Origin of the sequence: Mycobacterium sp. E3251, from assembly GCF_001666835.1 — a bacterium.
GTDB lineage: Bacteria > Actinomycetota > Actinomycetes > Mycobacteriales > Mycobacteriaceae > Mycobacterium.
The window spans coordinates 1-102,392 of record NZ_LZJF01000197.1 but is presented as its reverse complement, the minus strand read 5'-3'; the positions used below and the strand labels follow the sequence as shown (position 1 = coordinate 102,392).

Here is a 102,392-nt window from a genome sequence, read left to right as displayed (position 1 = left end):
TTCCACGCTGCCCGCGTCATCATGTGGTTACGCGAGCGGCGGAACTCCTCATCGTCGGGAGCCGTGTGTGCCGCGGCAGTGACGAACGCGCCGTGGCGGTCCATGTAGTCGAAATACTCACCGACCCAACGGCGCACGGCATCAGGATCCGGTGACTGCATCGCCGCGGCACAGTCGGCGATCACCGCGAGCACATCGTGATACGCGGTCTTGCCGAGCACATTGAATATCTCGCGCTTGTCCTTGAAGTACGTGTAGAAACCCGCGCGTGAGATCCCGCACGCTTCGGTGATCGCGTTGATCGGCGTGCCCCGGAAGCCACGCTCCAGGAACAACCGCCTGCTGGCGTCGAGGATCGCCAAGCGTGTGCGTTCGCCACGACTCATGTCGAGCAGGTCCACGGCGCGGGCACCTTCGGAGACGGTCATGTTCGCAACTTACATGACAGTTGCGTCGGATACTAATTAATGCGCTTGAAAAGACAATACTCATCGTTCTGGGTAGAAACTTGACACTTTCGTCAAGTTGCGGAAAGCTCGGATACGAGCCCAACGAGAATGGAGGCGCGGCCCGATGACGCAGTTCACCGATGCACCGATCTTCGATGCCGACCAGCACATGTATGAGACGCCCGACGCACTGCTCAAGTACCTGCCGGAGCAGTACAAGTCGAAGGTGCAGTTCGTCCAGATCGGCAAGCACGCCCGGATTGCGATCCTGAACAAGATCACGGACTACATGCCCAACCCCACGTTTGAGCGGGTCGCCGCTCCCGGCGCGCACGAGAAGTTCTACTCCGGCCAGAACCCAGAGGGCTTGACAATGCGGGAAATGTCGGGGCGAGGCATCGACTGTCCGCCCGCAGCGCGCAACCCGGAGGACCGGATCGAAGAACTCGACCGCCAAGGCGTCGACGCGTGCCTGAATTACCCCACGCTGGCCAACCTGGTCGAGCATTCCTCGGCCGAGGATCCCGAGTTGACCGCGGCCATCATCCACGCCTTGAACCAGTGGATGCTCGAACACTGGGGCTTCACCCACGCCGACCGCATCTACTCCACGCCGGTCATCAACCTCGGCCTCGTCGACGAAGGGCGCCGCGAACTCGAGTTCATCCTCGACAACGGCGCCAAGGTCGCTCTGATCAAGCCTGCACCGGTCAAGGGTTACAAGGGTTGGCGCTCCCCCGCGCTGCCGGAGTTCGACCCGTTCTGGCGTGATGTCGAGTCCGCAGGCCTTCCTATCGTTCTGCATGCGAGCCAGCCGCCCTTGCAGGAGTACATCGAGAAGTGGGAGCCTGCCGACACCAGCAACGCCTTCGAGATGTCGGCGTTCAAGTGGACCGCGCTCGGCCACCGCGAGATCGCCGACATGCTGACCAGCTTGATCTGCCACGGCACGCTGTCCCGCTTCCCGAAGCTGCGCATCGCCAGCGTCGAGAACGGAAGTTCTTGGATCAAGCCACTTTTCGATGATTTGCAGTCCACGTATGGCAAGATGCCGCAGAACTTCCCAGAACACCCGCACGACGTGTTCCGCCGCAATATCTGGGTCAGCCCGTTCTGGGAGGGCTCGGTTGCAGACGTGGTCCAGACGGTGGGTTGGGACAAGGTGTTGTTCGGCTCGGACTGGCCACACCCCGAGGGCCTGGAGACGCCGCGCGGCTACTTCAAGTACGCCGAGGGCATGGACCGGCGACGCACGTATGACTTCATGGGAGACAACGCCCGTCGGTTCATGGGCCTGCCGATTGCCAATCCCGATCCCGATGCCGTCAAGCCGCCGGTGTTGGAGACCGCGAGCGCTTGACCCATCGGGCAGTGTCGTTCGCTGACGCCGAGTGTGAACTACTGCGAAATTCGGACAAGTCTTCGCAGTACGTTCACACTCGGCGCGGCCAAATTTGCTTGCTGGGAGAGTTAGTCCGCACGGCGCGATTGATCAGTCGCTGGCGGGCAGCGGTTTTGCCTCTTTGAGCGCCAGCGGGGTGTTGCCGACACTCAGTGCTCCAAGTCCAGACTTGGTCACCAGTACTTCGGCGCCGGCGTTGTCGACGTAGCGCTTGCCCATCGTGCTGCCACCGGCGAAAGCCGGGTCCAGGTCGGCGTGGGGTGACTTCTCGGCCTCGAGGGGCACCATCGGCTCTCCCCCGCACCGCAAGTCATCCAAACTGTCGGCGGACCGCACGACGATGACCTGCGTATCACATACCTGGCTCTGCAGCCGCGCCCCGTTCTTGATCATGTTCAACTCCTTGACTTTCGTTGCTCGCTAATGCAGTCCGGCCGTAGTTTGCAGAGTTTCAACGATTGCGCGGCGGAGCACCTTGCCCGTCACGGTTGTCGGCAAGTGATCGCGGAACACTATGCGGTCAGGGGTGCGTGAGCCCCGAAGTGTTTTGCGAACGAACTCGCGCAGTTCTTCGACCTCCGGCTCGGCGCCCGGCTCGGGTACCACGATCGCGACTATGATCTGCCCCCACTGCGGGTCGTCGACACCGACCACGACCACCTCGTGGACGTCGGGATGCTCGACAAGCACGTCCTCCACCTCCGCAGGGGCGATGTTCTCGCCACCGCGAATGATCGTGTCGTCGGCTCGGCCACCGATGAACAGGTAGCCGTCCTCATCGAGCATCGCGGTGTCCCTGGTGGGAAACCAGCCGTCGGCGTCGAGCACCGAACCGATTCCGGTGTATCGGCCTGATACCTGGGGCCCCCGCACGAACAGCTCACCCATCTGCCCGGGCGGGAGCACCACGCCGTTCTCGTCACGGATCTGGACCTCAATCCCTGGCACCGGCCTGCCGACCGAGCCCAGCCGTCGCGCCACGGACTCCTCGGTTGCGCCGTGCGCCGTGCGGTGGTCCTCCGGGGTGAGAACAGCGATGGTAGAGCTCGTTTCGGTGAGCCCGTACGCGTTGACGAGGCCCACGTGAGGCAGCTGTTCAATCGTCCTGCGGACCAAGGGTAGAGCCACTTTCGAGCCGCCGTACGCCAGAGTGCGCAGCGTTGGGAGATCAGTGGGGCTGGCCTCCAACGCGGTGATGATGCGGTCGAGCATCGTGGGCACCACCGTCGCTGTGGTCACGCGCTCGTCGCGGACCAATTGCGCCCACTCCCGCGGACCGAACTTGCACAGGTAGACGATCCGTCGGCCTGCATAGAGATTCGAGAGCGCCGCACCAACGCCTGCGACGTGATAGGGCGGCACGCACACCAGCGCCGCATCGTCGGCGTCGGCGGACCCGAATTCGACTGTCCCCGTGACGTAACCGGTCAGATTATTGTGCGTCAGCTCCACTGCCTTCGGCAGAGAAGTCGTCCCTGACGTGAACAACACGATGGCCACATCATCGGGTTCGGCGAACTCCTCGACCGGTTCGCCGGCACGAGCGGCTTCCGTGAACTCCTCGGACGTCATCACGCGCTTGCCCTTGCCTGCTACCAGTTCCACGTACTCGGGGTCCGCGACGACCAGCGGCGCAGGCAGGCGCTCGATCAACTGTTGCAAACCCTCCGCACTCAGACGGTAGTTCAATGGTGTGAACGGAATTGCGGCCCGCGCGGACGAGAAGATCAGCAACGGCAGCAGGACCCCGCCGGTGCCGACATAGGCCACGTGCTGAACACCGGAAGCGCAGATCACGCCGGCGCCCCCACTGGCAAGCTGGTTCAACTCCGACGTGGTGAGCCGTATGCCACGGTCGACCACGGCAAGGCGGTCGGGATCGCTGGAGACGGCCATCTCCAGCAGCAGTGCAACGCTCAATACCCTACCCTCCTTGAATCCGATATATAGTTATAGACTTAGTGTCTGCCGGAGTCCAACCAGCCACCCGCCGAAGGAGCACCATGAGCAGCACGCCAGACATCGCGATCATCGGCGTTGGGCTCCATCCATTCGGGCGTTACGAGGACCGATCCGCGCTGGAGATGGGTGCTGTCGCGATCGGACATGCGCTTCGCGATGCGGGTGTGGAGTGGTCGGATGTCGGCAGCCTGTACGCCGGCAGCCTCGAAGTCGCCAATCCCGAGGCGGTCACCGGACTGGTCGGAATGACCGGGTTGCCTGCGCGCGCGACCCTGAGCGGCTGTGCCACGGGCAACTCTCTGCTCACCCTGGCCGCGCGTGACGTCCAACTCGGCGAAGCCGAGATCGCCGTCGGTGTCGGTCTCGACAAACATCCGCGCGGCGCCTTCGGAGCCGATCCCGCCGTCGCCGGACTGCCGCAGTGGTACGGCGACCAAGGCATGTTCCTGACCACCCACTACTTCAGCACAAAGATCATGCGTTACATGCATGACCACGGCATCAGCGAACAGACCCTGGCACGCGTCTCTGCCAAGAATTTGGCGAACGGCGCGATTGCGCCGCATGCGTGGCGGCGGAAAGCCATGAGCCCGGAAGCGATACTGGCCTCGCCGGTCGTCAACGCTCCGCTGCGCCAATACATGTACTGCAATCCCAACGAGGGCGCAGCGGCCGTCGTGGTTTGCCGTGCCGACGTTGCCAAGCGCTACACCGACACTCCCATTTATCTACGTTCCACGGCGCTTCGCAGTCGTCGCGAAGGCGCCTACGAACTGCTGCGCACCTCGATCGAACTTCCTGTCGTGCCGGGCACCACCGCGGAAGCGGCGAAGGCCGCCTACGAACAGGCCGGCATCGGCCCGGAGGACATCGACGTCGCGCAGCTGCAGGACACCGACTCGGGCTCCGAGATCATTCACATGGCCGAAACCGGGCTCTGCAAGGACGGCGAGCAAGAGGCGCTGATGTACGACGGTGCCACAGAGATCGGTGGCCGCTTGCCGATCAACACCGACGGCGGTCTGCTGGCCAACGGAGAACCGGTGGGCGCCTCCGGGCTCCGGCAGGTATACGAACTGGTCCATCAGTTGCGGGGAACCGCCGGCGAGCGCCAGGTGCCCAACGATCCGCGCGTCGCGCTGGCTCAGCTCTACGGATCCCCGGGCACCGCCGCGGTCGCCATCCTGTCGAGATGAGCGCACCTGCGGACGATCGCGCGCGAGGAGCGAATCGGCAAAAGGCCGGGCAGTGACGGGTGACACCATCGCGGGGCTGCTCGACGAATGTGCGAGTGCCCGACCAAACCAGCCGTTGCTGCGGGAGGAATCGGGAGCGACGCTCACTGTCGCGGATGTGGCGTCGCTCTCCGCGGCGGGCACCCGCTGGCTCGCACGGGCGGGTGTCCGACCCGAGATGACGGTGGCGTGGCAATTACCGTCGTACACCTACGCGGCGGTCCTGATGCTCGCGCTGGCTCGAACCCAGGTGACGCAGGCGCCCGTCCTCCACCTGTATCGGCAGCGCGAGGTACGCGCCGCCCACGATGTCGCGAATGCCGACATCTTGGTCGTCGACGGAACGACCGCAGCCAACGCCCCGCCCGACGTTCCCGTCGTCAGGTTGCCCGACGACTTCCTCAATGTGCTGCGCGACATGCCCGAAGGTCTGGACCCCATGCTCGTCGGCACGCGCTCAGCCGACGACGCCAGGTGGATCTACTTCACCTCCGGCTCGACCGGCCGCCCCAAGGGCGTCACGCACACGGACACCACACTGTTGGCGTCGGCACGTGGCTTTGCAGCGCACCTCGGCCTTGGCGAGCACGAAAACGAAATCGGGACGATCGCGTTTCCGATAGCCCATGTCGGCGGAATCCTCTATGTCGCAGCCGGTTTGATCGGGGCGTTCTCGGCGCTCATGCTGCCCAAGGTCGATGCCGCCCAGCTCCCTGGCATCCTGGCGGCCCACCGGGTCACGGTGTCCGGTTCCAGCACCGCCTTCTATCAGATGCTGCTGTCGGAGCAGCTCGCATCCGGCAGCGACGAGCCTCTGATTCCGTCGCTGCGGATGTTGATCGGCGGCGGCGCGCCCTGCCCGCCCGAGCTGCACCGAAAGGTGCGGCGGCACATGGGGGTACCGATCCTGCACGCCTACGGCATGACCGAGGCGCCGATGATTTGCGTCAGCGAGGCCACCGATACCGAGGAGCAGCAGTCCAATACCTCCGGTCGGCCGATTCCCGGGGCCGACATTCGGATCGGCGGGACCGGTGAGATCGAGTTGCGCGGCGCCAATGTGACACCGGGCTATATCGATGCCGAGCAGTGGTCACGTGCGGTGACACCGGACGGCTGGTTCCGCACCGGCGACCGGGGCCACCTGCGCCCCGACGGACGTGTCGTGATCACCGGCCGAATCAAAGACCTGATTATCCGTAAGGGTGAGAACATCTCCCCCGACGAGATTGAAAACGAACTGCTTGCGCACCCGCTCATCGACGCGGTCGCGGTGGTGGGCCAGCCCGATGAACTGCGCGGGGAAGCGGTCTGCGCGGTCGTCCGACGCTCGCCCGGCCAACCCGACCTCACCCTCGACCAGCTGTGCGCCTTTCTGGACCAACGCGGCCTGATGAAACAGAAGTGGCCCGAGCGCCTGGTCATCGTCGACGAGTTTCCGCTCACAGGACTGGGCAAGATCGCGAAATCCGAGCTAGCCCAACAGATCGCAGGAGGAAGTCGATGACGGAGTTGGACGTCGACGAACGTCAACAGCTCGCGTATTCCGTTCGCTCCGCCTGTGAGCGACTGGCACCCGAAGACCGAGTACGCGCGGTGGCATACGACGGTGAAACCAACGAGCGCGGCATCGACACCGAATTGTGGAAGGTGCTCTGCAATCAGGTGGGCGTGACCGCGATCGCGCTGCCGGATCACCTCGGCGGTGCCGGCTTCGGCGCGAAGGCTTTGGGAGTGGTCGCCCACGAGTTGGGCCGGGCGCTGGCGCCCGTGCCGTTCCTCGCGTCGGCGGTACTCGCCACCGGACTGTTGATTGAACTGCGAGCACAAGATCCGAACTCAGAAGATCGACTGGCGGAGCTGGTTGAGGGTAACCGCACCGCTGCAGCGGTGCTCACCGGCGACGGCGGGCTGTGGCGGCGTGGCGCCGTCACTCTCAACGCCGAGCCCACCGCCAACGGCTGGAGCGTCACCGGGGTGGCGCGGCACGTGCTGAACGGCCATGCCGCAGATGATTTGGTGGTCGCCGCGATCGCCGACGGGCAACCTGCGTTGTTCGTCGTCGACGCCACCGCCTGCGGCGTCAGCGCCGAGCGCGAGCGCGTGCTCGACGGCACCCGTCCGATGGCGACGCTAGCCTTCACCGGCTCACCGGCGGTGCGACTGTCCTGCAGCGATCCCGTCGATGATGTCGTAGGGCGCGCGGTCGACCTCGCCATGGCGGTGCTGAGCGCCGAGCAGGTCGGTGCCTGCGAGCGCGTGCTCCAGATCTCGACCGAATACGCCCGCACACGTGTGCAATTCAATCGGCCGATCGGCAGCTTCCAGGCAATCAAACACAAGTGCGCGGACATGCTCATCGACCTCGAGTGGGCGCGCTCGGCTTCTCAGGCGGCGTTGCAGGCCGCGGACGGCGACATGCCGGGCGAGCTGGGCTGGCGTGCGAGCATGGCAAAAGCGGTGTGTTCGGAAGCCCTGCGCAGAATGGCGAACGCCAACGTGCAGATCCACGGCGGCATCGGCTTCACATGGGAGGACTCCGCACACCTGTTTGTCCGCCGGGCCTGCACCGATGAGGTGCTGTTCGGCCGGCCCGACGACCACTGGGACCGACTGGCCGTCGAAGCAAAGATTCTGTGACGGCGGGAGCGCGCCCGCCTACGCAGCCATGCCGAAATGCTCAGCGAAGCGGGTGAGGTAGGTTTCGGCCACCGTTGCCGAGGAGGCGTCGGCGTGGGCGAGGATGTGCGTCGCCCCTGCGCGGGTCATGGCGGAAACGTATTCGTCGAGTCCGGATACCGCAGCGGCATCGTCGAAATCGACCGAGGGAGCGGCGACCTGGATTTGAACGCTGTTCAGGTCGCGGCCGGATGCCGCGAGCATCTCTCGCAGTCTGTCGACCGCTCGTGAAAAGTCCTCCGCCCCGACGATAGCGGTGGTCCGGACCGACGACGCCATGGATGCCGGGGCGACCACCGCACTCCAGCCGCTGCCGTGCTCAACGACGCGTCGCAGGGTCGCGACGCTGTTGCCGCCGATCCACAGCGGTGGATGGGGCTTTTGGATCGGCACGTCGAGGTTCATTTCCCCGGTGGCGGCAAAATTCGATCCGGAGACCGGCTCTTCGGGGTGGGTCCAGATTCGTCGCAGCGCAGTCAGCGATTCGTCGAAGAGCCCGACTCGGGCGTCGAAGTCGACTCCCAGAGCAGCGAACTCGGAACGGAGATAACCGGCTCCCACGCCGGCGATCAACCGCCCACCGGACACGATGTCCAACGACGTAAGAGTTTTCGCGACCAGGTACGGATTCCGAAATGGCAACACATACAGGTGCGTCATCAACCGGATCGTGGTGGTGGCTGCCGCGAAAAAGGCCAAAGCGACGGCGGGCTCGAAGGTGTTATGGCCGCCGGCCCGTCGCCACTTCGCCGACGGTGCCGGATGGTCGGCCAGCGCTATCGCATCGAAGCCGAGCGCTTCGGCCTGACTGGCGATCACGCGCATGACCGTCGGGTCACGGAACTCGGGGCCTGCAGTCGGAACGTCACTCGGATATTCGAGGGTGAATTTGAGAGTCAATAGATCGATCCCGTCGCTCCGCCGTCGATGTGAAGGTTCATCCCGTTGAAGAACTCGGCTTTCGGGCTGGCGAGCATCGTGACGGCATAGGCGACGTCACTGACTTGGCCGATTCGATGGACGGTCTGCCCAGTACCTTTCAGCACATATTCCGCGGCGCGGTCCAGATCGTCACCCCAGCCGCGGCGCTCGGCGAAGATGCGTAAAAAGTCACGGAGCCCGCTGGTCATGATCATGCCCGGCATCACCGTGTTGACCGTTACACCGCTGCCGGCCAACGCCTTTGATAGGCCCATGGACATGTTGATCATCGCCGCCTTGGACGGTCCATAATCCGGCTGGCCCGACGTCGGGATGATTCCCGCAGCGGAGGCGATCTGGATGATCCTGCCCCAGCCCTTCTCCTTCATCGCCGGCGCCAGCGCGTGAACCAGATAGCCCGCCGAAAGCACGTTGCGCCGATAGGTGGCCCCCCACTCCGACACGGGCAGATCGAACCACGACTGCACTCCCGTCTCCGACGCTCCGCCGGCGTTGTTGACGAGGATGTCTATCCCGCCGAAGGCAGCGACTGCCATTCTCGCAACGTCCGCGGCGCCATCCTCGCTAGCCAAGTCGCCTACCGCGGCGGCGACTCGCGCGCCACTTTGTCGAATCTCGTTGGCAACCAGGTTTACTCGATCTGCGTTGCGGCCATGGATGACCACGGATACCCCCTCGGCGGCGAGCGCCGTAGCGATGCCCGCGCCGATTCCCGAACTGCTGCCAGTGACGAGGGCCCGTTTGCCCTCGAGGTCGAAGTTCACGACTAACCTCCGATTACAGTCCTGTGGCAGCGGTGCCACGGCCGACTCCACTGCCGACTCAGCGCACCCAACGACGTCAGCGGGTCGACCCGGGCACACAAAGGGAACATGCTGGCCAGACCCGCTTGCCGCATCGTCCGGCGAGCTACTACACTACCTCAGAAATAACTAAATGTTTTTCTGTTTTGCACGTCCCTCGAACCACAAGGAAGCACCGATGCCCCTGCAGCCCTGGATGCAGCTGATCTCCGTAGACGACCACTTGATCGAGCATCCCAAGGTCTGGAGCGACCGCCTGCCCCAGAAATACCTGGGAGCGGGACCCAAGATCATCGAGTGGGAGCGGCCCGACACCGGCCAGATGTGTCAGGTGTGGGAGTACGAAGGTCGCATCTACCCCTACATCGGACTCAACGCTGTGGCGGGCAAAAAGCCGGAGGAATACGGCATCGAACCGGTCCGCTACGACGACATGATTCCGGGCTGCTACGACCCCAAGGCGCGGGTGGCTGACATGGACATCGATGGCGTGCAGGCGATGACCTGTTTTCCGTCCTTCCCGCGGTTCGCGGGCGCGGTCTTCGCAGAGGGTGAGGACAAAGATCTCGCGCTGCTGTGCTCCCAGGCCTGGAACGACTTTCACATCGACGAGTGGGCGGCGACCGCGCCGGACCGGTTCGTGCCCGTCGCGATCCTGCCGTTCTGGGACCTCGACGCGAGCATCAAGGAACTCCACCGGATGGCCGCCAAGGGCGCCAAGTGCGTCAGTTTCCCCGACCTGCCGGATCGGCTCGGGCTGCCGTCGCTGCACAGCGATCACTGGGACCCACTGTGGTCGGCGTTCGAGGAGACCGACTTAGTGCTGGCGCAGCACTTCGGTTCCGGCGGCTTCCCCCCGCCGATCGCTTCGGACGCGCCGTTTGCGGTCTTCATCGTGCTGATGGGGACCATCAGCATGGGCGCGTTGACGGACTGGCTGTTCTCCCATGCGCTGCACAAGCATCCGAAGCTCAAGGTCGGGCTATCCGAGGGCGGCATCGGCTGGATCCCCTATATCCTTGAACGCTGCGACAGCGTGTGGCGCAAACACCGCCACTACCAGAACATCAACCAAGAGGTGCTGCCCAGCGATTTGTTCCGGCGCCACTTCCACGGCTGCTTCATCGAAGATGACTTCGGCGTGGAGTCGCGGCACAAGATCGGAATGGACAACATCACCTGGGAGTGCGACTACCCGCATTCGGACTCATTCTGGCCGCAGAGCCGGGAGCGCGCAGCCCAGGCGTTCAAGGATGTTCCCGACGACGAGGTGCACCAGATGGTGGAGCTCAACACGCGCAAGCTGTACAACTTTCCACGATCTGCATGACCGCCGACGGCGTCGAGCCGGTCGAACAGCTGCCGCTATCCGACTGGACCGACCAGGACCTGCTGACCAAGGACGAGGCACGAGAACGTCTCGTCGAGGAGATCGGCCGCACGCAGGTGCGGCTGAGCCAGCTCGACGCCGCCGACTCCGATGACGAGGCCGAGATCGCGCTGTTGACACGCCGCCTCAACGCAATGGAATCCATCAGGGATGAATACAGCACTCACCTCGACCAGCAGCGACCTGGCCACCCGGCGTGAACTCCATTCAGCCATAACCGAATTGCGATCAATAGCTGTTTCACCAGCACGTCGTCGTCCAGCGACGAGCCGTTGACGTCACAACCGAGAATGGAGCGTTGCCTGTGCCGCTGGCGATTACAGAAGACCATCGCGACCTTGCCGAGGTGGCGAGTGCCATGGTGTCCGGGCGCGGAGGTATCGCCTCCGCACGCCGGATCCTGCTCGACCCGGATGTCCCCGACCGTTGGTGGTCGACCGATCCCCTCTGGAAGGAGATCGTGTCGACCGGGTGGCTCGGAATGCACGTCGACGAGAAGTACGGCGGCCAGGGCTATGGCCTGCCCGAGCTGGCCATCGTGCTCGAACAGCTCGGCCGTGCCGCGCTCGGCGGCCCCTTCCTGCCGACGGCCGCGGCGTCATCGGTGATTGCCCAGTTCGGCACCGATGAACAGTGCGAGCGTTGGTTACCGGGGTTGGTGTCCGGCGATGTCATTGCCGGCATAACCTTCGCCGGCGATGCAATCGCGACCGGGTCGCGCATGTCGGTTGACGCCGTCCCTGCGCTCTCCGAGCCCGGAGCCGACCTGTATCTGGTGTGGGCCGGACAAGACGTGCTGATCGTTCCCGCGGGCGACGCTGTCGAGGCTCGACGCACCGACAGCATCGATCGGCTGATGAGACCCATTGCAGCTGTTGCGATGTCGTCGGCGCCGATAGCCGATACGCTCGTCGGAGCGGCGTTGCCGGCTATGAAGATCTTGCGTCTATTCGCGGCCGCCGAGGCCGCCGGTGGTCTTGCCGCGTGCACCGAAATGGCCACGGCCTACGCGGCCACCCGCGAGCAGTTCGGCAGGCCGATCGGGTCATTTCAAGCCGTAAAGCACCACTGCGCCAACATGCTCTTTGACACCGAACTGGCAACGGGTGTGGTCTGGGATGCGGCACGCGCCAACGGCAGTGAGGCTGATTTGGCGGCCGCAATGGCCGCGGGCCATGCGCTGCCGGCGTACCAACGAGTGTCATTGAAGACCATTCAGATACTCGGCGGCATCGGCTACACCTGGGAGCACGATGCCCACCTGTACGTCCGGCGCGCGACGGTGTTGCATGCATTCTTCGGCGATCAATCAGTGCTTCGTGACGCGGTGTACGACATGCAACGCGACGGGTTGCGCCGGCACAATTCCGTCGACCTGCCGCCCGAGGCCGCGCAATACCGGCAGTCAGCGGAGCAGTTTCGCGCCGACCTCGCCACGACGAAAGATCAAGACCGCCAGAAACTCTGGGCGCGAAGCGGCTATCTGCAGCCGCACTGGCCGAAGCCTTACGGTCGCGCCGCCGACTCCGCCGAACAGCTGGTGATCGAGGAGGTGCTCGCCGGGCTGGACAAGCCGAGCCTCGGCCTGGGCGAATGGGTGGTCCCGACCCTGCTGCAACACGGCACCCCCGAACAGATCGAGCGGTTGATGTGGCCGAGCCTTGAAGGCGAGGTGCGATGGTGCCAGCTGTTCAGTGAGCCCGGTGCAGGATCTGACGCTGCGGCGGTCTCTACCCGCGCCAAGCGGATTGACGGCGGCTGGCTGGTCACCGGGCAGAAGGTGTGGACCAGCGACGCAATGAACTGTCAGCGCGGCCTGGCCACCGTCCGGACTGACCCCGACGCGGCCAAACACAAAGGCATCACGGCGATGATCATCGATCTTGCCGCCCCCGGGGTGACCATTCGCCCGCTCACCGAGATCACCGGCGAGACACTGTTCAATGAAGTGTTCTTCGACGATGTTCTTGTCACCGACCGCGATGTCGTCGGAGCCGTCAACGCAGGCTGGGCGGTCGCCATGGCGACGCTGGGCAACGAGCGGGTTTCGATCGGAGGCGGTTCGGTCACGATGGAGGCCGAATCCTTACTCGATCTGATGAGACGTCATGGCGGAAATGATCGCGGACTTGCGCGTGAGGTCGGGGCCCTGCTCGTTGAGGCCTATGGCATCGCTGCGCTCAACATGCGCCAAGCCGCCCGCGCCGTGTTCGAATCGGGCCCGGGCGTTGAAGGCAACATCGTCAAAATCGTTGGCGCCGAACATGCTCAGCGCGTGGCCGAGCTAGCGCTGAGCATCGCCAGGACCGCTCTGCTCATCGGCGGCGCACCCGAGGTCACGCATGATTACCTGTTCAGCCGGTGCTTGACTATCGCCGGTGGGACATCGGAGATCATCAGAAACCTTGTTGCCGAGCGTCTTCTGGGACTGCCACGTGAGCCATCAACAAGGTAGAGCGAACGGCCGTGATTGACACAGTCCGCGAGGAGGCTTGAGAAGACCGTGACCGTCGAGCGACTACTGCCGACACCGGAAGCGCGCGACCTCATCGACCTGGTGCGGCAGGTGGCCGACAAAGCTCTTGATCCCATCGTCGATCACCATGAACGTGAACACACCTATCCCGAAGGGGTTTTCAAGACACTGGGCGACGCGGGGCTGCTGAGCCTGTCGCAACCCGACGATTGGGGCGGCGGCGGCCAACCGTTTGAGGTGTACCTCCAGGTGTTGGAAGAGTTGGCGGCACGCTGGGCGGCGGTGGCGGTGGCGGTCAGCGTGCACAGCCTCGCATGCCATCCGTTGCTGGCATTCGGTTCCGAAGACCAGCGGCGGCGGTGGCTCCCGGACATGCTCGGTGGCGCCACGATCGGCGCCTACAGCCTGTCCGAACCCGACGCGGGATCCGACGCCGCCGCCCTCCGGTGCCAAGCGGTGCGAACGGTCGACGGATACCAGATCACCGGCACCAAAGCGTGGATCACACATGGCGGTGTGGCCGACTTCTATACGCTGTTTGCGCGCACCGCTGAAGGGTCGCGCGGCATCAGTTGTTTCCTCGTACCGGGTGACGCGGCGGGGCTCACATTCGGTCCGCCCGAAGACAAGATGGGGCTCAACGGAGTGCCCACCACGTCGGCCTTCTACGACGCAGTCGAACTGGCCGTGGAGCGGCGAATCGGCGAGGAAGGCCAAGGCCTCTCCATCGCATTCAGCGCGCTCGACAGTGGACGGCTCGGCATCGCGGCGGTCGCCGTCGGCATCGCCCAAGCGGCGTTGGACGAGGCCGTGTCCTATGCGCGGCAGCGAACCGCGTTCGGCCGACGCATCATCGACCACCAGGGTCTCGGATTCGTCCTGGCGGATATGGCCGCCGCCGTTGACTCGGCGCGCGCGGCCTACCTCGACGCCGCGCGGCGACGCGACGCCGGCATGCCGTATTCGCGTAGTGCATCGGTCGCCAAGCTGGTGGCCACGGACGCCGCGATGAAGGTGACCACCGATGCCGTTCAGGTGCTCGGCGGCTATGGCTATACGCGTGATTACCGAGTCGAGCGGTACATGCGCGAAGCGAAGATCACGCAGATCTTCGAGGGCACCAACCAAATTCAGCGTTTGGTGATCAGCCGTCAGCTGAGCGCGGCCGCGGGCGGCTAGGACCGTCCGTCGTGCGGCCATATGAGCGAAGGAGAACCCAATGAGCGATCCCGTTCCCGCATCGACGGCCGAGCAGGCGACTCACCTGCACCGTGGCCGGACCTGGGATGAGCTTCCAGTGGGCTTGTCCTTCCGCACCGGCAGCCGCACGGTGACCGAAGCCGATTTCGTCCAGTTCGTCACCTGGGCCGGGTTCACCGAACCACTCTTCATGGACGCGTCAGATGTCCTCGAGAGCAACGGCCGTCGACTAGTACCGGCTGCCCTGACCTATAGCGTCGCGGAGGGATTGTTGATACAGACCCTGGCATTCGCCGGAACCGGGATCGCTTTCCTGGGGATGACTTTGACGGCGCGGCGGCCCGTGTACGTCGGCGACACGTTGCACGCTGTGGTCACCATCACCGAATCCCGTGCGACGAAAAAGCCCGACCGCGGCATGGTGGCAAGCACCGTCAGCGTCCGCAACCAACACGGCGAGGAAGTGCTCGAGTACACCCCCACACGGTTAGTCCGGGGTTGAACGCTCGATGACGGTGATGGCTCGCTCGGGGCAGGCGTCGGCCCCTCGGTGGGCCTGGTCGATGAACGCGGCAGCGACCTCCCCTTCGGGCGGGATGCAGTAGCCGGTGTCGTCGAGGTGGTAGACGTCTGGTCCAGCGGCCGCGCACAGCGCGTGACCGACGCAATGTGCGGCATCGAATTCGATGCGAATGGTCACTGCTCTCCTCCGGTGTCAATCTGTGGCCCCGGAGTGAAGGCGATGGGCAGTTCACGCATGGCCCAGACCTCACCGGCGTCTTCGAAACGCTTGGGTGTGCCGTCGAGGCGGTAATCCGGCAGTCTCTCGAGGACTTCGCTGAGCATCTCCTGGAACATCACGCGAGCCAGGTGAGATCCGAGGCAACGGTGTATTCCGACACCGAAAGCCATGTGTTTCTGGCTGTTCGCGCGGTCCAGGCGGATCGTATGGGGGTCTTCGAAGACGGCCGGGTCACGGTTGGCGGCCGCCCACATCAGGATTGCCCGGTCCCCCGCTTCCAGTTGGCTGCCGTGGAACTCCGCGTCACGTGACACGGTGCGTGCCAACCCCAAAGTTGGTGTGCAGTGCCGCAGAAACTCATCCGTCGCCGTCGTGATCCGGCCCGGGTCGTCGATCAACTGCTGTCTCAGCTCCGGGCGCTGGCTCAGTTCGAACAGCACGTTGCCGGTGAGCCCGCTGGTGGTGTCCATGCCGCCCAACATCATCAGCACCGTGTACATGAGGATCTGGGTGTCGTCCATGGGGACTCCATCGATCTGCCCGCCCAGAATGCGGCCAAAGACGTCGTCGCCAATGTCACCGCTCTCCCGACGCTCGGTCATGTTCTTGTAGATCTCACCGAACATCTCCATAACCGCAGCACCGGCCTTCTCCTCGTCGTGCGTGCGGTCGTGCACCATCGAATGCACCCAGTGCACCCATTGCAAATACTTTGATTCGTCGAAACCGAGCATGAGCAGAATCAGCTTGGCCGGCATAGGCGTCGTCAGTTCGCCGACGATATCGCAGTGTCCGCGCTCGATGAATCCGTTGACCATCTCTCTGGCCATCCGGCGAGCGCGCGACCGCAGCGCCTCGGCCTGTCCCGGCGAGAATGCCTTGACCGTAACCTGACGGAGCTTTTGCGTCAGTGGCGGATCCGATTCGATCGGAAGGATGGGGAACGGCGCACCGCTCGCGGGCACTCCCACCGAGGGATACGAGTTGAACAGATCATCGTCGCGCGCGGCCTCGAACACCGACTCGTAGTCGAGCAACGTCCAGAACCCGCCATGTTGCTCGGAATGTGCCACCGGGCAACGCGATCGCATTGCGGCCAGCGTTTCGTGCGCCGATTCCCGGAATTCCGGCGAGTGGTGGTCGAAATTCTCGGCAACCGAAGTCGTTGTTGGCATCGACACGAGTGCGTCCTCCTCGATGAGTCCTGCCGGTCTCCGCGGCGATTCGCGCGGGCTGGCGGAAAGCCGGTGCGATACCGACTGCGACTACACTTTTGAATACTCTGTAGTTCACTCAGCACACTAGCGAGTGATGTAGCCTACGGTCAACCTAAGGGTGAAAGCTTGGAGGGCGATGAACACGCTCGACTCGGCAGCGGGGACGGACAGGCACCGCGCCCCGGCATGGGGCGCGGACCTCCCCCTCACGGAAGACGACGCGCGAGAACGGCTCATCCAAGCGGCCGAAGCCTGTTTCGCTGAGCGCGGACCGAGCCGAACCAAGGTGACACACGTGGCGGCGAAGGCGGGCGTCCACCGCACGACCGTCTATTCGTATTTCCCCAACATGGACGCCATCCTCGCGGCGTGCTTCGTCAAGGCGACCAATCTCGTCGTCGAGGCCGCTGATCCCTATTTCGGCGAGGATGGTCCCTTCATCGACCGATTGATCAACGCAGTGATGGCCGGGCTTCGCGCAGCGCGGAGCAACCCGACCATGCTGTCGATGACAGCACCCCACGACTTGGCCCGAACACATCGCGCGGCGGAAAGGTCCGAGGCATGGCGCACGGGAATCGTCGAAGGGTTGGCTGCTCGATTCGCCAGCGCGGTGCCCGGTGAGGTGCGCACCGACATCTCGCCGTATCACATGGCTCACTGGATAGTTCGGATCGCGTTCAGTCTCATCGAGGATCCGGGTGGTGACGAGGTCGGCGGTGATGAGGGCCTACTGCGTGCGTTCCTCCCAGGCGCGATCGCACCACAGCCTCGCCCCAATCACACTCGCCGATCGCGCTAACCAGTCGCGGGTTCTAGAGAGGATGTGCCGTTCGGCATCAGTGAACCGTTGCGAGCGGTCGGTAAGGCCGGCGAACAGTTGCTGCGCCCAGTCGGCGGCTTCGACCAATTGGCCTATGCTCACGTCAGTGATGATCACCACGACCACTCCCCCTACGTCCCGGGACGGTCTACCGGCGCAGGCTGGCACGTAATCTGCTGCCGTCAAAGGTATTCCAGGCCTGCGGCCGTAATTCGATGATTGCCCGATCCTGCTTGGCAAGCAGGATTGCCATTTCCTCGGGCATCTCAGGGAAAGCGCGTTCACAAAACGCCGGGTAAAACCAGCTCCCGGTGCTGTCGTCGGTATGTACGACGGCCAGCGTGCGGGCGCTGGCCATCTGCTGGAGAGGCAATTCAGTACCCGCACTCGACAGGCAGACTGCGCTGTGCGGGTTAACTTTCAGCGCCTTTACCCGAGGCCGGTCGCGATACGAGGTCACCCAAAGCGCATCCTGTCTCCACAGGTATGTCTGCACCGCGGAAACCGGTCGGCCCTTGCCGTCAATCCAGCTGACGACACACTCGGTCTGGGCTTCCAGCAGTCGTGCGAATGCGTCTCCGGTCAGTCGCGCTTGCGAAAACTCATCCATGGCATCTCTTCCCCGCCGGCGTCACTAACCTGTTCGCTGGTCATCGCTGACGCCAGAACTGCTGCGCGACAACGTCGCTGCTGTGACGGCCGTGGAGTCGCTGGACATTCCTGCGGCGGGCTCGATGGACAGGCCGCTCAGTCGGGTGGTCATGAATCTCGCCAACGCAGATTCTCATTCTTCTTAGCCGGTTCCTACCCAACCGGATCTCACGCAGCGATGACCTCGCGCTCTGCGGTCTGCTGCGCTGAGATCGATCGCAACATAACGGCAACCAGGGCGACAATCCACACGCTGAACGCGACTAACGGAATCCAGAACGCGAATACCCCGTTCCAAGCAAGCGGTCCGTCATTGAAGAGCATGACCGCGCCCCCGGGAGTCGCCAGAACCAGATACCAGATGTTGAGGTATCCGAACCAGCGCGGAAACACGGGCGGGTTCTGCTGGTCGATAAACGCTGCGATTGCCAACACCGCCGCCTGCACGACCAATGTTCCAACGATGCCCACGAACATCAACCAGAAGACGTCATCGAGGGTCTGGGTGATCTCGACCGGCCGTTGTCCGGGACGGAACGTCGCCGTCGCGAGAATCATCATCGGGAAGATGAAACCCGGCACGACGACGACGCCGGAGAAAATCTGCGTGATGGACAGCACACCCCACTTGCCCTCCATCTGCCGCAGCCGCAGGCAGATCGCGGCAAGGAATGGCATGAACCACGCGACGAAGTACATACAGAATGCAAGCCCGATGCGGATGCGCAGCTTGTTCGCGACCAGTGTCGACGCGATGTGTTCAGCACTCGATGTCGGTGACAACGGTGGAATCAAACCTGCGATCAAACAGAAGAACAATCCGAAGGATGCCAGTGCCACGACTCCGCACCACACCGCCGCCCGTTGCAGTTTAAGGTCCATCTCCTCCGCCTGTCTTCTCGGATCGCTGCGCAATCGCCTTGCCCAAGCAACGCGCCGGTGGCTACACTACTAGAAATAACTAAATGTTTGTCGATTTTGGTTCAGGTCTCGGATGCTCCGATATCCGGGATCATCCTCCTCAACGCGATGGAATCGGTCCTTGACGAATACGGCATCTAACTCGACGTCAGCTGAGACGTCGAGGGGTCGCGGGGCGACCGAGGACGTCGCGGCGCTCCGGTCGCAGTTCCGTGCTTTCTTGGAGGGTGCGCCGAAACCGCCGGGACTTCGGAACTACGGCCCCACGCCGACCGCTGAGGACATCGAGCCCGGCCGCGCCTGGCACAAGTACCTCGCTCGGCACGGCTACGTGTGCTTGCATTGGCCGGTCGACTTCGGCGGTACCGATGCGTCGGTTGCCTATCAGGCGCTGTTCGCCGAGGAGTGCGCTCGCGCCGGGGTGCCTCGCCAGCTTGCGATCACCGCCATCGACCTAGTCGGACCGGTCCTTATCAAGTTCGGCTCCGAGCAGCAGCGATCGCGCTACCTCGAGCCCATCCGACTGGGAGACCATGTCTGGACACAGCTGTTCTCCGAGCCCGGTGCGGGGTCCGACCTGGCCGGTGTGCGGACCAAGGCGCAGAAGACCGCCTCGGGGTGGCGCATAGATGGGCAGAAGGTCTGGAGTTCGGCCGCGAATTCGGCGCAATTCGGTTTGCTGCTCGCCCGCACCGGACCGGATTCACATCGTGGGTTGAGCATGTTCATCGTTCCGATGGATGCTGCCGGCGTCTCGGTGCGGCCGCTTCGGCAGATGGACGGCGAGAGCAAGTTCAACGAGGTCTTCTTAGACGGTGTCGAGTTGAGCGAAGACAACTTGATCGGCGAGGAGGGCCAAGGGTGGACGATCGCCCTGGTCACGCTGGGCCGCGAGCGGCTGACGCTGGGTTCGAATGCCGTGGGGATGTTCAAGCTGCTCGACCGAATGATGCAGGCGGCACGTGACCGCGATCAGCTGAATCCCATTCTGGCCCAATCGATGACGAAGCTGTGGGCGCGAATGTGGCTGTTGCGGTTCACCTGGGAGCGCGCGATCGAGGAAGGGGATACGTCGTCGTCGGCCTTCTCTGTTCTCAAGCTGATGACGTCGGAGACCGACCGCGACCTCGGTGACCTCGCCACCGAAGTGCTCGGCACAGATGTCTGCGTCGACCCCTCCGACGACTCAGACGACGCTGAGTTGGTCCGCGCGATGTTGGTTGCGCGCGCACAGACGATTCTCGGCGGCACCAGCGAAATTCAGCGCAACATCCTCGGAGAGCGGATATTGGGTCTGCCAAAAGAGCCGCGGTGACTGTCGACCCAATACAGACGGAATTCTCTGCCGCACTGCGAAACAAGCTGCGCCCAGGCATGACCGTCGCGCTCGGCGACGGTGTGGGCGCGCCGCGGTGTACCGGCGACGGCGCTTCGGTGTGCGCCACGCTCAGCGCGGTGGCACGAGAGATCGGTGGGGTTCGACTTGTCGTCGGCTGGTTGCCCTCGCCCATGCAGGGGTTCGAGCCCGACGCCTTCGCCGAAGTCGTCGCGATTATGCCCGGCTGGGGCGTGCGGAACGTACTGGGTTCGCCGACAGCGCGTTTCGTCCCGACCCGGCTCAGTTCAGTTGTCTCGCTGATGAGAGGCGTGCTCCGCCCCGACATACTCATCACCCGCCTGGTGGACAGGGCGGGCCGCTTCCATTTCAGCACCGAGGTGTCCTGGCAACGCGAGATCGTCGACGCCGGTACGGCCGTTTTCGCCATCGCCGACACGGAAGCCCCGCTCGCCGACGCCGGCCCGCCCCTGGCCGCCGAGGCGATCGAGTTCATCGGCCATACCTCAGAGGGCCCCGTCGAGATGCCCAGCGTCTTTCCCGACGCGGTTCACGAAGCCCTGGCCGACGCGGTGCTGCGATTCGTACCCGAAGGCGCACGGTTGCAGTACGGCCCCGGCAAGCTGGGCACCGCGTTGCTCAACCGCACGCGACGGCCGCTCCACATCGACACCGGCCTGTTGACCGACGCCGTCGTGGACCTCGACTCTCGCGGACTGCTCATCAGAATGCCCAGTGCCACATACCTGTTCGGGACCCAAACGCTCTACCGCTGGGTCGACGGCAAGCCGATCCTGCACGGCATCGACTACACCCACGACCTCACCCGGCTGTCTCGAGGCATTCCGTTGGTCGCGGTCAACACCGCCCTCGAAATCGATCCGTTCGGTCAGATCAACGTCGAGGGAGTCGGGGAGAAAATCGTCGGCGGCATCGGTGGACATCCGGACTACTGCGCGGCGGCCAGCATGAGCCGGGGCGGCCTGTCCATCATCGCTGTTCCTTCCACGGTGAACGGCCACTCCCCTTTCGTCGAGCAGTTGAGCAGGCCGGCATCGACACCCGCGCACGACGTCGACCTCATCGTCACCGAATCGGGCCACGCGGACTTGCGTGGCGCCGACTGGAACCAGCGCAGGCGACTCATCGGTGCACTGTTCGAACGAAAGGACCACCAATGACTGAAGGAGCATTATCGGGGCGAGTCGTCCTGGTCACGGGCGGCGGACGCGGCATCGGACGCGGCCACTGCCTCGCGCTGGCCTCGCATGGCGCCGCGGTCGTTGTCAACGACCCGGGTGTCAGCCGCGACGGCTCCGCGGGTGACACGGGTCCCGCCGCCCAGGTCGTCGCCGAAATCGAAGCCGCCGGCGGCAAGGCGATAGCGCATACCGGGTCGGTGGCCTCGTGGAGCGACGTCGCCGACATGATCGCCGCAGCCGTTTCCACCTTCGGCACCCTGACCGGCGTGGTGAACAACGCAGGCATCGTGCGAGACGCGACGGTGGTCAACGCGACCGAGGACGACTGGGATGCGGTGATCGCCGTACACCTCAAGGGCACCTTCGCAGTCACCAAACACGCTTGCGAGTACTGGCGGGCGCAGTCCAAGGGGGGCCACCAGATCGACGCGCGGATCGTCAATACGGTGTCCGGCGCCGGTCTGTGGGGCAACGTCGGACAAAGTGCCTACGGTGCCGCCAAGGCCGCGATCGCGAATCTCACCGTCGTCACGGCGATGGAGGCGCGCCGGTACGGCGTTGCGGTGAACGCGATCTCGCCGCTGGCCGTTACCCGGATCAGCGAAGATTTTTTCAAGGGAGACCGGGCCGCCGACCCGGCACTGGACCCGGCGCGCAGTTCCGAGGTGGTGGCGTGGCTGCAGGGTCCGGAGTCGGGCTGGTTGACGGGCCAGATTCTGCGCATCAATGGCCACAAGCTCAGTCGCGTAGCAGGTTTCGCGGAGGCGCCTGGACGTTACGCCGCCAAAGACGGGACGTCGCTGGCATTCGACGAGATCGGCCAGGCGGTGAGTTGGCTGTACGGCACATCACCGCGCGGACTGGCCGGGCCGCTGCCGGCGACCTGAGGTAACACTCGTGGAGGAGCACTGCGCTGGTTGTGGATTCGACCAGGTGGCAGCACCCGCAGGCGAGATCGCCGCTGCACTGCCCGCAGTTGCCTCTGCCGTAGCCGAATCGATGCGACCGCTCGCCTCTGAGGCCACCTACCGTAGGCCGGCGCCAGATGTATGGGCGCCGGCGGCTTGAGCCGCAACAGCGACGCGACGGTTGCTCGACGTCGGGGCCGCGATGTTCGCGCAGAAGCCGGTATGGAGATGTTTTTGTCGAGGACATCGTCGGGCGCGCTGACGTGTCGAGAGCCTTTGCCTGCGCCAGAGGAAAACACAGACGGGCAGGACGACCGAGACGCGGTGTCCGAAGCTAGCGTGCGGCGTCTATCGTGCTACCGCCGTCAACCATGTAGGTCATACCGGTGATGTACTTCGAGTCATCGCAGGCAAGGAAGAGGGCGACCGGTGCAACGCTCTCCTCTGGCGGCGAGGGCATTCCCAAGGTGACGTTGGAAACCATCTTTGCCACACGCTCATCTTGCACTGCCTCCGCGAGCGCTTCTGTCAGAGTCGTCGGGCAGATGACGTTTACACGAATTCCGTCCGCTCCCCACTCCCGAGCGGCGGTGCGGCTCAGGGCCCGAATGGCCTCCTTGGCGGCAGAGTACGCCCCGTAACCCGCTGGCGATGAAATCCCTGCTGGCGAGCCAAAATTGATTACCACCCCGCGCCGTTCCTTCAGATGCCCATGACTCGCTTGCATGAAGTGCAGAGTAGCGATCGGGCCCGACGAAAATTGCATCTGCAGTTGATTATCGTCAATGTCTACTAGTGCGTTGGTAACACCGGTGGTGTGGTGTGCGTTATTGACGAGGATGTCGATCCCGCCGAATTGTGAGGCCGTGGAGTGCACCGCCGCATGCACCTGCGCCTTGTCGGTGACATCACATTGCAATCCGATCGCGGATCCTCCGCCTTGGGTGATGGTGTCGACGACCTCGTCCACCGTCGATCCCGTTCTGGAGACGACCGCTACCAACGCGCCCTCTCGCGCGAAGCGAAGGGCAATGCTGCGACCGATTCCGCGGCCCGCACCGGTTACCAGGGCCACCTTGCCAGACAACCGATCTGCCGGTTCACTCATTTCCATCTCCTCAAACATCTCTCTAACGGGCCAGTACCGGAACGAAGTTCGATTTATTCGAACCCGGAAGGGCGTGGGATGCCTACACGTCAGCCACGTTGCGCGACCAGTAACGCGGAACCCTCCGGGCACTCCGCAGCCGATCAAGTTATATCATTAACTAATTATCTATAACGTTAGACCTCCAGCTGGCCTCCCCTCTTCGCGGGGCCGTGGGTCCGGGCGATTGTTCTATACGGCATCGTGGATTTGACCGACATTTTCAACACATGTGTTGAAACTGCGGTATGCTCCACTGACAGTGAATGTTCCGGCGAAGGAGCGCATCGATGCAGAACTGGCCCACGATGCAACCCACAGGCTGGTTCCAGGTGGCGTGGAGCGCCGAGCTGGAACTCGGTGAAGTGAAGGCCCTGCACTACTTCGGCCGTGACCTCGTGGCCTTCCGGGCCCACAACGGGCAAGTGTGCGTGATGGATGCTCACTGTCGGCACCTCGGCGCCAACCTCGCTTTCGGCGGCTGCGTGGTCGAGGACGGCATTCAATGCCCTTTTCATGGCTGGGTGTGGAACGGCCAGGGTCGCAACGTCCGTATCCCCTACCAGGACCGTCCCAACAGAGGCCGACGGATCCGCTCCTATCCCGTGACCGAAGTTAACGAATCGATATACATCTGGCATGACACTGCTGGCCGAAATCCTTTGTGGCAGCTGCCCACCGGTTTCGAGATGCTGGGAGATCACGTCGCCTCGCGCAGCTACCACCCGCTCAATGCGGACTGCCGCACGCGATTCACCAACATCCACGTACATCCGCAGGTGATCGCCGAGAACGCGGTTGACCCGCACCACTTCCGATTTGTGCATCACACCCCAATCAGCCCAGTGGTGCTGCGCGAGTCCACCGATAGGTCGACCTGGTCGTCAAAGGTCGGGTTCGGCCGACGGTGGGTAGATGGTGTGGATCGTCGCGACGACACCCTCAACACGATCGAGATCTATTGGTCGGGCGTCGGGGTGAGTTTCAACGGAGAACACACTCGAGAGGGAATTCGGGTCATCTCCATCTGCGCTACGCCGGTCGACGAAGAGACCTCGGATATCTTCGCCGGCTACTGGATTGATGCCGAAAGTGCTGATTTCGCCGAGCGGCTCGCATTAGCCAAACGCGCGCTGCCCCAGGATATTCAGATCTGGGATCATCAGCAATATATGGATCCGCCGGCGCTCGCGACCAGTGAGGCGGCCGGCTTCAAGAAGCTTCGTGCGTGGTGTTCCAGCTTCTATCCTGAGCCCCAGGCTGCGGGGGACCGACTTGTCGGCCACAGCGTCTGGTAGCCCCGCAGGGCGCCGCAAGTCCGATCGCACGCGCGAGTCGATACTTGACGCCGCGCGGATAGCGTTTGCCCGCAAGGGGTTCTCAGCTGTCACCATTCGTGACATCACCAATCTGGCCCAGATCAACCGCGCCAGCTTCTACTACTACTTTCCCGACAAAACCGAACTGTTCATAGAGCTGGGTACGGCGACCTACCGCGAAGCTCTGCACGTCGTAAAGTCTTTCGGTGAGCTGGACCACCCGCCGACCCAGTCCGCCGTCCGAGGATGGGTGAACAGCTATTACTCCTATTTGGACCGCAACGGCGCCTTCGTCATCCGCTCTGCCGACGACGCACCCCAGGATGCGAAGTTCCGTTCGGCGGTAACTCGCGCCCACGGCCGAACGGCCGCGGCTCTCGGCGAGCGCATGGCCAAGCTGGCGGCCCGCCCGCCCGACGCCGAGCCCCCCGCGTTAGGGCTATCGGTGATGGCGATGCTCGACCGTAGCTGGTTGATGGTCCAACACAATGAGATTCCATCCGCGTCGCGAGACAGTGTCATCCTCGCGTTGTCTGAAATGATCACACGCCTACTGATCGGTTGATCGTCCGAGCAGCTACAGCCGGCCCGCAACCCGCAATTCTGGATGCACCCAGTCCGGTGATCGCTTCTCCTTGAAGGCGGTGAAACCTTCGCGAGCCTCGGGACCATCGAGGCTCACCTTCATCCCGATGCGATCGTAAAGGCCCATGTAGTTGTCGAGACTGGACTTGATGAGGGCACGCGCGTGTGGCGCGGTGCGGCAGCACTGGGCCAGAACTTCACGCGCGGCTGCCATCAGGTCGTCATGAGGGACCACCCGGGCGACCAGACCCCAGTCAACCGCCTCCTGGGCGGACAACACCCGGCCGGTGAACATCAGGTCTCGCGCGCGAACCGGTCCGATCACCCTGGCGAGCATCTGGCTGTAATAGGTGTCAGCAATTCCCCGGTACAGCTCCGGCACTCGGAAAGTCGCACGGTCGCTGACCACAGCCATGTCACTGCACAGGGCGATCTGGAGTCCGCCGCCCTGGGCGAGACCGTTCACGGCGGCGACGACGGGTTTGGCCGACTGGCGCAGACTGTCGAACGGCGTGACGTCCATGCCCATCGTCGCGGCGAAGTCCATCCAATTGTCCTCAGCGCCTTGGGCGAGATCGCCGCCAGGCGCGAATACATCGCCTGTGCCGGTGATCAGCAGCCCGGCCAGGTTGTCGTCGGAATTGACGCGCGAGATGGCGTAGCGAATACCGAAGTACATCGCGGGGGTCATCGCGTTGCGCGCCATGGGGCGGTCGAGCGTCAGGACGGCGAAGCCGCCTTCGCGTTCGAATCGCAGGAAGGGCGTGCCCAGCCAGTCACCGTCGGGCGGGCGGGGGCTCAGCTCGTTGGGCTCGGCGGACATATCACTCCTCGAAGGTTGAATGGCGCGGTCCGTCACTTGCTGAAGAACTTCAACGGGCGCTCGACGAACTCGAACACCACACCGTCGGGTGAGCGCAGAAACGCGATGAACAATCCGTCGATCTTGGTTCCCGGTAGCGGGCACCACACTGGATCACCCTTCCGCTCAACCGAATTCGGCATAGCCGCCAGCGCCTTCTCTACGCTCTCGACGCGGAGCGCGCAGCGGTAGAGTCCCTGGCGGTTGCCGCCCCACGGCACCGGCCCGCCAGTCGTCGCATCCGGGTGCTGGACCACCGTGACGGTGAACCGTTGTCCATCCTCCGGAAGCGCGAAGCGCGCGACGACGCATTCGACGGAATCGGCGGAGCCGCCGGGCGCCAACTGGTTGCCCGAAACCGCCACTGCTGTCGGCGCTTCGATTTCGATGAAACCGATCGCGGTCAGGAACTGCGCGGTGGCGAGGATGTCGATGGCCGCAATGCGGATCCCGGAAAACAGTGTGCCGGCCGAGGCGTCTAGATCGCTTGGGGCCTGCGCCAACTCGATGACGACACCGTCGGGGTCGAGCGCGAGCACCGATTTCGCGCCCGAGATGAGCCCCTCAACCGGCTCCCCGACCGGCACACCCGCCTCCCCCAAGGCCACGGCGGCATGGTCCAGATCCGCTACCCACATGAGCGCCGCGCGGATGCCCGGTCTGGTCGGTTCGGTTCGCTCATCGCGGGTCAGAGGCGGGGATTCATAGGCGATCGCCTCGAGCGCACAGCCGTTGCGACCTCCCCGGGTGTCGTAGAGAAAAGCAGTGGAACAGTAGGTTTCGTCGTCGATGCCGAGGATGGCACCGTTGGTCGGGACCGTCGGGTCGGTGCGCATCCTGGCCGACAGGCCCAGGACGCCCGAGTAGAGCCGCTCGGTCGCTTCCAGGGACTCACAGTTCAGGTTGACGTGCAGGAACCGGCGGGCCAGGTAATCGGATACCACTACAGAACAACCGATTTGACTTTGAGATCGATGATGTCATCCTCGCTGAATCCCAGTTCGGCCAGCAGTGCATCGGTGTGCTCACCGTGTCCCGGCGCGCCTCTCAATTCCAGTGGTGTCTCATCGAACTGCACAGGGCTACCCGCGAGGGCGAATTCATTGCCGTTGGCGTCGGTGGTGCGGGGCAGGTAGCCGTTGGCCAGCACCTGTGGGTCGTCGTGGATTTCGCGGGCGGTGCGCATCACGTCCCACACCCCGTCGAAGCCTTTGAACGCGCCCTCCCAGTGCGCCAGGTCATGCTGACCGATCGTCTTGCGCAGTTCGACGACGCACTCGGCACGATTTTGGAACCGCACCATGGCGTTGGCGAACCGCTCATCGGCGATCAAATCGGACCGCCCGAGACGCGTGCAGAAATCGGCCCAGAATCGATCCGCCTGCAGCAGCACGAAGGCGATATGGCGCCCGTCGCGCGTCTGGTAGATGCTGGCCACCGGGTTGGGCATCTCTGCCAACTGGAACTTCGGGATGTCCTGCCCAGTGATACCCGCGCCGACAATGTCGGGGCCCAGCTGCCAGATCGCCGAGCTGAGGAGGGACACGTCCACCACCGACGGTTCCCCCGTGCGTTCGCGTTTATACAGTGCTCCAACGATGCCCGAGGCGATGGCAAAGCCGCCGTACACGTCACCGAATGCGGGCCGCTGCACCGGCGGGTACGAACCGTCGCCGGCGGCGTAGGCCTCGCCAATCCCACCGCGTGCCCAATACGCGGCCAGGTCGAAACCGCCCTGCGTAGCGAGATCGCCCTTGGTTCCGTAGCCGTGGCCGCGGGCATAGACGATTTTCGGGTTGCGGGCGCGTACTTGCTCGACGTCGATGCCCATGCGCCGGCGCGAGTCCGGCAGCAGATTCGTCAAGAAAACGTCAGCGGTTTCAACGAGTTTCATCAACAGTTCGAGACCCGCGGGCGTCGACGAATCGAGGCCGATGCTGCGCTTCCCGCGGTTCGGCTGTTCGATGAAGTGATTGACGCCCCCCGCGCCCGTGACGATCCCGGAGCTGATCAGCCCGCGCTGCGGATCACCGGTCTCGGGATGCTCGACCTTGATAACGTCGGCGCCCCAGTCAGCGAGCACGGCACCCGCTGCCGGGACGAAGCTCCAAGCTGCGAGCTCGACAACGCGAACCCCACTGAGAATGTCGGTCATGCGATGGGATATCCGATCGTCTTGGTCTGCAGGTACTGTTCGAAGCCCTCGTGGCCGTTCTGGCGCCCGATGCCGCTCATCTTGTAGCCGCCGAACGGTGCGTCGGCACCGTAATACATGGCGCTGTTGATCATCAGCGAACCGGTCCGGATGCGGCGCGCGACGGCCATGGCCCGCTCGGTGGAGCCCATGATGGCGCCGGCCAGACCGTAGCGGGAGTCGTTCGCCAACTCGACGGCGGCGTCGTCACCACCCTCGTACGGCGTGATCGACAGCACCGGCCCGAAGACCTCCTCCTGGAAGATCGTGTGAGCCGGTTCGACGTCAGCAACGACCGTCGGCGCCACGAAGTAGCCGCGGTCCAGTCCCTCCGGTACGCCCCCACCGACTGTGACGCGACCACCTTCGCGCTTAGCGATTTCGATGTAGTCAAGCACTCGGCCCCGCTGCTTGGCCGAGACCAGCGGCCCGCAGAAGGTGTTCGGGTCCGACGGATCGCCGACGCTGAGCGCACCGAAAATGGCGGTGGCCACCTCGACGGCTTGCCCGTAGATCGAGCGCGGCACCAGCATGCGGGTGGCGAGCGCACACCCCTGGCCGGAATGCATCAGCGCGCCAATGCATCCAGGCAACGCCGTATCCAGATCGGCGTCGTCGAGCACCAGATACGCCGACTTCCCGCCGAGCTCGAGCATGTTGCGCTTCATCGTGTCCCCGGACAGGCGCTGGATGAGCTTGCCCACCGCCGTCGAACCGGTGAAGGACACCATGTCGATGCGCGGATCGGTGGCAAGTACCTGCGCGACGTTATTGTCAGACGCCGGAACGATGTTGACCACACCGGGCGGGATGTCGGTCTTCTCGGCGATGATCCGGCCCCACCGCAACGCGCTCCACGGCGTCTCGATCGCGGGCTTGAGCACCATGGTGTTTCCGGTCGCCAGAATCTGGCCCACCTTGTTGCTGATGATCTCGAACGGAAAATTCCACGGGGTGATGGCTCCGACCACCCCCATCGCCTCCTTGACAACGACGCGGTTGTACGGAACCCCCATCTTGGCGTCCTGGTCGAGCATCCGCTCCCAAGCGAATTTCGAGATGTATTCCGCCGGCCACTTCACCGCGTCGGCCGACGGCCACTCCAATTGCGCGATATAGGTCATCCCCACCGTCGACCCGACCTCGGCGATCAGTTCGGCGCGGATGTCCTCCTTCTCCTCCTGCAACGCATTGTGCAGCTGCAGCAGGCAATGCTTGCGGAACTCGTGGTCGGTCGACCAGTCGGTGGTGTCGAACGTGCGCCGCGCAGCGGCGATCGCCTGTTCCATGTCCTCGGCGCTCGCATCTGTACAGGTCCCGAGCACCTCCTCGGTCGCCGGGTTGACGTTGTCGACGGTCCTGCCCGTGGACGAATCCCGCAGCCTGCCGTCAATATAGAGACGAGTTTCAGGGTTGAACTGGACGGTTGTTGCGTCTACCGGCGATGCCGTCATTGGCACTCCTCCTGCTGGACTGTGGGCGCGGCCTAGTGTACCTGTTATAGATAACTGTTTAGCTGATTCGAGCGTAGGCCGGATCCCAATACTGGACAAGGGGTGCGCAGTGCTTGACGCCGTCGACGACACCGCGAGCAGGGTCGACTACGTTTCGCGGGTCGCGGCCTTCCGCCAGGATCTACGGCAGTATCTGCGCAATCTAGACTGCGCCGACGAATGGCGCGCCGCCGCGTCCACGACCGCCGAGGCCGGGCTCAAGCACGACGCGGCGGTGATGACACGGTTGCACGCCGACGGCTGGAACCGCTATGGCTGGCCCGAGGCGGCCGGCGGCTTGGGCGGCAACGAGATTCACCGTGCCGTCCTCTACGAGGAGCTTGCGAACGCGATGCTGCCCATCCCGGCGCAGGCGTGGACCTTGGAGGTGATGGGCCCGGCGATCCTGAAGTTCGCCCCTCACCTGGCTGGTGGGTACCTTCCCCGCTACCTCGACGGCACCGAATGGTGGGGACAGGGCTTTTCCGAGCCGGAGTCCGGCAGCGACCTGGCCTCGCTGCGCACCCGTGCAACCGAAGACGGCGCGGGCGGATTCGTCGTCAACGGCCAAAAAATCTGGACCAGTCAAGGTGGCACGGCCAAGCGGCTCTGCGTGCTCGTGCGCACCGGGTCGCCGGAGAGCAGGCACCGGGGCTTGACGATGATGCTGATCGACACGGACGCACCCGGCGTGACGGTGCGGCCGATCGCGTTGGCCAGCGGGCGGCGCGAGCTCGCCGAGGTGTTCTTCGACGACGTCCGGGTGCCACCGGAACGTCTGGTGGGCGAGGTCGGCGGCGGATGGGCCGTGACGATGTTCTTGATGCAGTACGAGCGCGGCATGTACGGCTATGCGGCGCTGAACAAGGTGCTCATGGAGTTGGGACGGCTGCGCGAGTACATGGTGACGCGCGGAGCGGCTTCGGCCGAGCGAGAGCGCTTCGCGCGCGTCTATGTCGACGTCATCACGGCGCAGGCCCGTGCCGCCACCACTGTGCGCAACCTGGCCGCCGGCGAGTCCGTTGGCCCCGAAAGCAGCATCGACAAGCTGCTCTGCAGCGAGGCCGAGCGCGCGGTCAACGACCTGATCCTCGACGTCGCGCGAGACCACATGATGGTCGGCACCGGGGGCGGTCCTGCCGAGCTCGACACCGCACGCGCGGAGTGGTGGTACTCGCGGGCCGCCACAATCATGGGCGGCACCGCCGAGGTTCAGCGCGGGATCATCGCCGACCACATTCTCGGGCTGCCGAAGGAAAGGCGCGCATCGTGACGATGCGCACGCGAGGGGCAGATCCAACCGACGAATCGTGGCCGATGATCGAAGAGGCGGTGTTCCGCCTGTTCGAGGAAGTCGCGGCCAAGCAAGACCATGTCGCCATCGGTCCACTGCTGGCCGAGCTCGGCTGGTCGGACATTGAATCCGAATACCCGGTGGACGCGTGTGCGTTGTTATTCCGGGCGCAGGGGCGAACCCTGGCCCTGACCGACGCGCTGGACCGCGTCATGCTGGCTGAACTGGCGTCGTTGGTGGATTCGCCGGTTGATGCCGTCGTGCTGCCCACGCTGTCCCACGGGTCCACGCCCAGTTCGACCGAGGGCCACGTCAAAGGCATCCTGCTCGGTCCGCCACGCGGCCGCGTCCTGGTTCCGATCTCTGGCGCCATGGGAACGGTCGCCGTCGCCGTCGTCGACGCCGGTCAGCTGCGGAGCGAACCCCTCGACACATTCGACGCAAGTGTGATCTGGTGTCGCGTCGAGGGGGTCGCCGACGGCGACCTCATCGACGCGTCAACGGAGTGGGGCCGCGCGATCGCGGCGGCGCACCGCTCGCTGGCCACCGAACTCGTGGCGTTGGCGGACCAGGCGCTGCACATCGCCGTCGAACACGTCAGCGTCCGCGTCCAGTTCGGTTCGCCGATCGGCTCGCTGCAGTCCCCGCGCCATGCCCTAGCGGCTGCCGCGGCCAAATTGGAGGGCGCGCGCGCACTTCTCGAGGACTCGTGGCGCTACGGCGGGGTGTTGTCGGCCCAAGCCGCGAAGGTGGCGGCGGGTCGGGCACACCGCGGCGTCGCCGACGCCGTCTTGCAGGTGTGCGGGGCGGTCGGGTTGACCGCCGAACACGACCTCCATCGATACGTAAAGCGAGGCTTTCAGATCGATGCGCTGTGCGGCTCCTACTCGCAGCTGGAGTCGCTGCTAGCCGACCGCCTGTTCGACACCTTTGCGCCCGGACGCGCACTTCCCGCGATCATCAACCTGGACTGAGGAATCATGCGCCGCAACATTTTCGACGAGGTACACGACGACTTCCGCGCCACCGCGCGGGAGTTCTTCGAGCGGGAGTGCGTTCCCAACGTGGAGAAGTGGGAACGCGACGGCAAGGTCAGCCGTGAAGCGTGGCTGGCCGCGGGCGAGCACGGTCTGATCGGTTGGGAGTTCGACGAGAAGTACGGCGGGCTTGGTGTCAAGGACTTCCGGTTCAACCAGATCATCTCCGAAGAGATGTTCATGACCGGCTCGGTCGGCATCGGCCTCGGCGTCCAAAACGACATCCTGATGCCTTATCTCAACAGCTTGACCACCGATGAACAGAAGGCGCGTTGGCTGCCGAAATTCATCTCCGGGGAGTACATCGGTTCGATTGCGATGTCCGAGCCGGCGGCGGGATCCGACTTGGCCGGCATCAAGACCACCGCCCGAGACGAGGGCGATCACTGGGTAGTCAACGGGCAGAAAACGTTCATCAGCAACGGGCTGCTGTCGAAGCTCGTGCTCGCGGCGGTGAAGACCGATCCGGCGGCGGGGCGCAAAGGCATCAGCCTGGTGATGATCGAAGACGGTATGGAGGGATTCACCCGCGGACGCAAACTCGACAAGATCGGGCAGTTCTCCGCGGACACCGCAGAGTTGTTCTTCGACAACGTCAGGGTTCCCAAGGAGAACCTCGTCGGGGAGCTGAACCGCGGCTTCTATCACCTGGTGTCCAATCTGCCCTTCGAGCGGGTCGGCGTGGCCTGCTATGCGTTACCCGCAGCCCGGCGAGCGCTCGATCTCACCAAGGCTTATGCACTGGAGCGCACGGCCTTCGGCCAGCCGATCGGTACATTCCAAGTCAACCGGCACTTCATCGCCGAGATGCAGGTGAAACTCGACGCTGCACAGACGTATCTCGACCAGTGCGTGCTTGCGGTCAACGAGGGCACCCTGTCCGACGCCGACGCGGCGGGCCTCAAATGGTGGACCTCCGAGGTGCAGTGGGAGATCCTCGACCGGTGCCTGCAGCTGCACGGCGGCTACGGCTACATCAACGAGTACGAGGTGGCTCGACTGTGGCGCGACTCGCGGGTGCAGCGACTTTATGCGGGCACCACCGAGATCATGAAGGATCTGATGGGCCGCGCGATGGGCTTTTGACGATGAGCTTGCTCACTGAGCGGGTGCGTTAGCGATTTGCGCAGGGCCGTTCGGCTAACCTACAAACAGTTAGTTGATTACGACTACGGTGGAGGGTCGATATGGAGGTCACCAGCCTTCGCGAGCCGAAGATGGCCGATCGCGTGGCCACCGTCCTGCGCAGGATGTTCATCCGCGGCGAGATCGCCGAAGGGACGATGCTGCCCCCCGAGTCAGAACTGATGGAGCGGTTCGGTGTGTCGCGGCCGACGCTGCGGGAGGCATTCCGCGTTCTCGAATCGGAATCGCTGATCGTCGTGCAGCGTGGCGTACGAGGTGGCGCCAAGGTCACCCGACCGCGACGCGAAACGCTTGCCCGTTATGCCGGAGTGATTCTCGAGTATGAAGGCGTGACGCTCAAAGACGTCTACGACGCGCGAATGGCTCTCGAGACGCCGATGGTCGTACGGCTGGCCAAAGAGCGCAACGCAAAGGTGATCGCGGAGTTGGAGCAGATCGTCGAAGCCGAGGAGCAGTTGAAACCGGGCAGCGATGCCGTGGTCCAACTGACGGACTTCCACGCCGCCATCGCACGGCTGTCGGGCAACAAGACCCTGCAGATCGTCAGCGACATGCTGCATCACATCGTCGAGAAGGCGAATCGCTCGCTGCAGCCCACCGAAGGTGCTCGCGCGGAACAGGCGGTCCGCCGGTCCGCGAAGACACACCGCATGGTGCTGGATCTGATCAAGGCGGGGGACGCCGAGAAGGCCGGCGAGCTGTGGAAAAAGCACCTACAGAAGGCGGAGGAATTCGTGCTGTCGGGTTCCGAATTATCCACTGTCGTCGACCTTCTCGAATGACAGATGTCAGCCGGGACACCGGCCACGACATCGAGACGCCGATTCATCTGCTCCGGCGGTTTGGGATCGAGGTATTGATCGCGGATCAGGAGTCCGCCGTCGTAGAGATGTCGATGCCGCTCGCGGGCATGCGCAATCCCTTCACCAACCTGCCGACCATCGGCCCACTCGGCGTGCTCATCGATGCCGTCAGCGGATTATCCAACCACTTCCGGCATCGCGACGCCGAGTGGACGGTGTCCACCGAATTGGCCATCGAGCTAAGCCCCGAAGGGAGCGAGCGGGCGACCGCAATCGGCGCCTCCCCCGTTGTCGCATCTGGGCGACCGCTGGGCCCTCGCGACAGCGGGTCAGCGCTTTCGGTGTGCACCCTGACTTGCGACGGCGTCGTCATCGGCGGGGGTACCGTGCGGTCGTACTACGTCACACCCGACGCCCTCGACCTGAGCGAGCCCGCCGAGACGGTGGCCAAGAATTTCAATACCTCCCTGGCGGAGCTGATGGCCGTGGAACCCATGCCGCCTGCCGACGCGGTGCACGTCCTGCGCCAGCACGTAGACCCGTTCCTCAACAACGCCGTTGGGGTCATCAACGGCGGAGTCGCCTCGGCGGGACTCGAATTGGCCGCGTCCGCGACGGTGAACACGGGTGGCGCGCCGATGCGAACCGCATCGGTCCGGGTGAACTTTCTGCGTCCCTTCTACGGCGGCGACCGGTCTCGCTACGAAGCGGCGCCGCTGCGCATCGGACGCGGCACTGCCGTCGCCGACGCGCGTGCGATCGGCGACGACGGCAAGCCCGCGGTGACGGCGCGCGTCACCGCCTACCGCTAGCAAGGGGCTACTTCTTGGATCGAGCGCGGAACGCGGCGACTCGCTCCTTGAACTCCGGCGTCGAGAACGACGTCAGTTCCTCGGCGAGCGCGTACTCCAGAACACCTTGAGCAGCCCGGGCCAGGTGCATGTTCAGCGCGACCTTCGACGACCGCAGAGCCTGCGGCGGCAGTGCGGCGAACCGCTCGCCGAGTGCCAGCGCCTCCTCGAGCACCGCGTCGTCGGGGACGACCTTGGTGACCAGATTCAGCTTCTCCGCGATCGGCGCGGTGATCCGATCACCAAGCAACACATACTCCTTGGCTTTCATCATGCCGATCAGCAAGGGCAACATGGCAGCACCGCCGTCCCCGGCAGTGAGCCCAACGGCCACGTGCGGGTCGGCCAAGTAGCTGTTCTCCCCCATCACCAGCAGGTCGGACAACAGGGCGATCGAGCAGCCCAGCCCCACCGCCGGCCCGTTGACCGCGGACACCAGGGGCTTCGGGAAGTTGATCACCTCGAGGAAGACGGTGCGGGCCTCGTGGATCTGAAATGCGCGCGCCACCTCGTCCTCGATGAGGCGGCCGAACATCACCATGTCCCCGCCGGCCGAGAACGCCTTACCGACACCGGTAGTCACGACCGCCTTGACGTCATCGTCGGCGTCGAGCACCTTCCAGATGGTGGCGAATGCGTGGTGCACCTCCTCGGTGACGGCGTTGAGCGCCTCCGGTCGGTTGATGCTCACCACGTGGACGTTGCCGCGCTTCTCCACCAACAGCCATGGGGCGAACTGCTCGTAGCCGGGGAGGGTGGCGATATCGGAAGTCGTCATGTGATGTCCCGTCAGTCTTTCTGGTTGGAAAGGATGGTCACCGCGGAGACCGCGGTTGGACCACCGATGTTGTGCGCCAAGGCAAACCGCGCGCCGTCGACTTGGTTCTCCGCCTGGCCGCGGAGCTGGTTAAACAGTTCATAGCACTGCGCCACGCCGGTGGCGCCCGGCGGGTGTCCCTTGGCCTTCAGGCCCCCGCTGGGGTTGATCGGGATCGAGCCGCCCACGTAGTTCTCGCGCGCTTCCACCAGCTTGTATGCCTCGAACCTGCTGGCGAAGCCGAGGTCCTCGTAGCTGATCAGTTCCACCCCGGTGAAGCAGTCGTGCACCTCGGCCACATCGATGTCACTCGGTGTCAGCCCCGCCATCCGCATGGCCGACTTGGCCGCCCGCACGGTCGGCGGAAACGTGGTCATGTCCTGCTTGTGCTGATGCATCACCCGATCCATCCCGATGCCGACCCCGCGCACCCAGACCGGGCGGTCCGTGTAGCGGTCGACTACGTCCTCGGCTGCCAAGATAACCGCAGCCGCTCCGTCGCTTTGCGGTGTGCAGTCGTAGAGGCCGAACGGTTCCACAACGATGGGTGCGGCGAGCGCCTTCTCAACGCTGATCTCGTAGCGCAGTTGCGCTTTGGGGTTCTTCAGCGCATGGAAGTGGTTTTTCACCGCGACCATGGCCATGTGTTCCTTGGTCGCCGGCGACTCGTGCAGGTAGCGGTTGACGTGCAACGCGAAGTTCGCAGGAGCCACCAGACCGAGGGGGTAATCCCAGGCGTTGTCGCGGGTCATCGCCGCCCAGTCCCAGAAGGTGGTGTTGGAAGCGGTCTCGCGCACCTTGTCCGCCCCCACCACCAGGACCACGTCGTAGAAGCCCGACGCGATAGCCATGGTGCCGTTGCGGATCGCGTCATTGCCTGTGGCACAGGCATTCTCGACGCGAGTAACGGGTATGTCGGTGAGGTCGAGGGTATCGGCGAGGATGCCCGACGGGAAGCCGTCGGTGGTCGACAGCTCTCCGAACCACGCCGCCTCGATCTCGGACTTCTCGATGCCCTTGTCGACGTTGCCGACGGCTTCGGCGTACGCCATCGGCACCAGGTCCTTGATGCCCAGTTCGAAATGTTCGGCGAACGGGGTCATTCCGGCACCCACGATGGCGACGTTCCTCATGCCAGAGCTCCTTCCTTGCCACGGCCGGGCCAGAACGCGTAGCCGTAATCGGGTATGCCTGCGCGGGTGGCGATTCGCCGCAACACCACCGCACCGGACTGCCCGATCGTCGCCTCGCCCGCGGGAACCCCGGTCACCTTCATCAGCACCCGAACCGGGCTGCCGTCGAGTTGCACGACGGCAAGCGAGTACGGGCCGGGGAGATCCGGTACCGGTATCCGAATGGTCGTGTGGGTGTAGACGGTGCCCGTTCGCGGCAACGGCTCCAGCCGGTATTCGGTGGCGAGGGCACCGGAGTTGTCGACGCGGACTCGGGGTGGAAACTGCGGCGCGGAATCGATACCGGGCCGCTCGTCGAATACGGCTGCCTCCCAACGAATCTTGGGCTCGAATGCACGGCTGTATGCCGGCAGCGAGATGGGAATGCCGACCCCCTCGGCGACCCGGCTGGCGGGAAGCTCGCGAGCGGGCGCCTCATCGCGGGCAACGCGCGGGCCGGTCGCGGTGCTGAGCTCCGCCACGCTCATCGTCGACTGTTCCGCCGCGAATACCAGGCCGTGCGTGCCGCTCTCGATCGCCTCGGCGATCACCCTGATGACCGCGGCGGCGGACACCCGAGGGTCCTCGACGGCCGTTTTCGTGTTTACATCACCGCCGAGTTGTGCGGCGGCAACGCCCGCCACCGCGGCCACCACGGGGCCACCGGTCAGCTCGAGCCGGCTCATGGTGCCCCGGATCCCGACCTCACGCTGCAGGCGCGGGTCGGCATAGGAATGACACTTGCCGTCGCCGCTCCGCGCCACCAGCGGCAGGCTCCTCGTCTGACGTCCGACCGCGGTCAACGTGGGTTCGCCGTCGCCGATCAACACGGCAGCCGCACCCACCGCCCCGCCGTTGTCGTCGGCCGCAATCACCAGCGTGCCGGGCGACGCCGTCAGGAGCTGGTCCAGGACGGCGGGCGCGCCGCCGAGCACCTCCGTGATCGGCGTGTCGGCCGGCAGGGACAGCGCAGCCAGCAGGACTGCGCCGTTGCCGCCTTCGATGAGCGGAAAGTCGCGGGAGACCAGGATTACGCGACGGGCAATAGCATCAGCGTCGGAAGCCCGGCCGGCCGCCACAGCCATGGTGAGCGCGTCCTCGTCGGGTCCTTTGACCCGCCGGTCGCCCTCGCACCACGGCGGCGCATAAGTGCCGATCGAGATGAAGTGGGTCATCGTGCCTCGCTCCTGCGCGACGGAGCCCGCCGCGGTCGTAGATCAAATGAGATATATAGTTATAGCATTCAACCCGAATACGTTCGCGGCCGCGGCCGAGAGGAGCCCCAAGACGGTGGACAGGTCTCGCACCCTCAACAACCGCGTACTGGTGGTGACCGGTGCAAGCCGTGGCATCGGCCGCGCAATAGCGGTGCGCGCCGCTGCCGACGGCGCAGCCGTTGCTCTACTGGCGAAGACCAACGCCCCGAACGCCAAACTGCCCGGCACCCTCGGCGAGTCGGCGGACGCCGTTCGCGAGGCAGGTGGCCGGCCACTGCCGGTGGTGTGTGACGTTCGCGATCCGGAGGCGGTTGTATCGGCCGTGGCAGAGGTGGCAGAGGCGTTCGGCGGCATCGACGCCGTGGTCAACAATGCCGGCGCACTGGATCTGCGCCCCACGTCCAAGTTGCCTCCCAAGAATTTCCGCCGTCTGCTGGAGATCAACGTCGAAGGGCCCTTCGCGGTAGTGCAAGCGGCGCTGCCATACCTGCTGCGGTCCGACAACGCGCACATCGTCAACGTCTCGCCTCCGGTGAATCTGGAGCCACGCTGGGTCGGCTCACACGTCGGCCACGCGGTGGGCAAGTACGCCGAAAGCCTGTTGACGCTGGGCTGGGCAGCGGAATTCGCGTCGGTACCCATCGCGGTGAATTCGCTGTGGCCCGCCGTAACTGTGGCCAGCACGGGGATGATCGTCGCGATGGGCGACGGAGTGCGCGCGCAAGCGCGAGACCCACGAATCATGGCCGACGCGCTGCACGCATTGATCACCCGGCCCGCCGATTGCACCGGCCACTTCTACACCGACGAGGAGGTGCTGCGCGAGGAAGGCATCGACGACTTCGCCGGCTATCGACTCGCCGCCCACGAGGATGACCTGACGCCGAACTTCTATCTGCCGTCCACGCCGGTACCGGCCTTATAGGTTGATCCGTGAGTCAATTCGACGCGCTACGCGCCAACGAAGCAGAACTCGCCGAGCTGCGTGCATCGGTACGGGGGTTCCTGCAGGCTGACCGGGCAGAATACGGCTGGGCGCCCGACGTCGACTCCTGGCTCGGACAGTGGGACGAGGGATTCAGCGCGCGCCTCGGCGCGGCCGGTCTTGTCGGGCTGATCATTCCCGAGAAGTACGGCGGACGGGGGTTGACGCACCTCCATCGCTACGTGGTGACCGAGGAATTGCTGGCGGCGGGCGCCCCGATCGCGGCGCACTGGGTCGCCGACCGACAGGTCGTTCCCGGCCTGTTGGCCTATGGCAGCGAGGAACAGTGCGAGCGGCTGCTGCCACGCATCGCTGCCGGAACCTTCTACTCCTCCATCGGCATGAGCGAACACGGCGCCGGCTCCGACCTCGCGGCCGTACGGACCAAGGCGACCAGAACCGACGGCGGCTGGCTGCTCACGGGTACCAAGGTCTGGACTAGTGGGGCACACCACGCCCATCAGGTTGTGGTGCTCGCCAGGACGAGTCCACCGGACCCGCAACGACGGCACGACGGCTTCAGTCAGTTCCTCGTTCCCTGCGACGCCAAAGGCGTGCGGATCGAACCGATCCTGCTGATGAACGGCGACCATCATTTCAACGAAGTCGCCTTCGAGGAGGTCTTCGTGCCGGACGGCGACGTGCTAGGCGAGGTCGGCCAAGGATGGCACCAGGTGACCGCTGAACTGTCCTTCGAGCGCAGCGGGCCCGAAAGGATCTTATCGACCGCACCGCTGATCATGGCGGCGATCCGGCTGTTGAGCAGCTCTGGCGACACCGATGACACCACCGCCGGGGTCGTCGGAAACCTTGTGGGACGGCTGATCTCGTTGCGACAGCTGTCGGTCTGGGTGGCACGCACGCTCAGTGAGAACAAGGACGCGGCGAATCAGGCGGCACTGGTCAAGGATCTCGGCACCCGGTTCGAGCAGGAATCGATCGACGTGATCAGCGACATGCTCGACCAGGTGGCACCGACACCGGGGCTGGCGGCGCTGGCGGCCACCGCTGCGCTGCACAGGCCCCTGTTCACCTTGCGCGGTGGCACCAACGAGGTGTTGCGCGGTGTTGTCGCACGCGGAATGGGGCTGCGGTGACGGCCTTTTCGAAGGGCGCGTTCGCGACCGACACCGCCGATGACGAACATGCCGAGCTGCGGCAGCTGGTCGACGATATCGGGCGGCGATCGTTCGATGCCCGGATCGGCCAGCGCAGAATTCCCGAGCAATTCGACGCGGAGTTGTGGCACAGCCTCGAGGACACGGGGCTGGCCCGGTTGACGAGCACCGCGGATCTGGGCGCGGGGCCGCGTGAGCTTGCCATTGCGCTCTCCGGCATCGCCCGGCACGCGGGCGCGGTCCCGTTGGCCGAAACCGACGCTCTGGCAGGCTGGCTCGGAAACCGGGCGGGCATCGAACTGCCGGAAGGACCACTCACCGTCGCAATCGCTGACGCGGACGCTTATGGGGGGCGCATCCTCGGGACGGCAAGTGACATTCCGTGGACGCGCGCATGCTCCGCCGTGCTGCTTCTCGCGCGAGGCCACGACGAAACACGCGTGGGCATCGTCGACATCGACCGCGCCCAGCTGGAGGAGAGCTACAACCTGGCCGGTGAGCCACGCGATCGACTGGCTTTCGACCTGGCCGCCGACGAGCTCGCCATCGTCGAACCGGCCGTCGCCACCGAGTTGTCGCTCCGCGGCTCATGGTGTCGCTGCGTACAGGTCGTCGGGGCGCTCGATGCGGCAGCAGCGATGTCGGTGACGCACACGAGGGAACGAATGCAATTCGGCCGGCCGCTGAGCAAGTTTCAGTCCGTCCAGCATGCTCTTGCCGCGATGGCCGGTGAGATCGAACGCGCTCGAGCCGCCGCCACGCTTGCCGTCGTGGCTGCCGCTGAATATGGGTTCGGTTGTCGCGAGACGGAGTTCGCGGTCGCCGTCGCACGGGTCGCTGTAGGTCGGGCTGTCCCACCGGTCACGACCATCGCCCACCAACTTCACGGTGCGATCGGCGTGACCGCCGAACATCCGTTGTCATCGGTAACACTGCGCGCGCAGAGCTGGAGCAACGATTACGGCACGACGTCCGGCTACGCGCGTCGGCTCGGACGAATGGCCCTGAGCGCCACCGATCCGTGGGACCTGGTAATCGGCAATGTGTGACCGGTGCAGTCAACTCAGAAGGAGTAACAGTGACAGTCGAGAAATTCAACGGTGCGTCCGCGATCGTCAGCGGAGGCGCGGGGGGCCTCGGTGAGGCCACCGTGCGGCGATTGCATGCCGAAGGCCTCGGCGTGGTGATCGCCGATCTGGCAACCGACAAGGGCAAGGCGCTCGCTGACGAGTTGGGCAGCCGCGCGGCTTTCGTGAGTACGGACGTGACGAGCGAAGACTCGGTCAGCGAAGCGATCGAACAGGCGAACCAACTCGGCCAGCTGCGGTATGCCGTCGTCGCACACGGTGGATTCGGCGTCGCGCAACGCATTGTGCAACGCGACGGCAGCCCGGCCGATTTTGCCGGCTTCACCAAAACCATCGATCTCTATCTCAACGGGACCTACAACGTCGCTCGGCTCGTCGCCGCTTCCGTCGCGGCCGCGGAGCCGCAAGCCGACGGCGAGCGAGGCGCGTTGGTCCTCACGGCGTCCATCGCCGGATACGAGGGCCAGATCGGTCAAACCGCTTACGCCGCAGCGAAAGCCGGTGTGATCGGATTGACGATCGCCGCTGCGCGCGACCTCAGCTCCGCTGCCATTCGGGTGAACACGATCGCCCCCGGGACGATGAAGACGCCGATCATGGAGTCGGTCGGAGAAGAGGCGATCGCGAAGTTCGCCGCGAACGTGCCCTTCCCCAAACGCCTCGGGGCTCCTGCCGAGTTCGCTGACGCTGCGGTCTTCCTGCTAACGAACGGGTACGTCAACGGTGAAGTGATGCGTCTTGACGGCGCACAACGTTTTACTCCGCGTTGACTTCTCGCGGCCGGCGCCTCCCCCAGGTGCGCCGACTTGAATTATCAAAATAGTTGTATATTTCGGACCGAGACGCGTAGCATGCTTTCGTGGCGCGGGTCACACCGTGTAGGACTGTGCGGCACATTCAGGGCAATCGATGGTAACGAGGGGAGCACTTCATGGCCTTGCTCGACGGTCGGGTCGTCTTCATCACCGGTGCGGCCCGTGGACAGGGACGGTCACATGCCGTCATGTGCGCGGAGGAGGGCGCGAACATCGTCGGTGTGGACATTTGCCACGACCTCGACGTCGTGCCCTACCAGCTCGGCACTCTCGAGGACCTGGAGGAAACGGGCCGCCTGGTCGAAAAGACCGGCCAGCAGATGCTTACAGCGCAGGCCGACGTGCGGGACAAAGCCGCGCTGCAGGCCGCCTTCGACACGGGCGTCCAACAGTTCGGCCACATCGATACGGTGATCGCCAACGCGGGCGTCATCCTCACCAATGTCGATGAGGTGGACGCCTCCGAGGCGCTGCGGGTCGGAATCGACATCATGCAGATCGGCGTGTGGAACACTTTCCAGGTCGCCATCCCCCACATGAGGGAACGTGGCGAGGGAGGCAACCTCGTCGCGACCAGTTCGATGGCGGCGTTACTGGACATGACCGACGGTCGAGGCGGCTCCGACGCCTACACCATGGCAAAGCTGGCGATCACCGGCCTGGTGCGCGCGTATGCGAATTTGCTCGCAGCCGACCGGATCCGGGTCAACGCCGTCGCCCCGACCAACTGCATGACGCCGATGGTGACCGAGAACCCCGCACTGTTCAAGGTCATTGAAGCGAATCCGCACCTGGCAAATGCGATGCAGACGGCGCTGCCCGACTTTCCGATGATCGAGCCCAAAGACGTCAGCAACGCCATTCTGTTCCTGATCTCCGATCTGGGTCGGTCGTTCACCGGAAGCCTGCTCAAGGTCGACGCCGGCATGGACGTCCGCCGATAGGGGACGACGTTCGTGGACTACGGGATACGGGGCAAGTCGGCGCTGGTCGTCGGCGGGAGCAAGGGCATCGGTTTCGAGGTCGCGCGGATGCTTGCGGCCGAGGGGTGTCGAGTTTCGGTGCTGGCAAGAACAAAGGCCGACGTCGATGCCGCCGTGCAGGAGATCCGGCGCGAGAAGGGCATGGCCGTCGGTGTGTGCGCCGACGTCAGTGAGCCCGAGGCGCTCGGCGACGCGATCCGCCAGGTCGGCAACGAGTTCGGGCCACCACTGATCGTCATCGGACAAGCCATCTACCAGCATCCCGGCGACTTCGCCGACATCGAAGATCTGAACGCCTATCGAGAGTCGTTCGAGGCGTACACAATGAGCCAGATCTTCCTGCTCCGTGCGGTCCTTCCCGCGATGCGGGAAGCGGGCTGGGGCCGCTTTGTGCACATCGGATCGGCTACTGCCAAGGAGCCGACGGGGAACATCCACCATGTGGTCGCCAACGCCACCAGGCCATCCACGACCGGATTGCTCAAAACGGTTTCCGACGAGTACGCCCGTTACGGCATCACGGTCAATACCGTCGCCCCGGGCTGGATCGAGACCGACAACGCGATCGCCTATCTCGAGAAGAACCTGGGCACCGCCGATGAGCAGCAGCGCCGTGACTTCATGCTGACGCAGGCCCGCGTCCCCGCGGCACGGATGGGCCAACCTCGCGAAATCGCGTCGCTCATCACGTATTTGTGTTCGGAGACCGCGGGATACATCACAGGGGCGTGGATTGAGGTCGACGGTGGACTGCACCGATCGGCGTTCTGAGGGGATAGGACAACTATGAGCACCGACCAGAAGGCACGAACGATCGCAGGCGTGGCCGAACTCGAATGGGCGAAATTGCCGATGGCCGCCGACCGGGGAGTCGGCTGGGAGGTGGTGCGCGACGCCGGCCCCGTGGTGTACATGGACGGGTGGTACTACCTGACCCGACGGGAGGATGTCCTCACGGCGTTGCGCGATCCAAGCACGTTCTCGTCGAAGAAGGCATTCGACGAGCTCGGCAGTCCCCTGCCGCTGGTCCCAATCTCATTCGACCCACCCGAACACACACGATTCCGGAAGATCCTGCAGCCGTTCTTCAGCCCGCACACGCTTAAGGACATGCTGCCCTCGCTGCAGGAACAGGCGATCTCCATCGTCGAGGCGGCCGCCGCGAAGCACGAGTGCGACGTCATGGCCGACATCGCGATCCCCTACCCGTCGCAGGTGTTCCTCACGTTGTTCGGCCTGCCGCTGAAGGACCGCGACCGCCTGATCGCGTGGAAGGACAACGTGATCGCGCTGTCGGAGTTGCCCTCAATGGAGGGCGCCGACCTAACGCCCGCACTCGAACTGGTCACCTACGTCTCGGAGGCGATCAATGAGCGCCGCCAAAATCCGGGGAACGACCTGCTGTCTCATGTGCTCAGCGGAGATGACCCGCTCGACGACGCCGAAGCGATCGGACTGAGCTTCCTCTTCGTCCTGGCGGGCCTCGACACGGTCACCGCTTCGATGGGCTTCGCCTTGTTGGAACTGGCCCGCAACCCTGAACTTCGGCGGGCGTTGCGGGAAAACCCTGAAGAGATCCGAGTTTTCGTCGAGGAGATGGTCAGGCTGGAGCCGCCCGCCCCGATCGTGCCGCGAGTGACCACTCGGGAGGTGACCATCGGCGGCGTGGCGCTTCCGGCTGACACAAAGCTACGCCTGTGTCTGGCGGCGATCAATCGCGACGACAGTGACGAGATCTCAGCTAACCAGGTGGTCATGGACGGAAAGATCCATCCGCACTGGGGATTCGGCGGCGGACCGCACCGCTGTCTCGGCTCCCATCTGGCACGACTGGAGCTGAGCCTGATCATCGAGGAGTGGCTGAAGCGCGTGCCCGAATTCGAGGTGGCCCGGGGCTGCGAGCCCGAGATCGACTTTCCGGCGAACACTTTCGCCCTTGGCTCGCTAATGCTGAGATATTGACCGGTGGCCCCCTCGAGCACGCTCCCCACCGTTGCAGTGGTATGTGTCGAGTGCCAGAACGGCGTGCTAGGGCCCGAATCGGTACTCCCACAGCTCGCCTCGGACAGCGCGGGACTCGTCGGAAACCTCCGCCGGCTCCTCGACGCGGCGCGGATCTCCGGCGTGAGGGTGGTCCATGCCACCTATGAAGGCACCCTGGGCGGTGGGCACACGGGCACCGCACGCATTTGGCGGGTACTGGGACCAGCCACTGCGGCATGGGCGCCCGGTTCGCCTGAAACTCAGGTGCTTTCCGAGCTGTTCGCGCCGACCGACCTGGTGCTACCGCGCCACCACGGTTTGTTCCCCACCATGGATTCCGAGCTGTTGCCAGTCCTCAGGGGTCTCGGGGTGCGGACGATCGTGCTCACCGGTGTCTCGTTGAACCTCGCACTTCCGATCTCCGCGGGACATATCACTCAGGCTGGCTTCGCACTCGTTGTCCCGCGCGACGCCGTTTCGGGTACGCCGGCCGAGTATGGAGACCAGGTGCTGGACAACACTATTGCCGTACTCGGCCGGTTAACCACCGTCGATGACCTCATCGGAGAATGGACGTCATAAGCCTTTGACTTAGATGGGATCGAAGGCGGAGATCAGCCAGCGCGCGCCGCTCTTGTCGAGAGTCACTCGCACCGCGGACGCCGTATCGGTAGGAGCATCATTGCCAACGGTCACGGCCTGATTGACGAACACCAGGGCAACCGCGTGGTTAGGAGTTGCTGACACCGAGGCAGCGGCGGGAACGGTCGCGATCGACGCAATGCGGTCCTTCTTGGCGCCGGGTATCACCACATCGTGAATCAGTTGGCTGTAGGAGTCCTTGAATTGACCAGTCAGCCGGTCACGGGCGACTCCCAGATCCTTCTCGACGCTGTCAGGCTGGTATGAGAGTATCGCTACAGTGGAATCCTTAGCGGCGGCAACGGACTCGATGCCGGCGACGCCTGATCCGCGGACCCAGGCGTCTTGCCACTTGAGGTAGCCGGCAGCACCTGCAATCACCAGAGGCAAGATGGGTAACACGCTGAAGGCCACCACACGCGACCACTTGATTCGCTTACCTGCCGGTGGCTGATCGCCTTCCGAGTGCTGGGCATCGTCCCCCTCGGGGGATTTATCCTCTGGTGCCTCAGTGTCTTCGAGGTCGAGGGCGTCCTCACCGCCACCGGTCTCCTCAGCGTCACTGCTTTCAGCAGCGACCTGACCAGCGTTCTCCTGGGCAACGTCCGCTTCGTCCTGCTCGACGGCGGAACGACTTTTAACTCGCACTGCGCTTCTTTCCTTCCCGATTCATGGCCATGGTCATCGCCGCTTCACCCGTCCGCGCAACTGTCATGGCACGAAAGCGACGTTGGAAACCTTGGCCTCGCCGCCAAGCTTCTGTACGGTAATTCGCATCCGCCAGTGCCTCGGATCCTGTTCGGATGCACCGCGATTGGACGTCTTTACCGAAACAGCAACCAGCACTTGAGCTTCGTCCCCCGACTCTGATTCCAGACCGGCCTCGGTGATCGTTCCCACCGACGTCGACTGCGCCTTCTTCACGACATCCATGAAAGGCTGAGATCGATGCGAGAAATCTTCGTAGAAAGTGCCGGTCGCACTGTCGAGAATGCGCTTGACATCGGTGTCGGCATGCTGCCAATCGATAGTGGTCAAATTCAGTGCGCCTTGCCTCGCCACTCGAACCAGCAACTCACGCTGCTGCTGAGCCTGGCGGGCCTTGTGTTCCTGGAACCCGAACCAACCGGCCAGGGCTCCCAAACCGACAACTGTGACCAACACCAGGATGACCGCTAAGCGGACCGGCGATCTAGGCTTCTTGATCGACGCGTCGCCTTCTTCATCGCGGTCGGCACCGCCGTCCTCGGCACGAGACTCGTTGTGAGACGGGATTTCCCCGCTTCGCCCCTTTCCCGGAGCAGTCTTGGAGACCGGTGGCGCCTCCGCGCCTTCGTGGTTGTCCGCGGCGTCATCGAGTGGTGGTGACGAGCTCTCGTCAGTGCTGTTGGACGAGTCGGACGCGGCTCCAAGCATTTCCACGTAACTCAGTTCCTCTTGGGTGGCACCAGCATGCTTTGCCATGTTTGCTCCTTTCTGCTGCCGCGGGCGAGGTCGCTCTGGGTGTACATGCGCCCATCTGGCCCCATGTACATGCCTGTGGCTGGGTCGTATTGAACTGCGGCAATTGGTGGCGGCAACGGTCCCGGGGGTGATTGCGGCGGTGCCTGCCCGGGTGGTTCCTCACCGGGCGCGAACTGCGGGACGCCTTGACCGGTATATGTCGCGTTGGGATCCCCCTTCCAGTTGAAGCCGTCGTTGAGGGGGACGTAGGTCTGGTCGCTTTCGCACAGTTTCACCGTCGGGGCCCGCTTACCGGGGCGGGTTTCGCACGGATAGTTGTGGGCGCCACGCACATTGAGCATGGAGTCTTGGGGCACCCGACAGTAAAAGTCTCCCTTCGGAGGATCCGGATAGTCCTCGTAGCTGGGCGACCGCTGTTGCTGGGCCGGCAGGAATCCGGTGCTACATACCGGTGGCCAGTTGAGGTTGAGGTTGAAGCTCAGGAATCCCCCGTTGTAAGCCTGTTTGGTGTTCTTGTTGGGCACGGCGATGGACAAGATGTCAGCCGCCCCCTGTGGCAACTCGACCAGGATTGATTCCAAATTGTCCCGGTAGGTGACGCCCACCTGCCCGACACTGACCAGATTGGCCAACACAATAGGCAGCGTGGGGTTGAGCCGGTCGAACAACGCCCGGCCCTCCGCGGCCGCTGGACTACCCTTTTGGAGAAGGCCACGCACCGAAGAATCGTTGTCGCGCAACTCACCTGTGATGGTCGCGAGGTGTGCGGCCCATGCTTGAACCGCATCCGCCGAGTCGGTTTGGCTGTCGAGCACCGGCTTGGACTTGTCGATCAAGTCGACGATGGCGTCCAGATTCTTGCGGGCATCGATCGACAGGTTCGCCGTCCCGCTCACCAACCGAGACAGTTCGGGACCGAGGCCGCCGACGGCCACATAGGATTCGTCGACCACGGTTTTCAAGTTGTCGCGCGGGATCGCCGTCAAGCCCCGATTAGTTGCGCCCAACAGTGAGTTGATGTCTGGCGGTACATAGGTCCGGTCGGCCGAGATCATGTCGCCGTTCTTCAATGACGGCCCTTTGCCGCTGCGCGGTAGCAACTCCACATATTGTTCACCGACGGCCGACACGCTGTGCACTTCAGCATTGAGGTCGGCGGGGACCTTGATGTCCGAATTCAGTTGCAGCACAGCCTGGGCGCCGCTATCGGTCAGCCGCACAGCCTGCACCCGACCGATCTCGACACCGCGGTAGGTGACGTTGCCGCCCTCATAGAGACCACCCGCTTGGGGCAGCTGGAGCGTCACGGTGTAGCGGTCCACTCCGAAAAACACGGTAGGTACTTGGATGAAGCCGAAGAACATGATGGTGGCGGCGGTCAGGCTCAGCGCCGCGAAGACCACCAGCTGTATCTTGACCCGTCTAGTCAGCACGATGTCACGGCCCTTGGTTGAAGTGGTAGGGAACAACCAGCGGGTTGCCGGGGTTGTAGGGCCCACCTCCGGTACAGGGGCTGGGCATCTGGCCGATGGTGCGGCCCCACTGCAGCTCTAGCTCGGTCAGGTTGCACTCAAAGCGTGTTCCGGTGAAAAACGAGGCGTCGAGCCGACTCAGGGTCAGGTCGATCACCGCGGTCAAGTTGGCGTAGTCCCCACGCAGCCATTTGCTCATGGTGTCCCGTGGCCACGGGAAGGTTCCGTAGAAACCGAGTGCGCGAGTCAGGGCCGGCCCAGCGTCGGCCAACGACTGCAGCACCGGGCCGAGGTCCTTGAGCTCCTTGATCAGGTTCTCCTTGGTTTTGTTCACCGAGTCAGCGGCAAGCGCGCCGAATTTGCCTACGTCGCCCAGCGCTTGGGCGAGGTTGTCCCGCTCATGAGCCAACACAGCCAAGGCGTCCGGCACGGTCTTGAGCGCCTTGTCGATCACAGGCCTTTGGTCGGCGAATTGCCCGACAAGGTTGTTGAGGCTGTCGGTTGCGGCGATGATGTCCGCTTTTTGATCGTTGAGGTAGCCGACGAACTTATCAAGCTGCCCGAGCAGGCTTCGCAAGTCTTGCTCGCGACCGGTAAATGCGGTGCCCAATGATTTCGTAATGTCTTGGAGCTGACCGAGACCGCCGCCGTTAAGCAGCAGTGAAACCCCGGCCAGTGTCCGTTCGGTCGAGGGATAGCTGTTGGCCGACGTCAACCGAATGAGTGATCCATTCCTGAGCTTCCCTTGGGGTGGCACACCTCTCGGTGGCGCCAGTTCGACGTGCACTGACCCGAGCAAGCTGGTTTGACCGATGGTGGCGCTCGCGTTGGCCGGCAGGTCAACGTCGCCGTCTATGGTCATAGTGACCAGGGCATGCCAGCCCTGAAGCTCGATCTTGGTGACATTACCGACGGTGACATCGTTGACCCGGACACGCGAATTCCGCTGCAAATTCTGGACATCGGGCATCTGCGCTTGAATCGTGTAGGCGCCGGGGCCCTGGCCTTTGGTTCCTGGAAGGGTAAACGAGTTTGCGCCACGGAAGTCGCAGCCAGCGAGCGCGGCCAACGCCAGTGTCGCCACGAGCGCCGTCGCGACACGCCGGCAGATCTGTGCTCGACTCACTGTCCACCTCCGGGTGGCGTCATCATTCCTCGCAGGCCATCGGCCGGATTGGTAGGAACGGATTGATTGATCGGCGGCGCGGCCGGTCCCTCTGGCGCCGGTGGAGCGACAGCCGGGGCTGCGGGGTTGGCCGGATCGGCAGCCTCAGGCGAGTTGGCCGAGGCCGGTGGTCGCGGGGGAACGTAGTCCGGCCGCAGCCAATCCTCGCTATATGTGATTTCGTTGGGGCGCGCCGAGGCGCCGACGAACAGGTTTTCTCCTAGGGGCGGGAAGTTGTACTGGCGGTTTTTGATGATGGGCGCCAGATACTGCACACACAATTTGGCTGACTGCTTGCTGCCCAGGCGCGACGCCGCCTGGACTGCTGAGCATAGGAATTGAATCGGATTAGCGAAGTTGTTGAGCGCAAGCGCGCCGGTCAGTGTCCCCTGTGCGGGTTGGTAGATGTTCAAGAAGTTTTGGAACGCTGTCGGGGCGGTGTGCAGAACTTGTTTGACATCGTCAAGGCTGTCGTTGAGCGCTGCAGATACCGAGGCCAGCTTGTCCGAGGTCGTACCCAACGCCTCTCGGTTATCGGCCACAAAGTTTCGGACGTCGTCGGCGATGTCATCGAGATCGTGAATCGCATTGCCGACTTGGTTGGGATCTTCGGCCAGCAGGCCGGTTGTCGCAGCCAGATTCTGGTTCAACTGCCCTAACAGGTCGCTGCTGTCATGTAACGCGGAGACCAGGATCGACAGATTCTTCACGGTGCTGAACAGATCGTTGCTGTGGTCGCCGAGAGCGGAAATCGCTTGCGACAGCTTGATAATCGTGTCACGGATATCGGGTCCCTGACCACGCAGGTTGTCGGCCGCGGTATTGATGAACGCCCCAAGAGTGCTGGTACCACCCGGTTGGGTGGGCTGCAGGGTCTCGGTCAGCTTTTCCAGTTGTCGGCGAAAGTCGTCGTATTCCACCGGCACAGCTGTCCGCTGCTGAGGAATGACCGCATGATCGGGCAGAACCGCACCTCCGGTGTAGGCCGGCGTCAATTGGATGGAGCGCGGCGTCACCAGTGATGGCGACAAAATTACCGCCTTCGCGTCGGCGGGCACCTTGTATTTGTCGTCGTACCAGAAGCTGATCTTGACACCGTCGGGCAAAGGTTCGATCTTGTCGACCTTGCCGACGCGCACCCCAAGGATGACGACGTCGTCGCCGCCGTAGAGGCCGGTGCTGTTGGCGAAGTATCCGGTGACGTAAGTGCGCCCGATGCCGACGGAGCGGACCACCGTGATAACTCCGCCAACCAGCACCGCCGCCAAGGTGACGGCTACGACGAGTCTGGCCCTAGGTGCCCTCACTGTCCACCAACTTCGAATGAGGTCGGCGGGGCCGGAGTCGCAGTTGACTGTCCTTCGCCGGGACCCGGCAGCGCGGGAGGTCCTGGCGGGGGACCGCCGGGTGGGGGCGCTGCGGGCGGCTCCCGATACGGATAGCAGCCAGGCCCGGGTAACGGCGCACCGGGCGGACCGCACGAATGATCGCCGGGGTTGCCGGTGATGGCGTCTGGGATGGTCATGCGCGGGTCGCCGCCCTGGCCGGTCCGCGGGAACGGAATCGGCAGTGGAGGAGTGGCCGGCTGCCCGGTCTGGGGATCGGCGCGTTGAGAGGGCAGAAGGACATTGGGGTCCAGTCCGAGATCGGAGAACGCGGCGTCGACGAATGGCTGCACGAACTGCCCAGGAAACAGGTTGGCCAGGTAGGCCTTGAAGAAGGGGCCTGACGAGACCGATTCACCCAGGCCCAGAGCGTATCTGCTCAGCCCTGTAATCGCCTTCTGCACATTCTGTTTGCGGTTGTCCACGATCGTGAGCACGCCGTTGAGTTTGTCGAGCGCAGGCTTGAGCGTGCTGCGGTTCTCGCTGATGAACCCCTTGAGCTGCTGAGCCAGCGCCGAGAGATTGTGCGAAATCTGTTCCAATGAGCGGCTTTGGCTTCGCAGCTGCACCAGCAGGGCATTGGTGTTGGCGACGAGGTTGACGATTTCGTCGCTGCGTTCGGCCAACACCTTTGTCGCTTTATCGGCGTTAGCCAACAAGTTTCGCAGCTCGCTGTCGCGTTCGTCGATGGTCTTCGAAAAGCGAGCCACTCCTTGCACCGCCGCCTTCAGATCTGGCGGGGTGTCAGAGAAGGTGTTGGCCAGCACGGCCAACGAGTTGGACAGTTGCTTGGTGTCCAATCCGCTGATGGTGGTGGTGAGATCGCCTAGCGCGTCGGGTAACTGATAGGGCGAGATGGTTCTCCCGAGCGGAATCGGGCCGGCCAGTTGTCCGTCCCCGCGCGGGGTGACTTCGAGAAGTTTGGTACCGAGCACCGTCCGTAATTTGATCGCCGCCTCGGTGCGGTCGCCGAGGCGGACACCGTTGGCCACAGTGAATTTGACCAGGACGCGCGCTCCGTCCAGGTCCACACTGGACACCTGACCGACCCGAAAGCCCGACACTTGGACGTGGTCACCGGGCAGCAAACCGCCCGCTTCGGCGAAGTAGGCCGAATAAGTCCTTCCGGTGTTGAAGAACGGCAGCTTCTGGTAGTTCACCGACAGCAGCATGAGCACTAGGACGGCGCCGAGGCCGACCGCGCCGATGAGGAGCGGATTGCGTTCGGAGAAGGGCTTCATTTCGGCGTGCACCGCCCGGTGGCCTGACCGGCCAGCTTGATGTAAACCGGTTGCCCCCCTTTGCCATTGACCTTGAGCACGAGGTCGCAGAGATAGAAGCTGAAGAAGTCTCCATACATGCCCTGCCGATTGAGAATCTGGAATGCCTCAGGCCAGGTCTCGAGGTAATGGTCGAAATAGTCGCGATCGGCCAGCACAAGCGAGGTGGTCCGATCCGTTTCGTGCACTACCTTCGTCAGCGGCGGCCGGGCCTGTGCCAGGAGGTCGGCCACCGACGCCGCAGCGGCGTTGGCGTAGGCCACACCGTTGCTGATGTCCTGCTTGCGGGCCTTGAGGCCTTCCACCAGTTCAGCCAGGGAGTCGACCGCTTTGCCGAATTGTTTGCTCTGCCCGCCGAGCGAACCCAGGACGGTATTGAGGTTGGTGATGACTTGACCGATCAGTTGATCGCGGTCGGCCAGCGTGTTCGTCAAGGCGGCGGCCTGGGTGAGAAACGAGCCGATGGTGGCGCCCTGACCATCGAAGGCGGCGATCAGTTGACCCGTCAATCGATTCACCTGGTCGGGGTCCAGCGCGCGGAACAAAGGTCGGAAGCCGCCGATGAGCGCGTCGAGATCTAACGCCGGCTCGGTGCGACTCAGCGGGATGGTGTCACCGGGATGCAGGAGCGTGACGCCCCCGGCCCCCTCCTCGAGGGCCACATACCGACCGCCGATGAGGTCGGCGAAGCGAATCGCCGCCCTGCTGCCCTGGGTGAGCACTACCGAGTCAGCAGCGGTGAACTCGACAAGGACTGTGGAGTCGGGCTGGATGGTGATCTTCTTGACCTTGCCGACGTCGACACCGGCGATGCGAACGAAGTTTCCGTTCTCGAGCCCGGACACGCTGGAAAACTGAGCTTTGTAGGTCTTCTCCGGCTGGAAGCGCAACTGGGCGAAGACGGCGATCAGTGCGAACGCACCGATCAGGCACACGACCAAGTAAATGGTCAGGCGCCAGAGGGCGCCTACCAAGTTCTCTCGCATGTCTACTTTCCTCTGGTCACGTTGGAGCGGGGTGCCTTAAGGCGCTGGGGTGTAGGGCGGTGGGGGCAGCGGCGCGCACTCTTGGGTGACGACTCCGCATGTCGGCTGCGTCCCCCCTGGTGCCGGAGGCACAAAGGGCTCGGTCCCTGCAGGCGGTGGACCGGGTTCGCGCGGCCTTCCTGGCGGTGGTGCCGGCGGCAAGCCGGGGTACAACGGGGTTCCATCGGGCGCGTATTGCGGCGCCCCGTACGGAGGCGCCCCCGGATAAGGGATGGGGCCGGGCGCCGGTCCGCCGGGATGCCGAATGCTCGGCGGTCGGGGTATCCCGCGCGTGACGGGGAAGTAGTCGACGTATCCGGGGAAACCGATACCGGGGTTGGGCCGCAGATCCATCCCGCTGCCCCACCCGGTATTCGTGACCAGGTAGCGCTGCGGCCAGTTCTTATAGACGTCAGGTAACGATCCACACCCTGGCTGACCGCCGGGCCCACCTTTGGCGCCGTTGATCGGCAGGTTGTCAGGGAACTGGTAGGTATCGTCGCCGAGCAACAACGCGACGTCGAGGACGACCGAATAGCCGGTGTGGCCACCGGCAATGGGCAGGAAATCGTCGAGCACATTCTTCCCGCCGACGATCGTGCAGGTGAGTTCGGGGTTGTACTTCATCAACAGGCGGGTGGTGGATTCCAACAAGTTGACACCGTGTACGAGGTTGTCCCTATTCGGGCCGATCAGGTTGATGCCGGCGCGGGAAAGCCCGCTGACGTTGAGCAGCAGCGCGTCAAGTTGCTTGGCATCATCGGTGATGGCGGTGCTCGTGGTGCTGACCGAATTCAACACGGACACAATGTTTTGCGCTGCCGCGCTGTAGGTGTCGCTGAATCCCTTCAGGGCGCCGAAGTCGGCTCGGATCGTCTCGCTGCGGGGATTGACCGCTAGCAGCACCTCGTTGAGGTCGGTGATGGCCTCACCGACGACAGGCCCTTTGCCGCGAAATCCATCGGCTAGGGCCGTGAGCACTGCGTTGAGTTTGGGCACGTCGACCTGGTTCAGCACCGACACGAGGTTCTGAAATACCGTGTTTGTCTCGACGCTGACGTCGCTCGAGGGCACAACGGACCCTGCCGTTAGCCGTTTTGGACTCGGGGTGTTTGGGGTAAGTAGGTCGACGTATTTGGCACCAAACGCGGTAGTGGCGGTGATTTTCGCGCCGATGTTGGCAGGAATGTATTGCAGCTGTTCGGGATACAGCTCCAGTTGGAGTTTCACAGGGTTGCCGGGCTGAACCGCCGAGACCCGGCCGACCTGCACACCGCGCAACTTCACCTTCGCGCCGGGTTCCATGACCAAGCCCGCACGATCAGATGTCACGGTCACGCGGGCGTACGGTCTGAGGTCTCTGTTGAACGCGGCCGTCGTTAGTACAACCAATCCAATGATGAAGGCGAACAGGATGAAGGTCCACAGCGCCGGCGGCAGCCCGGCCTCTCGTCGCGTTCGGCGCATGGTCGTCATAGCTGCTACCCAGACAGGTGGAAGTTGCCGGACACTCCATAGGCGGCCAATGCCACCGCCAACGTCACCGCGACCGCAACGGTCAGCGAGGTGCGCACGGCGCGACCGACCGCCTCACCGACGCCCGCCGGCCCGCCCGACGCGTGGAAGCCGTAATACGTGTGCACCAACATGATTACGCTGCCCGCGGCAATAACTTGTAGTAGGGACCAGATCAAGTCGGTGGGCTGCAGATAAGTACGGAAGTAGTGATCGAACACGCCCGGTGACTGCCCGTAGACGAAAATGATCAAGCTGCGGGTGGCCAGATATCCGGACAACGTCGCCATGCACCACAGCGGGATCACCACCAGCACACCGGCTACCACCCGGGTGGAGACCAAATAAGAAATCGAGTGGATGCCCATCACCTCGAGCGCGTCGACTTCCTCGTTGATTCGCATGGCGCCCAACTGTGCCGTAGCGCCCGCGCCGATGGTGGCCGCCAGGCCGACATCGGCGATCAGAGGCGAGGCCAGCCGTGTGTTGATGTAAGCGGAGGCGAATCCGCTCAACGCCTGCACGCCAACGTCGGACAACGATCGGAAGAGCTGGATACCAACGAGTCCACCGGTAGACATCGTCAAAGTCGTGACGATGACTACGGTGCCGCCGATCATGGCGAGGGCGCCGACACCCAGGCTCATGTTTGCGATCAGCCGCAGCGTCTCTATTCTGTAGCGGCTCAACGCTTCCCACAGAAAACCAAGGGCTCGGACGTAGAACGCGGTCTGGCTTCCGAGGCGGTTCCAGCCGTCAACGAGTCGGCCCAGCGTGCTCGTCAGATTCGGCAGCCGGTGCGCCGCTGGGGCGGCGCTCACATCGTCGCCTTGTTCGTAATCGCGGTCAGCGCCACATTGATGACAAAGAGCGCCAGGAACGTATAGACCACCGTCTCGTTGACGGCGTTGCCGACACCTTGGGGCCCCCCACCGACCGTGATCCCCTTGTAGCAGGCGATCAAACCCGCGATGAAGCCGAACAACGTCGCCTTGGCGAACGCTATGACTAGGTCAGTCAGTCCGACGAGCAACGTCAGGCTCGCCGCATAGGAGCCGGGATTGACGTGCTGTAGGTAGACCGAGAACAGGTAGCTGGCAATCAAACCGACGACGGTGATGATGGAGTTGACGAGGAACCCGTTCAGTCCGATCGCCAGGACGCGAGGCACCAGCAGTCGCTGGACCGGGTTGATACCCATGACACGCATGGCGTCGACTTCTTCGCGGATGGTTCGGGCGCCCAGGTCGGCACACATTGCGGTCGCACTGGTCCCAGCGACTACCAGCACTGCCGCTATGGGGCCGATGTACACGACAGCGGCCAAGGCAGAGCCAGCTCCGGAGGCGTCAGCAGCTCCGATCTCAACAAGCAGGATGTTGATGATGAAAATCGCGAGAGCATTGAACGGGATCGACAGGAAGACGGCCGGCAGCATCGACACCCGAGCGACGAACCACGCCTGGTGGATGAACTCGCGCCAGGCAAGCGGTGGACGGAACATCTGGACCAGCGTGTCGAGCGAGAGCGCAAAGAAGCTGCCAACCTCGCGCAGCGGCTTGGCGGCGCTGGCCCCCCGCCCGGTCTCAAGGGACGCCAATATGCGGGCCGCACTGGACGCGGCGGCAATCGGCTCGGTATCTACCGCTACCACTAGCGTGGTCGCCAATGTCTAGTCGCAGACAACATTAGACCGTATGAATCCTCCCCACGACGGAAAGGTAACCCCGCCGCCGTAATGATGTGGCCTACAGCACAGCGGGACGCTACACCATCTTAGTAAGAAAGGGCAACACTGGCGCGCTCGATTTGGATGAGTACTGCGAGCGAGAATCGTCCGAGCGGTTGCATTTGCTGGCTGTATCCGACAATTTCGTACTAAATGTCGCACTGCCACCCGGCCAGGCAAGTCCGCTCGCTTGGATGTCTTGACTGGCTTTCTAGTCATCTAGGGCTCTGAACAGCATATTCATCCGCGTGTCTCTTGATTGATGGGGTCAGCTCCTCCGGGGCTCGGCCCGTCCGATGCCCGCTCCCCGGCCCGGTTCCACGTGGATAGCTTATTTGCCATATCAGAGATTATGTAAATGAAAATACGAAATGAAAAAGTAATTCTGTGACGGTCGAAATGGCTTCGGAGGATGCTGCGCCGACAGCTCCACCTACTCATCCGCCAGCAATATATACGACGTAATTAATCGGGGCGTGTTTGGATTATTTATCGCGCACCCGCTGCGGATGAGCGCAATACAATGACGATATAATCTTGCACATATTCATCTCGATGCGTTAACCGCGGAGGGCATCGCAAACAACTTCATCCTGAGCGGTGTCGGTGCCCACCCGGACCGCTCGCCCGGTCACAACTCTGGGAGTCACTCAAGAAGTGCCCAGCTGGTGCTGGCGCATAGACAGTCCGTGACCAGGGCTTATACCCGCCGACATCGCTAAGAACTTCACGGCGGTAGACGCTCCCCAATCGCTTGGGGCTCAGATGGCGCTTCGGATTATGTTGCAGCAATTTTCAACATTGCTTCGAAACAGTCGGCCAAAGTAACGCAACCCATCGCCGGCCTGGTCGCGGACCGCCGCTTTAGTGCACTGAGGCACAACCCAGTCCGCTAAACAGAGAAACTTGCCAGCCAAGGCCAGTTCAGCAAAACATATATCTATATATCGGATTAGCTCTTTAGCGGCTTTCGGGCGCTTTGCGGTCGATTCACCAATCGAACTGTCAAGTGCTGTACGCAACACGTGCCACTCGCGACTCGATCGTTGCTAACGGTTAGCTATACGCGGGAAACGTCGCTGCTAAGTGTCCCGACGCCCATTGCCGGCGTGCCAGGCGGATGCCGACCATGAGCTGCATCAATGCTCTGCCCGAAGGCTTTAGGGTGCAGTGGTGACCGATCAGCCGAGTGATCGACATGGGAATTCGCGTGCCTCAGACTCGCAAGCAGACGAGGAGGCCCGCGAACGGCTGCTCGCCGCAGCCGATGCGTGCTATGAGGACAGAGGGCCGACGCGCACCCGGATGGGTGACGTTGCCCGTCGCGCTGGCGTGCATCGGTCGACCGTGTACTACTACTTCCCGACCAAAGACGCGCTCTTGGCTGCGTCCTTCCTACGGGTGCTGACGTCTACCCTAAATGGGGTCGAAGAGTGCTGGCAGACTGACGAACCGTTTCTTGCTCAGCTAGTCGCGGCATGCCTCCGCGGCACTCACGTCGCTCGCAACTCGGCAGTGATGCGCTCGCTCGTCGACGACCATGAAGGCCTAGGCGCTGCCTATCGCGCCGCAGAGGGCTCGGAGCTATGGCGAGCAAGGCTTGCCGATGCCCTTGTGCGGCGGCTCGAGACGGCGGCCGCCGCGGGCGAGATTCGTCAGGATCTGTCCCCCGACACTCTCGCGCGCTGGATTGTCCGGGTGACCTTCAGCCTTGTCACTGAACCCGCCCAGCCGGAAGACGGCGGTGATGACGGCGTTCTGCGCAACCTGCTAGTCGCCTCACTAATGCCTCGTCTGTAGGCCGACGCGCGGTGTGACAGACGCCCTTCGAGAGGGCACTTGGACAGCTCCAAAGCCGCCCGAACCGCGCCACGCCGACCGAAATCGGACGTAATGGCAATCTTCAGCCCAAATCGCTTCGGTTGCAGTCTTTCTATGCAGTCCCGGAACGCGCTGCTCGGCCGGCCTAGGCGATCAATGCGGCTACCGCAACTCGTACCCGGCCGAAGATCGTTTCGGGACAACGCATCCCGGCGGAGGTGCAGGCGTTCGACGACGAACGGGTGGCGCGATGTTTGCGTTCGGGATGCTCTGGTGGGGTCGAGGTTACGAAAAACACCCGGACCCTGCCGCTTTCACACAGTGCCTACGGCGGATTATGGCCGGGTCACCTTGGTTCCCATGTGGCATAGGGCAACGCTTAAGAACCCAACGAGCGGGGTGAGCTGATGCAGAAGCGGTTTAGCAACGTGTCAGCAGCCCTTCTAATCGCGGTTGGCGTCGTCGCATGCGCGTCGTCATAGAACGCAACGGCACCCGGAACGTTGTCCGGCGGAGCAGCACCACTAACGATCAACGATCGAGCTTCTCCCCAGACCGACTCGACTTACGATTCGCGGTCGGCGGCTTTCAAGCCAGGCCTGGTGACCGCCCGGCAGTGAAGTGAGTTTGGCATTCACGGCGGTGGCGGAATGTAGTTTGCCGCAGACTTACGCAGCTGCCAGATCAGGTTGGGGCATAGCTCCTGCGCGGCCTGACTTATCAGGTATGTCGCCTGGTATTCGTCAGATTTGTTGAAGTCCGCCTTGACGTCTCGGGCGATGCTGGCATAGCTGTCGCCTCTGGCGATCTTGGCGCAGATCCCCTGGCCATAGGCGATAGCCTGGTCGGCACTGGCGAAGTTGTACCCCGGTCGAACCGTTACGTTCAACAAATACGCCACTGAGTCAGCTCGCGCTGGGGTGACAGCCACAGCGGCAGCCCAGCCCATCGCGAGGGCCGTGATAGTGACCGCTCCGGCCGAGCGATTCCGCCGACTCATCAGAAGTAAAGAGTAATACATCTATCTACTTTTCGCATTCCGACTGCGTCGCAGTGCACTGCTTCACGCTAAAGCCGCCGCGCGCGAGCGCACCGTAAGTGCCGTGGTCGCCGGGTCACCAGCCTGAATGTTCCGACGCACTCAACGGTTCGGCACCACCGATGAGATCCGAGTCGAGCTTTATTCGGGTGGCTGCGCCGGCGGCGGGTACACGCCCCTCAAGATCCATGGCAGCCATCTGATACCAAACTCGAGTTCGTCGCTGGCGTCATAGTCGGGGCTGGGATCTAGTGGAATGTTCTGCCCTTCGGTGCTCGGAGGCGGTTTTCCCCCACTCCCTTGAGGCTGGCCGTAGACCGCCACGACCACAGTGCGATCCGGACTATTCAAAGACCAGACTCCCATTTGGCTGTTGGCGCAATTCGACATGATATTGAGGTTCTCGGGGTCGTGGTACCACCGGTTGATCAAGTCGTTGCCGCTGATGGCGATGGACTGGTTGATCGCAACCGTCTCTGCCACCGGACCATTGAACCCGGCCCGATTAGCCCGATCTTGCGGGGTGGAACCGTCTGAGCCAATGTCCCCATCGAGGGCCCGGTTGTTCAGCACGTCCTCGGTGTGCCGCTGCGCGGCGAGTTGCAGTTGCGGGTTGATCCTGACGTCGTTTTTGCACCCCGACTGGTGCTGAACCGTGTAGACGTTGGCGACAACACTGTCATTAAGTCGCTTATTGTTCGGTATCAGCGTGTTGTTGTCCCCATCCGCATTCGCGATGGGAGGTCCCACGAGGACTCCGGTGGCGAAAGCCACCGCGGTCGAAAGGGATAGGGCTCGATACCGCATGTCCAAGTCCTCATGAACCGAGAGGTGGCAGGGGACGGCACTCAGCGGCGCTGGTGGTGTGGCGAGGGACCGCCATGGCCGCAGTCGCACCCTCGAATTCAATGGTGTCGATGGAGCGCTCGAGCACTCTCGAATCTCCTAAACAGGTTGCAATAACAGCTATTCGGACTCGTCGGCCGTCGTCGCCAGCGTGCTGTTGACCATCTGAAACCTAGCCAGTGAACGACCCGAGCCTGCCCCGCATGAAAGTAGGCTACCCAGAACGTCGCCGCGGCGTCCAGAGCTAATAAGCAAAATATTTATCTGTTATCCGTAAACGTTACGCCGGTCTTCCGCGACTGTGCCTGTTCTGCGGTGGCGCGACGTCCTGCTTCGCCTTGGCAGCCGGCGGAAGCGCGCGCACCCATCACGAGCAGATCCGAGGCCACATCGTCGGTGTCGCGGCTGAACTCCTTACCCAGGACGGTCCGAGCACACTGACCACCCCGGCCGTAGCGGCCGCTGCCGGTGTGCCGGCGCCAGTCTGCAGACGGAAGTGCGCGCGCGGCCGCGCTCCGCCTTCGGGCTGACCACGGCGCGCTGGCGATTCTCGGTCCGCTGAGCGGACGCTGATACGTAAGTGGCTCGACCGCGTAGCCAAACGCCTAAGGCTTGATCCCGTAACCCTCGCCGTCGTCAGCCAGGTAGGTAACGTCGTACCAGCGTCGAGGCGGTTGGGCGGCTGTGTCGTACTCCTCGGTGGCGGTTGCCCGCTCCAGCCGAACATCCGTCAAAAGCGGATTGTGCACGCGGATATAGTCTTCGAGCTCAGCAAGCAACGCTTCGCCCGTCAGTGTCATGTCCGCGAGCGCCTTTGCTTCACGCTTCGCCCAACTCACGCGTACATACTGCCCCGGCCGTCGCGGCCGGCGCCGACGCACTGGGCTATGTCGCCATCCGCCCGTCGAGCATGATGCCGAGCCGGACCGCGCCGTCGCGGCGGCGCACGCCCTCGATGCGCACCTCGATGTCTGGCCGCCGCGGCTTCCCGGCGGTCGACGTGGCCGGGTTCTCGAAAGTGATCATCCTCGATCTCCTCTCTCGCTAGGCCCCCGCTTCATTCAGGGTGCGCCTGCTTTACCGACTATTCGGGGTGCGACACGATCACGATTAGGGCAAGACGGTGTGCATCAGCATTACGTCGTATGCCGACCACAGCGACAGGTTGAAGTACAGGTCCCGCCCCGACGACCAGGGGTGAATCATCGGCGCATAGATGCCGCCGGGCATCGAGAAGGACGACACGAGCGGCTGCTCAGGGCTCCACGGCCCCTGCGGTGCCGGCGCGGTGCGTGCCACCACGTCGTTGCTGCCGCCGTTGGTGTAGAGCACCAGGTATTGCTTGAGATAGCTGTTGTATTGCGCCGACATTTCGCCCACCGGGCCGGGGAAGATCGGCGTCGCCGCGCCCGGGTTGTTGGGCACCCAGCGGCCGCCGTTGTCGCCGTTCCAGTACTGGTACTTGGTGAGGTCGGGCAACTGACCCGGCGGCACCCGCGACAGGAACGCCGCACCGCCGCGCCCCGACGGGGTCCCGAATTGGTACAGGTAGCCGTCGTTGCCCTTCATGAAGGCACCCATTTGGAAGTTTTCGTTACCAGGGGTGAACCCGGCTCCCGGAATGGCGTCCGCGGAGGCCGTGCGGATCGAGGTGGGGAAAATGCCCCAGTTCTGGCCGTTGTCGTTGGACCGTGCGATCGCCGAGTAGTTCGTGCTCCATTCGCCGTCTCGGCCCCACTGCCGGATCGACATGTAGCTCATGTACTGCGTCCTGCCGATCGAGATGCCGGCGGTCGGAATGATCCCCGTCTCGTGGGCGGCCTTATGGATGGTGTTGACGACCTGCTTGGACAGGCTCGGCGCCCACACCGGTGAACCGGAGTACCGGTCGTTGGGGACGCCCTCCGCGATGTGGATTCCATGCGACAGATCCCGGTCCGAGCTGCGGAACAGCGTGTTGTAGCGCCACTGTTGACCCTTGACCTTGCAGTAACCGAAGGTGTCGCCGAAGGCCATCAGCACCTGACGGTTCACCGGATCCCCGTTGTCCCAAGCGATACCGAGGTCGGTGCCGGAAATGCTGAAACGCTGCAGAGTCTTGTTCGGGCCGTCGGGTCCGGTCACCCAGTCGACGAGCGATGTGGGCGCCCCGGCAATCGAGACGGGCGGCGCCTCCGCCGGCGGCTGCGGCGGCGGGACCGGGGCCGCGTTGGGCTGCAACTGGCCGGCGTTGGGCGGTTGTGGCAGACCGGGGACGGGAGGATTCGGGCCGGGCGGAAGGACCTCCGCTTGCGGTCGCATCGGCGCGGCCTGTCGAGGGGCGGTCGGCTTGAGGAATGAGGAGATCAGCGGTCCCAGCCTGGGCAGGGGCGCCTGGTCGTTCGTGTGGGTGGGCCTGCGCCCGGTGGGTGGTTGGACGACGGGCTGGGGTGCGGGCACGGCCGGCTGCGCGGCCGGTGGTTCCACATTCGCTTCGGGTGCCCCGCACGGGGTGGCATTGGCCGTCGGCGCCGGGCCGACCACGTAGACGAGTCCGACAGCGGCCGCCGACGCCATCGATAGCGACACACTTCGAAGAATCGCCGACATGTAACACCTTTCGAGCTGCGGGGACACCGCATTGACGTCCGTAGTTGGCTCATGTGACGATAGTGATTAGCGCGACTGTTGTGACTAGTGATGCGTCGATAGGTACGGATCCGTGACCGTGTCGAAACACCGCCCGGCGGGCAGCCATCGCCCCCCTCACCCGCTCCCTCGCCAGGCCCGGCGCGGCCCTTCTCCTCGCCGGTGGCGTCCGCCTCGCAGCGACAAGCTCACCCACCCCTCCCCGGCCGTCAGTCAACCGAGACGGGCATATCCGCGCGCGCCCGATTCGCGGTGCCGGGCACGGTCCCAACCCGGATGCGAGCCGCCCGCGACAAACCCGAAGCGTTCAAAATGGTTTCGCCGCGCACGGCATCAGGTTGAGTCCGCATGTTTGTCTGCCGCCGTACGGGGCAATGTTCCATAAGAGGCGAACGCGTCGGCCGGCCTTCGCGTACGCCTAGGTCCCGTCGGTTCAGCCCGAGAGCCGACGGGGCCGCCCCATTTCGGGCACCTTCTCGACCGCGACCGCCTGCGATACGCCTGAACGATGAGGTTTTCCAGGAGTACCGTGCGGCGTATGGATGACTCGGCGGGTGTGTGGATCCTGGGCGGTTGGCAAACCGATTTCGCCCGCAACCTCACCAAGGAAGGCCGCGACTTCGCCGACCTGACCGCGGAGGTCGTCCAGGGCACGCTCGCCTCGGCCAGGGTGGACCCAGCCGACATCCAAGTGGTCCATGTCGCGAACGCCTTCGGGGAGATGTTCGCCGGCCAGGGTCACCTCGGGGCGATGCCGGCCACGGTCTGCGCCGAACTCTGGGACATTCCCGCCTCCCGGCACGAGGCGGCGTGCGCGTCCGGCAGCATCGCGACGCTGTCGGCGATCGCCGACCTGCGGTCGGGCGCGTACGACACCGCGCTGGTGGTGGGGGTTGAGCTCGAGAAGACGGTGCCCGGCGACACCGCGGCCCAGCACCTGGGTGCGGCCGCGTGGACGGGTCACGAGGGCGCCGACGCGCGTTACCTGTGGCCGTCGATGTTCGCCCAAGTCGCCGACGAGTACGACCGGCGCTACGGCTTGGACGACGCACACCTGCGGGCGATCGCGCAGCTGAACTTCGCCAACGCGCGGCGTAACCCCAACGCCCAGACACGTGCATGGACGGTCCCCGATCCCATCACGGACGACGACGCCAGCAACCCGATCACCGAGGGCCGGTTGCGGCGCTTCGACTGCAGCCAAATGACCGACGGCGCCGCGGGATTGGTTTTGGTCGGCGACGCCTATCTGCGCGACCATCCTGATGCGCGCCCGATCGGGCGCATCGAGGGCTGGGGGCACCGGACGGTGGGGCTGGGTCTGCGGCAGAAGCTGGACCGGGCCGCTGACGATCCCTACGTCCTTCCGCACGTGCGGGCCGCGGTGCACGACGCGCTGGCCCGCGCCCGCCTGACCCTGGACCACGTCGACGGGTACGAGGTGCACGACTGCTTCACCCCCAGCGAATATCTGGCCATCGACCACATCGGGCTGACCGGCCCCGGTGAGTCATGGAAGGCCATCGAAAACGGCGAGATCGAGATCGGCGGCCGGCTGCCGATCAACCCCAGCGGCGGGCTGATCGGCGGCGGTCATCCTGTCGGGGCTTCCGGCGTGCGCATGCTGCTCGACGCGGCCAAGCAGGTCAGCGGCGCGGCCGGGGAGTATCAGGTCGAGGGCGCGAAAACGTTCGGCACCCTCAACTTCGGCGGCAGCACCGCCACCACGGTCAGTTTCATTGTCAGGACAGCAGAAAGCGTGTGACATGGACGTTGAGATCGTCGGCAAGTTCCTGTCCACGCTGCCCGAGGACGACGACCACCCGTACCGGACCGGGCCGTGGCGTCCCCAGACCACCGAGTGGGACGCCGACGACCTCACCGCCGTGGAAGGGGAAATCCCGCGCGACCTCGACGGCATCTACCTGCGTAACACCGAGAATCCGCTGCACCCGGCGCTGAAGACTTATCACCCGTTCGACGGCGACGGCATGCTGCACATGGTCGGCTTCCGCGACGGAAAGGCCTTCTACCGCAACCGCTTTGTCCGCACCGACGGCTTCCTGGCCGAGAACGAAGCCGGTGGCCCGCTGTGGCCGGGGCTGGCCGAGCCGGTGCAATTGGCCAGGCGCGAGCAGGGGTGGGGGGCCCGCACCCGGATGAAGGACGCGTCGAGCACCGACGTCATCGTGCACCGGGGCGTCGCACTGACCAGCTTCTACCAATGCGGCGACGTCTACCGGGTCAATCCATACTCGGGCGAGACGCTGGGCAAGGAAAGCTGGAACGGCCGCTTCCCGACCGATTGGGGTGTGTCCGCGCACCCGAAGGTGGACGGCAAAACCGGTGAACTGCTGTTCTTCAACTACAGCAAGCGGGAGCCGTACATGCGCTACGGCGTGGTCGACGAGAACAGCGAGCTGGTCCACTACATGGACATCCCCCTGCCAGGGCCGCGACTGCCGCACGATATGGCGTTCACCGAAAACTACGTGATTCTCAACGACTTTCCACTGTTCTGGGACCCCGCCCTGCTCGAGCACGACGTGCACCTGCCGCGCTTCTACCCCGACATCCCATCGCGGTTCGCGATCCTCCCCCGCCGCGGGGGGACCGGTGACATCCGGTGGTTCGAGGCGGCCCCGACGTTCGTGCTGCACTTCGTCAACGCCTACGAGGACGGTGACGAGATCGTCCTCGACGGCTTCTTCGAGGACGACCCCTCCCCGCTGGACACCGGCGGGTCGAAGTGGGACAAGCTGTTTCGGTTCCTGGCGCTCGATCGCCTGCAGTCGCGGCTGCATCGTTGGCGTTTCAACCTGACTACCGGGGCGGTGCGGGAGGAGCGGCTCTCGGAGTCCATCACCGAGTTCGGCACCATCAACCCGGACTATGCCGCGGGCGACTACCGCTACGCCTATGCCGCCACCGGCAAGCCGGGCTGGTTCTTGTTCGACGGGCTGGTCAAACACGACCTGCGCACCGGGAACCAACAGGAATTCCGCTTCGGCGACGGCGTCTATGGAAGCGAGACGGCGATGGCGCCACGGGTCGGCGCCACCGGTGAGGACGACGGTTACCTGGTCACGCTCACCACCGACATGAACACCGACGCCTCCTATTGCGTGGTCTTCGACGCCGCCCGGATCGCCGATGGCCCGGTGTGCAAACTCCAACTGCCGGAGCGTATTTCGAGCGGTACCCATTCGACGTGGGCCGCCGGCCACCAGCTGCGGCGCTGGGATACCGCCGAGTCGGCGGCAAGCACGGTCGGCTTGTGATGGCCGCCCAGCATCCTCGCCGCACCACGCACTGGCCGGTACAGCTGGCGTCGATCGGCGGCATTCGCTTCGCGCGCCGGTCGGCGAACTTCCAGGAGACGGTGCGGTTCTACCGAGAGCTGGTCGGCTTGCCGCTCTTCGAAACCTTCGGTGACAGTTACGGCAGCAACGGCGCCATCTTCGGCCTGCCCAGTTGGAATCTGACCCTGGAGATCGTGGAATCCGGCGAGGCCGTCGCCGTGGACCACCACGAACAGCTGTGCCTGTACTTCCCCGACCAGCAGGCGCAACAGGCGGCGATCGCCCGCCTGCAAGCGGCGGGGATCGACCCCGTCGACCAGCATCCGTACTGGGCGGCGACGGGCGCCGTCACCTACCGCGACCCGGACGGTCGCGAAATCGTGTTCGCGCCCTTCGTGTTCGGCGTCAACGAGCCGAGCGACAGCTTGGCCTCGGGAACGCACGAGTTCCCCTCGCCCCCCTGAGGTCTCAGCGGCCGGACCGACCGGAAGCCAGCGCCGCGATGACCGCCGCAACCGAGCAGATGACCGCACACACCGCCGCGACCGCCCCGACGTACAGGCCGTATTGGGCCGATACCGGCGGATTGACGTTGAGCTTGTAGTACCACGCTGTCAGCGCGACGATCAACAGCGAAATCACCAGCGCGCCAACCGAAGCGAGCCTGACCGACAGCCCGCGGCCGACCATCGCCCCGGTCACCAACAGCGCGGAGGACAGCAGGACGATGAGCTGGCCCGCGCCGAACCCCCGCGGCAGTTCCAAGTTTCCGTGGGCGCCTCCGATGGCGTTTGCCCAGCCCCCGCCGTTGACCGCCGTCGTCAACCACGGCAGCCAGGCGCTGGCCGAAATCACCAAGGCGAAGAGCGCCACCAGCCAACCAGGGCGCAGCCGCCGAGTCATGCAAGCGAGATTAGCCGACGTGGGACCGACCTCGGCGCCGTCACGCTCGCGTGGCGCCCGTCGGTCAGTGACGACCGCCGGAGCCGTTCATCCCGGGGTCGGGGCGGGTGAATACCGTGACGAAGTTCTGCAGCGACATGTCGATGTCGCCACGCAGCGCGGCGGCGACGATCATGCCGATGGGCCCGAACAGGGCGGGGCCACCGAGGTGGACGTCGAAGCTGACGATCGAGCCCTCTTCCGCGGGCTGAACTTTGGCCATCAGCTTGACCTTGACGCCGCCGACGCCGTCACCGTTGAGCGTCATGCCTTCCGGCGGCTTGTAGCGCACGACCGTCCACCTGATTCGGTTGTACATGCCCTTGACTTCGACGATCGACTCCACGACCGTGCCCTTGTCGATGTCATCGGGCAGCTTGCTGCGCCACACGCGGTGGATTGTCAGCCAATCTTTGTACCGGGACAGGTCGGAGGCATGCTTCCAGGCCACCTCGGGTGGCAGCGGGACGTCGATGGATCCGGAGAGTTTCGCCATGAGCTCAGTTCTGGTCGTCGCCTTTGGCCGCGGACTCGGCCGCTTTCTTGGCCTCTTCTTGCACCTTGTGGATGGTGTCGGAGTACTTGCCCTGTGTCTTCTCGTCGACGAATTCGCCGGCCTTATCGATCGCGGTTCCGACCTTGTCGGCGTTCTGCGACAGCAGGTCTTTGGCCTTGTCCAGGAATCCCATGTACCCGTCCTTTCCCCGCCGAAATCCTACTTGGCCGGTGGCTCGCCCCACAGCCGCGGCTGCAGGCCCAGCACCCGTGCCCGGACCCACCACATCACCTCAATGGCGCCGGCGCCCAGCAAGCCGATCCCCACCGCGGTCGACGTCACCACGACATCGGAGGGGTCGAGCAGGAACGCCCGGCGGGCCAGCGGGATGCTGAAGATCACCACGTAGGCCAGGCCGGAGCCGATCACCAGCGCTACCCGCCACCACTGGTAGGGGCGCGCGACCACGGCGAGCACCCACAGCGCCGTCATCAGCAGCGTGATGAGGGCCGCGGTAGACGCCTGCTCCTGTTGCTGGAACGTCGCGTGCCGGCCGTGATAGGCCACCAGGTAGGACCCGAAAGTCGCGGTGCCGACGATGAGCCCGGAGGGTAGCGCGGAGCTCAGCACCCGACGCACGAAACCCGGGTAGGCGCGTTCGTTATTGGGGGCGAGCGACAGGATGAACGACGGGATCCCGATGGTGAACCACGCCGCGATGGTGACGTGGATCGGCTGAAACGGGTACAGCAGGGGGTCGGCGTCGAGCGGTTTCGAGAGCAGGCATTCGATGCCGACCAGCAGCGCCAGCAGCACCGAGTAGACGGTCTTGGTCAAGAACAGGTTGGCGACCCGCTCGATGTTGCCGATCACGCGCCTGCCCTCGCCGACGACATACGGCAGGGTGGCAAACCTGTTGTCCAGCAACACGATCTGGGCGACCGCGCGTGACGCCGGGCTGCCGGAACCCATGGCGACGCCGATGTCGGCATCCTTGAGCGCCAGGACGTCGTTGACGCCGTCGCCGGTCATCGCGACCGTATGCCCGTGCGATTGCAGGGCGTGCACCATCGCCCGCTTCTGGTCGGGCCGCACCCGGCCGAAGGTGGTGTAGGCGTCCAGCGCGTCGGCCAATTGCGCGGGTTCCGCCGGCAGCCGGCGTGCGTCCATCGTCTCCCCGCGCAGCCCGAGCTTATCGGCGACGGCACCGACCGACACCGCGTTGTCGCCGGAAATGACTTTGACCGAAACACCTTGCTCGGCAAAATAATCCAGGGTGTCCGCGGCGTCCGGGCGCACCCGCTGCTCGAGAACCACCAGCGCGACGGGGGTGACCCGGCCCGGCGCGTCCGGATGGTCGACGGCGACGTCGCCCGTGCCGACCAGCAGCACCCGCAACCCCTGCGCGCCGATCCGCTCGGCCTGCTCGGCCGCCGTCGACTCCGGATCAAGCAGCACGTCCGGCGCCCCGATCACCCAGTTGCCGTCATCCCCGAAGGACACCCCGCTCCACTTGGTGGCCGACTTGAACGGCGCGGTGGCCGTGGCGATCCAGTCGGGCGGGCGCTGGTAGCTTTCGGCGATCGCCTGCATGCTGGCATTGGGCCGCGGGTCGGCGGCGGCCAACGCGGCCAGGGCGTCCGCGACCCGGTGCCGCTGTGCCGCGTCGAGTTCCTCGACGCCCGCCACGCGCATGCCGTTCTCGGTCAGGGTGCCCGTCTTGTCCGCGCAGACCACATCGACCCGGGCGAGTCCCTCGATCGCCGGCAGCTCCTGCACGAGGCACCGCCGTTGCCCCAGCCGGATCACCCCGACGGCGAACGCGACCGACGTCAGCAAGACCAACCCTTCTGGCACCATCGGGACCAGCGCGCCCACGGTACGGAGCACGGACTGCCGCCAGCCCGCGTGCGTGGTGAAAAACTGGGTGTAGATCGTCAGCAGGCCGGCCGGCACCAACAGGTAGGTGATGAACTGCAGGATCCGGTTAATCCCGTTGCGCAGTTCGGATTTGACCAACGTGAACTTGCTGGCCTCCTCGGCGAGCTTGGCGGCATAGGCCTCCGGCCCGACCTTGGTGGCGCGGTAGGCGCCCGTGCCCGCCACGACGAAGCTGCCCGACATGACCGCATCGCCGGTTGCCTTGGCCATCGGATCGGCCTCCCCGGTCAGCAACGACTCGTCGACCTCGAGATTCGCCTCTTCGACGATCTCGCCGTCGACGACGACTTGGTCCCCCGGGCCGAGTTCGATGATGTCGTCGAGCACCACCTCGGAAGGCAGCAGGGTGCGCGTACCGGATTGCCTGCGCACCAACGGTTTCGCCTGCCCGACGATGGCCAGGGCATCCAGCGTCCGCTTGGCACGAATCTCCTGGACCATGCCGACGACGCTGTTGGCGATGATGAGCAGGCCGAACATCCCGTTGATCAACGAGCCGGTCGCCAGCACGATCAGCAGCAACACCCCCAGTATCGCGTTGATCCGGGTGAAGACGTTGGCCCGCACGATGTCGGTGATGCTGCGGGTGGCGCGTTCGCGGACCGCGTTGCTCTTACCGTCGGCGACCCGCTGCGCCACCTCGGCATCGGTCAGTCCGGCGATCATCGGGTGAACGTTCCCAGCTTGTCCGCGTCGTAGTACTCCAGGTTTAGGGTCCGTCCAGAAAATGTGGCCTTGGAAACGGTTCCGGGCGGGGCGTTTTCGTCGGTCAAACCGAAGGTGAAGGTGTCGCCGTCCCAGTGCGTCAGCGTGACCATCCGGTTCTTGGGGCCCATCGCCAGCTGCAGCGAGCCGTCGTGTTCGGTGACTACGGCCGGGCCCCAGTAATCGCTGGCATACACGCCGGCGTAGTCGCCGAGCGGCCTGGCCGGCGCGGGGCTGGCCGGTGGCTGCTTGCCGACCAGCGATCCCCCCGGGTTGTTCAGCCAGCCGATCGCCTTCTTGTACAGAGCTGCCCAATCCTCACGGATCTGGCCGTACTGCACGAGATCCATGAATTCGGCGGTCAGCGTCTCCGGGATGCCGTAGGGCGCGCCATTCGTCAGCGCGATGATGCCCAAGTCCTCCGAGGGCATCACCACGAAGTTTGTCGCCGCCCCCAAATCGAAAGCGCCGGAATGGCTGTATTCGGTGCGCCCAGACGAGTCGACCGACGCGTTGAAGCCGTAGCCGTAGAACCCGGAGCGCGCCCGGGGCGTTTTCGCGGGCGCCGAAACCGTCTGGGGGCTGGTGGCGGCCAGCAAGGCTTCGGGCGAGGCGATCCGCTGGCCGTTGTAAGTTCCGTTGCCCAGCAACATCATCAGCCAGCGGGCCATGTCGTTGACCGACGAGCTCACTCCGCCCGCGGGTGACTGGGGATCGGGGTCGCGCTGGAATCGGGCCTCCCACCTGTCGGCGATCTTGATGTGGTTGACCGCATGGTTGGGTCGTGCGACGAAGTCGGCGAACCGCGAACTGGTCGACGTCATCCCCAGGGGGCGGTAGAGCACCTCGTTGGACAGGTCCTCCCAGGACTTGCCCGCCGCGGCGGCCACCGCCTCGGCCGCTGCGGTTACCCCATAGTTGGTGTAGGCGTAGCTGATTCGGAAAGGGGCCAGCGGCAGGTACTTCAGCCGTTCCAGGGTCTGCCGACGGTCGTAGCCCAAGTCTTCGAGTTTGTCACCGGCGTGGTCGGGCAGCCCGGAGCGATGCGAGTACAGGTCGGCGACGGTGGCGTGGCCCGTGACGTAGGGATCGCTCAGCGTGAACCACGGCAGCTTGGATGCCACCGGGGTGTCCCACGCGACAACGTTGTCGCTGACCTCGTGCGCGACCACCGTCGAGCCGACCGACTTGGACACCGAGGCCAACTGGAAAACGGTGTCGGCGTCCACCTTGTTGTCCTGACCCTCCCCCTTGCCCACATCCTTGACGCCGAATCCTTTGGCGTACAGCACCTTTCCACCGTGAACGATGGCGACGGCCATGCCCGGGACACCGGTGCTCTTCATCAGGTCGCCGACCAGGCCGTCGACCTTGGCGACCGCCTCGTCGATTCGGCCGGCGGGGATCGCGAGGCCCGACACCTCGTTGGGGGGCGCGTCCGAAAGCGCGGGCGGGCTGGATGCCTGTCGGGTGGCCCCACAACCGGTCAGGCCGAGCAGCACCGTGGCAACGGCCGCGGCCGCGCGTTTCGTCATGGCGGAACTCTAACGCCCGGGGTCGGAAGACCCCCGAATCAGAGCCGCCACCAGGGGTTCGATTTCGGCGGCGCCGCGGGATCGATGCGTTGGCCGGGGGCGGGGACTGCCACTTTGACGTTTTCCGGTTCAGCGGCTGCGAGCAGGCGTTCAACCGGCTCGGCCCACGGGTGGGGAGCCAGCCGGAAAGTGCCCCAATGGATCGGCACGAGCAGCCCGTCGCCGGTGAGGTCCAGGTGCGCCCGCACCGCTTCCTCGGGGTTCATGTGGACGTCCGGCCACGCGGTGTTGTAGGCGCCGATGGGCAACAGGGTCAGGTCGAACGGTCCGTGGTCGGCGCCGATCTGCGCGAAGCTCTTTGTATAGCCGGTGTCGCCGCCGAAGTAGGCGCGATGATTCGGGCCGACGAATGTCCACGACGCCCACAGCGTGGTATTGCGGTCCAGGAAGCGACCCGAAAAGTGCCGCGCCGGAAGGCAAGTCACGGTCAGCTGGTCGACCAGACCGCTCTGATGCCAGTCGAGCTCGACGATGCGGTGCTCCGGTATCCCCCACGCGCGCAGGTGCGCGCCGACACCGAGCGGCACGAAGAACGGGGCCCGCTGCGTGTGGGCCAGCGCCGTCACCGTGTCCATGTCGAGGTGGTCGTAGTGGTCGTGGCTGATCACGACCGCGTCGACGGCGGGCAGCCCTTCCAGTTGCACCGGCGGCGGGTGCAGCCGCTGTGGTCCGACGATGTCCGACGGTGAGCACCGGTCGCTCCAGACCGGGTCGGTGAGCACCCGGTAACCGTCGATTTCCAGCAGCGCCGTCGAGTGACCGAACCAGCTGACGGCGAGCCGGCCGGGGTCACCGTCGTAGATCGCCGGAGCGGCCAACGGGATTGGCGCTGAAGGCCGGCTCACACCGCGATTGCCGATGAGCTCCCACGCGACCAGCCGCAGTTCTTCGCGATCCATCGTGAAATTGGAGGCGGGGTCGAGGTTGACGAATGCGCCGTCGCGGTAGTTCGGTGACCCCTCCGCCACCGCCCTGATCGCGGCGGGATGAGCGCCGAGGGCCGCCGGTGCGCCGTGCAGCGCCCGCACCACCCAGCTGCCGGCCACCAGCGAAGCCGTGCCGGCGGCCAATCGCAGCGCCCCCCGCAGCATGACGGTTAGGCCCCCTGGAACTTGGGCGGTCGCTTCTCGATGCGGGCGACTTGGGCCTCGATGACGTCCTGGCTCCCCCACGCCCTGTCGAACAGCTCCTTGTGCACGGGCCCGGCCTCCTCAATGGCGCCGTCGTCGTTCAGCACCCGCTTGGCATGCTGAATCGCCAGCGGTGCCAGGCCGGCGATCTCGGCGGCCCACGCTTGGGCGTCGGCCAGCGTTCCGATGCGGTTGGCCATTCCGGTCTGCAGCGCGGCGTCGGCGGTCAGCTTCTCCGCGGCCAGCAGCATCGCGCGGGCCCGCCCGTGCCCGACCAGTGAAGACAACCGGCGAATGCTCCAGTTATCAAGTGCCAGGCCATATTTCGATGTCGGAAACTGGAAGAACGCGTCCGGTGCGACGACCCGTAGATCGCACTGCATGGCCAGCTGCAGGCCCGCGCCGATGGCGGGACCGTTGATGGCGGCGATCACCGGGATCAGCGTCGTATCCATCACCTTGTGCAGCTCGATGAGCCGGTCGGGATAGTCGGCGGCGAACGCGTCGCCGCTCAGGTCGGCGCCGGCGCAGAACGCCGTGCCCTGACCGGTCAGCACGATGGCCCGGACGGAGCCGTCGCTCGCCTTCTGGAAGGCTTCGCGCAGCTCCTCGACGAGCTGGGAATTCAGAGCGTTGCGGCGCTCGGGCCGCTGCAGCTCAATCGTCAGCACGGCTTCGGCCTGGGTAACACCGATCATGGCAGCCACCCTATATAGCCTCGTGTCGTGAGTCGTATCACGGCTGCTCAGCTGCGCGACGCGGTGCTGGACGAGGGCTTTTTCATCCGCTGGGACGGCGAGCCGCTCGCGGTGCGGGCCAGCGAGGCCTACGCGCGAGAGCTGGCCGACGCGCGGGCGGCGACCGGCCTGGACGAATCGGTGCTGACGGGCGAGGGGCGCATCTACGGGCGCCGGGTGGCGGTGGTGGTCTGCGAGTTCGGCTTCCTCGGCGGCTCGATCGGGGTGGCCGCGGCTGAGCGGATCACCGCCGCGGTGCAGCGAGCGACCGCCGAGGGCCTGCCGCTGCTGGCCTCGCCGAGCTCCGGCGGCACCCGCATGCAGGAGGGCACGGTCGCATTCCTGCAGATGGTGAAGATCGCCGCCGCCGTCCGCCTGCACAAGCAGGCCCACCTGCCCTACCTGGTCTACCTGCGCAATCCCACCACCGGCGGGGTGTTCGCGTCGTGGGGATCGCTCGGCCACGTCACCGTCGCCGAACCGGGCGCCATGATCGGCTTCCTCGGACCCCGGGTGTACGAGCTGCTCTACGGCGAGCCGTTCCCCGAAGGCGTCCAGACGGCGGAGAACCTGCAGCGCCATGGCGTGATCGACGGGGTCGTCCCGGTCGGCGAGCTGCGCCGGACGCTGGACCGGGCGCTGACCGTCATCGCCGACCCACCCGAGCGCCTCCCGGCGGCGGGGCCGGCCGAATCGCTGCCCGACGTGCCGGCGTGGGACTCGGTGGTGGCGTCGCGCCGCCCCGACCGGCCGGGTGTGGGGCTGCTGCTGCGCCACGGCGCCACCGATCGGGTGCTGCTGTCGGGCACGGGGCAGGGCGAAGCGGCGACGACCCTGCTGGCGCTGGCCCGTTTCGCCGGCCAGCCCGCGGTGGTGCTCGGGCAGCAGCGGGTGACGGGTGGGATGGTCGGGCCCGCGTCGCTGCGCGAGGCCCGGCGCGGCATGGCGCTGGCCGCCGAGCTGCGCCTTCCGCTGGTGCTGGTGATCGACACCGCCGGCCCCGCGCTGTCGGCCGAGGCCGAACAGGGCGGGCTGGCCGGCCAAATCGCCCAGTGCCTGGCCGAGCTGGTGACCCTCGATACCCCGACGGTGTCGGTGCTGCTCGGCCAGGGCAGCGGCGGGCCGGCGCTGGCGATGGTGCCGGCAGATCGGGTGCTGGCCGCGCTGCACGCGTGGCTCGCCCCGCTCCCGCCGGAGGGCGCCAGCGCGATCGTCTTCCGAGACACCGCTCACGCCGCCGAACTTGCTGCCGCGCAAGGCATCCGGTCGCTCGACCTGCTGGCGTCGGGCATCGTCGACGCCGTCGTGCCGGAACATCCCGACGCCGCCGACGAGCCGATCGAGTTCTGCCAGCGACTCTCGCGCGCCGTCGCCGCCGAGGTGCACGCGCTGCGGGCGCTCCCCGCGGGCGAGCGGCTGACGGCCCGCCTGCGGCGCTACCGCCGCATCGGATTGCCCTGAGCGGCGGCGGACCGCCGCGACACATAAACCACGCGTCTCGCGTCAGCCATCGGGTAGCCCGAGGTAGCGCTGAATGGTCGGGCCGAGCCAGTCGACGATCTCGTCGCGGGTCATCTCCACGATGGGCGGTAGCCGTAACACGAAGCGGCACAACGCCATCCCCAGGATCTGGGTCGCGATCAGCCCCGCGCGCACGGCGACTTCCTCCGACGGCACAAGCGAGCCGACAAGCGGCCGGATCTGGGTTCCGAAGATCTCGTGCATCCGTTGCGCCGCCTCGCCGTTGGTGGCGCTGGACCGCAGCAGGATCACCAGCGCCTCGTCGCCCTCCCAGCGTTCGAGAAAGTGGCGCACCAGCGACCGCCCGACCTGCGCCGGGTCGATCGAAGCGAGATCGGGGAACCGCAAGTCGAACTCGGCGGCCGCGGCGAACAGCTTGTCCTTGCTGCCGTAGTACCGCATGACCATCGCGGGATCGATCCCCGCGTCGGCGGCGATCGCCCGGATCGTCGCCCCCTGGAAGCCGACCGCGCCGAACCGCTCGCGGGCGGCCGCCAGGATCACCGCCTTGGTCTCATCGGACGACCGTCTCATGTCAACGATTGTAGGCCAACAACTGTTGACATTGCTCCACCGGCGCGCAAGCATGGGGGTATGCCAACAAGCGTTGACTAAACGCACCGGGAGAGGAGCGGACCATGAACGACACCGATGTCCTGGTGGTAGGCGCGGGCCCGACCGGCCTCACGCTCGCCGCCACACTGCTCAGGCGCGGAATCCGGGCGGTCGTGGTCGACAAGTTGGCCGAGGGCGCGAACACGTCCCGTGCCGCCGCCGTCAACGCCCGCACCCTGGAGGTGCTCGAGGAGCTCGACGTGGCCCGGCGCATGGTCAAGGCGGGGCTGATCGCACCGCGATTCACCATGCGGGAGGGCCGGCGCATCCTGATCCCCGTCGACTTCAGTGAGTTGCCGACGGACCACCCGTACACCCTGATGCTGTCCCAGGCCGACACCGAGCGGCTGCTGCTCGAGCGACTCCAGGAGTTGGGCGGTGACGTGGTCCGCCCGAAGACGCTGAGCCGCATCCGCCAGGACGCCGCCGGCGTGACGGCCACATTCGACGACGGCGACACCATCAGGGCGGGCTACGCCGTCGGCGCGGACGGCATGAACAGCACCGTCCGGACCCAAGCCGGAATCGGCTTCGCCGGAGGCGAATTCGCCGAGGCTTTCACCCTCGCCGACGTTCGAGTAACCGGTGAAGCACCCCGCAACGAGGTGATCCTGTTCTACGGCCAAGACGGCCTGACGGTGCTGGCCCCGCTGCCCGGTGGCATCTTCCGTGTCGTCGCACCGACCGGCGACGCGCCGCAGCTGCCGTCGGCGCAGTTTGTGCAGGCCCTGCTCGACACCCGAGGATTCGGGCCAGGGCAGACGGTCGTCACCGAGCTGGTCTGGGGTTCGCGGTTCCACATCCATCACCGCGTCGCCGACACCTATCGCGCCGGCCGATTGCTGCTTGCCGGTGACGCGGCGCATGTGCATAGCCCGGCCGGGGGCCAGGGCATGAACCTCGGTATCACCGACGCGGTGGCGCTGGCCGGGGCCCTCGCCGAAGTCCTAGGGGGCGCCCCGGAGGCCGCGCTGGATGCGTACAGCACCGCGCAGCGCCGCCGCGCCGAGCGGGTACTGAAACTGACAGGACGGCTGACCCGGGTCGCAACCCTGCCGCGCCCGTTGCGCCCGCTGCGAAACACGGGAATGCGCCTGGCGGCGGGGGTTCCAGCGGTGCGCCGGCAGCTGGCGGTGCGGCTGAGCGGACTCTCCGTGGGATAACCCAAACCGTCACGGCGGCAACATCAATCAGAAATCGGCCACTCCGGACGCGAATGCCACGTCGCACCAACCGATCTCGGGATCGCACGTCCCTACCAACGGGCAGTTGCGGCGCAGCGTCGAAAACGTAACCTTTTAGGCATCGGCGGCCCGGCCTTGGCACCGCCACGGTCAACAATCAGGCAAGATGGGCGACATGGACACTGGTGGCACCTCACCCCGCGTCTTGGTCGTCGACGACGACTCCGATGTGCTCGCGTCGCTGGAACGCGGCCTGCGGCTGTCCGGATTCGAGGTGTCGACCGCGGTCGACGGCGCCGAAGCCTTGCGCAGCGCCACCGAAACCCGGCCGGACGCGATCGTGCTCGACATCAACATGCCGGTGTTGGACGGCGTCAGCGTCGTCACCGCGCTGCGGGCGATGGACAACGACGTCCCGGTCTGCGTGCTGTCCGCCCGCAGCTCGGTCGACGACCGGGTCGCCGGGCTCGAAGCCGGCGCCGACGACTACTTGGTCAAACCGTTCGTGTTGGCCGAGCTTGTCGCGCGGGTGAAGGCGCTGCTGCGCCGTCGCGGCGCGACCGCGACGTCCTCCTCGGAAACCATCACGGTGGGCCCGCTGGAGGTGGACATCCCCGGCCGGCGCGCCCGCGTCAACGGCGTCGACGTCGACCTGACCAAGCGTGAGTTCGACCTGCTGGCGGTGTTGGCCGAGCACAAGACCGCGGTGCTGTCCCGCGCGCAGCTGCTGGAACTGGTGTGGGGTTACGACTTCGCCGCCGACACCAACGTCGTCGACGTATTCATCGGGTACCTGCGCCGCAAGCTCGAGGCCAACGGCGGTCCCCGGCTGCTGCACACCGTTCGCGGAGTAGGGTTCGTGCTGCGTATGCAGTAACCAGGCGGGTGTCATGAATTTTCTATCCCGCATCCTGACCCGTACGCCTTCGCTACGCGCGCGGGTCGTGGTCGCGACCGCCATCGGCGCCGCCATTCCCGTGCTCATCGTCGGGATCGTCGTCTGGGTGGGCATCACCAACGACCGCAAGGAGCGGCTGGACCGCCGCCTCGACGAGGCCGCCGGCTTCGCGATCCCTTTTCTGCCGCGCGGTCTCGACGAGATCCCGCGCTCCCCCAACGACAACGACGCCATCATGACGGTCCGCCGCGGCGACCAGGTCAAGTCGAACTCCGACGTGACGCTACCCAGGCTGGACGTCGATTACGCCGACGCATACGTCAAAGGCGTGCGATACCGGGTGCGGACGGTGGAGATTCCCGCGCCGGAGCCCACGTCGCTGGCCGTGGGCGCGACGTATGACGCGACCCTCGCCGAAACCAACAACCTGCACCGGCGCGTCCTGCTGATCTGCGGCTTCGCCATTGGCGCGGCGGCGGTGTTCGCCTGGTTGCTGGCCGCGTTCGCCGTTCGCCCGTTCAAGCAGCTCGCGCAGCAGACCCGATCGATCGACGCCGGCGACGAGGCGCCTCGGGTGGAGGTGCACGGCGCCACCGAGGCCGTCGAGATCGCCGAGGCCATGCGGGGCATGCTGCAGCGCATCTGGGATGAGCAGATCCGGACCAAGGAGGCGCTGGCGTCGGCCCGCGACTTCGCCGCGGTGTCGTCGCACGAGCTGCGCACGCCCTTGACGGCGATGCGCACCAACCTCGAGGTGCTTGCCACCCTGGACATGCCCGACGACCAGCGCAAAGAGGTGCTGAGCGACGTCATCCGCACCCAGTCGCGGATCGAGGCCACGCTGAGCGCCCTCGAGCGGCTGGCCCAGGGCGAGCTGTCGACATCCGACGATCAGGTGCCGGTCGACATCACCGAGCTCCTTGACCGCGCCGCCCACGACGCGATGCGCATCTACCCCGACCTCGACGTGTCACTGGTGCCGTCGCCGACGTGCATCATCATGGGATTGCCGGCCGGATTGCGCCTCGCGGTGGACAACGCGATCGCCAATGCCGTCAAGCACGGCGGCGCGACCCGCGTCCGCCTCTCGGCGGTCAGCTCCCGCGCCGGGGTGGAGATCGCCATCGACGACAACGGCAGCGGCGTACCCGAAGACGAACGCCAAGTGGTCTTCGAGCGGTTCTCCCGCGGGTCGACCGCCTCCCATTCCGGGTCGGGCCTGGGGCTGGCGTTGGTGGCCCAGCAGGCCCACCTGCACGGCGGAACCGCTGCACTGGAGAGCAGCCCGCTGGGCGGTGCGCGCCTGGTGCTGCGCCTTCCGGGGCCTAGCTAGCGCAGCCGCCGGGATCCCCGGCGTGGCCGGTTCCGAAACGGCTCTGGCACAAGGCTTTCGCGTCCACGGGTTCGTTGTCCCGCGCTGTACGCCCGGCGGGCGACGGGCAACCTGGCGATTCGGCCCCCGCCCGGTCGGGCACACTGGAGCGATGGCCAACGGCAAGAAACCGACCGACAGCGAAACCCTGGCACACATCCGCGACCTGGTCGCACAGGAGAAAGCCCTGCGGGAGCAGCTGCAACACCGCGACATCTCCGAATCGGAGGAACACGACCGCCTGCGCCGGCTGGAGGTCGAGCTTGACCAGTGTTGGGACCTGCTGCGGCAGCGCCGGGCGCTGCGTGAAACCGGCGGTGACCCGCGGGAGGCCGAGGTTCGTCCTCCCGGCGAGGTCGAGGGTTACCTGAGCTGAGCCGTCACGCGGCAAATGGCGGTGCCGTGGACGCCATCGTGATTGGTGGCGGTCACAACGGCCTCGTCGCGGCGGGGTACCTGGCCCGCGCGGGTCTTCGGGTGCGGTTGCTCGAGCGGCTGGGGCACGTCGGCGGGGCGGCGGTCTCGGCGCAGGCCTTCGACGGTGTCGGCGTCCGGCTCTCCCGCTACTCCTACCTGGTCAGCTTGTTGCCGCCCCGCATCGTCGCCGACCTGGGTGCGGCGGTGCGGCTGGCCCGGCGCCCGTATTCGTCGTACACCCCCGACCCCGCCACCGATGGCCGCAGTGGGCTGTTGATCGGCGCGTCCGGCGGCACGTTCGCCGCGATCGGCGCCGGCCCCGATGAGCACGGGTTCGCCGCCTTCTATCAACGCTGCCGACTGGTGACTCAACGGCTATGGCCGACGCTGCTGGAACCGCTGCGCACCCGAGAGGAGGCCCGCCTGCATGTCGCGGGAAGCGGCGACCGCGATGCGGCGGCGGCGTGGCAGGCGTTGATCGACGAGCCGATCGGGCACGCCATCACCGCCGCCGTCGGCAACGACGTGGTCCGCGGCGCGATCGCGACCGACGCGCTGATCGGAACGTTCGCGCGCCTTGACGACCCGTCACTGATGCAGAATGTCTGCTTCCTTTACCACGTGCTGGGCGGCGGCACCGGGGACTGGGATGTTCCCGTCGGCGGGATGGGCGCGCTGACCGATGCCCTGGCAGCGGCGGCCATCGGCCACGGTGCCGAGATAACCACTGGCGCAGAGGTTTACGCCGTCGAACCGGACGGCGTGGTGCGCTACCGCACCGGGGACGAGGAACACCTGATAACGGGCCGGTTTGTCCTCGCCGGCGTCACGCCGGCGGTGTTGGCAGGCCTGCTCGGCGAACGGCCGCCGTCCCCCGCCCAAGGCGCGCAGGTCAAAGTGAACATGGTGCTGCGGCGGCTGCCCCGGTTGCGCGATGACGGCGTCACCCCCGAACAGGCCTTCGCCGGGACATTTCACGTGAACGAGACGTGGACCCAACTGGACGCCGGGTATTCGCGCGCGGCCGCCGGGCATATCCCGAATCCGCTACCGTGCGAAGCCTATTGCCATTCGCTGACCGACCCGAGCATTCTGTCGGCCGAGCTGCGCGATTCGGGCGCCCACACGATGACGGTGTTCGGTCTGCACACCCCGCACTCGCTGTTCGACGGCAGCTACTCCGGCGCCCTGCGTGACCGGTTGACCGAGTCGGTACTGGCGTCACTGAATTCCGTTCTGGCCGAACCCATTCAGGACGTGCTGATGAGCGACGCTCAGGGCCGGCCGTGCATTGAGACGACGACCACCCTGGACCTGCACCGCACGCTGGGGATGACGGCCGGCAACATCTTCCACGGCGGCCTCGCGTGGCCGTTCGCCGACGACGACGACCCGCTGAACACACCGGCGCGACGATGGGGGGTGGCGACCGCGCACGAGCGAATCATGTTGTGCGGCTCCGGCGCTCGCCGCGGCGGCGCAGTGTCGGGCATCGGCGGGCACAACGCCGCCATGGCGGTGCTGGCCTCGCTCTGCTGATTAGCGCGCGTCGATGGTCTGGTAGTCGCGCTCGGTGTAACCGGTGTAAATCTGGCGCGGGCGGCCGATCTTGCTGTCGCCCTCGTCGTGCATCTCCCGCCAGTGCGCGATCCAGCCGGGCAGCCGGCCGAGCGCGAACAACACGGTGAACATCCGGACCGGGAAGCCGAGGGCCCGGTAGATCAGCCCGGTGTAGAAGTCGACGTTCGGGTACAGCTTGCGCTCGATGAAGTAGTCGTCGGTCAGCGCCGCCTCTTCCAGCTCCTTGGCGATGTCCAGCAGCGGGTCGCCGCCGAGCTTGGCCAGGATCTTGTCGGCCTGTTCCTTGACGATCCGGGCGCGCGGGTCGTAGTTCTTGTACACGCGGTGGCCGAAGCCCATCAGCTTGACGCCCTCTTCGCGGTTCTTCACCTTGCGGACGAACTCGCTGACGTCGTCGCCGCTTTCGCGGATCTGGTCGAGCATCTCGAGCACCGCCTGGTTGGCGCCACCGTGTAGCGGACCCCACAGCGCGTTGATGCCGCCGGAGATCGAGGTGAACAGGTTGGCCCGCGACGAACCCACCAGCCGAACCGTCGACGTCGAGCAGTTCTGCTCGTGGTCGGCGTGCAGGATGAGCAGCATGTCCAGCGCCCGCACGACTTCGGGGTCCGCCTGATAAGGCTCCGCCGGCAGCCCGAACGTCATGCGAAGGAAGTTCTCCACCAGCGACTGCGAGTTGTCCGGGTAGAGGAACGGCTGCCCGACGGACTTCTTGTACGCGTACGCGGCGATGGTGGGCAACTTCGCGAGCAGGCGGATGGTCGACAGCTCGACCTGCTCGTTGTCCATCGGGTCGAGCGCGTCGGGGTAGTAGGCGCTCAGCGCGTTCACCACGGCCGACAGCACCGGCATGGGGTGCGCGTTGCGGGGGAAGCCGTCGAAGAAGCGCTTCAGGTCCTCGTGCAGCATGGTGTGCATCTGGATCCGCTTGGTGAACTCCGCGAGCTGGTCCTTGTCGGGCAGCTCGCCGTAGATCAGGAGGTAGCTCACCTCGATGAAGGTCGACTTCTCGGCGAGCTGTTCGATCGGGTAGCCGCGGTAACGCAGGATCCCGGCATCGCCGTCGATGTACGTGATGGCGCTCTTGCACGCGGCGGTGTTGACGAACCCGTTGTCGAAGGTGGTGTGCCCGGTTTTGGACAACAGGGAACCGAGCGCAATCCCATCCGCACCTTCGGTGGCGCGAACGATCTCTAAGTCGATCTCGCCCCCCGGGTACTTCAGAGTTGCGGTGTCGTCGGTGTCGGCCACGAGAACCCCTTTGCGCTCTGGCTGGTATGGCTGCCCTGACTAGGTGCTTATAAGTGAAGGTAGTCGTTGTCGCGTTCGCGTGCCTGCCCGGGGTCGGGTCTGTCCCGTCGCACCGACCCCCGGGGCGGGCTAGGGCTGGAGGCGCTCCACATGAGCGCCGGTGACCCGGATCCGGTTATGCAATCGGTTCTCCCGGCCCTGCCAGAATTCGACCGATTCCGGAGCAAGCAGATAGCCACCCCACCCCGGCGGTACCGGAACCTGCTCGCGGTCGGCGAAGCGCGCGGTCACCTCGGCCAGCTGGTCGAGCAGCGCCGCGCGCGACGCGATCGGACGGGACTGGTGCGAGGCCCACGCGCCGAGCTGGGAGCCGCGGGGCCGCTTGGACCAGTAGTCCTCGGTGACCTCAGGCGTGACCTTGCTCACCGGACCGCGGAGGTGAACCTGCCGGCCCAGCTGGTACCAGGGAAACGTCACCGACGCGTACGGCGTCGCCGCGAGGTCGGAGCCCTTGGCCGAGTCATAGTTGGTGAAAAATGTGATCCCGGACTCGTCCACGCTCTTACACAACACCGATCGGCTTGTCGGCCTGCCGTCGGCGACGGTGGCCAGCACCAGGGCGTTGGGTTCGGCGACGCCGGACCGCTCGGCCTCATCGATCCATTTGCGCAACAAGGCAACCCAACCGTCGTCGAGCCAATCCGTGTCGAGATCGGGACTGCCGTCCTTTTCCGCCGATCCGTATTCCACGCGCATCCTCTGCAGGCGCTCGGAGTCTGGTCCTGCCACCGCGCCAACGCTACCGGGGCTTGCTACCGGCCGGTAGCGTCGGTCCGAACGTGGGGTGCGAGAATTTTGCCTATGACTGTGGTCCCCGAAGACTTTGTCCCCGGCCTCGAGGGCGTCGTCGCCTTCACCACCGAGATCGCCGAACCGGATAAAGACGGCGGCGCGCTGCGCTACCGCGGTGTCGACATACAGGACCTGGTCAATCAACAGGTCACCTTCGGCGACGTGTGGGCTCTGCTGGTCGACGGTAAGTTCGGCCACGGATTGCCGCCCGCCGAGCCGTTCCCGCTGCCCATCCACACCGGCGACGTGCGCGTCGACGTGCAGGCGGGCCTGGCGATGCTGGCCCCGATCTGGGGGTACCGGCCCCTGCTCGACACCGACGACGCCACCGCCCGCGACCAGCTGGCCCGGGCCTCGGTGATGGCCTTGTCCTACGTGGCGCAGTCCGCCCGCGGCATCTACCAGCCCGCGGTCCCGCAGCGGGTGATCGATGAATGCGACACCGTCACAGCCCGTTTCATGACCCGCTGGCAGGGCGAGCCGGACCCGCGGCACGTCGAGGCGATCGACGCCTACTGGGTGTCGGCCGCCGAACACGGCATGAACGCGTCGACATTCACCGCTCGGGTGATCGCCTCGACCGGCGCCGACGTGGCCGCGGCGTTGTCCGGGGCGATCGGGGCCATGAGCGGACCGCTGCACGGCGGCGCGCCGGCGCGGGTCCTGCCGATGATCGAAGAGGTCGAACGCACCGGCGACGCCCGCGGGCTGGTGAAGAAGATCCTGGACAGCGGCGACAAGCTGATGGGCTTCGGGCACCGCGTCTACCGCGCCGAGGACCCGCGGGCGCGGGTGCTGCGCGCGACCGCAGAGCGGCTGGGCGCGCCGCGCCACGAGGTCGCGGTCGCGCTGGAGCAGGCCGCGCTGGCCGAGCTGCGCGAGCGGCGTCCGGACCGGGCCATCGAGACCAACGTCGAGTTCTGGGCGGCGGTGATCCTCGACTTCGCGCAGGTGCCGGCCAACATGATGCCGGCGATGTTCACCTGCGGACGGACCGCCGGCTGGTGCGCGCACATCCTCGAGCAGAAGCGGCTCGGCAAGCTGGTGCGCCCGTCGGCCATTTATGTCGGACCGGGCCCCCGCAGCCCGGAATCGGTCGAGGGTTGGGACCGCAGCCTCACCAACGCCTGAGGGGAAGCCGGTTGTCGGTGCCCGGCGATTAAATGAGTGTCGCCGCGATGAGTTTTGGTCGCGGGCGCAGTCATAACTCGCGAGCCTGCCCGTCTCGGGCCGGCCTGGGAACCGACAGCAAGGAGAACAACAATGGCGCTCAACATCGAACCCGCCCTGTCACCCCACCTGGTGGTGGACGACGCGGCTGCCGCAATTGACTTCTACGTCAAGGCTTTCGGTGCCGAGGAACTGGGGCGTGTGCCTCGGCCGGACGGAAAACTCATCCACGCCGCGGTGCGCATCAACGGCTTTCTGGTCATGCTCAACGACGACTTCCCCGAGATGTGCGGCGGCAAGTCGATGACGCCCAAGTCATTGGGCGGCACCCCGGTCACCATCCACCTGACCGTCACCGACGTCGACGCCAAGTTCCAGCGGGCGCTGGACGCGGGCGCCACCGTGGTCGCCCCGCTGGACGACCAGTTCTGGGGTGACCGCTACGGCGTGGTCGCCGACCCGTTCGGCCACCAATGGTCGATGGGCCAGCCGGTGCGCGAGGTCGGCTACGACGAAATCCAGGCCGCGATGGCCGGGCAGGGCGCCGGCTAGCCGAGCAGCCGGTCCAGTAGCCCGCGTCGCGGCGGCGGCGCGGGCTCGGCGGCGGCAGCGGCGGCGAGCATGTCGGCCACCTCGGTGAACTTGTTCCGCGGCCGACCGTCGGCGCTGCCGCGCGCGATCTCGGCAGCGTCGATGGCTCGCCAGCCGCGGCCATCGACGGTGTCGGGCTGCCGGGTGTGCACCAGCTTGGCCAGCGCCTCCGGCTCGGCCACCGGATCGCTTAGCTTGCCGGCGTTGAAATCGGCCACCAGGGCCCGAACGGTTTGCAGGGAGCACGACTTGTTCGTGCCGATGAACCCGCTGGGCCCCCGCTTGATCCAGCCCGCGACGTATGCGCCCGGGACCGGCGCCCCGGAGTCGGGATCGATCACACGGCCGCCGTCGTTGGGGACCACCGCGGTCGACTCGTCGAACGGCAGGTCGCGAATCGGCATGCCGCGGTAGCCAATCGATGTCAGCACCAGACCCGCGTCCAGTCGGCACACCTCGTCGGTTCCGGTGACCGCGAACTCCACCCCGGTGGCGCGTTCATCACCCAGCACGCGGTTTGGGGTGAGCCGATAGGCCAGCCGGATACGCGGGGCGCCGGACAGGGCGGCCGGCGCGGAATCGTCACCGAGCGTGCTCAGTATTTCCAGCTTGCGCTTCGTCAAGCCGTCCGTGGCCGCCGCGAGATCGGCCGCCACCAACTCGTGGTCGGCGGCGCTGAGCACGACGTCGGATGAGCCCGTGAGCCCGATCAGTTCGGGCAGGGTGAATGCCGACTGGGCGGGACCCCGCCGGGCGGCGACCACCACTTCGCGGACGGCGGAAGCGCGGAACGCCGCCAGTGCGCGATCGGAGATGTCGGTGCGGGCCAAATCGTCGGGGTCCGCCGTGAGCACACGGGCCACGTCGAGCGCGACGTTCCCGTTGCCGACGATCACCACCCGCTCGTGGCTGAGATCGACTGGCAGATCGGCAAAGTCGGGGTGCCCGTTGATCCACGCGACCAATTCGGTGGCGGTGCCGGTGCCGGGCAGGCCCATGCCGTCGATCTCCAGCCGACGGTCGTCGGGGGCGCCGACGGCGTACATCACGGCGTGGTGGTGGGCCAGCAGCTCGGCGTGGCTCAGGTGCCTGCCGACCTCGACGTTGAGGTAGAACCGGAAGCCGCGATGACCGGTGATCCGGTCGAACAGCCGGGTGGCCCGCTTGGTGTTCTGGTGATCGGGCGCGACGCCGGCGCGCACCAGCCCGTAGGGGGTCGGCAGCTTCTCGAACACGTTGACCCGCACGCCATGTTGGGTGAGCAGTTCGTCGGCGGCGTACATCGCGGCCGGCCCGGATCCCACGATGGCCACCGTCAGCGGCCGGCGGCGGGCGCGCACCTGGGCGGCCGGAATCACCGGGGCCAGCTTCGATGTGGGCGGGACCTTCTCGCCCTCGGGCCGCTCGGGGTAGAAGGATTCGTTGATCTCGACGAACGGCAGCTGCTTGGTATCCAGCCGGCTGTCGGGTGCGATGGCGCCGACCGGACATGCGCTCACGCACGCGCCGCAGTCCACGCAGGCCACCGGATCGATGTAGAGCATCTCCGAGGTGGCGAAGCCGGGCTCGTCGGGCGTGGGGTGAATGCAGTTCACCGGGCACGCGAAAACACAGGACCCGTCGTTACAGCACGACTGGGTAATAACGTGCGGCATAAACGATTACCCGCGTGGTCCTAGGCGGCCGGCGCCGCGGCCAGGTGCTGGCGTTGCGGCTCGCTGCGGTAGCGCGAGGGCTTCCCGTCGATCTTGCACAGCCGCCACATGAGCCGCGCCGAGCGGGTTTCCATCAGGCCGGTGTCGTGGGCCAGCATCCGGACGTCACCGAACATGTCGCTCAGCCACTTTCGCGACTCCGGCGACCGGAAGAAGAGTTCCTTCTTGACCTCGCGCGGAATGTCGAACTCCTGCCAGAATGCCTTGGGCGGCACCACGATCGCCCGGCACAGGATCTTCATGGTCAGCGGCAGGTAGAGCGCGGTCCAGAACCGCTGGCGCTTGGTCAGTTCCGGCACCCGCCTGCGCAAGAACTCGTGGGCGAAGGAGATGTGACGCGCTTCCTCGGCGACGTGGATGGCCATCACCCGCTCCATGATGGGATGCAACGACTTGCCTTCGCGCAGAACGTTTTTCTGTGTGTGGTCGATGGGCTCTTCGCCGGCGAGCACTCCGATGAAGAATGCCACCGGCAGGGGGCCGGCCACCAGTGGAACCAGCGGCGAGAGCCACTTGAGCATCCGCGGCATGCCCGGCACGTCGGCGCCGATCCGGTTGACCATCTCCTGAAACATCATGGTGTGGTTGCACTCTTCGACCGATTCGTGCAAGCAGTACCGGTATTCCGGGGACCCGTTCGGTACCCAGAACGTGTAGTTCATCAGACCGCGGATCAGGATCGACTCGAAGTGCAGCCCCACCTTGGCGACGTTGGCCTGGCGCCACATGCCGATCTTGATCTTGCGCTCGTCGGACTGCGCCAGGTACCAGGGGTGCCGTCCCAGCGGGTCGGTCGCCGGCAGTATCCACCGCGGGTCGTTCTCCGTGACGGCGAATTCGGCCGCATCCCAGTCGATGTCTGTGTACGGGTTGAAGTTTCGCCGCACCGACCCTTCGGACAGGGTGGCGAGCGTGTTGACGTACTCGGTGTCGTCGCGCACTTCCATATTGCGGCGCCAACGCCGAACCATGCGTGTCCTGGCCATATCCAAGCCTCCCCAGCGAGGTTTACATTAGGACGTGCTGTGTCCAGACAGTACCGCAGGTACCGCATATCTTCTAGACCCCTCGGCGGCACTGTGGCCTGACCAGCGGTCAGCGCCATAGTGTGCCCCACGTCACAGCGCGTGAAACCCCGCGAGCTCCCGGCCATGTGTTTTGCCGGAGCCCGCGGCGTCGGCAGTCAGACCGCCGTGCCGCGCGTCACGTCCGCTCACTACCCTGATGAGCATGGCTGACCAGCTCGAGGTTCCCGCTGACATCAAACCCCGCGACGGCCGCTTCGGCTGCGGTCCTTCCAAGGTCCGGCCCGAACAGTTGCAGGCCCTGGCGACCACCGCGGCCCCGCTGTTCGGCACGTCGCACCGCCAGGCACCCGTCAAGAATTTGGTGGGCCGGGTCAGGTCGGGGGTGGCCGAGCTGTTCTCCGTGCCAGAGGGTTACGAGGTCATCCTCGGCAATGGCGGCGCGACGGCGTTCTGGGACGCCGCGGCGTTCGGCTTGATCGACAAGCGCTCGCTGCACTTGTCCTTCGGCGAGTTCAGCTCGAAGTTCACCTCGGCGGTCGCCAACAACCCCTTCGTCGGCGATCCCATCGTCATCAAGGCGGACGCCGGCAGCGCGCCCGAGCCACAGAGCGATCCCTCGGTTGATGTGATCGCCTGGGCCCACAACGAGACCTCGACCGGGGTGGCGGTGCCCATCCGCCGTCCCGCCGACTCCGGCGACGCGTTGGTCGTCATCGACGCCACCTCCGGCGCCGGCGGCCTGCCGGTGGACATCACCGACACCGACGCCTACTACTTCTCGCCGCAGAAGAATTTCGCCAGCGATGGCGGCCTGTGGCTCGCCGTCATGAGCCCAGCCGCACTGGCGCGGGTCGAGTCCATCGCCGCGTCCGGCCGCTGGGTTCCCGACTTTCTGTCGCTGCCGATCGCCGTGGACAACAGCCTGAAGAACCAGACGTACAACACCCCGGCGATCGGCACCCTGGCGCTGATGGCCGAGCAGCTCGACTGGATGCTGGGTAACGGCGGGCTGGAATGGGCCGTCAAGCGCACGGCCGACTCCTCGCAGCGGTTGTACTCCTGGGCAGAGGAGCGGCCGTACACCACGCCGTTCGTCGCCGACCCCGCACTGCGCTCCCAGGTGGTGGGCACCATCGATTTCGTCGACGACGTTGACGCGGCGGCCGTCGCGAAGGTTTTGCGGGCGAACGGCATCGTCGACATCGAGCCGTACCGCAAACTCGGCCGCAACCAGTTGCGTGTCGGGATGTTCCCGGCGGTCGAGCCCGACGACGTCAGCGCCCTGACGCAATGCGTCGACTGGGTGGTCGAGCGGCTTTAGCCCGGCGACATGCGGGCCGAAACGACCAGCTGTGGGGGTACCTCCCGCTTGCGGGGGAGGCGCGGGCAATCCAGCGCCCCGCCCCGCAATCAGCACGCAACCGCCCAGCGTGTCAGCACCGCTTATGGACGTTGGCGCATTAGAGTGCGCACGAGATGGGTCCGTCGACCTGCACACGGAGCCTGCGAGGAGAAGCCATGCGGGAACTCAAAATGGTTGGGGTCGATGCCGACGGCAAACACATCATCTGTGGGGCCGGCGACGCCGGTGAACCGTTCAAGCTCGCCATCGACGATCAGTTGAAGGCCGCCGTGCGCGGCGAGGCCGCGCACCCGGACCAACCGCACCTCGACATTCAGGTCACCAACATGCTGAGCCCCAAAGAGATTCAGGCCAAGATCCGGGCCGGTGCGTCCGTCGAGCAGGTGGCCGCGGCGTCGGGCTCCGATGTTTCGCGGGTCCGGCGGTTCGCGCACCCGGTGCTGCTGGAACGTGCCCGCGCCGCCGAGTTGGCAACGGCCGCGCATCCGGTGCTCGCCGACGGCCCCGCGGTGCTCACCTTGCTGGAAACCGTCAGCACGGCGCTCGTGACGCGCGGCCTGGAACCCGACCGGCTCAGCTGGGATGCGTGGCGCAACGAAGACAGCCGCTGGACCGTGCAGCTTGCGTGGAAGGCCGGCCGGTCCGACAACATCGCGCACTTCTGCTTCGCCCCGGGCGCCCACGGAGGAACGGTCACGGCTGTCGACGACGCGGCCAAAGAACTGGTGGACCCGAACTTCGACCGCCCACTGCGGCCGCTCGCGCGGGTCGCCCACGTCTCGTTCGAGGAACCGGCGAAGCCCGCTGCTCCCGCGCCGCAAGAGCAACCCGCGCCGCAGGACCAGCCGGTACACACCCGTCGGGGCAAGCCGGTCATCCCGGCCTGGGAGGACGTGCTGCTCGGCGTCCGCTCGGGCGGACAGCGCTAGCGCAGCGTCAGCGCGATCAGCGTCAACCACCCGCCGGCGACTCCGATTCCCGCGCCCAGCAGGAACCAGCGCAGCACCAGCTTGTGCCGCCATCCCCACAGCGTGGGCGCGAGCCCGCCGGCGGCGACGACGTTGAGACCGACCGCCAGGAGTGGATGCACCCGGATCAGTCCCAAAGTGAGCACCACAATGGCGGCGCCGGTCACTGCGGCGACGAAGCCGGCGACCGTCAAACCCGTTGCCCAGGGCACGGAATCGTCGGTCACGAGCCGAGCCTAGCCCGTTCGTAGAACGCCAAAGCGGCCGCAGTCGCCACGTTGAGGGAGTCGGTGCCGCGCGACATCGGGATGCGCACGCGCACATCGCTCAATCGCAAGGTAGCCGGCGTGAGCCCCGGCCCCTCGGCTCCCACGAGCACCGCGACGCGCTGGTCGTGCGCGGCAGCCATCGCTTCCGGCAGGCCGCATGCCCTGCTGTCCGGGGTCATCGCCAGCAGCCGAAATCCGTTCTCTTTCAGCATGATCAGCTCGGCGGGCCATTCCGTCGCCCGCGCGTACGGGACCAGCAGGGCGTGGCCCATCGAGACGCGAACGGCGCGACGGTAGAGCGGATCCGCGCAGCCGCTGCCGAACACCACCGCGTCCACGCCCAACCCGGCGGCGTTGCGAAAGATCGAGCCCAGGTTCTCATGATCGTTGACGCCCTCGAGCACCGCGACCGTCCGGGCGCGCTCGACCAGTTCGGCCACGCTGGGTTCCGCCACCCTGCGCGCGGCCGCCAGCACGCCGCGATTGAGGTGAAAGCCCACCACTTGCGCCATGACGTCGGCGGAGGCGCGGTAGAACGGCACGGCGCTACCCGCCAAATCGTCGGCAAGCTCGGCGAGCCGGCGGTCCGTCCCCAACAGGGCATGCGGGGCGAATCGGGAGGCGAGCATGCGCTGAACGACCAGCACGCCTTCGGCGATCACCAAACCCTTGCCGGACGGCAGATCGGGACGACGATCGACGCTGTTCAGGTCGCGGAAATCGTCGAGCCGGGGGTCGTCGGGATCGTCAACGTCCTGGACGTTCGGGGCATCCGTTCCGTCGCTCACGGGCCTTCGTCGACCAGGGCCAGCATCAGGTCGGCCGCGTTGCGCAGGGTGTCACGTTGCTCGCTGTCCAGCGTTGCGAGCCGTTTGGCCAGCCACTCCTGACGGGCGCGCCGGGTCGCCTTGACCAGCTCGGCGCCAGAGTGCGAAACCGAGACCAGCACCTGCCGGCCGTCGACGGGATGCGGGGCACGGTCCACCAGGCCCATGTCGGCCAGCGATGCGATCACCCGGGTCATCGACGGCGGCCGGACCCGCTCGCGAATCGCCAGCGCGCCGGGCGTCATCGGGCCCTCGTTGGCGAGCGTGGCCAGCGCCGACAGCTGCGACAACGACACCGGCGACGACGGGTTCCGGAATCGGAGTTGGCGGGCCAGCCGCATGACCGCCAGCGACAGATCGCTGGCCAGCCGCGCATCGCTGTCAGGCATGGCGCGAGGTTACACGCAAGCTCCTGAAAGCGGGATACGAACCGGTGAACGACGGCTTGCGCGGGCGCTTGACCCTCGGCCCAGGCATTTTTCGATCGCCCGGCCGCGCATGGGCGGTACCGGCGGACCGCATCGGGCGGCTATGTTAATCGCGATGTCTGTGGAACCCGGCCAGAACCGCGAGGCGCCGCCGCTGCCGCCCGCGCTGCTCAACGCCTGGCCGTTCGTCGCACTCGGCGCGCTCGGCTGGCTGGTCGCTGCGGCCGCCGCGTTTCTCGTGCCCGCCCTGCAGAGCTGGCGCCCCCTGACGCTGGCCGGGCTCGGCGTCGGAGTACTCGGCACGAGCATCTTCGTGCTGCAACTCGCGGCTGCCCGCCGCGGCGCACGGGGCGCACAAGACGGACTCGAAAACTATTTCGATCACGGCTAGATCTCACAACCAGCACGGACCCGGGAGGATCGATGGTAGCCCCGCTACTGCAAGCGCAAATCGACATTGACGCACCGGTTTCCACGGTCTGGGGGTTGATCTCCGATCTGGGGCGGATGCCGGAGTGGAGCCCGCAGTGTCGTTGGATGAAAACCTTCGGACCGCTGCGGCAGGGCATGCGCAGCCTCAACATCAATCGCCGCAACCGCCTGTACTGGCCGACCACCTGCACGGTGGTCGAGGTCATCCCGGAAACCAAGCTTGCGTTCCGGGTCAACGCCAACCACACGATCTGGAGCTACGAGCTCCAACCCACCGGCGAGGGCACCCGGGTGATTGAAAGCCGTCACGCCGAGAACGGCGTGACCGCAATCTCGAATCTGACGGTGAATGCGCTGCTCGGCGGAACCACCAACTTCGAACGCGAGTTGCTCGACGGGATGAACACCTCGTTGGCCAAGATCAAGGCCGCCGCCGAGAAGAGCTAGTCGACCTCGGGCTGCGACTCCAGCGGCTCGGGCTGCGACTCCGGCGCTTCAGGGTGGGCCTCCGAGGTCCCGGGCGTTGAGGCCGACGGCTCCGGCGCGGCCTCCTCGGTGGTCGATTCCGGGAGTTCGGTCGTCTCGGAAGGCTCGGGCTGTGTCTCGGTCACCTCTGCCGGCTCGGACGACTCGGGCGGCGCCTCGACAACGTCGAGCACGCCGTCGTCGTATGGCTCGTAGGAGGGGGAACCCGTACCGGCGGGAGCGGGCGTGTCCGAATGCGCGCCGCAACCGTACTGCTTGTCGACGACCTGCCCGTCGGCCGACAGTTCGTTGCCGCACACGCCGAACATCGCACCGAGCGATCCCGCCAACGGCAGGAAGAAACCGCAGTCGCGGCATACCCGCTTGGTGGACCGCGCCATCGGTGAGTCGGGACCGTGGTCTCCGGTGTGCCACCGTTCGGCCGCCTCCGCGCGGCCCCAGGCGCTCATCACCCAGCGCCGGCCGAGCCCGATCTCGGCGGCGGCCTCGTCGACCTGCGCGTCACCGCTGGCCGCGTAGCCGGGCACTAACCGCGGATCGTCGGCCGCGGGCGCCAGCAGATCACCGGGGCTCAGGTCTCCCGGACGCACCCGCTGATCCCACGGAACCCACTGCGGCGCCAGCAGCGCCGTCGGACCCGGGATCAGCACCACTTCGCTGACGGTGGCGTGGTCGGCACGGGGATGCGCGGCGACGACCACGGCCCATTGCCAGCCCTGATATCCAGGCAGATGCGCCAGGAACCGGTGGGTCGCGGCGGCCGGATCCTCGTAGCTGACGCCCAGGTAATCGCCGACCGCCTCCGCGCCGCTGAACTCCACGACGGCGGCCCTGGCCTCGTCCACCGCGCCCGTGAGCACGGCCGCCAGCTCCTCGGGCCACTCGGCCACGGTCGCCACGGCGGATTCCTCGATGGACCCGGTCACGCTGTCCCCTTCCTGCATTGCGCCTCCAATACTAGGTTGGCGAGCCACACCCCGTTACCTGCAGACGCTTGTCGTCGGCATAGGGGAGAATCGGAACGTGTCTGGACGGCGGCGTGACGATCCGGGCCGCGTGGCCTCCACTCCCGGCCGCCGGCCCCGCAATGGGGCTTCCAATCCACACCCGGGCACGGCCAATTACCCCGCCGATGACGCCGGCCGCGACGGCCCCGCCGGCGATGGTGCCGCCCAGCAGACCGAACACGGTCAGCCGCGAGTTCACCCGCACCAGGTCGATGGTCGGCGGCATGACCCGCGGCGTGACGGCGCTGCGCAGCACGCTGAACGACTTGGAGAACACCATCATGGCCAGCGCGCACGGGTAGAGCACCCACGACGGATAGCTCCCGCTGGCGCCGTCGTAATTCAAGATCAGCACCAGCGCCAAGGCCGTCCGCAAAACGAACGACCCGGCGAGCGCGACCCGCCGACCGTGCTGCAGCCGGTCCAGCGCCGGGCCGATGAGCGGCGCGATGACCGCGAACGGCGCGATGGTGATCAGCAGATACAACGCGACCCGGCCCTTACTCTCCCCGGTGGCCGCGGCGAAGAACAACGTGTTGGCCAGCGCCACCGCCATCGCGGCGTCTACCGCGAAGTTGGCCATCACCGGCCAGGTGAGCGCGGTCAGACCGGATTTGTCGGCGCCGTCGGCGGTGGCGGCGCGCTGCACCATCCAATACATCCGCGAACCCATCTCGCGGCTTCGCTGCGCCGCGGCGCGCGTGACGGTGATCCGTTCGCCAGCGGCGGGACGTGGTGGCGGGCTGTCGCGGCCGGCGTCGAGTTCGTCTGCACCCACTTGTTCAAACTGCCCGGCGCGTTGTTTGTCGTCATCGCGGTCACCATCGTCGGAGCGGCACTGTCGATGCGCATCCCGCGCTGGGTCGAGGTGACGGCGGGCGAGGTGCCGGCCACCTTGAGCTACCGCCAGGACAGCGAACCGCAGCGACGGACCTGGCCCGAGGAAGTCAAGAAGGTCCCCAAGAAGGCCACCGCAACGCTGCGACAGCCGCTGGGACGCAACATCATTACCTCGTTATGGGGCAACTGCACCATTAAGGTCATGGTCGGCTTTCTGTTCTTGTACCCGGCGTTCGTCGCGAAGGCGCACCAGGCCAACGGCTGGGTTCAGCTGGGCATGCTGGGCATGATCGGGGCAGCGGCCGGCATCGGCAACTTCGCTGGAAACTTCGCCGCCGCACGACTGCAGCTGGGTCGGCCGGCCGTGCTGGTGGTCCGCTGCACGCTGGCGGTCTCGGCGGTCGCGCTGGCCGCGTCGGTGGCGGGGACCCTGGTGGCCGCCGTGATCGCCACCCTGGTCACGTCGGGCTCCAGCGCCATCGCGAAGGCCTCGCTGGACGCCTCGTTGCAAAACGACCTGCCCGAGGAATCGCGGGCCTCGGGCTTCGGGCGATCGGAGTCGACGCTGCAGCTGGCCTGGGTGCTGGGTGGAGCGGTGGGCGTCTTGGTTTACACCGAGCTGTGGGTTGGCTTCACCGCGGTCACTGCAATACTCATCCTGGGGTTGGCGCAGACGCTGGTCAGCTTCCAAGGGAATTCACTGATTCCGGGCCTCGGAGGTAATAGGCCGGTCATGGTCGAGCAGGAGGGCGTGCGCCGCGGCAGCCCGGCGGTGGTGCCTGAGTGAAACGCGGCGTGGCCGTGCTGCTCGCCGGCCTGATGACTCTGTTGTGCGTGGCCGTCGGGGTCGGCACCTGGCTGCTGGCGCGTCCGTCCGGCCCGCAGCGCCCGGAGATCAGCGCGTATTCACACGGCCACCTCGCGAGGGTGGGGCCCTACCTGTACTGCAGCGTGCTCAACCTCGACCAATGTGACACGCCGCAAGCCCAGGGCGAGCTGAAGGTCAGTGAGCGCTACCCGGTGCAGCTCTCGGTGCCCGACGCGATCTACCGGGCGCCCTGGCGTTTGCTACAGGTGTACGAGGACCCAACCAACACCACCAGCACCATCTTTCGGCCGAACACCCGCTTCGCCGTCACCATCCCCCCGGTCGACCCGCACCGCGGGCGGCTGGTCGGGATAGTCGTGCAGTTACTGACGCTCGTGGTGGACCCGGCCGGTGAGCTGCGCGACGTCCCGCACGCGGAATGGTCTGTGCGCCTGAACTATTGAGCGCCGAGGCCGAAACTCCCGGGACCGGTCAGGCACCGTGCCCGGCGGGCACCCGCTCCCCTTCGACCGGAGTCCCGGGCGGTGTCCCATCCCCGAAAGGCTTTCCTCTTAATGCCTCTCGACCATGCGGTGACAGCCAGCCCGTCAGGTCCGGACCCTTGGGCACGAGGCGGGTGGGGTTGATGTCGGCGTGCACGATGTAGTAGTGCTGCTTGATCTGAACGAAATCGATGGTGTCGCCGAACCCGGGCGTCTGGAACAGATCGCGCGCATACGCCCACAACACCGGCATCTCGCTCAGTTTGCTTCGGTTGCACTTGAAGTGCCCGTGGTAGACCGGGTCGAAGCGGGCGAGCGTGGTGAACAGCCGCACGTCGGCCTCAGTTATGGTGTCGCCCACCAGATATCGCTGATCGGCCAGGCGATCGCTAACCCAATCCAACGCGGCGAACAGCCGGTCGTATGCGGCGTCATAGGACTGTTGCGATCCGGCGAAGCCGCACCGATACACGCCGTTGTTGATCTCGGTGTAAACCCGCTTGTTCACCTCGTCGATCTCGGCGCGCAGCCGTTCGGGGTACAGCTCGGGCGCACCGTCGCGGTGGTAGGCGGTCCATTCCGTCGAGAAATCCAAGGTCATCTGCGCGAAATCATTCGTGACGACCGCACCAGACGGGACGTCGACGATCGCGGGGACCGTGATGCCTTTCGGGTAGTCGGGGAAGCGCTTGAAGTAGGCGTCCTGTAGCCGCGGGATCTTCAACACGGGGTCGACGCCGCCCGGATCGAGATCGAACGTCCAACTGCGTTCGTCATGGGTCGGTCCGCAAAAGCCAATGGAGAGAACGCTTTCCAGGCCAAGCAGACGCCGGACGATGATGGCCCGGTTGGCCCAGGGGCACGCTCTGGCGACAATCAGCCGATACCGGCCCGGCTCAACGGGATAGCCGTCTCGCCCATCGGCGGTGATGCGGGTGGTGATGTAGTTGGTGTCGCGGGTGAATTCACCCGTGCCGGCAACATAGGTGGCCATATTCCCCTTATTTCGCTCGAATGTCGGCTAGGAACCCAGAAATCGCCGGGCCAGATTTGTCTCGGTGGATGCGCCCTTCTCCCAGTGGGCGATCCACGGGCCAGTGCCCTCCGACTGGTCGATGATGCCGTCCTCGAGCCAGGTGTAACGGCTCCCAACCACCTCGCGGGTCAGCCGGACGTCGCAGTCGTCGGTATTGGTCCACAATGCGTCGAACAGCGCCTCGACCCGCAGGGCAGCCTGCCGGCAAAACGTATCGGCCAGCTCGTAGGCCTGTTGACCGACCGCCGGGTCGACGGCGCGCTGGGCCTCGGCCCGCACGCAGGCCGCGGACATCGCGAACAGCTCGGCACCGACGTCGACGATGCGCCCCAGGAAACCCTGGCGCTGCTCCAGTTTGGCTTGCCACCGCGCCATTCCGTAGAAGGTGTTGCGGGCCAGCTTGCGACTGGAGCGTTCGACGAACCGCAGGTGCGAGGCCAGCGGTCCGAATTCGCTGTAGGCCCTGGGTCGCTGGCCTTCTCCAAAAACGAGCTGGGGCAACCACTTTGCGTAGAATCCGCTGGCGCCGACCGCCGCCGCGGCCTTCTGCCGCAAACCAGCGTCAGGCTTCGCGAGGTCACCGGCCGCAGACAGGTGGGCATCGACCGCCTCCCGGGCGATGAGCAGCCTCATGATCTCGCTGGATCCTTCGAAGATGCGATTGATCCGCAGGTCGCGCGATACCTGTTCGACCGGCACCGCGCGTTCGCCGCGCGCGGCCAGCGACTCCGCCGTCTCATAGCCGCGACCACCGCGGATCTGCATGACCTCGTCCGCGATGATGCACGCCATCTCGCTGGACCACAGCTTGGCCAAGGCCGCCTCGATCCGGATGTCGTTGCGCCCTTCGTCGGCCATCTGCCCGGAGAGCTCGAGCACCGCGTCGAGCGCATAGTTGGTCGCCGCGATGAACGAGATCTTGTGGGCCACCGCTTCGTGCTCGGCCAGCGGCTTGCCCCATTGCACGCGCTCCCCCGCCCACTCGCGCGCCACCTTCAGGCCCCACTTGGACGAACCCGTCGCGTTCGCGGGAATCGACAGCCGCCCGGCGTTAAGCGTGGTCAGCGCGATCTTCAATCCGTCGCCCTCGCGGCCGATCAGGTTTTCGCTCGGCACCCGAACGCGGTGCAGCCTGGTGACCCCGTTCTCGATGCCGCGCAATCCCATGAATTTGTTGCGCCGCTCCACGGTGATCCCGGGTGAATCGGCCTCGACAACGAAAGCGCTGATACCACCGCGGTGCCCATCGCGGCGCGGCACCCGGGCCATGACGACCAGCAGTTCGGCGACCACGCCGTTGGTGGTCCACAACTTCACGCCGTCGAGTTCGTAGGCGGCCCCATCTTCGACGGGTGTTGCTGTTGAGGCCAGCCGTGCCGGATCGGAGCCGACGTCCGGTTCGGTCAGCAGAAACGCCGATATGGCGCCCGCGGCACACCGGGGCAAGAACTTCTTCTTCTGCTCCGGGGTGCCGGCGAGTTTGAGCGGCTCCGGCACTCCGATCGACTGATGGGCCGACAACAGCGCACCGAGGCTGGGATGAACGGACGAAACCATCATCAGCGCCCGGTTGTAGGCCACTTGTGACATGTTCAGGCCGCCGTATTCCGACGGAATCTTCATGCCGAAACAGCCCAGCTCGGCTAGCCCCTTCACATACTCGTCGGGAATTTGCGCGTCGCGTTCGATCACGCTGCCGTCAACGCTGCGGAGGAAGTCGCGCAACTTGTCGAGAAATGCGCGGGTGCGCGCCTCGTCGGCATCGGATGGTTTGGGAAACGGGTGGATGAGCTCCAACGGAAACCGGCCGAGAAACAGCTCTTTCGCGAAAGATGGTTTATCCCAACCGGTTTCGCGAGACTCCTCGGCCAGCGCCCTGGCTTGCTCCTCGGTGACGTGCGCTTGCTGTGCCATCGCAGCCTCCTCGCTCGACGACTGTGGCGAGGTGGGAATACCCCGTGACCGCCACTTCCTCACCCCTTCCGCGCAGGGAGGCGGCACCCGGGCGCCCGGCGCCGAACGAGCTAGGCGTCGAGTTCCCGGGCGACCGCCCGCACCACCTCGGAAACCCGTCGTGCCGTCTTGCGGTCCGGGTAGCGCCCCTTGCGCAACTCGGGCTGCACGGCGCCCTCCAGCAGCGTGATCATGTCCTCGACCATGCCGTGCAGTTCGTCCGGACTGTGTTTGTGCTCGACGGGCGTCTCGCGGCGGCCTTGGGACTTGGTGAGGCTGGGCGGCGGCTCGATCAGCTTGAGGCTCAACGCTTGCGGTCCGCGCCGCCCGGATGCGATCCCGAACTCCACGCGCTGGCCCGCTTTGAGCCCCTCGACCCCAGCGGGCAACGCCGACGAGCGGACGTACACATCTTCGCCGTCCTCTTGCGACAGGAACCCAAACCCCTTGTCGGCGTCGTACCACTTAACCTTGCCGGTCGGCACTGGTCTCACCTGCTTGTCTAACGGATCAATTGAATGGCCAACACAATAAGCGTCCCGCCTGCGCAGGACGCCGTTTGGTCTGTAGATCCTACTCGGGTGCCTGCCTCGCGAGCACCCCCGTTATTGCCCACTCGGTACGCTGGGTATTACCGGTGGAGGAGATATGCGCCTGATCCTGAACATCATCTGGCTCGTGTTCGGCGGCCTGTGGATGGCCGCCGGATACGTGGTTGCGGCGCTCGTCAGCTTCCTGCTGATCATCACCATCCCGTTCGGCTTCGCGTCGCTGCGTATCGCCTCGTACGCGTTGTGGCCGTTCGGCCGCACGATCGTCGACAAACCCACAGCCGGAACGGGGGCCCTGATCGGCAACGTCATCTGGGTGCTGTTGTTCGGCCTATGGCTGGCGATCGGTCACCTGATCAGCGCGCTGGCGATGGCGGTCACCATCGTCGGCATCCCGCTCGCGTTGGCCAACCTCAAGCTGATCCCGGTTTCGTTGATGCCCCTGGGCAAGCAGATCGTCCCGGTCAGTTCACCGTCCCACTACCTCCCGGCGGCAGCATGACGCCGACCGCACTGGGCCTACCCACCGTGCCCGGCCGCACCGGCGGTGAGGCCGCGCGGGACGCGCCGACCGCGGGTCCGTTGGTCGACACCTACGGGCGCGTCGCCACCGACCTGCGCGTCTCGCTGACCGACCGCTGCAACCTGCGCTGCACCTACTGCATGCCGGCCGAAGGCCTGGACTGGCTGCCCGGCGAGCACCTGCTCCGCCCCGATGAATTGGCTCGGCTCATGCACATCGCCGTCACCCGTTTAGGGGTGACCAGCGTGCGGTTCACCGGCGGCGAGCCACTGTTGGTGCGACACCTCGAAGAAGTGGTCGCGGCGGCGGCCGGCCTGCGGCCGCGCCCAGAGATTTCGCTGACCACTAACGGCGTCGGGCTGGCACGGCGGGCCGCCGCGCTCGCCCAGGCGGGCCTGAATCGCGTCAACGTCTCGATGGACACCGTGGACCCCGACCATTTCGCGGCGATCACCCGACGGAACCGGCTCGACGAGGTGCTCGCCGGCCTGGCCGCCGCCCACGACGCGGGCTTGACGCCGGTCAAGGTCAATGCCGTGCTCGACCCCGTCACCGGTCGCGAGGACGTCGTCGCGCTGCTGCGGTTCTGCCTCGATTACGGCTATCAATTGCGGGTCATCGAGCAGATGCCGCTCGATGCCGGGCACCAGTGGCGCCGGGGCGCGGCGCTGAGCGCCGACGACGTGCTCGACGCGCTGCGCCCGCACTTTCGGCTCCGTCCTGACCCGGCGCCGCGCGGCTCGGCGCCCGCCGAGCTGTGGCTGGTCGACACCGGCCCGGGCACGCCCAGCGGGAAGTTCGGCGTCATCGCGTCGGTTTCCCACGCGTTCTGCTCGGCGTGTGACCGCACCCGCCTGACGGCCGATGGCCAGGTGCGCAGCTGCCTGTTCTCGGCCGTGGAAACCGATCTGCGAACCCTGCTGCGCGGCGGTGCGTCCGACGACGCGATCGAGTCGGCGTGGCGCGTCGCGATGTGGGGCAAGCCGGCCGGTCACGGCATCAACGACCCGAACTTCATCCAGCCCGACCGTCCGATGAGTGCGATCGGTGGCTAGCCCGATGGGTCAGGCCGCCGTTCAGCAAGACGGGATTCAGGTGACCGTGCGCTATTTCGCGGCCGCGCGGGCAGCTGCGGGGGCCGAGTCGGAGACGCTGGTGGTACGCCCGGGAACGACGGTGGCCGACCTGGTTGGGCGCCTCGCCGTCCGGGGGTCTCGACTCGCCGACGTGTTGAGCAGATGCTCCTACCTGTGCGACGGGGTCGCGGTCCGCGACGAGACCGCAACGTTACGCGCCGGCAACACGATCGACGTTCTACCGCCTTTCGCCGGCGGCTAAAACTGTGAAATGCGTCACGTAACGGAATGATAACGGCGCAATCACGCTCCGATATCGAGCTCAGTGACCTGCGTGAATGCCGCGTGTTCCTCGGGTTTTCGCACATGGCCGAGAGGGAAACGCCGGGTTTCGCAGAACGTGACGGGACCAACAGAAACCGCTACGTTTCTCCGAAGGCTCGCCAAGACAACCGAATTGGCGAACCTCCCCTCCCTATCGCGCCGAGCTCCATCCAATAGGCAGGGGCCACCGACCTACGTGGATGGAGGCGGGGGACCCACCGGTCCACCGTGATCGGACTGGGGCCGCATGCGGCCCCTTGGGGTGAAGCCGACGTCGTTTCGCAGTGGATACGCACTGAGTTCGATGAAGGCCGGGTGGCCTCTCCAACCCGAACCCGACAGCTGACCTCGCAGGCGCGTGACACGAGAGGATCCTTCACGGCCTATGAGTGGACGTCACCGTAAGCCCAGCACGTCAAACATCAGCGTCGCCAAGATCGCCGTCACCGGGGCGGTCCTCGGTGGCGGCAGCATCGCCCTGGCCGGCCAGGCGGCCGCGGCCACCGACGGCGAATGGGACCAGGTAGCCCGTTGCGAGTCGGGCGGCAACTGGGGAATCAATACCGGCAACGGCTACCACGGTGGCGTGCAATTCAGTTCGAGCACCTGGGCCTCACACGGCGGCGGCCAGTACGCACCGTCGGCCGAATTGGCCACCAGGGACCAGCAGATCGCCGTCGCAGAGCGCGTGCTGGCC

General features: G+C 65.5%; 99 protein-coding genes, 3 pseudogenes and 1 riboswitch. Of the genes and pseudogenes, 50 read left to right on the top strand and 52 right to left on the bottom strand.

Annotated elements, in window-relative coordinates; translation table 11 throughout:
* The coding region (locus A5697_RS25560; protein WP_068012541.1) for a TetR/AcrR family transcriptional regulator at positions 1-428 on the bottom strand (428 nt) is incomplete at its 3' end.
* A gap of 145 nt (positions 429-573) precedes the next feature.
* Here A5697_RS25560 and A5697_RS25555 point away from each other — a divergent pair.
* On the top strand, positions 574-1,809 hold the full coding sequence (locus A5697_RS25555) for an amidohydrolase family protein (protein WP_068012540.1): 1,236 nt from the start codon (positions 574-576) through the stop codon (positions 1,807-1,809).
* A gap of 132 nt (positions 1,810-1,941) precedes the next feature.
* Here A5697_RS25555 and A5697_RS25550 read toward each other — a convergent pair whose 3' ends face one another.
* Together A5697_RS25550 and A5697_RS25545 are read right to left on the bottom strand one after the other, a co-directional pair.
* On the bottom strand, positions 1,942-2,244 hold the full coding sequence (locus tag A5697_RS25550; protein WP_068012538.1) for a hypothetical protein: 303 nt from the start codon (positions 2,242-2,244) through the stop codon (positions 1,942-1,944).
* A gap of 27 nt (positions 2,245-2,271) precedes the next feature.
* Positions 2,272-3,747 carry a class I adenylate-forming enzyme family protein gene (locus A5697_RS25545; RefSeq protein WP_068012560.1) on the bottom strand — a complete coding sequence of 492 codons (1,476 nt, stop codon included), beginning with the start codon at positions 3,745-3,747 and terminating at the stop codon, positions 2,272-2,274.
* Positions 3,748-3,854: 107 nt separating this feature from the next.
* Here A5697_RS25545 and A5697_RS25540 point away from each other — a divergent pair, with 107 nt between their 5' ends.
* Genes A5697_RS25540 through A5697_RS25530 form a run of 3 tightly spaced genes read left to right on the top strand, consistent with a single transcriptional unit; the run spans position 3,855 to position 7,688 of the window.
* On the top strand, positions 3,855-5,009 hold the full coding sequence (locus A5697_RS25540) for a thiolase family protein (protein WP_068012536.1): 1,155 nt from the start codon (positions 3,855-3,857) through the stop codon (positions 5,007-5,009).
* Positions 5,010-5,061: 52 nt separating this feature from the next.
* Entirely contained in the window at positions 5,062-6,555 is a 1,494-nt protein-coding gene (locus tag A5697_RS25535; RefSeq protein WP_068012534.1) for a class I adenylate-forming enzyme family protein, read from the top strand.
* Complete coding sequence (locus A5697_RS25530; RefSeq protein ID WP_068012533.1) at positions 6,552-7,688, top strand: acyl-CoA dehydrogenase family protein; 1,137 nt, start codon at positions 6,552-6,554, stop codon at positions 7,686-7,688. Before A5697_RS25535 ends, A5697_RS25530 begins: the two co-directional genes overlap by 4 nt.
* 18 nt (positions 7,689-7,706) lie before the next feature.
* On the opposite strand, the gene A5697_RS25525 is transcribed toward A5697_RS25530, so the two are convergent.
* Entirely contained in the window at positions 7,707-8,546 is an 840-nt protein-coding gene (locus tag A5697_RS25525) for a TIGR03619 family F420-dependent LLM class oxidoreductase (RefSeq protein ID WP_231972184.1), read from the bottom strand.
* Positions 8,547-8,623: 77 nt separating this feature from the next.
* Positions 8,624-9,433 (bottom strand): SDR family NAD(P)-dependent oxidoreductase, encoded by an 810-nt coding sequence (locus tag A5697_RS25520; RefSeq protein WP_068012530.1) that lies wholly within the window; start codon positions 9,431-9,433, stop codon positions 8,624-8,626.
* Positions 9,434-9,650: 217 nt separating this feature from the next.
* On the opposite strand from A5697_RS25520, the gene A5697_RS25515 reads away from it, so the two are divergent.
* From A5697_RS25515 to A5697_RS25495, 5 genes are all read left to right on the top strand, one after another.
* Positions 9,651-10,802, top strand: a complete 1,152-nt coding sequence (locus A5697_RS25515; RefSeq protein WP_156673449.1) for an amidohydrolase family protein — start codon at positions 9,651-9,653, stop codon at positions 10,800-10,802.
* Complete coding sequence (locus A5697_RS25510; protein ID WP_068012526.1) at positions 10,799-11,062, top strand: hypothetical protein; 264 nt, start codon at positions 10,799-10,801, stop codon at positions 11,060-11,062. The genes A5697_RS25515 and A5697_RS25510 overlap by 4 nt, the downstream gene beginning before the upstream one ends.
* A gap of 104 nt (positions 11,063-11,166) precedes the next feature.
* Positions 11,167-13,317 (top strand): acyl-CoA dehydrogenase, encoded by a 2,151-nt coding sequence (locus tag A5697_RS25505; RefSeq protein WP_156673448.1) that lies wholly within the window; start codon positions 11,167-11,169, stop codon positions 13,315-13,317.
* 48 nt (positions 13,318-13,365) lie between these two features.
* Positions 13,366-14,517 carry an acyl-CoA dehydrogenase family protein gene (locus A5697_RS25500; RefSeq protein WP_068012524.1) on the top strand — a complete coding sequence of 384 codons (1,152 nt, stop codon included), beginning with the start codon at positions 13,366-13,368 and terminating at the stop codon, positions 14,515-14,517.
* Between the two features lie 40 nt (positions 14,518-14,557).
* Positions 14,558-15,040: a MaoC family dehydratase N-terminal domain-containing protein gene (locus A5697_RS25495; RefSeq protein ID WP_068012522.1), complete on the top strand. Its 483-nt coding sequence runs from the start codon at positions 14,558-14,560 to the stop codon at positions 15,038-15,040.
* Here A5697_RS25495 and A5697_RS25490 read toward each other — a convergent pair.
* Positions 15,026-15,238, bottom strand: coding sequence for a ferredoxin (locus A5697_RS25490; RefSeq protein WP_231972183.1), 213 nt, complete (start codon positions 15,236-15,238; stop codon positions 15,026-15,028). The two genes, A5697_RS25495 and A5697_RS25490, sit on opposite strands and share 15 nt — an antisense overlap.
* Positions 15,235-16,455, bottom strand: coding sequence for a cytochrome P450 (locus A5697_RS25485; protein ID WP_068012555.1), 1,221 nt, complete (start codon positions 16,453-16,455; stop codon positions 15,235-15,237). The genes A5697_RS25490 and A5697_RS25485 overlap by 4 nt, the downstream gene beginning before the upstream one ends.
* Before the next feature lie 178 nt (positions 16,456-16,633).
* On the opposite strand from A5697_RS25485, the gene A5697_RS25480 reads away from it, so the two are divergent.
* The gene (locus A5697_RS25480; protein ID WP_068012520.1) at positions 16,634-17,299 is read left to right on the top strand and encodes a TetR/AcrR family transcriptional regulator; all 666 of its coding nucleotides are present in this window, start codon (positions 16,634-16,636) and stop codon (positions 17,297-17,299) included.
* Positions 17,300-17,468: 169 nt separating this feature from the next.
* Here A5697_RS25480 and A5697_RS25475 read toward each other — a convergent pair whose 3' ends face one another.
* Positions 17,469-17,930, bottom strand: a complete 462-nt coding sequence (locus tag A5697_RS25475) for a hypothetical protein (RefSeq protein ID WP_068118061.1) — start codon at positions 17,928-17,930, stop codon at positions 17,469-17,471.
* 209 nt (positions 17,931-18,139) lie between these two features.
* Positions 18,140-18,853 carry a hypothetical protein gene (locus A5697_RS25470; RefSeq protein WP_068012517.1) on the bottom strand — a complete coding sequence of 238 codons (714 nt, stop codon included), beginning with the start codon at positions 18,851-18,853 and terminating at the stop codon, positions 18,140-18,142.
* 160 nt (positions 18,854-19,013) lie between these two features.
* Between A5697_RS25470 and A5697_RS25465 the strand changes: the two genes are divergently transcribed.
* The 3 genes from A5697_RS25465 to A5697_RS25455 are packed head-to-tail and all read left to right on the top strand — an operon-like array spanning position 19,014 to position 22,317.
* On the top strand, positions 19,014-20,207 hold the full coding sequence (locus A5697_RS25465) for an acyl-CoA dehydrogenase family protein (RefSeq protein WP_068012515.1): 1,194 nt from the start codon (positions 19,014-19,016) through the stop codon (positions 20,205-20,207).
* A gap of 59 nt (positions 20,208-20,266) precedes the next feature.
* Entirely contained in the window at positions 20,267-21,409 is a 1,143-nt protein-coding gene (locus tag A5697_RS25460) for an acetyl-CoA hydrolase/transferase C-terminal domain-containing protein (protein ID WP_082953588.1), read from the top strand.
* The gene (locus A5697_RS25455; protein WP_068012507.1) at positions 21,406-22,317 is read left to right on the top strand and encodes an SDR family NAD(P)-dependent oxidoreductase; all 912 of its coding nucleotides are present in this window, start codon (positions 21,406-21,408) and stop codon (positions 22,315-22,317) included. Before A5697_RS25460 ends, A5697_RS25455 begins: the two co-directional genes overlap by 4 nt.
* 355 nt (positions 22,318-22,672) lie before the next feature.
* On the opposite strand, the gene A5697_RS25450 is transcribed toward A5697_RS25455, so the two are convergent.
* Positions 22,673-23,446: an SDR family NAD(P)-dependent oxidoreductase gene (locus A5697_RS25450; RefSeq protein ID WP_068012554.1), complete on the bottom strand. Its 774-nt coding sequence runs from the start codon at positions 23,444-23,446 to the stop codon at positions 22,673-22,675.
* Between the two features lie 329 nt (positions 23,447-23,775).
* Between A5697_RS25450 and A5697_RS25445 the strand changes: the two genes are divergently transcribed.
* Together A5697_RS25445 and A5697_RS25440 are read left to right on the top strand one after the other, a co-directional pair.
* Positions 23,776-24,783: a Rieske 2Fe-2S domain-containing protein gene (locus tag A5697_RS25445; protein WP_156673447.1), complete on the top strand. Its 1,008-nt coding sequence runs from the start codon at positions 23,776-23,778 to the stop codon at positions 24,781-24,783.
* Complete coding sequence (locus tag A5697_RS25440; RefSeq protein ID WP_068012504.1) at positions 24,761-25,369, top strand: TetR/AcrR family transcriptional regulator; 609 nt, start codon at positions 24,761-24,763, stop codon at positions 25,367-25,369. The genes A5697_RS25445 and A5697_RS25440 overlap by 23 nt, the downstream gene beginning before the upstream one ends.
* Before the next feature lie 12 nt (positions 25,370-25,381).
* Here A5697_RS25440 and A5697_RS25435 read toward each other — a convergent pair whose 3' ends face one another.
* The 4 genes from A5697_RS25435 to A5697_RS25420 are packed head-to-tail and all read right to left on the bottom strand — an operon-like array spanning position 25,382 to position 29,899.
* Positions 25,382-26,212 carry an enoyl-CoA hydratase/isomerase family protein gene (locus A5697_RS25435; RefSeq protein ID WP_068012503.1) on the bottom strand — a complete coding sequence of 277 codons (831 nt, stop codon included), beginning with the start codon at positions 26,210-26,212 and terminating at the stop codon, positions 25,382-25,384.
* Positions 26,213-26,244: 32 nt separating this feature from the next.
* Complete coding sequence (locus A5697_RS25430; RefSeq protein ID WP_068012501.1) at positions 26,245-27,195, bottom strand: VOC family protein; 951 nt, start codon at positions 27,193-27,195, stop codon at positions 26,245-26,247.
* On the bottom strand, positions 27,195-28,406 hold the full coding sequence (locus tag A5697_RS25425) for a CaiB/BaiF CoA-transferase family protein (RefSeq protein ID WP_068012499.1): 1,212 nt from the start codon (positions 28,404-28,406) through the stop codon (positions 27,195-27,197). The genes A5697_RS25430 and A5697_RS25425 overlap by 1 nt, the downstream gene beginning before the upstream one ends.
* Positions 28,403-29,899 (bottom strand): aldehyde dehydrogenase family protein, encoded by a 1,497-nt coding sequence (locus tag A5697_RS25420; RefSeq protein WP_068012497.1) that lies wholly within the window; start codon positions 29,897-29,899, stop codon positions 28,403-28,405. The genes A5697_RS25425 and A5697_RS25420 overlap by 4 nt, the downstream gene beginning before the upstream one ends.
* Before the next feature lie 109 nt (positions 29,900-30,008).
* Here A5697_RS25420 and A5697_RS25415 point away from each other — a divergent pair, with 109 nt between their 5' ends.
* The 5 genes from A5697_RS25415 (at position 30,009) to A5697_RS25395 (ending at position 35,030) form a co-directional block, all read left to right on the top strand.
* Positions 30,009-31,211: an acyl-CoA dehydrogenase family protein gene (locus A5697_RS25415; RefSeq protein WP_068012496.1), complete on the top strand. Its 1,203-nt coding sequence runs from the start codon at positions 30,009-30,011 to the stop codon at positions 31,209-31,211.
* Between the two features lie 2 nt (positions 31,212-31,213).
* Complete coding sequence (locus A5697_RS25410; protein ID WP_082953587.1) at positions 31,214-32,206, top strand: acyl-CoA dehydrogenase family protein; 993 nt, start codon at positions 31,214-31,216, stop codon at positions 32,204-32,206.
* A gap of 6 nt (positions 32,207-32,212) precedes the next feature.
* Positions 32,213-33,355, top strand: coding sequence for an acyl-CoA dehydrogenase family protein (locus A5697_RS25405; RefSeq protein WP_068012494.1), 1,143 nt, complete (start codon positions 32,213-32,215; stop codon positions 33,353-33,355).
* Positions 33,356-33,456: 101 nt separating this feature from the next.
* Positions 33,457-34,197: a FadR/GntR family transcriptional regulator gene (locus tag A5697_RS25400; protein ID WP_068012492.1), complete on the top strand. Its 741-nt coding sequence runs from the start codon at positions 33,457-33,459 to the stop codon at positions 34,195-34,197.
* Positions 34,194-35,030, top strand: a complete 837-nt coding sequence (locus tag A5697_RS25395; RefSeq protein ID WP_068012490.1) for a PaaI family thioesterase — start codon at positions 34,194-34,196, stop codon at positions 35,028-35,030. The genes A5697_RS25400 and A5697_RS25395 overlap by 4 nt, the downstream gene beginning before the upstream one ends.
* Before the next feature lie 7 nt (positions 35,031-35,037).
* Here the strand turns inward: A5697_RS25395 and A5697_RS25390 are convergent, their stop codons facing one another.
* The 3 genes from A5697_RS25390 to A5697_RS25380 are packed head-to-tail and all read right to left on the bottom strand — an operon-like array spanning position 35,038 to position 38,233.
* Positions 35,038-35,847, bottom strand: coding sequence for an enoyl-CoA hydratase/isomerase family protein (locus tag A5697_RS25390; RefSeq protein WP_068012488.1), 810 nt, complete (start codon positions 35,845-35,847; stop codon positions 35,038-35,040).
* 11 nt (positions 35,848-35,858) lie between these two features.
* The gene (locus tag A5697_RS25385) at positions 35,859-37,019 is read right to left on the bottom strand and encodes a beta-ketoacyl synthase N-terminal-like domain-containing protein (RefSeq protein ID WP_068012486.1); all 1,161 of its coding nucleotides are present in this window, start codon (positions 37,017-37,019) and stop codon (positions 35,859-35,861) included.
* Positions 37,016-38,233 (bottom strand): Zn-ribbon domain-containing OB-fold protein, encoded by a 1,218-nt coding sequence (locus A5697_RS25380; protein WP_068012484.1) that lies wholly within the window; start codon positions 38,231-38,233, stop codon positions 37,016-37,018. The genes A5697_RS25385 and A5697_RS25380 overlap by 4 nt, the downstream gene beginning before the upstream one ends.
* 115 nt (positions 38,234-38,348) lie before the next feature.
* On the opposite strand from A5697_RS25380, the gene A5697_RS25375 reads away from it, so the two are divergent.
* The 8 genes from A5697_RS25375 to A5697_RS25340 all read left to right on the top strand — a co-directional run bounded on the left by A5697_RS25375 (position 38,349) and on the right by A5697_RS25340 (position 45,829).
* Entirely contained in the window at positions 38,349-39,200 is an 852-nt protein-coding gene (locus A5697_RS25375) for an SDR family oxidoreductase (protein ID WP_068012483.1), read from the top strand.
* Positions 39,201-39,208: 8 nt separating this feature from the next.
* A complete protein-coding gene (locus tag A5697_RS25370; RefSeq protein WP_068012481.1) occupies positions 39,209-40,357 on the top strand; it encodes an acyl-CoA dehydrogenase family protein in 1,149 nt (382 codons plus the stop codon).
* A complete protein-coding gene (locus A5697_RS25365) occupies positions 40,354-41,427 on the top strand; it encodes an acyl-CoA dehydrogenase family protein (RefSeq protein WP_068012480.1) in 1,074 nt (357 codons plus the stop codon). The genes A5697_RS25370 and A5697_RS25365 overlap by 4 nt, the downstream gene beginning before the upstream one ends.
* Positions 41,428-41,456: 29 nt before the next feature.
* On the top strand, positions 41,457-42,236 hold the full coding sequence (locus A5697_RS25360; protein ID WP_068012479.1) for an SDR family oxidoreductase: 780 nt from the start codon (positions 41,457-41,459) through the stop codon (positions 42,234-42,236).
* A gap of 161 nt (positions 42,237-42,397) precedes the next feature.
* On the top strand, positions 42,398-43,225 hold the full coding sequence (locus tag A5697_RS25355; RefSeq protein ID WP_068012478.1) for a mycofactocin-coupled SDR family oxidoreductase: 828 nt from the start codon (positions 42,398-42,400) through the stop codon (positions 43,223-43,225).
* 12 nt (positions 43,226-43,237) lie between these two features.
* The gene (locus A5697_RS25350) at positions 43,238-44,035 is read left to right on the top strand and encodes an SDR family oxidoreductase (RefSeq protein WP_068012477.1); all 798 of its coding nucleotides are present in this window, start codon (positions 43,238-43,240) and stop codon (positions 44,033-44,035) included.
* A gap of 15 nt (positions 44,036-44,050) precedes the next feature.
* Positions 44,051-45,226, top strand: a complete 1,176-nt coding sequence (locus A5697_RS25345; protein WP_068012476.1) for a cytochrome P450 — start codon at positions 44,051-44,053, stop codon at positions 45,224-45,226.
* Positions 45,227-45,229: 3 nt separating this feature from the next.
* On the top strand, positions 45,230-45,829 hold the full coding sequence (locus A5697_RS25340; RefSeq protein ID WP_068012474.1) for an isochorismatase family protein: 600 nt from the start codon (positions 45,230-45,232) through the stop codon (positions 45,827-45,829).
* Positions 45,830-45,838: 9 nt separating this feature from the next.
* Here the strand turns inward: A5697_RS25340 and A5697_RS25335 are convergent, their stop codons facing one another.
* The 10 genes from A5697_RS25335 to A5697_RS25290 form a co-directional block, all read right to left on the bottom strand.
* Entirely contained in the window at positions 45,839-46,537 is a 699-nt protein-coding gene (locus A5697_RS25335; RefSeq protein ID WP_068012472.1) for a hypothetical protein, read from the bottom strand.
* A gap of 63 nt (positions 46,538-46,600) precedes the next feature.
* On the bottom strand, positions 46,601-47,353 hold the full coding sequence (locus tag A5697_RS25330) for an Mce protein (RefSeq protein WP_068012471.1): 753 nt from the start codon (positions 47,351-47,353) through the stop codon (positions 46,601-46,603).
* Complete coding sequence (locus tag A5697_RS25325; RefSeq protein WP_068012550.1) at positions 47,317-48,789, bottom strand: MCE family protein; 1,473 nt, start codon at positions 48,787-48,789, stop codon at positions 47,317-47,319. Before A5697_RS25325 ends, A5697_RS25330 begins: the two co-directional genes overlap by 37 nt.
* A gap of 1 nt (position 48,790) precedes the next feature.
* Positions 48,791-49,909 (bottom strand): MCE family protein, encoded by a 1,119-nt coding sequence (locus A5697_RS25320; RefSeq protein WP_231972181.1) that lies wholly within the window; start codon positions 49,907-49,909, stop codon positions 48,791-48,793.
* 38 nt (positions 49,910-49,947) lie between these two features.
* On the bottom strand, positions 49,948-51,297 hold the full coding sequence (locus tag A5697_RS25315) for a virulence factor Mce family protein (RefSeq protein WP_068012468.1): 1,350 nt from the start codon (positions 51,295-51,297) through the stop codon (positions 49,948-49,950).
* A complete protein-coding gene (locus A5697_RS25310) occupies positions 51,294-52,616 on the bottom strand; it encodes an MCE family protein (RefSeq protein WP_068012548.1) in 1,323 nt (440 codons plus the stop codon). The genes A5697_RS25315 and A5697_RS25310 overlap by 4 nt, the downstream gene beginning before the upstream one ends.
* Positions 52,613-53,641, bottom strand: a complete 1,029-nt coding sequence (locus tag A5697_RS25305) for an MCE family protein (protein WP_068012466.1) — start codon at positions 53,639-53,641, stop codon at positions 52,613-52,615. Before A5697_RS25305 ends, A5697_RS25310 begins: the two co-directional genes overlap by 4 nt.
* A 36-nt stretch (positions 53,642-53,677) precedes the next feature.
* Complete coding sequence (locus A5697_RS25300; RefSeq protein ID WP_068012546.1) at positions 53,678-55,147, bottom strand: MCE family protein; 1,470 nt, start codon at positions 55,145-55,147, stop codon at positions 53,678-53,680.
* A gap of 14 nt (positions 55,148-55,161) precedes the next feature.
* Positions 55,162-56,016, bottom strand: a complete 855-nt coding sequence (locus tag A5697_RS25295) for an ABC transporter permease (protein WP_068012464.1) — start codon at positions 56,014-56,016, stop codon at positions 55,162-55,164.
* Positions 56,013-56,798 carry an ABC transporter permease gene (locus A5697_RS25290; RefSeq protein ID WP_068012544.1) on the bottom strand — a complete coding sequence of 262 codons (786 nt, stop codon included), beginning with the start codon at positions 56,796-56,798 and terminating at the stop codon, positions 56,013-56,015. Before A5697_RS25290 ends, A5697_RS25295 begins: the two co-directional genes overlap by 4 nt.
* Before the next feature lie 1,299 nt (positions 56,799-58,097).
* Here A5697_RS25290 and A5697_RS25285 point away from each other — a divergent pair.
* A complete protein-coding gene (locus A5697_RS25285) occupies positions 58,098-58,724 on the top strand; it encodes a TetR/AcrR family transcriptional regulator (protein ID WP_068012543.1) in 627 nt (208 codons plus the stop codon).
* Positions 58,725-59,379: 655 nt separating this feature from the next.
* Here A5697_RS25285 and A5697_RS25280 read toward each other — a convergent pair.
* The 5 genes from A5697_RS25280 to A5697_RS25265 all read right to left on the bottom strand — a co-directional run bounded on the left by A5697_RS25280 (position 59,380) and on the right by A5697_RS25265 (position 63,219).
* A complete protein-coding gene (locus A5697_RS25280; RefSeq protein ID WP_156673446.1) occupies positions 59,380-59,766 on the bottom strand; it encodes a DUF732 domain-containing protein in 387 nt (128 codons plus the stop codon).
* Positions 59,767-59,925: 159 nt separating this feature from the next.
* Positions 59,926-60,591: a CAP domain-containing protein gene (locus A5697_RS25275; RefSeq protein ID WP_068012462.1), complete on the bottom strand. Its 666-nt coding sequence runs from the start codon at positions 60,589-60,591 to the stop codon at positions 59,926-59,928.
* Between the two features lie 644 nt (positions 60,592-61,235).
* A complete protein-coding gene (locus tag A5697_RS25270; protein WP_068012459.1) occupies positions 61,236-61,469 on the bottom strand; it encodes a hypothetical protein in 234 nt (77 codons plus the stop codon).
* Positions 61,470-61,515: 46 nt separating this feature from the next.
* Complete coding sequence (locus A5697_RS27905) at positions 61,516-61,656, bottom strand: hypothetical protein (protein WP_156673444.1); 141 nt, start codon at positions 61,654-61,656, stop codon at positions 61,516-61,518.
* Between the two features lie 84 nt (positions 61,657-61,740).
* Complete coding sequence (locus tag A5697_RS25265; RefSeq protein ID WP_068012457.1) at positions 61,741-63,219, bottom strand: DUF4185 domain-containing protein; 1,479 nt, start codon at positions 63,217-63,219, stop codon at positions 61,741-61,743.
* A 577-nt stretch (positions 63,220-63,796) separates the two neighbouring features.
* On the opposite strand from A5697_RS25265, the gene A5697_RS25260 reads away from it, so the two are divergent.
* Genes A5697_RS25260 through A5697_RS25250 form a run of 3 tightly spaced genes read left to right on the top strand, consistent with a single transcriptional unit; the run spans position 63,797 to position 67,024 of the window.
* Positions 63,797-65,023, top strand: coding sequence for an acetyl-CoA acetyltransferase (locus tag A5697_RS25260; protein ID WP_068012456.1), 1,227 nt, complete (start codon positions 63,797-63,799; stop codon positions 65,021-65,023).
* Position 65,024: 1 nt separating this feature from the next.
* Positions 65,025-66,539, top strand: coding sequence for a carotenoid oxygenase family protein (locus A5697_RS25255; RefSeq protein ID WP_068012454.1), 1,515 nt, complete (start codon positions 65,025-65,027; stop codon positions 66,537-66,539).
* Complete coding sequence (locus A5697_RS25250) at positions 66,539-67,024, top strand: VOC family protein (RefSeq protein WP_068012452.1); 486 nt, start codon at positions 66,539-66,541, stop codon at positions 67,022-67,024. Before A5697_RS25255 ends, A5697_RS25250 begins: the two co-directional genes overlap by 1 nt.
* 4 nt (positions 67,025-67,028) lie before the next feature.
* Here the strand turns inward: A5697_RS25250 and A5697_RS25245 are convergent, their stop codons facing one another.
* The 7 genes from A5697_RS25245 to A5697_RS25215 form a co-directional block, all read right to left on the bottom strand.
* The gene (locus tag A5697_RS25245; RefSeq protein WP_067951474.1) at positions 67,029-67,463 is read right to left on the bottom strand and encodes a hypothetical protein; all 435 of its coding nucleotides are present in this window, start codon (positions 67,461-67,463) and stop codon (positions 67,029-67,031) included.
* 64 nt (positions 67,464-67,527) lie between these two features.
* Complete coding sequence (locus A5697_RS25240; protein WP_068012450.1) at positions 67,528-67,998, bottom strand: SRPBCC family protein; 471 nt, start codon at positions 67,996-67,998, stop codon at positions 67,528-67,530.
* A gap of 4 nt (positions 67,999-68,002) precedes the next feature.
* The gene (locus A5697_RS25235; RefSeq protein WP_067951478.1) at positions 68,003-68,191 is read right to left on the bottom strand and encodes an antitoxin; all 189 of its coding nucleotides are present in this window, start codon (positions 68,189-68,191) and stop codon (positions 68,003-68,005) included.
* A gap of 26 nt (positions 68,192-68,217) precedes the next feature.
* On the bottom strand, positions 68,218-70,605 hold the full coding sequence (locus A5697_RS25230) for a cation-translocating P-type ATPase (protein ID WP_068012448.1): 2,388 nt from the start codon (positions 70,603-70,605) through the stop codon (positions 68,218-68,220).
* Positions 70,602-72,179 (bottom strand): serine hydrolase, encoded by a 1,578-nt coding sequence (locus tag A5697_RS25225; RefSeq protein ID WP_067951482.1) that lies wholly within the window; start codon positions 72,177-72,179, stop codon positions 70,602-70,604. The genes A5697_RS25230 and A5697_RS25225 overlap by 4 nt, the downstream gene beginning before the upstream one ends.
* Before the next feature lie 38 nt (positions 72,180-72,217).
* The gene (locus A5697_RS25220; protein WP_067951484.1) at positions 72,218-73,330 is read right to left on the bottom strand and encodes an MBL fold metallo-hydrolase; all 1,113 of its coding nucleotides are present in this window, start codon (positions 73,328-73,330) and stop codon (positions 72,218-72,220) included.
* Between the two features lie 5 nt (positions 73,331-73,335).
* Complete coding sequence (locus A5697_RS25215) at positions 73,336-74,067, bottom strand: enoyl-CoA hydratase (RefSeq protein ID WP_067735701.1); 732 nt, start codon at positions 74,065-74,067, stop codon at positions 73,336-73,338.
* A gap of 27 nt (positions 74,068-74,094) precedes the next feature.
* On the opposite strand from A5697_RS25215, the gene A5697_RS25210 reads away from it, so the two are divergent.
* Positions 74,095-75,567: a carboxyl transferase domain-containing protein gene (locus tag A5697_RS25210; RefSeq protein WP_068012446.1), complete on the top strand. Its 1,473-nt coding sequence runs from the start codon at positions 74,095-74,097 to the stop codon at positions 75,565-75,567.
* Positions 75,568-75,609: 42 nt separating this feature from the next.
* On the opposite strand, the gene A5697_RS25205 is transcribed toward A5697_RS25210, so the two are convergent.
* A complete protein-coding gene (locus tag A5697_RS25205) occupies positions 75,610-76,161 on the bottom strand; it encodes a TetR/AcrR family transcriptional regulator (protein WP_067951487.1) in 552 nt (183 codons plus the stop codon).
* Positions 76,162-76,265: 104 nt separating this feature from the next.
* Here A5697_RS25205 and A5697_RS25200 point away from each other — a divergent pair, with 104 nt between their 5' ends.
* The 5 genes from A5697_RS25200 to A5697_RS25180 all read left to right on the top strand — a co-directional run bounded on the left by A5697_RS25200 (position 76,266) and on the right by A5697_RS25180 (position 81,652).
* Positions 76,266-77,405: an FAD-dependent oxidoreductase gene (locus A5697_RS25200; RefSeq protein WP_068012444.1), complete on the top strand. Its 1,140-nt coding sequence runs from the start codon at positions 76,266-76,268 to the stop codon at positions 77,403-77,405.
* Between the two features lie 187 nt (positions 77,406-77,592).
* Positions 77,593-78,303 (top strand): two-component system response regulator PrrA, encoded by a 711-nt coding sequence (gene prrA, locus A5697_RS25195; protein WP_156673443.1) that lies wholly within the window; start codon positions 77,593-77,595, stop codon positions 78,301-78,303.
* Between the two features lie 13 nt (positions 78,304-78,316).
* The gene (locus A5697_RS25190) at positions 78,317-79,657 is read left to right on the top strand and encodes a HAMP domain-containing sensor histidine kinase (RefSeq protein ID WP_067951491.1); all 1,341 of its coding nucleotides are present in this window, start codon (positions 78,317-78,319) and stop codon (positions 79,655-79,657) included.
* 151 nt (positions 79,658-79,808) lie between these two features.
* Complete coding sequence (locus A5697_RS25185; RefSeq protein ID WP_067951492.1) at positions 79,809-80,072, top strand: DUF2630 family protein; 264 nt, start codon at positions 79,809-79,811, stop codon at positions 80,070-80,072.
* Between the two features lie 26 nt (positions 80,073-80,098).
* Complete coding sequence (locus A5697_RS25180; RefSeq protein WP_068012441.1) at positions 80,099-81,652, top strand: NAD(P)/FAD-dependent oxidoreductase; 1,554 nt, start codon at positions 80,099-80,101, stop codon at positions 81,650-81,652.
* On the opposite strand, the gene A5697_RS25175 is transcribed toward A5697_RS25180, so the two are convergent.
* A complete protein-coding gene (locus A5697_RS25175; protein ID WP_067951496.1) occupies positions 81,653-82,945 on the bottom strand; it encodes a citrate synthase in 1,293 nt (430 codons plus the stop codon).
* A gap of 129 nt (positions 82,946-83,074) precedes the next feature.
* Positions 83,075-83,734, bottom strand: coding sequence for a pyridoxamine 5'-phosphate oxidase (gene pdxH, locus A5697_RS25170; protein ID WP_197501113.1), 660 nt, complete (start codon positions 83,732-83,734; stop codon positions 83,075-83,077).
* 72 nt (positions 83,735-83,806) lie between these two features.
* On the opposite strand from pdxH, the gene A5697_RS25165 reads away from it, so the two are divergent.
* Positions 83,807-84,928, top strand: a complete 1,122-nt coding sequence (locus A5697_RS25165) for a citrate synthase 2 (RefSeq protein ID WP_067951500.1) — start codon at positions 83,807-83,809, stop codon at positions 84,926-84,928.
* A gap of 132 nt (positions 84,929-85,060) precedes the next feature.
* Entirely contained in the window at positions 85,061-85,519 is a 459-nt protein-coding gene (locus tag A5697_RS25160) for a VOC family protein (protein WP_067951503.1), read from the top strand.
* Here A5697_RS25160 and A5697_RS25155 read toward each other — a convergent pair.
* Both A5697_RS25155 and A5697_RS25150 read right to left on the bottom strand, forming a co-directional pair.
* Complete coding sequence (locus A5697_RS25155; RefSeq protein ID WP_068012439.1) at positions 85,516-87,213, bottom strand: FAD-dependent oxidoreductase; 1,698 nt, start codon at positions 87,211-87,213, stop codon at positions 85,516-85,518. The genes A5697_RS25160 and A5697_RS25155 overlap by 4 nt on opposite strands.
* 20 nt (positions 87,214-87,233) lie before the next feature.
* Positions 87,234-88,259 carry a diiron oxygenase gene (locus tag A5697_RS25150; protein WP_067951507.1) on the bottom strand — a complete coding sequence of 342 codons (1,026 nt, stop codon included), beginning with the start codon at positions 88,257-88,259 and terminating at the stop codon, positions 87,234-87,236.
* 244 nt (positions 88,260-88,503) lie between these two features.
* On the opposite strand from A5697_RS25150, the gene serC reads away from it, so the two are divergent.
* Complete coding sequence (gene serC, locus A5697_RS25145; RefSeq protein WP_156673442.1) at positions 88,504-89,622, top strand: phosphoserine transaminase; 1,119 nt, start codon at positions 88,504-88,506, stop codon at positions 89,620-89,622.
* A gap of 197 nt (positions 89,623-89,819) precedes the next feature.
* Positions 89,820-90,593, top strand: coding sequence for a septation protein SepH (sepH, locus tag A5697_RS25140; protein ID WP_068012435.1), 774 nt, complete (start codon positions 89,820-89,822; stop codon positions 90,591-90,593).
* Here sepH and A5697_RS25135 read toward each other — a convergent pair.
* Genes A5697_RS25135 through A5697_RS25125 form a run of 3 tightly spaced genes read right to left on the bottom strand, consistent with a single transcriptional unit; the run spans position 90,590 to position 92,117 of the window.
* Positions 90,590-90,859, bottom strand: coding sequence for a DUF2537 domain-containing protein (locus tag A5697_RS25135; protein ID WP_067951513.1), 270 nt, complete (start codon positions 90,857-90,859; stop codon positions 90,590-90,592). The two genes, sepH and A5697_RS25135, sit on opposite strands and share 4 nt — an antisense overlap.
* Positions 90,856-91,689 (bottom strand): RNA methyltransferase, encoded by an 834-nt coding sequence (locus tag A5697_RS25130; protein ID WP_067951515.1) that lies wholly within the window; start codon positions 91,687-91,689, stop codon positions 90,856-90,858. Before A5697_RS25130 ends, A5697_RS25135 begins: the two co-directional genes overlap by 4 nt.
* Positions 91,686-92,117 carry a MarR family transcriptional regulator gene (locus A5697_RS25125; protein ID WP_067951517.1) on the bottom strand — a complete coding sequence of 144 codons (432 nt, stop codon included), beginning with the start codon at positions 92,115-92,117 and terminating at the stop codon, positions 91,686-91,688. The genes A5697_RS25130 and A5697_RS25125 overlap by 4 nt, the downstream gene beginning before the upstream one ends.
* A gap of 154 nt (positions 92,118-92,271) precedes the next feature.
* Here A5697_RS25125 and A5697_RS25120 point away from each other — a divergent pair, with 154 nt between their 5' ends.
* Both A5697_RS25120 and A5697_RS25115 read left to right on the top strand, forming a co-directional pair.
* The gene (locus A5697_RS25120) at positions 92,272-92,547 is read left to right on the top strand and encodes a DUF2530 domain-containing protein (protein ID WP_067951523.1); all 276 of its coding nucleotides are present in this window, start codon (positions 92,272-92,274) and stop codon (positions 92,545-92,547) included.
* A gap of 32 nt (positions 92,548-92,579) precedes the next feature.
* On the top strand, positions 92,580-93,035 hold the full coding sequence (locus A5697_RS25115; protein WP_067951519.1) for an SRPBCC family protein: 456 nt from the start codon (positions 92,580-92,582) through the stop codon (positions 93,033-93,035).
* Positions 93,036-93,214: 179 nt separating this feature from the next.
* On the opposite strand, the pseudogene A5697_RS25110 reads toward A5697_RS25115, so the two are convergent.
* Together A5697_RS25110 and A5697_RS25105 are read right to left on the bottom strand one after the other, a co-directional pair.
* A pseudogene (locus A5697_RS25110) lies at positions 93,215-94,000 on the bottom strand (DUF3027 domain-containing protein); the annotation flags it as partial.
* Between the two features lie 208 nt (positions 94,001-94,208).
* Positions 94,209-94,823: pseudogene (locus tag A5697_RS25105) on the bottom strand (MFS transporter); the annotation flags it as partial.
* Between A5697_RS25105 and A5697_RS25100 the strand changes: the two are divergent.
* Positions 94,824-95,708, top strand: a pseudogene (locus tag A5697_RS25100) (MFS transporter); the annotation flags it as partial. It abuts the pseudogene before it with no gap.
* On the top strand, positions 95,705-96,193 hold the full coding sequence (locus A5697_RS25095; RefSeq protein WP_082948247.1) for a DUF2771 domain-containing protein: 489 nt from the start codon (positions 95,705-95,707) through the stop codon (positions 96,191-96,193). The pseudogene A5697_RS25100 and the gene A5697_RS25095, both read left to right, overlap by 4 nt.
* A 28-nt stretch (positions 96,194-96,221) precedes the next feature.
* Here the strand turns inward: A5697_RS25095 and A5697_RS25090 are convergent, their stop codons facing one another.
* The 3 genes from A5697_RS25090 to A5697_RS25080 form a co-directional block, all read right to left on the bottom strand.
* Positions 96,222-97,226, bottom strand: coding sequence for a glutathione S-transferase family protein (locus A5697_RS25090; RefSeq protein WP_068012431.1), 1,005 nt, complete (start codon positions 97,224-97,226; stop codon positions 96,222-96,224).
* Positions 97,227-97,253: 27 nt separating this feature from the next.
* The gene (locus A5697_RS25085; protein ID WP_068012430.1) at positions 97,254-99,182 is read right to left on the bottom strand and encodes an acyl-CoA dehydrogenase family protein; all 1,929 of its coding nucleotides are present in this window, start codon (positions 99,180-99,182) and stop codon (positions 97,254-97,256) included.
* A 110-nt stretch (positions 99,183-99,292) separates the two neighbouring features.
* Entirely contained in the window at positions 99,293-99,706 is a 414-nt protein-coding gene (locus A5697_RS25080) for a cold-shock protein (RefSeq protein ID WP_067943014.1), read from the bottom strand.
* Between the two features lie 163 nt (positions 99,707-99,869).
* On the opposite strand from A5697_RS25080, the gene A5697_RS25075 reads away from it, so the two are divergent.
* The 4 genes from A5697_RS25075 to A5697_RS25060 all read left to right on the top strand — a co-directional run.
* Positions 99,870-100,274, top strand: coding sequence for a YccF domain-containing protein (locus tag A5697_RS25075; protein ID WP_067943017.1), 405 nt, complete (start codon positions 99,870-99,872; stop codon positions 100,272-100,274).
* Positions 100,271-101,350, top strand: a complete 1,080-nt coding sequence (gene moaA, locus A5697_RS25070) for a GTP 3',8-cyclase MoaA (protein ID WP_068012428.1) — start codon at positions 100,271-100,273, stop codon at positions 101,348-101,350. The genes A5697_RS25075 and moaA overlap by 4 nt, the downstream gene beginning before the upstream one ends.
* 4 nt (positions 101,351-101,354) lie before the next feature.
* Positions 101,355-101,633 (top strand): MoaD/ThiS family protein, encoded by a 279-nt coding sequence (locus A5697_RS25065; RefSeq protein WP_068012423.1) that lies wholly within the window; start codon positions 101,355-101,357, stop codon positions 101,631-101,633.
* Positions 101,634-101,842: 209 nt separating this feature from the next.
* Positions 101,843-102,068, top strand: a riboswitch (cyclic di-AMP (ydaO/yuaA leader).
* A gap of 12 nt (positions 102,069-102,080) precedes the next feature.
* Positions 102,081-102,392: transglycosylase family protein (locus A5697_RS25060; protein ID WP_197501112.1), on the top strand; the 312-nt coding region annotated here is incomplete at its 3' end.

Bases quoted from the DNA above. Each gene is read 5' to 3' on its own strand.
- A5697_RS25310 (WP_068012548.1), bottom strand. From the start codon at position 52,616: ATGAAGCCCTTCTCCGAACGCAATCCGCTCCTCATCGGCGCGGTCGGC.
- A5697_RS25385 (WP_068012486.1), bottom strand. From the start codon at position 37,019: ATGAGGAACGTCGCCATCGTGGGTGCCGGAATGACCCCGTTCGCCGAA.
- A5697_RS25420 (WP_068012497.1), bottom strand. From the start codon at position 29,899: ATGACGGCATCGCCGGTAGACGCAACAACCGTCCAGTTCAACCCTGAA.
- A5697_RS25355 (WP_068012478.1), top strand. From the start codon at position 42,398: ATGGCCTTGCTCGACGGTCGGGTCGTCTTCATCACCGGTGCGGCCCGT.
- A5697_RS25425 (WP_068012499.1), bottom strand. From the start codon at position 28,406: ATGACCGACATTCTCAGTGGGGTTCGCGTTGTCGAGCTCGCAGCTTGG.
- A5697_RS25125 (WP_067951517.1), bottom strand. From the start codon at position 92,117: ATGCCTGACAGCGATGCGCGGCTGGCCAGCGATCTGTCGCTGGCGGTC.
- serC (WP_156673442.1), top strand. From the start codon at position 88,504: ATGGCTGACCAGCTCGAGGTTCCCGCTGACATCAAACCCCGCGACGGC.
- A5697_RS25555 (WP_068012540.1), top strand. From the start codon at position 574: ATGACGCAGTTCACCGATGCACCGATCTTCGATGCCGACCAGCACATG.
- A5697_RS25245 (WP_067951474.1), bottom strand. From the start codon at position 67,463: ATGACTCGGCGGCTGCGCCCTGGTTGGCTGGTGGCGCTCTTCGCCTTG.
- A5697_RS25495 (WP_068012522.1), top strand. From the start codon at position 14,558: ATGAGCGATCCCGTTCCCGCATCGACGGCCGAGCAGGCGACTCACCTG.
- A5697_RS25510 (WP_068012526.1), top strand. From the start codon at position 10,799: ATGACCGCCGACGGCGTCGAGCCGGTCGAACAGCTGCCGCTATCCGAC.
- A5697_RS25120 (WP_067951523.1), top strand. From the start codon at position 92,272: ATGTCTGTGGAACCCGGCCAGAACCGCGAGGCGCCGCCGCTGCCGCCC.
- A5697_RS25300 (WP_068012546.1), bottom strand. From the start codon at position 55,147: ATGCGCCGAACGCGACGAGAGGCCGGGCTGCCGCCGGCGCTGTGGACC.
- prrA (WP_156673443.1), top strand. From the start codon at position 77,593: ATGGGCGACATGGACACTGGTGGCACCTCACCCCGCGTCTTGGTCGTC.
- A5697_RS25240 (WP_068012450.1), bottom strand. From the start codon at position 67,998: ATGGCGAAACTCTCCGGATCCATCGACGTCCCGCTGCCACCCGAGGTG.
- A5697_RS25115 (WP_067951519.1), top strand. From the start codon at position 92,580: ATGGTAGCCCCGCTACTGCAAGCGCAAATCGACATTGACGCACCGGTT.
- A5697_RS25065 (WP_068012423.1), top strand. From the start codon at position 101,355: ATGGGTCAGGCCGCCGTTCAGCAAGACGGGATTCAGGTGACCGTGCGC.
- A5697_RS25160 (WP_067951503.1), top strand. From the start codon at position 85,061: ATGGCGCTCAACATCGAACCCGCCCTGTCACCCCACCTGGTGGTGGAC.
- sepH (WP_068012435.1), top strand. From the start codon at position 89,820: ATGCGGGAACTCAAAATGGTTGGGGTCGATGCCGACGGCAAACACATC.
- A5697_RS25515 (WP_156673449.1), top strand. From the start codon at position 9,651: ATGCCCCTGCAGCCCTGGATGCAGCTGATCTCCGTAGACGACCACTTG.
- A5697_RS25485 (WP_068012555.1), bottom strand. From the start codon at position 16,455: ATGCCAACAACGACTTCGGTTGCCGAGAATTTCGACCACCACTCGCCG.
- A5697_RS25550 (WP_068012538.1), bottom strand. From the start codon at position 2,244: ATGATCAAGAACGGGGCGCGGCTGCAGAGCCAGGTATGTGATACGCAG.
- A5697_RS25445 (WP_156673447.1), top strand. From the start codon at position 23,776: ATGCAGAACTGGCCCACGATGCAACCCACAGGCTGGTTCCAGGTGGCG.
- A5697_RS25390 (WP_068012488.1), bottom strand. From the start codon at position 35,847: ATGACGACTTCCGATATCGCCACCCTCCCCGGCTACGAGCAGTTCGCC.
- A5697_RS25305 (WP_068012466.1), bottom strand. From the start codon at position 53,641: ATGCGAGAGAACTTGGTAGGCGCCCTCTGGCGCCTGACCATTTACTTG.
- A5697_RS25395 (WP_068012490.1), top strand. From the start codon at position 34,194: ATGACAGATGTCAGCCGGGACACCGGCCACGACATCGAGACGCCGATT.
- A5697_RS25230 (WP_068012448.1), bottom strand. From the start codon at position 70,605: ATGATCGCCGGACTGACCGATGCCGAGGTGGCGCAGCGGGTCGCCGAC.
- A5697_RS25330 (WP_068012471.1), bottom strand. From the start codon at position 47,353: ATGGCAAAGCATGCTGGTGCCACCCAAGAGGAACTGAGTTACGTGGAA.
- A5697_RS25540 (WP_068012536.1), top strand. From the start codon at position 3,855: ATGAGCAGCACGCCAGACATCGCGATCATCGGCGTTGGGCTCCATCCA.
- A5697_RS25215 (WP_067735701.1), bottom strand. From the start codon at position 74,067: ATGATCGGTGTTACCCAGGCCGAAGCCGTGCTGACGATTGAGCTGCAG.
- A5697_RS25150 (WP_067951507.1), bottom strand. From the start codon at position 88,259: ATGGCCAGGACACGCATGGTTCGGCGTTGGCGCCGCAATATGGAAGTG.
- A5697_RS25200 (WP_068012444.1), top strand. From the start codon at position 76,266: ATGAACGACACCGATGTCCTGGTGGTAGGCGCGGGCCCGACCGGCCTC.
- A5697_RS25205 (WP_067951487.1), bottom strand. From the start codon at position 76,161: ATGAGACGGTCGTCCGATGAGACCAAGGCGGTGATCCTGGCGGCCGCC.
- moaA (WP_068012428.1), top strand. From the start codon at position 100,271: ATGACGCCGACCGCACTGGGCCTACCCACCGTGCCCGGCCGCACCGGC.
- A5697_RS25090 (WP_068012431.1), bottom strand. From the start codon at position 97,226: ATGGCCACCTATGTTGCCGGCACGGGTGAATTCACCCGCGACACCAAC.
- A5697_RS25545 (WP_068012560.1), bottom strand. From the start codon at position 3,747: ATGGCCGTCTCCAGCGATCCCGACCGCCTTGCCGTGGTCGACCGTGGC.
- A5697_RS25190 (WP_067951491.1), top strand. From the start codon at position 78,317: ATGAATTTTCTATCCCGCATCCTGACCCGTACGCCTTCGCTACGCGCG.
- A5697_RS25460 (WP_082953588.1), top strand. From the start codon at position 20,267: ATGACCGTCGCGCTCGGCGACGGTGTGGGCGCGCCGCGGTGTACCGGC.
- A5697_RS25410 (WP_082953587.1), top strand. From the start codon at position 31,214: ATGCGCACGCGAGGGGCAGATCCAACCGACGAATCGTGGCCGATGATC.
- A5697_RS25220 (WP_067951484.1), bottom strand. From the start codon at position 73,330: ATGCTGCGGGGGGCGCTGCGATTGGCCGCCGGCACGGCTTCGCTGGTG.
- A5697_RS25265 (WP_068012457.1), bottom strand. From the start codon at position 63,219: ATGTCGGCGATTCTTCGAAGTGTGTCGCTATCGATGGCGTCGGCGGCC.
- A5697_RS25155 (WP_068012439.1), bottom strand. From the start codon at position 87,213: ATGCCGCACGTTATTACCCAGTCGTGCTGTAACGACGGGTCCTGTGTT.
- A5697_RS25435 (WP_068012503.1), bottom strand. From the start codon at position 26,212: ATGTCCGCCGAGCCCAACGAGCTGAGCCCCCGCCCGCCCGACGGTGAC.
- A5697_RS25405 (WP_068012494.1), top strand. From the start codon at position 32,213: ATGCGCCGCAACATTTTCGACGAGGTACACGACGACTTCCGCGCCACC.
- A5697_RS25260 (WP_068012456.1), top strand. From the start codon at position 63,797: ATGGATGACTCGGCGGGTGTGTGGATCCTGGGCGGTTGGCAAACCGAT.
- A5697_RS25345 (WP_068012476.1), top strand. From the start codon at position 44,051: ATGAGCACCGACCAGAAGGCACGAACGATCGCAGGCGTGGCCGAACTC.
- A5697_RS25530 (WP_068012533.1), top strand. From the start codon at position 6,552: ATGACGGAGTTGGACGTCGACGAACGTCAACAGCTCGCGTATTCCGTT.
- A5697_RS25235 (WP_067951478.1), bottom strand. From the start codon at position 68,191: ATGGGATTCCTGGACAAGGCCAAAGACCTGCTGTCGCAGAACGCCGAC.
- A5697_RS25455 (WP_068012507.1), top strand. From the start codon at position 21,406: ATGACTGAAGGAGCATTATCGGGGCGAGTCGTCCTGGTCACGGGCGGC.
- A5697_RS27905 (WP_156673444.1), bottom strand. From the start codon at position 61,656: ATGATCACTTTCGAGAACCCGGCCACGTCGACCGCCGGGAAGCCGCGG.
- A5697_RS25400 (WP_068012492.1), top strand. From the start codon at position 33,457: ATGGAGGTCACCAGCCTTCGCGAGCCGAAGATGGCCGATCGCGTGGCC.
- A5697_RS25470 (WP_068012517.1), bottom strand. From the start codon at position 18,853: ATGGACCTTAAACTGCAACGGGCGGCGGTGTGGTGCGGAGTCGTGGCA.
- A5697_RS25280 (WP_156673446.1), bottom strand. From the start codon at position 59,766: ATGTATTACTCTTTACTTCTGATGAGTCGGCGGAATCGCTCGGCCGGA.
- A5697_RS25475 (WP_068118061.1), bottom strand. From the start codon at position 17,930: ATGGATGAGTTTTCGCAAGCGCGACTGACCGGAGACGCATTCGCACGA.
- A5697_RS25250 (WP_068012452.1), top strand. From the start codon at position 66,539: ATGGCCGCCCAGCATCCTCGCCGCACCACGCACTGGCCGGTACAGCTG.
- A5697_RS25275 (WP_068012462.1), bottom strand. From the start codon at position 60,591: ATGCGGTATCGAGCCCTATCCCTTTCGACCGCGGTGGCTTTCGCCACC.
- A5697_RS25380 (WP_068012484.1), bottom strand. From the start codon at position 38,233: ATGACCCACTTCATCTCGATCGGCACTTATGCGCCGCCGTGGTGCGAG.
- A5697_RS25450 (WP_068012554.1), bottom strand. From the start codon at position 23,446: ATGAGTGAACCGGCAGATCGGTTGTCTGGCAAGGTGGCCCTGGTAACC.
- A5697_RS25225 (WP_067951482.1), bottom strand. From the start codon at position 72,179: ATGACGAAACGCGCGGCCGCGGCCGTTGCCACGGTGCTGCTCGGCCTG.
- A5697_RS25085 (WP_068012430.1), bottom strand. From the start codon at position 99,182: ATGGCACAGCAAGCGCACGTCACCGAGGAGCAAGCCAGGGCGCTGGCC.
- A5697_RS25165 (WP_067951500.1), top strand. From the start codon at position 83,807: ATGACTGTGGTCCCCGAAGACTTTGTCCCCGGCCTCGAGGGCGTCGTC.
- A5697_RS25255 (WP_068012454.1), top strand. From the start codon at position 65,025: ATGGACGTTGAGATCGTCGGCAAGTTCCTGTCCACGCTGCCCGAGGAC.
- A5697_RS25185 (WP_067951492.1), top strand. From the start codon at position 79,809: ATGGCCAACGGCAAGAAACCGACCGACAGCGAAACCCTGGCACACATC.
- A5697_RS25480 (WP_068012520.1), top strand. From the start codon at position 16,634: ATGAACACGCTCGACTCGGCAGCGGGGACGGACAGGCACCGCGCCCCG.
- A5697_RS25075 (WP_067943017.1), top strand. From the start codon at position 99,870: ATGCGCCTGATCCTGAACATCATCTGGCTCGTGTTCGGCGGCCTGTGG.